This window comes from Streptococcus infantarius subsp. infantarius ATCC BAA-102 (assembly GCF_000154985.1).
In the GTDB taxonomy this organism is placed as follows: domain Bacteria; phylum Bacillota; class Bacilli; order Lactobacillales; family Streptococcaceae; genus Streptococcus; species Streptococcus infantarius.
The window spans coordinates 1-115,343 of the sequence record NZ_DS572694.1 but is presented as its reverse complement, the minus strand read 5'-3'; the positions used below and the strand labels follow the sequence as shown (position 1 = coordinate 115,343).

Sequence of the window (115,343 nt, the reverse complement as noted above, 5' to 3'; positions counted from 1 at the left end):
GTGGTATCAAAGAAGAAGCTGCTAACTCAATCCTTATCAAAGTTAACCAAATCGGTACTTTGACTGAAACATTCGAAGCTATCGAAATGGCTAAAGAAGCTGGTTACACTGCAGTTGTATCACACCGTTCAGGTGAAACTGAAGATTCAACAATCGCTGACATCGCAGTTGCAACTAACGCTGGTCAAATTAAAACTGGTTCACTTTCACGTACTGACCGTATCGCTAAATACAACCAATTGCTTCGTATCGAAGACCAACTTGGTGAAGTAGCTGAATACCGTGGATTGAAATCATTCTACAACCTTAAAAAATAATCTCTGATTATATTAAGGTAAAAACCTTAGCTTAGGCTAAGGTTTTTTTGTGTTTTTAAAAATTGTATTGACATATTGTCGATAAGATAGCTTGGTTAAGTGAACACAAAAGAGATTATAAAAATGCTTGAAGTAAATTTTCTTCAAGCATTTTTTGTAAAATCTTATTTTTCAAATTCAGCTTTGCTCTTAGTATCGGCATATTCTTCGGCAACTTCTTTTGAAAGAATGTCGTTATAACTTGGTAGTGCAATACTAGAACCATATTTATTTTTCAAGGCTGTGGTTACGAGGCGATAAGCCAGGTTAGCATTACGTGAAAGAATTGGTCCGTGGAAGTAGCTACCGTAGACGTTTTTGTAATGAACGCCTTCAGTACCGTCTTCTTTATTATTACCGTTTCCGTAAACACATGTTCCAAGTGGTTTTTCATCTTCTGAAAGGAAAGTACGTCCTTGGTGATTTTCAAAACCGTAATAAGTTTCGTTAAATTCATCATTGTGAATTTTGATATCACCAATAAAACGATTATTATTTTGACTAAGGGTATAGTGTCCCATAACCCCAAGACCATCGATTTTTTCACCGTTTGCTTGGACGTAGTATTGACCTAGAAGTTGGAAACCACCACAGATTGCAAGCATAACTTTGTCTTTGTTGATGAAATCAGCGATAGATTCTTTTTTGCCTGGTAGGTCTTTAGCAACGATTGATTGTTCGTAATCTTGTCCGCCACCAAAGAAAGCCATATCATAGTAATTGGCATCAAAGCTATCACCAAGTGACACAATATCAAAGGTCATTTTAGCACCTAGTTTTTCACCGACGTATTTCATCATGAGAATATTACCGTTGTCACCGTAGGTATTCATAAGATTTCCATAAAGGTGAGCAACGTTTAATTCGTATTGATATTCTTTATTTGCAGGAGATTGTAGTGAAGTATAAGTCATTTTAGTTCATCTCCTTTCCAACAGCGTGACGACTTGCTAAGATTTCGCGGAATTGAAGCATAGCTGTGTAAGTCGCTAAGATGTAAGCATGGTCAGTTGGTTGAGCTTCAATCAAAGCCATGATATCTTCTAAGCTTTCAGCTTCTGTAATTTTATCTTCATCATAACCTGTCACACGTAAGCGACGTGCAATTTCAGAGTGGCGCACGCCTCCAGCAAAGGCTTGTGGAATATCCATGTCTAAGATAGATTCAAAGTTAGCATCCCAAATCCAGCTAGTATCAATTCCGTCAGCGTAGTTGGCATTGAGTAGAACTGATAGTGTAAATGGATATGGAGCCAATTTAATCATATCAAGAGCTTGGCTAGCACCAACTGGGTTTTTGATAAGAACCAAAGTACAAGATTTATCACCGATTTTGAAGGTTTCTTGACGTCCAAAGACTGCACGGCTCTTGTCAAAACCAGCTTTGATTTTTTCAGGAGAAACTCCAAAGAACTCAGCTACAGATACGGCTGCAAGGGCGTTATAGATATTGTAAAGACCACCGACGTTAATCTTGTAATCTTGCCCATCAATGACAAATTCAGATGTAGTATTCGTGATTTTTGTCAAATCTGTCAAAGCATAATCAAGTTTTGGACGGTGGAAACCGCAATTTTCACAAACGTAATCACCAAGGTTAGCGTAAGTGTTAAGCTTGTATTTCAAGATGCTTTGGCATTGTGGGCACAAGATACCTTCAGTGTTGTAGTGAGCTAATTCTGGTGCATGCTTTTCAGTATCAAAACCATAGTATTTGACTGGATTGATGACGTTTGTTGAATTGAAGAGTGGGCTGTCTCCATTAGCTAGGATAGTTGCATTTGGGGCTTTTGCTGCACCATCCAAAATCATTTGATAAGTTGTATAGATTTCACCATAACGGTCCATTTGGTCACGAAAAATATTTGTGAAGACAAAAAGACTTGGAGTGATGTATTCTGTGATTTTTGGAAGGCTTGCTTCATCAATTTCTAGCACAGCGATTTTTTTTCCAGATTTAGCTCTTTTATCTGTCAAGAAAGTTGATGTGATTCCGGTAATCATGTTAGCTCCACTAGGGTTTGTCACGATTTCACCGAAAGCCTCACGCAAAATACCTACTGTTAAAGCAGTCGTGAGGGTTTTACCGTTTGTACCAGTGACAACAACAATCTCATAATCTTTGGCAATCGTATTTAAAATGTCTTTGTCGAATTTGAGGGCGATTTTTCCAGGTAAGGTTGAGCCACGTCCCATTTTTGAAAGAATGGCGTGAGCTGCTTTACCAGCCGTAATTCCCATTAATGTGTTTACTTTCATAGGAATATTGTACCACAAAAAGGAATATTCGAATAAAGAAAATCTTTTTTAAAAGTGGTATAATAGAAAGGTAGTTTTATTTAGTTATAGAAAAGAGATGTATGTATGAGTAATTTAGCGGCTATTGATGCTAAATTTTGGGCAACTTTAGTTGAAAATCCATGGACTATTGTTGTTCATTTACTAGATATTTTAATCGTAGCATATTTTATTTATCGTTTAATAAAAGCCTTAGCTGGCACGAAGATTATGTCCTTGATTCAAGGTGTTATCTTCTTTATCATTTTGAAATTTGTCGCTGAGTGGATTGGCTTTACGACCATCACTTATTTGATGAATCAAGTTATCACATACGGTGTTATCGCGTGTGTTGTTATCTTTGCTCCTGAGATTCGTTCTGGTCTTGAAAAATTTGGTCGTTCAACGCAAGTTTTTTCACAAACGCAACAAGTTAGTGACGAAGAAAAACTGGTTGAAGCCTTGGTAAAATCAGCTGCTTACATGAGTCCTCGTAAAATTGGTGCCTTGATTTGTATCGAGCGCACGCAAACATTGCAAGAGTATATTTCTACAGGGATTCCTTTGGATGCTGATATTTCAAGTCAGTTGTTGATTAATATCTTCATCCCGAACACACCTTTGCATGATGGTGCGGTAATCATTAGTGGTAATAAAATCGCGACAGCTTGTTCTTACCTTCCTTTGTCTGAGTCAATGGCCATTTCAAAAGAATTCGGAACACGTCACCGCGCAGCTATTGGACTTTCAGAAAACTCAGATGCTCTTACAATTGTTGTGTCAGAAGAGACTGGTGGTATTTCAATTACTTCAAAAGGTGAGTTTTTGCATGATTTGACCAAAGAGAATTTTGAAGCGATTCTTCGCACCCACTTAATTACAAAAGTTGAGGAAGAAGAGCATTGGTATCAAAAATTTTGGAGGAAGAAAAAATGAAAAAGTTTTTCAATAGTCAATTCTGGTTGGTTATTGTGTCAATTATCTTTTCTATTCTCCTATTTTTGACTGCCACAACAAGTAATTATACGCATGTTGGGTCACAGGTATCTGGAGCAACAGAGACTTTTACCCACACCCTAACAAATGTCCCCATCGATATCAAATACGATAGTGATAAGTATTTTATCAGTGGTTATTCGTATGAAACAGAAGTTTATTTAACATCAATCAACCGTGTTAAATTGGACTCTGAAATCAATAATGACACGAGAAGTTTCAAGGTTGTTGCTGACTTGTCAAATTTAGGTGAAGGGACTCAAACAGTGCCTCTTAAGGTGACTAATTTGCCATCAGGTGTTACAGCGACAGCTTCACCTAATAATATCTCAGTGACTATTGGCAAAAAGAAAACCAAAACATTTGATGTTCAAGGCGTCATTGATGATAATCAAATCGCCAAAGGCTATGAGCTGAAGAAAGTGTCAACAGACATATCTGAAGTTGAAGTCACAAGTGCAGAATCAATCATTGATCAAATCGATCATGTGGTTGCTAAGCTGCCTGAAAATGAAGTCTTAAATGGCAATTACAATGGACGAGTAGCCCTACAAGCTGTTGCCTCAGATGGCACAATTCTTGCTAGTGCGATTAACCCGTCAAAAGCTCGACTTGAAGCGACAGTTAAGAGATTGACCAAAACCGTTCCTGTGACTGTTAAGATGACTGGTAAAATGAATGATAAGCTATCAAATATCTCTTATAGTCTCAGTCAAGACCAAGTGACGATTGCTGGTAGCCAAGACGCCCTTAACGCTGTTAACGAGGTGGTTGCTAATGTCGATGTCTCAAATGTGACAAAAGATACTAATTTGAGTGTCAACTTAACAGTAGATAATGTGGCAGTAGAGCCTTCTGTAGTGACGGTACAGTTGACAGTGACAAAAAAATAGTTCATAATAGCTAGGACTATATATTAAAGAATACTGGGCAAGCAAATTTTTTGCCCTTAGGAAATGAATATTAGTAATGGAGGAAGCGAATTTTTCGCTAAAAAAATAATGGGAAAATATTTTGGAACAGATGGTGTTCGTGGAGAAGCAAATGTTGAATTGACCCCTGAGTTAGCTTTCAAATTAGGACGCTTTGGTGGCTATGTTCTTAGTCAGCATGAAACAGGACGTCCAAAAGTATTTGTAGCACGCGATACTCGAATTTCAGGTGAAATGCTTGAATCAGCTTTGGTAGCTGGACTTCTTTCAGTTGGTATTGAAGTTTACAAACTTGGTGTTTTAGCAACTCCAGGTGTTTCATATCTTGTTCGTACTGAAAAAGCTAGCGCTGGTGTTATGATTTCTGCTAGTCACAACCCTGCTAAAGATAATGGTATTAAATTCTTCGGTGGTGATGGATTCAAATTGGCTGATGATCAAGAATTGGAAATTGAAGCTCTTCTTGATGCACCAGAAGATACCCTTCCACGCCCTTCAGCAGACGGTTTGGGAACACTTGTTGATTATCCAGAAGGTCTTCGTAAATACGAAAAATTCCTTGTATCAACAGGTATTAGCTTAGAAGGAATGAAAGTTGCTCTTGATACAGCAAACGGTTCAGCATCTGTATCTGCACGTGATATTTTCCTAGATCTTGATGCTGATATTACAGTTATCGGTGAAAATCCAGATGGTCTTAACATCAATGATGGTGTAGGATCAACTCACCCAGAACAATTGCAAGAACTTGTTAAAGAATCAGGTGCTGCAGTTGGTCTTGCTTTTGATGGTGATAGCGACCGTTTGATTGCTGTTGATGAAAATGGTGAAATCGTTGATGGTGATAAAGTTATGTACATCATCGGTAAATACCTTTCTGAACGTGGACAATTGGCTCACAACACAATCGTAACAACTGTTATGTCAAACCTTGGTTTCCACAAAGCACTTGACCGTGAAGGTATTAACAAAGCTATCACAGCTGTTGGTGACCGTTACGTTGTTGAAGAAATGCGTAAATCAGGCTATAACCTTGGTGGTGAACAATCAGGTCACGTGATTATCATGGATTATAACACCACTGGTGATGGTCAATTGACTGGTATCCAATTGGTTAAAGTCATGAAAGAAACTGGTAAACCACTTTCTGAATTGGCTGCCGAAGTTACAATTTACCCACAAAAATTGGTTAACGTTCGTGTTGAAAACAGCATGAAGAGCAAAGCCATGGAAGTTCCAGCTATCGCAGAAATCATCAGCAAAATGGAAGAAGAAATGAATGGAAACGGTCGTATCTTGGTCCGCCCAAGTGGTACAGAACCACTTCTTCGTGTTATGGCAGAAGCTCCAACCGATGAAGAAGTAAGCTACTATGTCGATACTATCGCTGATGTCGTTCGTAAAGAAATTGGAATCGACTAATTAAAATAAATGAAAAAGGATTGAGCAGTGGTGCTCTCCTTTTTTGCTTGCTAAGATTTTATTGTATTTAATTCATTGGTTATCTCACTTAAAAATGTTATAATAGCGTCATGCTAACAAAACCAACATCAGCTTATGTACATATTCCTTTTTGTACGCAGATTTGTTATTATTGTGATTTCTCAAAGGTATTTATTAAGAACCAGCCTGTCGATGAGTATTTGCAGGCTCTTATTCGTGAGTTTGAGTCTTATGATATTAAGAAGTTGCGTACTTTATATATTGGTGGTGGAACACCAACCTCAATTACGGCAGAACAACTGGAGTACTTGTTGACGAATCTGACTAAGCACTTGGATTTGAGTGTTTTAGAAGAATTCACTATTGAAGCTAACCCAGGTGATTTAACAGAAGATAAGATTGAAGTGCTCAAGCACTCAGCCGTGAATCGTGTGTCACTTGGCGTTCAGACTTTCAATGACAAGCATTTGAAGCAAATTGGGCGTAGTCACAATGAAGCTCAGATTTATTCAACGATTTCAAATTTGAAAGAAGCTGGTTTTCATAATATTTCCATTGATTTGATTTATGCGCTTCCTGGTCAAACCATGGAAGATGTTAAGGAAAATGTGGCTAAGGCTATTGCACTTGATATTCCGCACTTAAGCCTTTATAGTTTGATTTTGGAACATCATACGGTTTTCATGAATAAGATGCGTCGCGGTAAATTACAATTACCTAAAGAAGATTTGGAAGCGGAGATGTTTGAATACATCATTTCTGAGTTAGAAGCTAATGGATTTGAGCACTATGAAATTTCAAACTTCACCAAACCAGGTTTTGAAAGCCGCCATAATTTGATGTACTGGGACAATGCAGAGTATTTTGGTGTGGGAGCAGGGGCTTCTGGTTATTTAAATGGTGTCCGCTATCGTAATCGTGGACCAATTCAGCATTATCTTAAAGCAGTTGCTCAAGGTAATGCCAGATTGTCAGAAGAAAAATTGACAAAAGATGAGATGATGGAAGAAGAATTGTTCTTAGGATTACGTAAAAAAACTGGTGTCTCAATCGCTAGATTTGAAGAAAAATTCGGCTTGTCTTTTGAAGAACGTTATGGTCAAATCGTGAGAGAACTTTGTCAGCAAGGCTTATTGGTTCCAGATGATAAGGTGGTACGCATGACCAAAAAAGGACTGTTTTTGGGAGACACAGTCGTAGAGAGATTTATATTGGAGTAAAAAAGATGGGATTAAGTTATCAAGAAAAATATCAAGTACCTTTTTATGAAAGTGATATTAATCAAAATATGAAATTATCACAACTCTTATCGCTTGTTTTGCAAGTTTCTGGCAAACAATCGTTAAGTCTTGGAATGAGTGACGAGTATGTTTTTCAAACTTATAATCTTGTCTGGATTATCACAGAATATGCTATTGAGATCGACCGCTTGCCTAAATATACCGAAAACATTGTAATCGAGACGGTGCCAACAGCTTACAACAAGCTCTTTTGTTACCGTGATTTCAATGTCTATGGCGAAGATGGTGAGAAGATTTTGACCATTCATTCAACCTTTGTTTTGATGGATTATGACACTCGAAAAGTACATCCTGTCGTTGATGATATTGTGGATGTTTACCAAGTAGAAAAAGTTAAAAAAATCTATCGTGGTCCTCGTTATGAAGGCTTGGAAAATCCAGAAGAAACCTTATATCATGTGCGTTTCTTTGATCTTGATTTAAATGGTCATGTTAATAATAGTAAATATCTTGAATGGATGTATGATGTTTTAGATGTCAATTTTTTGGAAAAATACATTCCTCACCAAATCAATTTGAAATATGTCAAAGAGGTTCAATATGGCCATGACATTAAGTCACGAGTTGAACGTGATGGATTGACAACCAAACATGAAATTGTCACTCAAGGTGTGGTACGAGCTCAAGCACGCATTGAATGGAAAGAAAAATAAGCGCTCTGCTATTTTTAAATAATTAAGGAAAGAAGTAAGACTTAATGACCTTTTAACTTACCTGAAAGGTCATTTACTATATATGGAGGAAAGAATGACATATAAAGGCTATTTGATTGATTTAGACGGAACAATTTATAAAGGAAAAGATCATATTCCAGCTGGGGAACGCTTTATCCAACGTCTACAAGAACGACAAATTCCTTATGTATTGGTAACGAACAACTCAACACGTACTCCTGAAAAAGTACAAGAAATGTTGGCAACACAATTCAACGTTCACACGCCCCTTAATACGATTTATACGGCAACAATGGCAACGATTGATTACATGAATGATTTAAATCGTGGCAAAACGGTTTACGTGATTGGTGAAACTGGTTTGAAAACAGCGATTACTGAAGCAGGTTATGTCGAAGATACTGAAAATCCGGCCTATGTCGTTGTTGGACTTGATACTGATTTGACTTATGAAAAATTGGCAGTAGCAACATTAGCTATCCAAAAAGGTGCTGTCTTTATCGGAACAAATCCAGACTTGAATATTCCAACAGAACGAGGTTTGATGCCAGGAGCTGGTGCCATTAACAATCTATTAGAAGTTGCAACACGTGTTAAACCAGTTTATATCGGAAAACCGAATGCCATTATCATGAACAAAGCTTTGGACGTCCTTGGGGTCAAACGTGAAGAAGCTATCATGGTTGGAGATAACTACCTAACAGATATCATGGCAGGAATTCAAAATGATATTGCTACTTTACTTGTGACAACAGGATTTACCAAACCTGAAGAAGTGCCAACACTTCCAGTAAAACCTGACCACGTACTAGCTAGCCTTGACGAATGGAATTTTGATGAAAAATAAACTTTGGACTTTTGGTACTTGGCTGTGGCTGCTATCTTTAGCAGTGCTAGTAGCTATTTACGGCGCGTGGTTAATCTATCCTTTAGAGGTGGATTGGCTCAAGCTTACCCTCCAAGTGACTATAACAAAAGCTGATCTCTTAAAAAACTTCAATGTCTTGATGACATATCTGACGAATCCATTATCGCACACTCTTGCTATGCCTGATTTTCCTTCATCAGCTAGTGGGCTTAAGCATTTTGGCGACGTGAAGCATCTATTTCATTTAGCACAAGCAGTATTCATCTTACTGGCTTATCCATCTTGGCATTTTTTGAAAAATAGCAGAGCTGAAAAGTCACTTTTTCTTCATCAGAGAGCTTTTACATTAGCTGCAATTTTACCGATTGTCATTGCAGTAGTAGGTCTTTTGATTGGTTTTGACCAATTTTTTACCCTTTTTCATGAAATGCTATTTCCAGGGGATTCTAGTTGGCTCTTTAACCCAGCAACAGATCCGATCATCTGGGTGCTACCAGAAGAATACTTCATGCACTGCTTTATCATCTTCTTTGTAACTTATGAAGCACTCATGCTAAGCTTACTTGTCATAGCAAGGAAACAATTAGCAGAGCGCCTAGTACATCATGGTAAAGAGAAAGGATAAGCAAAATGTCTCTTGAATGGTATTACTGGCTTTTATTTGCCGCATCGTGGATTTTTGCCATAACTTTTTGGGTAAAATCAGCTGATATTTCTCAAAAATGGCTACGCTTCACCTTCGTTATCGCAGGTATCATCGCCTTTCTCCTCCCCTTTTTCTGGGGCTGGCTGGTGAGTTAGGGAAAATCAGTTACTTAATTAAGGGTGTTTATGATGTTAAAAGCTTATCCTGCAATTTATCATGATATTGGGTTGAATTTCCGGAGTTTGCAGGAGGTACTCAAAATGGGAACTTTGAAGAAGCGATGATAAATGCTCAAGAGTTTTTACAAGCTATCTTGGAGACTCACCAAAAAGAGGGAATCACTTGGCCAAATCCAAGTGATATGGAGCAAACATCTTGTACAGATAGCTCTGCTAACCTAGTTAATGTTGAAGTTCATGAAAATCAACCAAAACTTTAGTGAAAATGTCTTTCAACGTTTTTCAAAAATTTACTTTTATGGTAAAATTGAAAGTGAATTTATTTAGATAGGTTGGATTGTTTACATGGAAAAAACTTTCTTTATGATTAAACCAGATGGTGTGAAACGCGGACTTGTTGGTGAAGTATTGCACCGTATCGAACGTCGTGGTTTCAAAATTGAAAAATTGGAAATGCGTATGGCAACTTCAGAATTGCTAGAAAAACACTACGAAGACTTAGTTGACCGTCCATTTTTCCCATTAATCGTAGACTTTATGACAAGTGGTCCAGTGATTGCTGGTGTTATGTCAGGTGAAGAAGTGATTTCTTCTTGGCGTACAATGATGGGAGCAACAAACCCTAAAGAAGCTCTTCCTGGAACAATCCGCGGTGACTATGCACAAGCACCCGCAGAAGGAGCAGCAACATTTAACATCGTTCACGGTTCAGATTCACCAGAATCAGTTGAACGTGAAATTGCCCTTTGGTTTGGGGAATAATTTGATAGTTTAGTAGCTGACAAGCGCTTAAAGGCGCTTGTTTTTTAGTTTTCAAAAGAGTAAAATGTAAGGGATTACTTAATATTAGAGAAGAAGGAAAAACTATGAGTAATGGAAAAATTTTAGGCTTGGATATTGGTGTAGCTTCCGTTGGTGTTGGTATTATTGATTCAAAAACAGGAAATGTAATACATGCCAATTCGCGTTTATTTTCTGCTGCAAATGCTGAAAATAATGCTGAAAGGAGAGGTTTTCGCGGTGCAAGACGTTTAACCCGTCGTAAAAAACATCGTGTAAAACGTGTTCGTGATTTATTTGAAAAATATGATATTTCAACTGATTTTAGAAATCTAAATTTAAATCCGTACGAACTTCGTGTTAAAGGGTTAACGGAACAATTAACAAATGAAGAATTGTTTGCTGCTTTGCGTACAATTGCAAAAAGACGCGGCATTTCATATCTTGATGATGCAGAAGATGATTCAACAGGTAGTTCAGATTATGCAAAATCTATTGATGAGAATCGTCGTTTGTTGAAAACTAAAACTCCAGGTCAAATTCAATTAGAACGATTGGAAAAATATGGTCAATTACGTGGAAACTTCACAGTGTATGATGAAAATGGTGAAGCTCATAGACTAATTAACGTTTTCTCTACTTCTGATTATAAGAATGAAGCACGTAAAATTTTAGAAACTCAATCAAACTATAATAAACAAATTACAGATGAGTTTATTGAAGACTATATTGAAATCCTAACTCAAAAAAGAAAATATTACCATGGGCCAGGTAACGAAAAATCTCGTACAGATTACGGACGTTTTCGTACAGATGGAACAACCTTGGAGAATATCTTTGGAATTTTGATTGGAAAATGTAGTTTTTATCCTGAAGAATACCGTGCTTCTAAAGCTTCATATACTGCGCAAGAGTTTAACTTTTTAAATGATTTAAATAATTTAAAAGTTCCTACTGAAACTGGTAAATTGTCTACTGAGCAGAAAGAGTATTTAGTAGATTTTGCTAAGAAATCAAAAGCACTCGGTGCTTCTAAATTATTAAAAGAAATTGCGAAGATAGTAGATTGTAGTGTAGATGATATTAAGGGCTATCGAGTAGATAATAAAGATAAGCCAGATTTGCATACTTTTGAGCCTTATCGTAAGTTAAAATTTAATTTAAGTTCAATTGATATTGATGAACTATCAAGAGAAACATTAGATAAACTGGCAGATATTTTAACGCTTAATACAGAACGTGAGGGTATTGAAGATGCTATCAAACGCAATCTTCCAAGTCAATTTACCGAAGAACAAATTTCTGAAATTGTCCAAATTAGGAAAAATCAAAGTTCAGCATTCAATAAAGGTTGGCATAGCTTTTCAGCTAAATTGATGAATGAATTAATCCCTGAACTGTATGTAACATCTGAAGAACAGATGACAATTTTGACAAGACTAGAAAAATTCAAGGTTAATAAAAAATCATCAAAAAATACAAAAACAATTGATGAAAAAGAAATAACAGATGAAATTTATAATCCTGTTGTAGCAAAATCAGTTCGACAAACAATTAAAATCATTAATGCGGCTGTTAAGAAATATGGCGATTTTGATAAGATTGTTATCGAGATGCCACGAGATAAGAATGCTGAAGATGAGAAGAAATTTATTGATAAAAAGCAAAAAGAAAATAAAAAAGAAAAAGATGATTCTTTAAAACGAGCAGCTTTTCTTTATAATGGTACTGATAACTTACCTGATGGCGTTTTTCATGGCAATAAAGAGTTAAAAACTAAAATTCGCCTTTGGTATCAACAAGGTGAGCGTTGTTTATATTCTGGTAAGCTAATTTCTATTCATGATTTAGTGCATAATTCAAATAAGTTTGAGATTGATCATATTTTGCCTCTATCACTTTCTTTTGATGATAGTTTAGCTAATAAGGTTTTAGTGTATGCTTGGACTAACCAAGAGAAGGGACAAAAAACTCCTTATCAAGTTATTGATTCTATGGATACGGCATGGTCATTTAGAGAAATGAAAGATTATGTCTTAAAACAAAAAGGGCTTGGTAAGAAAAAATGTGAATATCTTTTAACAACAGAAAATATCGATAAAATCGAAGTTAAAAAGAAATTTATCGAACGTAATCTTGTGGACACTCGTTATGCTTCACGAGTAGTGCTTAATAGTCTTCAAACAGCATTAAAAGAGTTGGGGAAAGATACTAAAGTTTCTGTTGTCAGAGGTCAGTTTACATCACAGCTCCGCCGAAAATGGAATATTGATAAATCGCGCGAAACATACCACCATCATGCTGTTGATGCTTTAATTATTGCTGCTTCAAGTCAATTGAAATTGTGGCAAAAACAAGAAAATCCGATGTTTGAGAGCTATGGTGAAAATCAAGTGGTGAATAAAGAGACTGGTGAAATTTTAAGTATCTCTGATGATAAATATAAAGAATTAGTTTTCCAACCACCTTATCAAGGATTTGTAAATACGATTTCAAGTAAAGGATTTGAGGATGAAATTTTATTCTCTTATCAAGTTGATTCAAAATTTAATCGTAAAGTCTCTGATGCTACTATTTACTCAACACGAAAAGCTAAACTTGGAAAAGATAAAAAAGATGAAACTTATGTTTTAGGGAAGATAAAAGATATCTACAGTCAAGATGGTTTTGATACTTTTATTAAAAGATATAAAAAAGATAAAACACAATTCTTGATGTATCAAAAAGATCCTCTAACTTGGGAAAATGTTATTGAAGTTATTCTCAGAGATTATCCAAGTGAAAAACTTTCCGAAGATGGTAAAAAAACTGTAAAATGCAATCCTTTCGAAGAGTATCGTAGAGAAAATGGCTTAATCTGTAAATACAGTAAAAAAGGAAATGGAACACCAATTAAGTCTCTTAAGTATTATGATAAAAAATTAGGAAATTGTATTGATATAACACCTGAAAAATCTAAAAATAGAGTTGTATTGAGACAAATTTCTCCATGGCGAGCTGATATTTACTTTAATCTAGAGACTTTAAAATATGAACTGATGGGATTGAAATATTCTGATTTAAGTTTTGAAAAAGGAACTGGTAAGTATCATATCTCACAAGAAAAGTATGATGCGATAAGGGAAAAAGAAGGTATCGGCAAAAAATCAGAATTTAAGTTTACTCTTTACCGAAATGATTTGATTTTAATCAAAGATACTCTAAATAATTGTGAAAGGATGTTAAGATTCGGCTCAAAAAATGATACATCTAAGCACTATGTGGAATTAAAACCATTAGAAAAAGGAACTTTTGATTCTGAGGAAGAAATTTTACCAGTTTTGGGAAAAGTTGCAAAAAGTGGACAGTTTATTAAAGGTTTAAATAAACCTAACATATCAATCTATAAAGTTCGAACAGATGTTCTTGGTAATAAATTCTTTATTAAAAAAGAAGGTGATAAACCTAAGTTAGATTTTAAAAATAATAACAAATAATTGAAATTTGGGGTTGCAATTTTTATGTAAACGCTATATAATAGTTTTTGCAAGGGACGTCTTGCACGGTTACTTAAATCTTGCAGAGCCTACAAAGATAAGGCTTCATGCCGAATTCAAGCACCCCATGTTTACATGGGGTGCTTTTCGTTGTGTAAAAAGGAGAGTATGATGACTTGGAGAGTTGTGCATGTCAATCAAAGTGAAAAAATGCATTTGAAATTGGATAATATTGTTATAAAAAAGCAAGGTGAAGAATATACGATACCGTTAAGTGATATTTCAATCATTGTCGCTGAAGGTGGAGATACAGTAGTAACTCTTCGTTTGCTTAGTGCTTTGAGCAAATTCAATATTGCTCTTATTGTTTGTGATAATGAACACTTACCGACAGGTATTTATCATGCACCGAATGGACATTCTAGGGCTTATAAGAGATTGCAAAAGCAGTTAGAGTGGAGTCAGGAGCAAAAAGATAAACTTTGGCAAATTGTAACCTATTTTAAAATTAATAACCAACAAGACGTATTATCTCTATTTGAAAGAGATATCGATGCAATCCAATTGTTAGCTGACTATAAAGATCACATTGAGCTAGGGGATAAGACTAATCGTGAAGGACATGCGGCTAAAGTTTATTTTAATGAGCTTTTTGGTAAAAAGTTTACGCGCGTGACACAGCAGGAAGCTGATGTGATTAATGCTGGACTAAATTATGGATATGCAATTTTAAGAGCACAGATGGCTAGGATTGTTGAGGGATACGGTCTAAATCCTTTAGTTGGTATCTTTCATAAAAATGAATATAATCAATTTAACTTAGTAGATGATTTAATGGAGCCATTTAGACAAATCGTTGATGTTTGGGTTTATCAAAATTTGCGAGATAAAGAATATTTAAAATATGAATATCGCTTGGCTTTAACAAATTTATTAAATGCTAAGATTAAGTATGGTAATGAGAATTGTACGGTGACTGGAGCTATGGATAAATATGTTCAAGGTTTTATAAAATGTATTGACAAGAAAGATACTAGTAAGTTTTTCTGTCCGGTGGTTTCTAGTCTAGAATTGGAGTCTTAAGATGAGGTATGCTGCAATGAGATTATTATGTTTTTTTGATTTACCGATGGAAACTGCACAAGAAAAAAGAACTTATCGAAATTTTAGAAAAGAGTTAATTGCTAATGGTTTTGAAATGTTGCAGTTTTCTGTTTATTATCGTACATGCCCAAATCGGAGTTTTGCTAATAAGTTTTATAAAAGATTGCAACAAAGTAATTTACCAGCAGGTAATGTGCGACTTTTGGCTGTAACTGAAAAACAGTTTTCAGAAATGACTTTGATTGTTGGAGGTAAAACGAAACAAGAAGAAGTTGTTAGTGATAATAAATTGGTGGTTATATGAGATTACATTTTACGCATCCTTTTAAAGATAATCTTGATATTCATTTTGGACAATTTACACAAATTATTGGTCAAAATCAGCAATTAAAATATTATATGTGGCAATTATTTATATGGTATTTTGACGGCAAAAAATATTCAGAAGAAGATTTATCGTTGTTTAACCAAGAAGAACCAGAAATCTTGTGTGAAGAAAAAAGTTTAAAAAGAAATGATTTTAGTATTATTTCAATTTCTGATATTAAAGATTTACTTGAACAGATGTCTTATAAAAAAGGTACAGTGGCCTTTGATTTTATGAAAATAAATCTAGATACAGTTGATGTTATGGAAGAAATCGATGAAATCAATGATAAATTAGAAAAAGTTTCTTTGACTGTTAATCAAGCTCTAGACTTATCGATTAAAGATGTAACTTATCATACAGAGAGTTGTATGGTTACGGCTGAACACTTATTGAGTAAGTATTTTCAACCATATTTTAAATATCAAGACAAAAATATTGCTTTTGAATTTGTTGATAACGAGATTAAGGTAATGTTTTTACTCAAAATGTTAAGTGAAAAATTATCCAATGATACTAGTAACATTCTTCTGATTTTTAAGAATATGGATGATTACCTTGATTATGCCTCATTTATAAGAATTTGTCAGGTTATCACAAGAATGACTGATGAGTTTCCAAATTTTTATTGTACGATTTTTCCGTCAAACGAAAGCTACTTGTATGTGACTAAAGAGACAATAGAAAATATTACCATTGTTTCAGATTATATTGAATCTTTGTTTGATCTTGATTTTATGTATGAAAGGTTTCTTGGAAGATATCCATCCAACAATGTACCAACAAAAAAAGAATTTTTAATTCTTTTACAGAAGAATGCAAGTTATTTATTTAGTGAGCAAATTTCATATGTGAGTTTAGGAATTTCGGATATGGTAGCTATCAAGATACTAAATAGTTTATATCACTATGATAAGTCAGTTAAATATCCAATTTCAGAGATAAATCAGCTTGAAATAAGCTTTCTTAAGGATAAAGATTGACTTTTAGGCTCAATGAAATTATAATTCTTGTAGAGTATAAAGACCCAAAATGACGATTTGAGGTTTTTGTACTCTCAAGATTTAAGTAACCGTAAAACATAATATCACAAAATTTTACGCATTCAACCGTTTTTGTACTCTCAAGATTTAAGTAACCGTAAAACCAATAGTACCGTCTGAAAAGTAGCATTTAAGTTTTTGTACTCTCAAGATTTAAGTAACCGTAAAACACAATACTGTTAAGACTCTTATCTAAAATAGTTTTTGTACTCTCAAGATTTAAGTAACCGTAAAACATAATATCACAAAATTTTACGCATTCAACCGTTTTTGTACTCTCAAGATTTAAGTAACCGTAAAACCAATAGTACCGTCTGAAAAGTAGCATTTAAGTTTTTGTACTCTCAAGATTTAAGTAACCGTAAAACACAATACTGTTAAGACTCTTATCTAAAATAGTTTTTGTACTCTCAAGATTTAAGTAACCGTAAAACCTCAGGATTAATGCTTATTATTGCTAACATGTTTTTGTACTCTCAAGATTTAAGTAACCGTAAAACTTAACTGACTTCAAACCTCTACACCAAACAGTTTTTGTACTCTCAAGATTTAAGTAACCGTAAAACTTCAATAATCATATTAATGATTTCAACGCTGTTTTTGTACTCTCAAGATTTAAGTAACCGTAAAACATCATACCATGGTTGCCATTGTCCTTCCAAGTTTTTGTACTCTCAAGATTTAAGTAACCGTAAAACTATTTCCATTTATAACACTTGTGCCAAACTGTTTTTGTACTCTCAAGATTTAAGTAACCGTAAAACTCATGTACTTTGAAACATGTATTATGACGGGTTTTTGTACTCTCAAGATTTAAGTAACCGTAAAACATTGTGTCGCCAACTTGCACTTGATAGTCCGTTTTTGTACTCTCAAGATTTAAGTAACCGTAAAACTGAGTCACTTGTGGACTCGTACCCATGTCAGTTTTTGTACTCTCAAGATTTAAGTAACCGTAAAACCCTCTAATGGTTTATCAATAACAGATACAGGTTTTTGTACTCTCAAGATTTAAGTAACCGTAAAACTATACAGGTGTTAGCGTGCCTAAATTCGTAGTTTTTGTACTCTCAAGATTTAAGTAACCGTAAAACCAGGGGTCGATAACAACATCACCCTCATCCGTTTTTGTACTCTCAAGATTTAAGTAACCGTAAAACTTGGATTAAACAGATATGACTTTGTGACGTGTTTTTGTACTCTCAAGATTTAAGTAACCGTAAAACCGAAAATTAAACGTTTAGGTTCAAACACATGTTTTTGTACTCTCAAGATTTAAGTAACCGTAAAACCCAGTGTATAATATTAAAAAAATCCCGATTGTTTTTGTACTCTCAAGATTTAAGTAACCGTAAAACGAAAGTGCTGTTAGCTGAGAAAGCTGAATAGTTTTTGTACTCTCAAGATTTAAGTAACCGTAAAACTAGATTGTTATTTTGAGAATGACGGAAGTTGTTTTTGTACTCTCAAGATTTAAGTAACCGTAAAACAATGTAAAGATAACAAAGGGCTAAGCTGGGTTTTTGTACTCTCAAGATTTAAGTAACCGTAAAACCAAAAATGAACGAACTGGGAACAGAAGTACGTTTTTGTACTCTCAAGATTTAAGTAACCGTAAAACCCAAACCAGCAACAATGTCTGCAGCAACTTGTTTTTGTACTCTCAAGATTTAAGTAACCGTAAAACTTTGTAACCCCAGTCAATGTTTTTTGAACTGTTTTTGTACTCTCAAGATTTAAGTAACCGTAAAACCTGTTTCTAATTCTTTCATTTTTACCTCTTGTTTTTGTACTCTCAAGATTTAAGTAACCGTAAAACCAATTGATCCTTTAGGCGTTTTAACTTGTGGTTTTTGTACTCTCAAGATTTAAGTAACCGTAAAACTGTTGACTATGTTTCCTCACCTCTTTCTATGTTTTTGTACTCTCAAGATTTAAGTAACCGTAAAACGCTGATTAATGCATTCAACAAGGCGTTGTCGTTTTTGTACTCTCAAGATTAAAAACCACTAAAACACCAAAACCACCTAGAAATTTCCAGGTGGTTTTTCCTATATGGGTCATAGGTTTGCTAGGTTAGATTGGCCTAGTCGTTCAAGTGGTCTATGGCATACTGAGCTTCTTCGGTGGTGAATTTTGCGCGGTGTTCAGAAGTGAGTTGTTCGTAGATTTCATCTGATGACAAGTCTAGTGTTTTCTTATAACTTTTTGCTTTTTCCAAGACAGCTTTTTTATAGTCTAATTTGGCATGGTCGATAGCGTACTGAGCCTGCTCAGCAGTGAATTTATCGGCATTTTCGTTAGACAATTGGTCGTAGATACCTTGTTTTGACATGTGCATAACCTTATAATAGCTCTTTGCTCTCTTAAGCGCAGCCTTTTTGTAATTAGCTTTCAAATGGTCAACGGCATATTGAGCATCTTCGGCAGAATATTTTTCAACATCTGATGTCAATTGGGCGTAAATGCCTAATTTTGACATGTTCATGAGCTTGTAGTACTTTTCAGCCTTGCTTAGAGCTTTTTTCTGGCTACTAGTCGCTGCAGCATAGATGATATGAGAGTGCGAGACAAGCGGTGGAATTGTTATGAAAAAACTAGACAATCTTAATAGTGCCAAAGCACAGGCAATAATCATTGTTCTCTTTTTCATGATGTTCTCCTTATCAACGGTTAAGTGTGTGAGATAGGATAATACAGTTTAAAATGAAGTGTGGAAGTAAGTTATTGTCTAATTTTCACTTAAATGATAGCGCTTTATTTATAAAATGTAAAGAAATCTGAGGCTCTTTTTAATAAGTGATTTTCCTTGCTTTTATCGCTTGTTACTAAACTTTTTATAGCACCCAAGGTGTTTATTTGTTATAATAGAAATAGTGATTAATTGTATAGGATTATAGGATAGATGGATATTCAAGAATTAAAAAAACGACAAGAAAAGATTCGCAATTTCTCAATTATTGCGCATATTGACCACGGAAAGTCAACTTTGGCTGACCGTATTTTGGAAAAGACTGAGACTGTTTCTAGTCGTGAAATGCAAGCTCAACTCTTGGATAGCATGGATTTGGAGCGTGAACGTGGTATCACAATCAAGCTAAATGCTATCGAGTTGAATTACACAGCTAAAGACGGTGAAACTTACATTTTCCACTTGATTGACACACCGGGGCACGTTGACTTTTCATACGAAGTGTCACGTTCTCTAGCGGCATGTGAAGGGGCTATTTTGGTTGTCGATGCGGCACAAGGTATCGAAGCTCAAACCCTTGCCAATGTTTACCTAGCCCTTGATAATGATTTGGAAATTCTACCAGTTATCAATAAAATTGATTTGCCAGCAGCAGATCCAGAGCGTGTGCGTCAAGAAATCGAAGATGTGATTGGTCTTGATGCGTCAGAAGCAGTACTTGCCTCAGCAAAAGCTGGTATCGGGATTGAAGAAATCCTTGAACAAATCGTTGAGTACGTGCCAGCGCCAGTAGGAGATGTTGAAGCACCACTTCAAGCCCTTATCTTTGACTCAGTTTACGATGCTTATCGTGGAGTTATTTTGCAAGTGCGTATTGTCAATGGTATGGTGAAACCTGGTGATACCATTCAATTGATGTCAAATGGTAAGACATTTGATGTTACTGAAGTTGGTATCTTCACACCAAAAGCAGTTGGACGTGATTTCTTAGCAACTGGTGATGTTGGTTATATCGCGGCGTCAATCAAGACAGTTGCTGATACACGTGTAGGTGATACTGTAACGCTTGCTAACAACCCAGCAGCAGAACCGCTTCACGGTTATAAACAAATGAACCCAATGGTGTTTGCTGGTCTTTACCCAATCGAATCAAATAAATACAATGACCTTCGTGAAGCACTTGAAAAACTTCAATTGAACGATGCTAGTCTTCAATTCGAGCCAGAAACATCACAAGCTCTTGGATTTGGTTTCCGCTGTGGTTTCTTGGGACTTCTTCACATGGACGTTATCCAAGAACGTTTGGAACGTGAGTTTAACATTGACTTGATCATGACAGCGCCATCTGTTGTTTACCATGTCAATACGACTGACGGCGAAATGCTAGAAGTGTCAAACCCTTCTGAATTCCCAGACCCAACTAAGGTTGCAAGTATCGAAGAACCATATGTCAAAGCACAAATCATGGTTCCGCAAGAATTTGTTGGAGCGGTTATGGAACTTGCGCAACGCAAACGTGGTGATTTTGTGACAATGGATTACATCGATGAAAATCGTGTTAATGTCATTTACCAAATCCCACTTGCTGAAATTGTCTTTGATTTCTTTGATAAATTGAAATCATCAACCCGTGGTTATGCTAGTTTTGATTACGAAATTTCAGAATACCGCAAATCCAAATTGGTTAAAATGGATATTCTGCTTAACGGAGATAAGGTCGATGCCCTTAGCTTCATCGTTCACAATGAATTTGCCTATGAACGTGGTAAATTAATCGTTGAAAAATTGAAGAAAATCATTCCTCGTCAACAATTCGAAGTGCCAATTCAAGCGGCTATCGGTCAAAAAATTGTTGCTCGATCTGACATCAAAGCCCTTCGTAAAAACGTTTTGGCAAAATGTTATGGTGGTGACGTTTCTCGTAAACGTAAATTGCTTGAAAAACAAAAAGCAGGTAAAAAACGTATGAAAGCTATCGGTTCAGTTGAAGTGCCACAAGAAGCCTTCTTGTCAGTTCTTTCAATGGATGACGAAAGCAGCAAAAAATAAAACATAAACAGCTGAAAGAATTTCTTTCAGTTGTTTTTCTTGTAAATTTTGTACATAAAACATCATAAAAAGAGAATTGTTAGAGAGTTGTGCAAATTTTCAGTATTTTTATGGTACAATAGAATTAAAACTAAACCATGGGAGAGTTGTATGAAATTATTGACAAATGTGTCAAAATTACAAGGAACGTTACGTATTCCTGGAGATAAATCAATCAGTCACCGTTCTATCATGTTCGGAAGTCTTGCTAAGGGGAAAACGACTGTTCGCGATATTTTACGTGGCGAAGATGTTTTGTCAACCATGCAAGTTTTTCGTGATTTAGGGGTTGATATTCAAGATGATGGAGACCTTGTAACCATTACAGGTGTTGGTTTTGATGGTCTCAAAGCACCTCAAAATAAACTTGATATGGGAAATTCAGGGACATCAATTCGTTTGATTTCTGGTGTTTTGGCTGGACAAGATTTTACGGTTGAGATGTTTGGAGATGACAGTTTGTCAAAACGTCCAATGGATCGCGTGACAATTCCACTTCGTCAAATGGGTGTAGAAGTTTCTGGTCAGACAGAGCGTGATTTGCCACCACTTACCATGCATGGAAGTAAAAATCTAAAACCTATTCATTACCAACTTCCTGTGGCATCAGCTCAAGTGAAATCTGCTTTGATTTTTGCTGCTTTGCAAGCTGACGGTGAATCAGTCATTATCGAAAAAGAAAAGACACGTAATCACACCGAAGACATGATTGTCCAATTTGGCGGAAAAATTGATGTCAATGGTAAAGAAATTCGCATCAAAGGTGGTCAAGAATTTACTGGTCAAGATGTGGTCGTTCCAGGTGATATTTCATCAGCAGCCTTTTGGTTAGTTGCAGGGCTTATTGTTCCAAATGCTAAAGTAACACTTGAAAACGTTGGTATCAATGAAACTCGTACAGGTATTCTTGATGTCATTTTAGCAATGGGTGGTAAAATGACAATTTCAGATGTTGATGAAGTTGCCAAATCAGCAACGATTACCGTTGAAACTTCAGAGCTTTCTGGCACTGAAATCGGTGGTGAAGTCATTCCACGTTTGATTGATGAATTACCAATTATTGCTCTTCTTGTTACACAAGCTAATGGCACAACAGTCATTCGTGATGCAGAAGAATTGAAAGTTAAAGAAACAGACCGTATCCAAGTTGTAGCCGATGCTTTGAATGCAATGGGTGCTGATATTACACCGACTGATGATGGCATGATTATCAAAGGAAAAACACCACTTCATGGTGCTAAAATCAATACTTTTGGTGACCACCGTATCGGTATGATGGCGGCAATTGCTGCGCTTTTGGTGTCAGAGGGTGATGTTGAGTTAGAGCGCGCAGAAGCAATCAACACAAGCTACCCAAGCTTCTTTAGTGATTTGGAGGTCTTGTCACATGGCTAGAATTATTATTGGATTTATGGGGTCTGGAAAATCAACCATTTCCTCACTTTTAGATAAAGATTATATCGACATGGATGCTTTGATTACAGAGCGTATCGGCATGTCTATTTCAGATTTCTTTGCGAAAGAAGGCGAGGCCAAATTCCGTGAGATTGAATCACAGGTCTTAGCCGAATTGGCAAATTCTGACCATGTTATCTCAACTGGTGGTGGTGTGGTTATCAACCCAATTAACCGAGAAATTTTGGCAAAAAATCCTGAAACGATTTACTTGAAAGCTGATTTTGACACGCTTTACGACCGCATTAAAAATGATAGCCAAAATGTACGTCCGCTCTTTGTCAATAATAGCAAAGAAGATTTCAAAGCTATCTTTGATGGGCGTCAAGAGATGTATGAGGCTGCAGCCAATCGTATTATCGAAGTTGCTGGCAAAACACCAGAAGAAATTGTTGAGGAAATTGGATGAAAGTTGGCTATTTAGGACCGAATGGTTCTTTTACGCACAATGTTGCTGTTAAGTCATTCCCAGGAGCTGATCGAGTGCCTTTTGGCAACATCACAGAAGTGATTAAGTCTTACGAAGAAGGTCTAGTGGATTACGCCATTATTCCTGTTGAAAATTCTATTGAAGGGTCAGTTCACGAAACTCTGGACTACCTTTTTCATCAAGCTAAAATTGAAGCGGTTGCGGAAATGATTCAACCTATTAAGCAACAACTTTTAGCGACTTCAAAAGATAAGAAAATCGAAAAGATTTTCTCACATCCGCAGGCTATTGCTCAAGGGAAAAAATACATCAAAGCGCATTATCCGAATGCACAAATCGAGATGACAGCAAGCACGGCTTATGCAGCACGTTTTATTGCTGAAAATCCTGATGCGCCATTTGCAGCGATTGCTCCAGTTGCTGCCGCAAAAGAATATGGCTTAGAGATTATTGCCAAAGACATCCAAGAAATGGATGAAAACTACACGCGCTTTTGGGTGCTTGGTCGAAAGAAATATGCTTTTGAATTGTTTAAGTGTCAACAAAAAGTGTCTCTTGCTTTGACTCTGCCAGATAATCTTCCAGGGGCACTTTATAAGGCTTTGTCTGTGTTTGCATGGCGCGGAATTAACTTGACTAAAATCGAAAGTCGTCCTTTGAAGACAGCGCTTGGAGAGTACTTTTTCATCGTTGATATTGATAATACCAATGAAGCTCTGGTCTCTTTTGCGCTGGAAGAATTGCGACTGTTAGGCATTGATTATAAAATGCTCGGAAATTACGACGTTTACAAGTTATGATTTCGTTCTAATGTCATTTTTTAGTATAATAATAATATAGTCGTTTCGTTAAACTTGTACTGACTTTAGTATAGCTAGATTGAAAGAGTGGTATGAGATATGGCACAAGATAAATTAAGTCGACACGAAGAATTAAGATATGAGTACCTTTTGGGGAATTTAGAATATCTAAATCCACAACAAAAGGAAGAATTTGGTTATCTCTATCATAAAAAGCAGATGAGTATGCAAGGGATGTCATCTGGATATCCTTCATCTGCCAATAAAGAGCCAAATTATGAGCGTTATGACGATTATGGCGACTATTATGATTACTACGATGACGACTATGACGATGATTATGATACCTATGTGACTTACGATGAATACGACGATTATGATGATTATGATAATCAAGTGACCTCACAAGGTTTGCCAAAATATCCGCAGGCAAAAAAGTCACGGACTTCAAAGCGAAAGAAAAAAGCAAAAAAGCAAACTTCTTATTTAGATTATTACGAAGGAATCGCTCACGAAGAACCTAAGGTGAGCAAAGCAAAGAAGCCCAAAAAGAAGAACCATAAAAAACGTTTCAAGCATTTTTTGCAATTTTGTGGTTTCTTAGTTATTATCGTTATGATTGGCATGGTTTACATGTTTTATCATGGGGTTCACGAAGTTTCTAGTGGCGAGACGAAATATTCTGCTGCAGTAGTAGAACCTTTTAACGGTCAAGATAGTCATGACGGGACTAATATTCTGATTCTTGGTAGTGATAAGCGGATTTCGCAAGGCTCATCTGATGCTAGAACAGATACCATCATGGTGATGAATATTGGTAACAAAGAAGGTAAAGTTAAACTAGTTAGCTTTATGCGTGATACTTTGGTGAATATCAATGGTGTCAGCTATAATGACTATGCTAATGACCAAAAGCTAAATGTGGCCTTTAACATTGGCGAACAAGATGATCGTCAAGGTGCTGAGTTCATGCGTAAAACTTTGAAGGATAACTTTGATATTAACGTTAAGTATTATGTCATGGTTGATTTTGAAACATTCGCAGAAGCTATCAATACTCTCTTTCCAAAGGGCGTTGAGATAGATGCCAAGTTTGGTACGGTTGATGGTCAAGAAGTGTCATCGGTTGAAGTGCCTGATGACCTTAACATGCAAGCAGATGGTAGCGTCCCTAATCAGACCATTGAAGTTGGTCAACAACGTATGGATGGACGGACTTTGCTAAATTATGCGCGTTTTCGTAAGGATGATGACGGCGATTATGGTCGTACACAACGTCAACAACAAGTCATCTCAGCGATTGTCAATCAAATCAAAGACCCTTCAAAACTCTTTACAGGCTCAGCAGCAATCGGCAAAATCTATGCCCTTACCTCAACCAACATCTCTTATCCATTTCTTGTTAAAGAAGGCTTGGGAGTGGTGACAAGTGGTCAAAAGGGAATTGAGCAAAAGACAGTTCCTGCAGAAGGCGACTGGACAGATGATTATGATATGTATGGCGGTCTAGGAATTGCCATTGATTTCAATAAATACCAAAAAGAGTTGAAGGACCTTGGGCTACGTTAATAATATGATATAATAGAGAGGCAGTTAAGCTTCTCTATTTTTTATAGGGAAGAAACCGAGAATAAGATATTACTGATGGCTTATATAAGTCAGGCATGAAAGGAAAATATGTTAGAAAAAAATAGCATTGTAGAGGTTGAAATCACAGATTTATCACACGAAGGAGCAGGGGTTGCCAAAGTTGATGGCTTCGTCTTTTTTGTTGAAAATGCTCTTCCAGGTGAAAAAATCAAGATGCGCGTCTTGAAAGTGAAGAAAAATATTGGTTTTGGTAAGGTTGAAGAATACCTCACCATTTCTGAACACCGTAACCAAGATTTGAATGTGGATTACTTGCGTACAGGAATTGCGGATTTTGGACATTTGGCTTACGCTGAACAATTGAAATTTAAACGCAAACAAGTTGCTGATAATTTGTATAAAACAGCTGGCATTTCAGATGTTGAAGTGTTAGAAACACTTGGTATGGAGCATCCTTACGCTTACCGTAACAAAGCGCAAGTGCCAGTTCGCCGTGTTAATGGACAACTGGAAACTGGTTTCTTCCGCAAACATTCACATGACTTGATGCCAATTTCTGATTTTTATATTCAAAATAAAGAGATTGACCGCTTGATTAATTTCACACGTGATTTGCTTCGTCGTTTTGACCTTAAACCATACGATGAAAAAGAACAAACTGGTTTAATTCGTAACTTGGTGGTTCGTCGTGGACATTATTCTGGTGAAATGATGCTTGTTTTTGTGACAACACGTCCGAAAATTTTCCGTATCGAGCAAATCATCGAAAAAATTGTTGCAGAATTTCCAGTGGTGAAATCAGTTGTTCAAAACATTAACGATAAAAATACCAATGCTATTTTTGGTAATGACTTTAGAACACTTTATGGAAAAGATACGATTGTTGACAGCATGCTTGGCAATCAATATGAAATTTCAGCGCGTTCATTCTACCAAGTGAACACTGAAATGGCTGAAAAACTTTACCAAACTGCTATTGATTTCTCAGATTTGACGGCTGATGACACCGTGATTGATGCCTATTCTGGAATTGGAACAATTGGACTTTCATTTGCCAAAAATGTTAAAGCCGTTTACGGCGTCGAAGTAATTGAAGAAGCTGTGAAAGATGCCAAAAGAAATGCTGCGCTAAACGGTATTACCAATGCGCATTATGTCGCCGATTCGGCAGAACATGCTATGGCAACTTGGAGCAAAGACGGTATCAAACCAAGTGTGATCTTGGTGGACCCACCACGTAAAGGCTTGACAGAAAACTTTATCAAAGCAAGCGTAGCCATGCAACCAGAAAAAGTTACTTACATCTCATGTAACCCAGCAACTATGGCGCGTGACATCAAACTTTATCAAGAACTTGGCTACAAACTCCAAAAAGTACAACCAGTAGATTTGTTCCCGAATACGCACCATGTTGAGACAGTAGTATTGATGTCAAGAGGTGTATTAAGATAAGTAAATAAAGGCTTTCCGTGGTTTGCAGTCTGGTTCTAGGCCGGAAGCATAATCACGGATTTTTGTTTTGAGGGAAGTTATCCAAGATTAGTGAATTTAAAAAGCCATCAGGAAGTACTGCTGATGGCTAGGTGAGTTGATAAGATTGCTGGTAAAAATGTGCTGAGTTGACAAGATGGCTTTTGGCTTGAATGGACAAACAAGGAAGATCATCCAAAATGTTACTGTCTAGGGTGGCCACTTTGTAATATACTTGAAATCAGGCATTGAAATTAAAGTATGAAAAACTGAAGTAATTTTTACAAAGAAAAGCACATCGAGATTAAATGACCGATGTGCTTTTCTTTAGTTTACTCAACATCAATAGTAACGCTAATGACCGATGTGCTTTTCTTTAGTTTACTCAACATCAATAGTAATGCTAATGACCAATGTGCTTTTTCTTTAGTTTACTCAACCTCAATTGTAATGCTATTGTTTGGTTTTTCTTCTTTCGGAACAATAATTTTTAGTACTCCATTTTCAAGTTTTGCTTTAATAGCATCAGGTTTGGAATCTTCTAAATAAATTGAACGGCTCATAGAATTATAACGTCTCTCTTTGTGAATATAATTCTTTTCCTGTATTTCATTGGTTTCGTCTCTAGTGATAGAAATTGTTAATTTTCCATCATTAAGTTGAAGATTGATGTCTTTTTTATCAACACCAGGCATTTCAGCTTCAATTAGGTATTCCTTGCCATTATCTTCGACATCCACTTTAAAAGTGTCGTAAGAGAGTGTTCGTCTGAATGGCCAATCATTTGAAAAAAAGTCATCAAGTAAGTTGTAGAAGTCACCACTACCAGTGTTTGTAGATAGTTCTTTGTTTTTTCTGTTAAAAGGTACTAATCCAGCCATAATAATCAACTCCTTTTTATAACATCTTATTAGCAGTCTATTGTGTTAAGTTCTAATTATTATATATCATAAAAAAACAATTGTGTCAATATATTGTTTATTTTTTTTAATATTTTTTTCGTAATGTAATTTAAGATATATAATTTAATATTTAAAAAGTTTGAAACTTATTATTCTAAATAGATTAAAATTAAAGAATGAAAAAATTGATACTGATAGTAAATGAATATAGAGCAGAGTTATTGGGTTTGTTTTGGCTTTACAACCATGATAATATTGCTGAATCTATTGCATTTATCAACCAAATGGGTTTATAATATTATTATCGTAAACTTGGAGATGCTGTATGACTACGGCAGAAATTATTAAAGAACTGTGTGAGCAAATGAATATAAGTGTTTCCGAACTTGCTAGACGTATTGGTCAGACACCACAAAATTTCAATAAGAAATTTACAACGAGAAACTGTAACCTTGGATGAGTTGAAAGCCATCGCTGATGTGCTAGGTATCAAGTTTGAGCAGGCATTTATTTTACCAGGTGGGAATGAGATAAATATATCTAATGAATAAAGGAGGCAATCAATTTATGGATTAATAAAAGGAACTGGAAGCACGAGTATAATAAAATTGTCTAAATATAAAACAATATAGATAAAAGGAATTAATAGTTATTTTCAGTTTATCAAAAAAACATATATGAATAGGAGTATAAAAATGAAAGAAAGAAAAAAAGCAATTATAAATATATTACTATTATTTTTAACACTTGTAATAAATGCCCTCGGAGCCCTCGGCCTAATCAATGGCTATTCACAAAAAGAGGTATCTGACAGATATTTGACCCTGATAACTCCAAGCCCAACCACATTCAGTATTTGGAGCATAATTTATATTCTTTTAATTTTATCATGTATTATAATGGTAATTAGAAGTGATAATGATTACTATAAAAACGTTATAAATAGAATTACTTCGCTCTTCCGCTTTTCCAGTTTATTCAACATACTATGGATTATATCATTTTCTTATCTACAATTAGAATTGTCAGTTATTTTTATTGTTGCCTTCTTATTTTCGCTATCATTAATATTAGAAAAATTATTATCAATAAAATCTAAAGGGCATTTTATAATACCTTTATCATTTGGACTGTATGCCGGTTGGCTTTTTATAGCAACAGTTGTAAACATATCTGCAACTTTGGTTAAACTCAACTGGAATGGATTTGGAATATCTGACACTTTGTGGGCTTTTACAATCTTAATAGTAGCTGTAGTGATTGTATTTCTAGTCAACGTAAAAAATAAAAACGCTGTATTCCCTTTACCGATAGCCTGGGCTTATTTTGGAATCAATAATTTTCTTAAATCAAGCCAAGGCTTTTCGGGGGCGTATCCTATATTAGAAAAAGCATCTATAGTAGGGATGTTTTTACTTATAATGATATCAATTTTTAGATTTTATAAAAACAATTACAAAATTATTCCTACCACTTAAACTTAGTTTTTCTATTAACATATTTAATAAGATAATAAAATACAAGCCTAAACGAATAGGCATAGGAGGGCAACGTGGGAAATTCTGTTTTATGGATAAGAAATGATTTTAGATTTCATGATAATACCGCGCTTATTAATGCTATCAATGACATAAAAGATAATGAAAATCTTATATTTATATATCATTTAGATCCTGAGATAATAAAGATTGAAACGACAAGTTATGCTTATTTCTTTTCTTCGTTGAATAGCTATTATGAAAGTTGTTTAAAAAAAGGTCTGGATATTTATTTTTTATATGGAGAAATTTTAACTTGTTTTGATACACTTCTCAATGAATTTAGTAACATAGACAAAATTTATTATAATACTATTGAATGCGGATATGGGAAATCTCAAGAACAAAAGTTGAATAGATTCCTAAAAAGAAAAAACGTTGAAGTTTTCTCATTTTATGACCATCATTTACACTCAGCAAACAAAGTATTGAAAGAGGACAATTCTCATTATAAAGTTTTTACACATTATTATAATAAATGGATGAGTAGCAAAAAACCTGAAGAACAGAATATTGATTATGCTAAACTTTCTGAGATTATATTAAGCGATTTCAGTAAAAAAGATCCTATTGGTAAAGAAAAGTTTATTGAATTAAGAAATCTTTTGAATAATGACTTTTCTATGTTTACAGGAGAAGAGAAGGCTAGAGAATGCCTTGCTGATTTTATGAACGCTAAACTTTGTAGTTACAACGAAAATAGAGAATATCCGTTTCTTGATGGAACAAGTCATTTATCGCATTATTTAACAACAGGTCAGTTGTCTGTCAGAGAAGTATTCAATGCTGCAACAATGATGCCTTTTTCTCTGGGACAAGAAATATTTATTAAAGAGCTAGCCTGGAGAGATTTCTATAATATGATATACTATTTTCATCCAAATCAACACAATGAAGAGATAATTGAAAAATATAGATATATTAATTGGGAATATGATGAGGAAAATTTTATAAAATGGAAATCTGGACTAACTGGATTCCCTATAATAGACGCAGCAATGCGCCAACTTAGAGAAGAGGGTTGGATGCACAATCGTCTTAGAATGATTACCGCTTCTTTTTTAATTAAAGACTTACTGATTGACTGGAGGCTAGGCGAAAAATATTTTTCTGAAATGCTCATAGACTATGATACTGCCTCTAACATTGGCGGGTGGCAATGGGCTGCATCTGTAGGAACTGATGCAGTCCCTTACTTTAGGATTTTTAACCCAATCACTCAAAGTAAGAAGTACGATCCTGAAGGTAAGTTTATAAAAAGGTATGTAAAGGAATTGGAAGATATTCCAACACAATATATACATGAACCATTTAAATTTAAGAAACAACTAGAAGAAAACTACGGCATTGATATAAAAAAATTGTATGTAAGCCCTATCGTAGATCATAAAACGCAAAGACAAAAAGCGTTAGAAATGTTTAATATATAAATATTTGGAGGAAATGAAGTGAAACCAAAAATCTTAATAAGTAAGTGTTTAGGTTTTGATAATTGCAGATATGATGGTTCTATTGTACAATTCGATTTATTAGATAAGATGAAAGATCAAATTGAATTTATTCCACTGTGCCCCGAGATAGAAATTGGTTTAGGATTACCAAGAGAAAGTCTGCGTTTAATTAAAGTGCAAGACGGTATAGAATTAGTTCAACCTAAATCTAAAAAATATTTAACTTATGATATGAAGAAATATTCCCAAGAGATTCTTAAAAATATTTCCGATATAGATGGAATTATATTAAAAGGACGATCACCATCTTGTGGGATAAAAGATGTTAAAGTATACTCGGGCATGGAAAAATCTCCTGTAATCGGAAAAAGTATGGGTTTATTTGCGGCTGAAATGGAAAAGCATTTCCCTTATTTGCCAATTGAAGAAGAAGGGAGATTAACAAACCTGATAATAAGAGAGCATTTTTTTACAAAACTATATGCGATTTTTAATTTTAAAAAAATGGCACAAAATAAATCTATAAAAAAATTAGCGGATTATCATGCAAAAAATAAATATTTATATTTTGCTTATAATCAAACATTAAAAAACAAATTAGGGTCAATTGTTGCAAATCATGAAAAATTAGAAACAAATATAGTGTTAGATAATTACTTTAATGAAATGGTAAAATTATTTTCGAACCTACCTTCTAAAAAGAATTACATTAATGCTTATCAACATATATTTGGGTATTTTTCAAAATTCGTGAGCAAAGAAGAAAAAGTGTTTATCTTACAATTAATGGAAAAATACAGAGATGGAAAGATCGACAAATCTGCCATAGCGAGTATTTTAAAAGTTTACTCTATAAAATATAATATTGAATACTTGTTAGGACAAACTATATTCGAGCCGTTTCCAGAAGAATTACTTTCACTAAATGATAGTGGTAAGCTTTAAGATGTCTCGGGTTAGAAATACAAAATTTATACAGAAAAATAAATGAAATCAGTTCAGAATGCCATTGTTAATATCTCTTTATACTTTTGACTCAAGGATGTTTTATCTACGCAACACCCTGTGATGAGATATAGTACAGATGTCTCTTAACCATAGGAGGTAACCCTCAGTTGGTAGAGCAGATTCTCCTGTTAATCCAATAGCTGATGAAATATCTCCTGATGAGAGTTTTAACAGATTCAACTTTCATTTTAGTGGTATCATAGCGATTATAGAGAAGTTTCTCTTTCAGCCTTGCCCACATGCTTTCGCATTGTGCATTATAATGGCATCTGCCACCTACACTATTCATACTTTGGAGAATGCCATATTTACTTATTGCTTTTCGGTAGAGCTCACTAGTGGAGTGCTAACATTAAAGTAGAGTCATGAAACTCACCAAATATATGTTATTATCAAAGCACATAGAAAGGTGAGAACAACATGCAATATGAAAAACCATTTAAAGAACAGGCCGTTAAACTTTTTGATAAAATCGGCGTAAAAGCAGTTGCAAATCAACTGGAATTCCTTACTATACTATTCCACTTGGAGAAATCAGCGAAAAAAATATGGAGCAGATACTTATGTTGGCAGTGGCCATAAAAGAATATCTGCGGATAACAAAGAGCAGCGTATTTTGGTGCTGGAAAAAGAAAATGAGTAACTCAAACATTCCAATGAGATCCTACAGGAGGCACTCGGTTTTTTCGCCGTGCGCCGAAAGAAGAAAGAGCTCATCAGCGCTACCTTTTCATCTATGCTAGACTGTAGATACTCTGAGTCTAATGATTAAGCATAGCAGATGAGATTGATGAGCTGAGAGACAAGCGACAGATCCTCTTAGTAGAAGATGCCTCCCTCAGTAGCGAGAACGAGCGAATCAATGAGCTGATTGAATTTATCCGCAAGAATAAATTTCGTACCTTAGAGTACGATGATAAGCTTGTAAGGAAGATGATCGAGAGTGTTACAGTCTATGAAGGCCACTTCGTCATAGCCTTCAAATCTGGTATTGAAATTGAAATATGAAAACCAGAAGTAAATAGCCCATGACTCTACAGTAGAGTTGTGGGTTTTCTTTGCTTGTTGACAATAATAATATTTTAATAACTATTATGCTTATCAACCAAATGGGTTTATGATATTTTTATCGTAAACTTGGAGGTGCTGTATGACTACGGCAGAAATGATTAAAGAACTGTGTGAGCAAATGAATATAAGCGTTTCTGAACTTGCTAGACGTATTGGCCAGACTCCACAGAATTTCAATAAGAAATTACAACGAGAAACTGTAACCTTGGATGAGTTGAAAGCCATCGCTGATGTGCTAGGTGTCAAGTTTGAGCAGGCTTTTATATTGCCTGAAGGCAATGAAATAAAAATATCTAACGAATAGAGGAGGCGGTCTAATATGATGATTAGTCCGGAAAGTTACTATGAAGAGTATCTCAAAGGATAAACAAAAGAAGAAATAATGACCGCCATCCGAGGCATTAAGCAGGAAATAGGTCACCTCAAAAATTCAATGGAAAACCCACATGGTGACATAAAAACTGTTATGCATCCAAGTGAAGATACTCGCCTTCATTGGGCCCGTGAATATTTAGATAAAGCCAAACAAACCTATGTTGAAGCTGGTGGAACTTATACTCTATCAAAATCTGAACAAAAGACAGCCGATTTTGATACGAACATAAATGCAATATGCAAGATCACCTTTAACATTGGTGGTTACTTTGGCAGTTATAGCACCTATATTGTAGAGCTATCCTAAGAATTTAAAGCCTATACAAAGTTATGGGAAAATGTAGAACCACTTGTATTGTTGGATGATAATAAAGAGCCCTTTATAAAGGATACTTTCATTGGGGCACTTAAGGAACTTCATATCGGTGAGTGGCGAAGACATTATACAACTAAACGCTTCGGATACATGGTACTTGATGGAACACAGTGGGAGTTGGAATTTGAATATAGTAATGGCCATAAGCCAGTAAGATTTGATGGCGATAACTCTTACCCTTATAACTTTGATAAGTTCCAGAGACTATTTGGCATTGATGTTACTGAGGAGGATTAGGATGAGTAAATTCGATATTTTGACAAAATGCATACCTATAATCCAGGCGGATAGCATTGGTGAATGGGTGATTGATAATGAAAACGATGGAACACTGGAACGTCTGATACAGATATTGAGGTTGGAGCAAGTGAAGTTGCGGGTCTACCAGATTATGATTGTATGAAATGGCACAGACAGATGTGCAAAAATGGAAATTTATATTTACTTATGAAGGATGAAGCCATTGTTGGTGGGGCTATTATGTTTGAGGATGAGAAAGATGCGGATATTGTGTATGTAGGACGGATTTTTGTTGATGCTTTACAATATCGCAAAGGATATGGGAAAGAAATCATGCAGCAAATTGAAAAAGTAGATGTCGAAAACCATATCCTTCGATTGGAAACTTTGGTCTCGAACCAAAGGACGAATTCTTTTTATCCGAAGTGTGGATATGAGGAAATGTATCGGGATGAGGAATCCGTATATTATCAGAAAGTGCTGGGATAGGACATGAATAAGGAATGGTCGGAATTAAATAAGCGTATGCAGGAGCAGCTGCGAAAGGAACAGACATTTCCGAGTGGGATTGAGACGCTGATTGATCTTCGTGGAAAGATGATGGACGAGATACTTCGTATGAAACGGGAGCTTTCTATAGAAGATTTTAGCAGGATGCCTTTTCCAAAAGCAAATGGGTATCATAGCAAAACTATTGCATATTCTCTGTGGCATATTTTTCGAATAGAGGATATTGTGGCTCATTCTCTGATTCAAAGTGATGAGGAGATTTTCTTTCTTTACGATTACCGGGAACATACGAAATCACCAATTATTACAACAGGGAATGAACTACAGGGGCAGCAGCTCGTGGATTTTTCTAAGAAGCTTGATTTAGATCAGCTATATCAATACATAGAGCAAGTTCATAAAAGTACAAATGATTTATTGAAGAATCTAACATTTCGCGATATGAAGCGGAAATTTGACGAGAAAGATAAGAACAGACTGCGCAATTTAGAAGTGGTAAACCCGGATGAACGGGCATACTGGCTGATTGATTACTGGTGTGAAAAAGATGTCAGAGGTCTGGTACAGATGCCTTTTTCCAGACATTTCTATCTTATGTCTTTAAAATAACTTTTTAAGTTTTGCATATTCAGTTTACTAATAAAAACATTACCCCCATCAAATAAAACCAAAGTATGGTAATATGATAACAGGTACTTGATTAGTTGTGCTGTCTTATTATTTTACCTAGGACTTTTGGTCTTTTTTGTTAGCATTTTGGGGAGGAGATTGTGATGAAAGTTGTTGAAGTTGGTCAAGAAAATCAAGACGTTATCGTGTTACTTCACGGTGGCGGTTTGTCCTGGTGGCAATATCAAGCTCAGATGGATTTGCTGTGTGAAAACTATCATGTGGTTTTGCCAATTCTTGATGGACATGCTGGAAGTGATGCTGATTTTACAAGCATTGAAGATAATGCTAAGCGACTTCTGGATTATATTGATAAAACCTACGGTGGTTCAGTTTTTCTGATTGCTGGTTTGTCACTTGGTGGTCAGATTCTTTTAGAAATGCTTGCTTTGCGAAAAAATATTTGTCAGTACGCTATTGTAGAAAGTGCTGCCATTATTCCAGATAAATTGACAGCAGGTTTGGTCGCTCCGCTATTTTCGATGATTTTTCCTCTGATTAAGAAGAAGCGGTTTGCAAAGATGCAGTTTTGCTACCTTGGCATTCGAGCTGATTTGTTTGAACATTATTATGGGGACACGGTGAAACTTTCTAAGCAAAATTTGATTGCTTTTACAAAAGCAAGTAGCTTGTATCAAGTAAAGAAAAATTTGAAGAATTCGTTAGCGCGTGTTCGCATTATTGTGGGAGAAAAAGAAACTAAAAAGATGCATGCTTCAGCAAGGTATTTACATGATCTTTTACCAGACAGTCGCTTGGAAATCAAAGCTGGTCTGGCTCACGGTCAATATGCGATTAACCAGCCAGATTTATATGTGAAAGAACTTTTTGAGAGTTTGTGATTAAGGAGTGAACGATATGGCATCAAGTAAAGAATACTTAGCTTTTATATTGGACCAACTTTCAGAAATTCCAGAGATTTCCTACCGTTCAATGATGGGAGAATACATCCTTTATTACCGTGGTAAGGTCATTGGTGGGATTTATGACAATCGTTTTTTGATTAAACTAACTAAGTCTGCTACAGCTTTATTACCAGAAGCAAGTCTTGAGATTCCCTACGAAGGGGCTAAAAAGATGCTTTTAGTCGATCAACTTGATGACAAAGCTTTACTCAGCCGCTTGCTGCAAGCCATGTACGAAGAATTACCTGCCCCTAAGAAAAAAAGAAACTAACCATTCAAAGGTTAGTTTTTCTTTTGTCATAATCATCTGATTTTGCTACAATGAAAGCAAAGAGTGATAACGCTTTCTTGGGTGATTAGGAGGTATTGATTATGGAATACATCCAAGTGACAAAAGATAATTTAGAAAACGAGCATATTTGCTGTGCTATTTTTAACAACAAAGATGCTCAAGTCTCGTCTAAAAAGACTTGGTTATCTGAGCGCTTTGATGATGGACTTGTTTTTCTAAAAAGTGTTGAACGTGGCAGGTGTTTTATCGAGTATATCCCTGCAGAAAAGGCTTGGAATCCCATTGAGGCAGAAGATTACATGTATATTGATTGTCTCTGGGTTTCGGGTTCTTTAAAAGGTCATGGTTAATCGACTGATTTGCTGGAGGCTTGTATCGCTGATAGCAAAGCAAAAGGGAAGAATGGCTTGTGTATCTTAGCAGCAGCTAAGAAGAAACCATTTCTTGCTGATCCAAAGTACCTAGCTTACAAAGGTTTTAAGGTGGCTGATGAAGCTGATAATGGCATTCAACTTTGGTATCTGCCGTTTTCCGATGATGCTAAAGTACCAAACTTTAAAGCTTGTGCCAAACACCCTCACATTGAAAAATCAGGTTATGTTTTGTATTACACCAGCCAATGTCCTTTCAATTCTAAGTATGTCCCAATCCTTGAAGAAACAGCTAAGCAAGAAGGGATTTCTTTTAAGGCTATTCAAATTACGGATAGGAAAACAGCGCAAGCTGCGCCGACACCCATAACGACCTACGCTTTTTTTACAACGGGGATTATGTCACAAATGAGCAGATGAATGCCAAAAAATTTTTAAAACTCGTCTCAAAAGTTGAAGGATAATAATTTTTCACTAAAAGAGGTAAGTATGATTGAGTTGAAACCACTTGTTTCAAGTGATCGTGAACAATTTATTAAAGATAACCAAGAAACTTTTAATTATGGAGCTTTAGAGGAATTTGGTCTTCGAGATGACCATTTTGAAGAAGATGGTTAAATCATCTCTCGAGAGACAATTGAAGAATCCATAGATAGTGGAGAAGCCTACCGTATCCTTGATGGTGGAAAGGTTGTCAGTGGTGTTGTAGTCCGTATCGAGGGAGATAGAGGAAATTTGGATTTGCTTTTTGTTTCTCCAAAATGCCACAGTAAGGGAGTTGGCTACGGCGCTTGGTGTCAAATTGAAAAGATGTTTCCTCAGGTGAAAATCTGGGAAACCGTGACGCCATATTTTGAAAAACGTAACATTCATTTTTATGTGAATCGCTGTGGGTTTAAGATTGTTGAATTCTTTAACAGCCATCACAAAGATCCAAATGATGATGAGGCTTCAGAAATGTTTCGATTTGAAAAGCACTTATAGTTTCAGATTTTAGGAGGGCAATATTATGACTAAAGGAAATGGTATCTTAATTGGTATGGGATTTGGAGTAGCTATTGGTGCAGGAATAGGTTTTCTAACACATAATATTGGACTTTGGATGTCACTTGGTATTGCCTTTGGGGTTATGGTTGGACTATTTATTGACAAAGATGACGATGATGAAGGCGAGTAATTTATCAGACGATTGAATCTATAAAGAATAAGATGTTAAACTGTAGCTTTTCTGGCTGCAGTTTTTGAATGTTTTAGAGGATGACGCGAGATAAAAGCTAAAAAACAGTTGTTCTTTGTAAGTGCTGTCTTTTTGTGCTACAATGCAAGTATCATAATATTCTGATAATTCAAAAGGAGGTTTCTGGATGAAAACAGTACTTGTAACGGGTGGCACAGTTTTTGTTAGTAAATATACAGCGGCTTATTTTGCTAAAAAAGGCTATGACGTCTATGTGCTCAATCGAAATACCAAGACACAAGTTGAAGGCGTGACTGTGCTTCAAGCTGATCGACATGATTTGGGTAATCGATTGAAGAGTCTCCATTTCGATATCGTTTTGGATGTGACAGCTTATAACGCTAATGACATTTCTTGTTTAGTAGAAGCAATAGGCTCATTTGAAACATATATCATGATTAGTTCAAGTTCTGTTTATCCAGATGACGGCGCACAACCATTTTTAGAAAACTCTCAACTTGGTGAAAATAAATTCTGGGGCCAGTATGGTCTAGATAAGATTGCAGCAGAAAAACGTTTGCTTGAGCTGGTTCCAAAACAAAAAAGGAGACATTATGGTAGACTTAAAGAAAATTAGTCAGGATATTGAAAAATACGTTGGAGGTAGGGAAATATTTCAGGTGTTGCTCACTGTGTGACTCGTTTGAGAATCGTTTTAAAAGATAACAGTTTAGCTGATCTTAAAAAACTTGAAAATGTCGACTTAGTTAAAGGAGCATTTGTCGCTGGAGATCAAATTCAGTTGATTTTTGGATCTGGATTAGTTAATGACGTGTATGAGGTTTTTTCAAAATATGTCGGTATAGCAGATATGACACTTAATGAGCTTAAACAAGAAAGTGCCAAAAAAGCAAATCCTATTCAAGCAGTTATTAAATCTCTATCTGATGTATTTGTTGCGATTATTCTAGCAATCCTTGCAGCAGCACTTTTGATGGGTATTACAGGTGTTCTTAGTAATTACCCCATTGTTAAGGAAAATGAAACTTTATACGCTATCAACAGACTAGCAAGTCTTGCATCTACAGGAATCTTTGCTATTTTACCAATGATAGTTTGTTATTCAGCAGTTAAACGCTACGGCGGTAACCCAGTTCTTGGTATGGTTGTTGGGGCTATCATGCTTGATTCTTCACTTGCAAATGCCTATTCAGCTGCATCTGGAACTGTTCATGTTGAAGTGATTCATTTATTTGGTTTACCAATTGAAATGGTCGGCTTCCAGGGCGGTATTTTAGTTGCTTTGATGATTGGTTTTGTTGTTGCAAAACTCGATATTTACTTCAATAAAGTAGTACCAAACTCTGTTAAGCTTTTGCTTGCGCCTTTGTTTACTGTATTTTTTTCAACTTTGCTTTTGTTTACAGTTGTAGGACCAGTAGGTCGTATTCTTTCACATGGTTTGACAAGTGGATTGGTTTGGTCTGCTGAAAATCTAGGATTTGTTGGTTATGCTTTATTTGCCGGTGTTCAACAATTATTGGTTATTACAGGGCTTCACCATATTATTGGTGCAGCAGAAGCACAATTGCTTGCTGATACAAAACATAACTTCATCAACCCATTGATGTCAGTTGCTTTGATTGGACAATCTGGTGCAGTTATTGGTTATTTGATTACTCACTGGAAAGATACTAAAGCTCGTGAACTTTGTTTGCCAAGTTTTGCTTCAACATTGTTTGGTATTAGTGAACCAGCTATTTTCGGTGTTAACCTTCGCTATCGTTACCTACTAGTTGCAGGATGTATTGGTGGTGCAGTTGCAGGTGCATATGTTTACTTTGCAAAATTAACCGCACTCGGTTTTGGTACAACAGTAGTACCAGGTATTGCTATTTGTGACCCTGCTCACAATGGTTATTTAAATTATATTATTGCCCAGTTAATTGGCTTTGGAGTTGGGCTAGCTGCTACAATTATCTTAAAACCATTCTTCAAAGAAGAAAAATAAAAAAATAAAATCAAAGCCTCCTTACATTGTTTAGGGAGGCTATATTATTGGAGGAAACATGTACACGAAAGAAGAATATGCCAAAGATTGTCAAATCCATAATGACATGCGGCGACTTGTTGATTCGGACGTTAATCGTTTAAACTATCATTTGATGGCACCGGCTGGATGGCTTAATGACCCAAATGGTCTAGTTGAAAAAAATGGCATTAACCATGTTTATTTTCAATATACTCCTTTTGATGCTGGTTGGGGAATAAAATCTTGGGGACATTATACCACAAAAGATTGGCTTACTTACAAAGAAGAAGAGCCTTTTGTTTTTGCGGATAATAGACTTGATCGCGACGGTGCTTACAGCGGTTCAGCGATTGTCAAAGATGGAATAATTCATTATTTTTACACTGGAAATGTCAAATTGTTAGATGGTGATTATGATTACATTTTGACTGGACGTGAGCAGAATACTATTCATTTGACGAGCAGTGACGGTTTTCATTTTTCTGGTAAAGAACTTGTGTTAGCAAATAGTGATTATCCAGATGACATGACAACACACGTCAGAGATCCTAAAATTTTAAAAGACGGTGAGAAATATATCATGGTTTTAGGGGCGAGAAGTATTGAAGATAAGGGCTGCGCTCTAGTTTATCATTCAACTGATTTATCGCACTGGCATTATGTGACACGCATACAGACAAGTGAAAAATTTGGCTTTATGTGGGAATGCCCAGATTTATTTAAACTAGGTAACCAACTCATTCTCTCAGTTTCACCTCAAGGACTTGAAAAAGAAGAAGCTAGGTACCAAAATGTTTTTCAGAGTGGCTATTTTTTGGTAGATGAGAATCACGGCGATTATACTGTAAGAAAATTTGAAGAGTTTGATTATGGCTTTGATTTTTATGCAGTGCAGACATTTGAAGATGAAAGTGGTCGACGAATTTTGATGGCTTGGATGGGCCTGCCAATGGAGTCAGAATACCAAGAAGATCCCACAGTAAAATATAACTGGCGACATGCTTTGACAATGCCAAGAGAACTAGTTTTTCAAAATGGTGCTGTTTATCAAAGACCTTTGAAGGAGTTTGAAAAGCTAAGAAAGAACGAGTTTCAAAGTCAAATATCTGAATTTACGCAGTGGCAAACAGAAAATTGCTGTTTTGAAATAAATGTCACATTTAGCAATCCAGCAGAAAGTTTTTCTCTTCGTTTAAGAGATGACGTTATTTTGACATTTGATGGTTCACTATTGTCGCTAAAAATGGGAGAATCAGGCTTTGGACGTACACAGCGAAATATTGCCTTAGATAAGGTTAGCCGATTGCAGTTTTTTTCTGATACGTCATCAATAGAAATTTTCATAAATGGTGGTCGTTATACAATGACATCTAGAGTATTTAGCGATACATTGAAACAAATAATTACGTTTGATTCAAAATCAGATGGTCAGTTGACTATTTATGATTTGAAAAAGTTTAATATCGAATAAAGAGAAGTCCAGCAGAATCTTCTGCTGGATTTTTTTTGTATTTTCTTGAAGAAAAAACAATTTTTGTTTAATTTTAAAATATTCTGTATTTTTAGAAAATAGTGTGTTAAAATACCAAACATATCGAAAGAAAGTTTATGGTAGGAGGAAACTTTTATGGACAATAAGTCTACTTTAAAACGTGTTGGACTTGGAGCGGTAAGCTTGGCTTTAGTTGCTTTATTGGCTGCGTGTGGGGGCGAAAATAAAACTGTAGCTAATAAAAACGAGATTAATTGGTACACACCGACTGAGATTTTGACACTGGATATCTCAAAAAATACTGACCAATATTCTGCGCTAGCAATTGGGAACTCATCAAGTAACCTACTTCGTGTAGATAAAAAAGGTGAACCAAAACCAGACTTGGCAAAAAGTGTCGAAGTTTCTGAGGATGGTTTGACATATACAGCGACTTTGCGTGATGGTTTGAAATGGTCTGACGGTAGTGATTTGACTGCGGATGATTTTGTCTACACATGGCAACGTATGCTTGATCCAAAGACAGCTTCAGAATACGCTTATTTAGCTGTTGAATCACATCTTGAAAATGCTGATAAGATTAATACTGGTGAAATCTCTGATTTGAGTCAACTTGGTGTTAAAGCTGATGGTAATAAAATTACCTTTAAGCTTACAAGTCCATGCCCACAATTTAAGTACTATCTAGCCTTTTCTAACTTTATGCCACAGAAAAAAGCATTTGTTGAAAAAGAAGGCGACAAATATGCTACAACTTCTAAAGACCAAATCTATTCTGGACCATATACTATCAAAGGCTGGAACGGAAGTGATGGCAGCTTTACTTTAGTTAAAAATAAATACTATTGGGATGCTAAGAACGTTAAGACTGAAAAAGTCAATCTTCAAGCAATCAAAAAAGCAGATACTGCCGTTCAAATGTACAAAAACGGTGAGCTTGATACCGCAAATATCTCAGCAACCTCATCAATCTATAAAGCAAACAAGAGCAACAAAGAAGCAGTTCCAGTTCCAGAAGCTCGAATGACTTACATCGTTTATAACGAAACGGGCTCAGTTGCCTCTCTTGCTAATGAAAAAATTCGTCAAGCACTTAACTTGGCAACAGACCGTCAAGGTGTCGTAGAAGCTGCTATTGATACTGGCTCAAAACCAGCGACAGCACTTGCAACACCAGGACTTGCTAAATTGACTGATGGTACTGACCTTTCTAAATACGTTGAACCAGGTTACAAGTACGACGAAAAAGCTGCCGCTAAATTATTTAAAGAAGGCTTAGCTGATCTTGGTACAAACTCAGTTAAATTGACAGTGACTGCTGATTCAGATGACGCCGTTACAAAAGCAGCTGTTGACTACATCAAACAAAGTTGGGAAGAAGCTCTTCCAGGCTTGAAGATTGAAGAAAAATTTGTTACCTTCAAACAACGTCTTGAAGATACTAAGAACCAAAACTTTGAAGTTGCCCTTGTATCATGGGGTGGAGATTATCCAGAAGGATCAACATTCTATGGTTTATTCTCATCAGCATCAGCTTACAACTATGGTAAAGTATCAAGCCCAGAATTTGACCAAGCTTATAACAAAGCTTTGACAACTGATGCTTTGGATACTGATGCAGCAGCAGCGGATTATAAAGCAGCTGAAAAAGTCCTTTACGAAGGTGCACACTACAATCCAATTTACTTCCGTAGTACTGAATGGCTTCAAAATCCAGATCTTAAAAACCTTGTTCGTAACTCAACAGGTCTAACAGTGGACTTTAGCCATGCTTATAAAAAGTAAGCATTAGAATTTAGTTTAACCAAATAAGCCCAACTGATGTTTGGGCTTTATTTTTTTGTGTGATATTTATACTTTTTGTGTAAAAATATGCAAAACGATGTCAGCTTTTATACGCTGACAAATACTTTGAAAAGTATGATTATTTGAGTGATTAAAGCTCTAATAATCGCTGAAAATGATAAAAGAAAACTGATTGTAAATCACCAAAACAAGTGAATTTTTATAAAATAACGAACAATTTCCATCTCTATCAGTCTAAATGTTTGCAAAATGAGTAAAAAATAGAGTGTAAGCACTCTTTTTGAAATTTTAATTAATTTTCAAATTTTCTGTATTTTTAGATAATATTGTGTTATAATACATAACATACCGAAAGAAAGTTATATGGTAGGAGGATCTATTATGGAGATCAAAACTTTAAAACGTGTCGGTCTTGGGGCTGTCACATTGTTGTCTGCTGCTACACTAGCAGCATGTGGTGGAAATAATTCATCATCAAAATCTGCTAGCAAAGATATCAATTGGTTTGTACCAACTGAAATCAGCACACTTGATATTTCAAAAGTAACTGATACTTACTCATCAATTGCTATTGGTAACTCAGGAAGTAACCTTCTTCGTGTTGATAAAGATGGAAAATTGCAACCAGATTTGGCTAAAAGTGTTGATGTTTCAGAAGATGGTTTGACATACACTGCGACATTGCGTGATGGTCTTAAATGGTCAGACGGTAGTGATTTGACTGCAGAAGATTTTGTTTACACATGGCAACGTATTGCAGATCCAAAAACTGCTTCTGAATACTCGTATCTTGTTTCAGATGCCCACGTTTTGAATGCTGAAGATGTCATTGCAGGTACTAAAGGTGTTGACCAACTTGGAGTTAAAGCCGACGGAAACAAAGTTATCTTTACTTTGTCTAACCCATCTCCACAGTTCATGAGCCTTCTATCATTTTCAAACTTCATGCCACAAAGCAAAGCATTTGTTGAAAAAGCAGGTGATGACTATGGTACAACATCAGAAAAAGCTTTGTACTCAGGTCCATACACTGTTACAAAATGGAACGGTACAAGCGGTAACTTCACACTTGTGAAAAACAAATACTACTGGGATGCTAAAGACGTTAAAACTAAGAAAGTAAACGTTCAAACAATTAAGAAACCAGATACAGCTGTTCAAATGTACAAAGATGGTGACCTTGATACAGCAAACATCTCAAACACAGAAGCTACATTCAAAGCTAACAAAAACCGTAAAGATGTTGTTCCAGTTCCAGAAGCAACAACTTCTTACATGGTTTACAACCAAACAGGTACAGTTACTGCTTTGAATAACCTTAAAGTTCGTCAAGCACTTAACCTTGCAACTGACCGTGCAGGTATCGTTAAAGCTGCCATCGATACTGGTTCAAAAGCTGCAACTGCTCTTGTACCAACAGGTCTTGAAAAACTCCCTGATGGAACAGACTTGGCTAAATACGTATCACCTGGTTACAGCTATGATAAGAAAGAAGCTACAAAACTCTTCAAAGAAGGTCTTGCAGAACTTGGTACAGACTCAGTTAAATTGACTATCACAGCTGACTCAGATGCACCGGTTGCAAAAGCTTCAGTTGACTACATCAAACAAACTTGGGAAGAAGCTCTTCCAGGATTGAAAGTTGAAGAAAAATTTGTTTCTTTCAAACAACGTCTTGAAGATACTAAGAACCAAAACTTTGATGTTGCCCTTGTTCTTTGGGGTGGTGACTATCCAGAAGGTTCAACATTCTACGGACTCTTCACAACTGGTTCCTCATATAACTATGGTAAATTCTCAAATGCAGATTACGATGCTGCCTACCAAAAAGCTATTACTACAGATGCTCTAGATCCTAAAGCTGCTGCTGATGATTATAAAGCTGCTGAAAAAGCACTTTATGACAACGCACTTTACAACCCAATCTACTTCCGTAGTACAAAATCACTTCAAAATCCAGACCTTAAAGGTCTCGTCCGTAACTCAACAGGTTTGTCTGTAGACTTCACACACGCATACAAAAAATAAATCTTGAAGTGATGATTAAACAAGGTTCGAGCTTGCTCGGCCTTGTTTTTTTATGCCCTGAAAAATGGTACAATGAATGTATCATATCAGATAAAGGAATATTATGCGTTTAGATAAATTTTTAGTAGGGGCTGGAATCGGTTCACGCAATGATGTCAAACAATTGCTTAAGAAAAAACAAGTAACTGTTAATGGTGAAATTGAAACCTCTCCAAAGACTCAAATTGATGAGAAAATAGACAAAATTGTCTGTCAAGGTGAAAATCTTTCCTATGAAAAATATGTCTATTACATGTTAAATAAACCCAAAGGTGTGATTTCAGCAACAGAAGATAATCACCACAAAACGGTTTTAGATTTGTTGGATAAAACAGCTTGGGATAAAGAAGTCTTTCCTGTTGGGCGATTAGATATTGATACTCACGGGCTTTTGTTTTTGACAAATAATGGGAAATTGGCGCATGCCATGCTTTCGCCTAAAAAGCATGTTGATAAGCTTTATCGCGCTAAAGTAGCTGGGATTATGACAGCTGAAGATGTCGAGCATTTTGCTAAAGGCATCGAGTTGAAAGATTTCACGTGTCAACCAGCGCAGCTAGAGATTTTAGAAATTGATGAAGCTGCAAAGACAAGCTTAGTTGCTATCACAATCAAAGAAGGAAAATTTCACCAAGTCAAACGCATGGTTTTAGCTTGTGGCAAGGAAGTCACAGACTTAGAACGTTTGAGTATGGGACCATTACAATTGGATGAAAACTTATCACTCGGTGAGTGGCGTCGATTGACAGCAGAAGAGCTAGCGAAACTAGAAGTATTTGACGTTGAGCTGTAAATTTCTTACAGTACTTATTTGATTATTTAGCCTAATCATGTTAAGATAATAGTAATAAAATCAATTGAGCGAGGTGTATTAAGGTGGCATTTGGTGAAAACGGACCACGTAAAAAAACAGCGTTTGAAAAAATGACTTTAGTAGTTGTTATCTTAATGGTTCTAGTAACTGTAGGTGGTCTTATTGCGACTGCTATTGGTTCAATTATTTAAAGAACGCTGAAGAGGCGTTTTTTTATGCTTTTGCACATCCAATTTTAGTGCAACAGTTATTACAATGAAAGAATAGGAATTAATAATGAGTATGTTTTTAGATACTGCCAAAATCAGCGTTAAAGCTGGTCGTGGTGGTGATGGCATGGTTGCCTTCCGTCGTGAAAAATACGTCCCTAATGGCGGTCCTTGGGGAGGTGACGGTGGTAAAGGTGGCTCAGTCATCTTTAAAGTTGACGAAGGACTTCGTACATTGATGGACTTCCGTTACAACCGTATTTTTAAAGCTAAATCTGGTGAAAAAGGGATGACAAAAGGAATGCACGGACGTGGTGCAGAAGACCTTATTGTTCGTGTCCCACAAGGAACAACTGTTCGTGATGCTGAGACAAATAAAGTTATCACTGACCTTGTTGAAAATGGTCAAGAATTTGTTGTGGCTCATGGTGGACGCGGTGGACGTGGTAACATCCGCTTTGCGACACCACGTAACCCTGCACCAGAAATTGCCGAAAATGGTGAACCAGGTGAAGAACGTGAACTTCAACTTGAATTGAAAATCTTGGCCGATGTTGGTTTGGTTGGGTTTCCATCAGTTGGTAAATCTACATTACTAAGTGTTGTTACAGCTGCTAAGCCCAAAATCGGTGCTTATCACTTTACAACAATCGTGCCTAACCTTGGTATGGTTCGCACAAAATCAGGTGACAGCTTTGCCATGGCTGACCTTCCAGGATTGATTGAAGGAGCTTCACAAGGTGTAGGTCTTGGAACACAATTCCTTCGTCACATCGAGCGTACACGTGTTATCTTGCACGTTATCGACATGTCAGCAAGTGAAGGTCGTGACCCTTACGAAGATTATGTTTCAATCAATAACGAACTTGAAACTTACAACCTTCGTTTGATGGAACGTCCACAAATCATCGTTGCTAACAAAATGGACATGCCAGAAGCAGAAGAAAACTTGAAAGTCTTCAAAGAAAAATTGGCAGCAAATTACGATGATTTCGATGAAATGCCAATGATTTTCCCAATTTCAAGCTTAGCTCACCAAGGCTTGGAAAATCTGATGGAAGCAACAGCAGAGTTGCTTGGCAAGACTGATGAATTCTTGCTTTACACTGAAGATGACATGATTGACGAAGAAGTTTACTACGGATTTGATCCAGACGAACGTCCGTTTGAAATTTCACGTGATGACGATGCTGCTTGGGTATTGTCAGGTGAAAAACTTGAAAAACTCTTTGTCATGACAAATATGGAACGTGACGAATCAGTTATGAAATTTGCCCGTCAATTGCGTGGTATGGGTGTCGATGAAGCCCTTCGTGAACGCGGTGCTAAAGACGGAGATATTGTTCGTATTGGTAACTTCGAATTCGAATTCGTGGATTAATATAAGATACAAAGTCCGTTAAGCGAGCAAAGCAAAAATAGAAATTTTAACGAAGAGCAATGAGCTCTAGGAAAAATTATCTTTTTTGCCAAGTTCGTAGGACGTGTTTGATTGTTATGTTAGCTATTACTAATTGGTATATTAATTAACAGTTGTGGCAAGCTCTATAGAGCGTTGCCTAGGCATCTTACTAGTTTGAAAATGGTTTAATGTCGAACCCATTTTCTCATGTCGTAGCAGGTGTTTATCAACAATAATAAGTTTTATAGATATTTTTAACGGGAGGTTCTTATGGGTGAAAAACCGATATCTTTTAGAGATAAAGATGGTAATTTTGTATCAGCAGCCGATGTTTGGAATGCTGAAAAGCTAGAAGAACTTTTCAATACCCTTAATCCAAATCGATGTTTTCGCTTAGAACGTGAAAAATTAGCAAAAGAAAAAGCAGGAGAAGCAGAAGACCAAGAGTCTTAACCTGCACTCCTACTTGAGCTCAGCTTTTTGGCTGGGCTTTTTTAGTTGCTATCTAAGGAATTTTCAGTTAAACGGTAGTGCTTTCTTGCAACGGTTTGAATAAAATGTTGGTCGTGAGAAACACTGATTATGCATCCTGGATAATTAAGGAAGAGTTCGCGGATAAGCGGTTGGCTTGTTGGTGAAAGATGTCGTGTTGGTTCATCAAGAATAATCACTTGATTTTTAGAAAGGACCGTGTGGGCTAAGAAAAGTTTAGCTTTTTGCCCCCCAGATAGGTTAAGAGCAGAGTGCTCCATTTCTTTTCGTGTAAATTGAAGGCAAGCTAGGATGGTTCTTGCGGTATTCTCATTTGCTACATCGTCTAAAAATTCGAGAGTTGAAATCTCTTTTGAAAAGAAACTGTCGTAATCTTGTGGCATGTAACCGATAGAAAGTTGCTGATTTTGGTTTAGGTCGTGATAAATCTGTTTGATTAATCTTGTTTTTCCAATGCCGTTTTTACCTGTTATCACTAATTTATCTTGTCCGAAAATATCTAAATTAATTTTCTGACCAGTTGGTAACTGGTGCTTTTTCCAAGAAAGAATTCTCTTGTTTTTATCAAGTGTTGAAATATCATTAAAAAAGAGCGCGATGTTATCCATGTTTTCTGGAAAGTCGACACGATTGCTATCTTCTTTTTGATACCTTTTTTCAAGTGAAAGAACAGTTTTCATCTTTTTAGCCGCCAGTCTTCCAAGAGTGCTGTCATGAGTGTGTCTAACATTATATTGGGCAGCTTGGTGGATGCGATGGTATTTTTGCATCTTCGTTTTTTCTTTAAGCGATAGTCGTTTTTGGCTTCTTGTAATTGCTTAGTATAAGTGCTTTGGCGTTGTTTAAGGTAATCTAGGTACTTTCCTTGGAAATAGCTGGCGCGAGGAAGTTGACGATGCTTAAGAAGTTCAAGATGTAAGATGGCAGTAGCAGTATCTTCAAATATAGCTTCATCGTGAGAGATAAAAATAATGGTCTTATTAGATTCTTGAATGAATTTTTTTAAGACTACTTGACTGTCAATATCAAGATCGCTGCTTGGCTCATCTAATAAGAGTAAATCAGCTTCTTGTCCAGTTAATTTAGACAGTTGGAGTTTAAGTTTCTCACCGCCTGATAAGCTAGATAAAAGTTTATTTTTTTCTTCTAATGTAGCAAGATTCAAACCTAGTTGCGCAGCCATTTGATAAAAAGCTGTATAATTGAAAAGATAATCCATATTCTTATAAAGAAAATCAGAGATGGTCTGGTCATTTTTAGACAGGAATTGTGGAAGGTATCCGTTTTTTTTTAAAACTGATTACGAATTTGTCCAGTATAGTCAGCATAGCTTGCAATTAATTTTGGGGATACGATAGTTTTTAGTAGGCTTGATTTTCCTGTTCCTTCCTCTCCAATAATGGCTAATTTCTCACCAGGATTTACAATGAGATGCAAGTCCGTAATGATTGGCTTAGAATCCTTGAAATGGTGAATGGATAACTGATTAATTTCTAGCATAAGATCCTCGCTTTCAAAAAAACACACTCTACCATAGCAGGTAGAGTGTGAATCTCATTATGGTCAACGCTAAAAATACCCAACACGTCTGAAGGATAAGCAAGAGAATAGAGAACTGCACTAAAAACAAAACCTGATATGGTATACCAAAACGTTTTGTTCTTAGTTGTTCATTGCTTAAATTCCTCCTACTTGATTTGCTTTCATTTTAGCAAAAGAGTGCTATTTTTGTCAAAGAATATGCGAAAATCCCCAGTCAAAAGGCTGAGGATTTTTGAAATTAATAATTTTCAGCTCGGACTTCGAAGTAAGATTGAGCGTGAGCGCAGACTTGGCAAACTTTTGGTGCTCTTGTACCAACAATAATGTGACCACAGTTGCGACATTCCCAAATCTTAACTTCGCTCTTTTCAAAGAGTTTAGCAGTTTCGACATTTTTGAGAAGAGTACGATAGCGTTCTTCGTGGTGCTTTTCGATTTCAGCGACCATGAGGAATTTTTTAGCAAGTTGAGGGAATCCTTATTTTTCGGCGGTTTTGGCGAATTCAACATACATATCTGTCCATTCGTAGTTTTTACCATCTGCAGCAGTTTCCAAGTTTTCGGCAGTATCACCAATGCCAAAGAGTTCTTTATACCACATTTTGGCGTGTTCTTTTTCGTTGTCAGCAGTCTTCAAGAAAAGTTCTGCGATTTGTTCAAAGCCATCTTTTTTGGCTCTTGATGCAAAGAAAGTGTACTTGTTGCGTGCTTGAGATTCACCAGCAAATGCAGCTTGTAAATTTTTTTCGGTTTGAGTACCAGCATACTTAGACATATCAAAGTCCTCCTTATATTAAACAGTAGATACCTACTGATTTTACACAGAAAAAAGTTATGGATTTGCTACCTTAGCGCTCTTATCTCGCCTAAAAAGGAGTTTTTCTGTCAATATAAGTGAGGTAATTCCCAAAGCTATTAGGGTGAGTTTAATTATGTAGCTTGTCTTGATAACTTACCTTCAGTCTACCAAAAGCAAAAATGGAAGTCAAAGTTTTAATAGAGATTGTTAAAAGAAAATATTGTTATTTGGTCAATATGAAGGCATCGAAAAACTAGGTCTTAAAACCTAGTTTTTTGATTTATTAGACGTTCAATACTTTATTCAAGAAGTCTTTTAGACGTGGGTGTTGAGGGTTATCGAAGATTTGTTCTGGTGTTCCATCTTCAATAAATTGTCCACCGTCTGTAAAGATGACACGGTTGGCAACTTTACGAGCAAATCCCATTTCGTGGGTAACGATTAACATGGTCATGCCTTGTTCTGCCAAGTCTTTCATAACACCAAGAACGTCACCAACCATTTCTGGGTCAAGTGCAGAAGTTGGTTCGTCAAAGAGCATGATATCAGGATTCATTGCCAAGCTACGTGCGATAGCGACACGTTGTTTTTGACCACCAGATAGGCTATCTGGTTTGGCATCGCGTTTATCAGCAAGCCCAACTTTTGCAAGAAGTTCCATAGCGTGTTTTTCAGCATTTTCTTTACTTTCCTTTCCTAATTCGATAGGAGCGAAAGTGATGTTTTCAAGAACAGTCATGTGTGGGAAAAGGTTGAAGTGTTGGAATACCATACCGATGTTTTCACGAACTTTATCGACGTCAGTATTTGGATCAGATAGTTCATAACCGTCGACAATGACTTTACCACTTGTGATTGTTTCAAGAAGGTTAAGCGTACGAAGGAAAGTTGATTTACCAGAACCAGAAGGTCCAATGATGCAGACAACATCACCTTCGTGGAATTGTGTTGTAATTCCTTTTAAGACTTCATTATCTCCATAAGATTTATGCAAATCTTGTACATCAATTTTTAATTCTGCCATTATTTAAGCCTCTTTTCTAGACGTTTTGCTAAACGAGTCAAAAGGGTGATTATTACAAGGTAGATGATTGCTAAGATAGCGTACATTCGGAATGATTGGTAGTTACGAGCGATAATGATTTTACCTGTTTGGAAGAGTTCAACAAGACCAATTGCTGATACGATAGTTGTATCTTTCAATGAAATAACGAATTGGTTGATGAAGTTTGGCAACATCACGCGAACGGCTTGTGGCAAGATAACTTTTTTCATTGTCTTACCGTATGAGATACCTAAGCTTCGACTTGCTTCCATTTGTCCTTTAGGAACTGCTTCGATACCACCACGAACAATTTCAGCGATATAAGCACCAGCGTTCAATGAAAGTGCGATTGTTGCAGCAAGGAAATCATTGATTGGGCTTTGGTGACCTGTCATTGATTCGATAAGGTTTGGAATTCCCCAGAAGATGAAAGCAGCGACGATCATCAATGGGATACCACGAACAACATCGACAAAGACTGCTGATATTGTACGAAGAACTTTATTTGGAGCAACGGCCATCATACCAAAGATGATACCAATAACCATAGCAATTGCAAATGAAATTAGTGTTAGACTAAGAGTTGTTCCAAGACCTGAAAGCAATTGTGAGTAGTTGTTTTTGATAAGTCCCCAAATAGTTGTTTCATCAACACTTGATGAAGTTGATTTCTTATCGTCTGATGAGCCAAGGTATTTGCTTACGATTTTATCGTATTCACCTGATTTGACAAGTGCTGCAAGACCATTGTTGAACATTTCAAGTAGTTCAGGGTTAGCACCTTTGTTAACAGCAAATCCGTATTCACCAGATTTTTCGCCATCAACTGGTGTTTCAAAGTTACGACCTTGTTTGATAGCGTAACGAAGTACGGCTTCATCATCCATAAGAGCGTTAATTGAACCTGAGTTCAAACTATCATACATAGTTGATGCTTCGTCGAAAGCACGAAGTGTGTAGCCGTATTGAGCAGCGTGTTCAGACAACCATGTGTATGATGATGTACCATTTTTAGCTCCAACAGTTTTGCCGTTTAAATCTTCATATGATTTAACAGAACTTCCTTTTTTAACAGCAAGCAAGATGTTTGAAGTGTAATATGGATCTGAGAAATTGAAGATTTCTTTACGAGCATCAGTGATTGACATACCTGCCATAACACCGTCAGCTTGACTAGCTTGAACAGCGTTAAGTGCAGCGTCAAAACCAGGATTTGAGATTTCGATATTGAAACCTTGTTGTTCTGCGATAGCTTTAATTAAGTCAACGTCGATTCCTTCGTATTTACCTGAGTCATTTTGGTATTCAAATGGGGCAAATGAAGAATCCATGACGATTTTGTAAGTTGATTTAACAGGTGTTGCTTTTGCAGAAGCGTCTCCAGTTAATTTTAGGCTGCTTGATGCAACAATACTTGATTTGTCATCAGATTTCTCAGAATCACCAAGCCATTTTGCCATGATAGCATCGTAAGTACCATCTTTTTTCATTTCGGCCAATGCGTGGTTAAATTCATCAATAAGGTATTCGTATTTGCTTCCTTTTTTAACAGCAAATGCGAAGCTTCCGACTTTTTCTCCATCGATATTGATAGCATAGTTTTTACCTTGACTGATTGCGTATTGGACAACAGGTTGGTCATCCATAGCAGCGTAAACTGAACCAGCATCTAGGCTATTGTTCATCAAGTCACTAGTATCAAATGTTTTGATTTTATAACCGTATTTCTTTTGGTTTTCTTTTAGGAATGCTTGAGCAGCAGTACCGTTTTTAACACCAACAGTTTTACCTGAAAGTTGTTTATAGTTAGACACTTTAGCATCGCTACGAGTGTAGACAACAACAGCGGTATCGTAATAAGTATCTGAGAATGTGAAGACTTTTTTACGAGCTTCTGTCACTGTTGTACCAGCCATAAGGGCATCGGCTTGACCAGCTTGAACAGCATTAACGGCAGCATCGAAACCAGGGAATGTCATATCGATATCCCAACCCTCTCGATTTGCGACTTCATTAATAATGTCAACGTCAATACCTTTATAAGTTTGATCTGAATCTTTAAATTCGAATGGTGCGTATGCTGTGTCAGATACGATACTAATTGTATCTGCTTTAGCGTCTACACCAAACACAAAGATTGCAGAAACCATTGCTAGCATAATAGCTTTCAATTTGTGCTTCATGTAAGTCTCCTTTTGAATAGATTGCATTAATTATATCAAAATTCAGACAGTTAGGCAACTTTAGATTTTAACCCATGTTAGAAAATCTAACATGAGAAGTCAGGATGAATTGTCTTCGATATCAAAAGGGAGTATTTTACCTTTATTTATGATAAAATGAAGGTAATAAAGACAGTTTGAGGAATATTATGATTGATAGAATAGAAAATAATCATTTTAAATTAGTCTCGAAATATGAGCCATCTGGTGACCAACCACAGGCAATCGAGACTTTAGTTAATAATATTGAAGGGGGAGAAAAAGCTCAGATTCTTCTCGGAGCAACAGGTACTGGTAAAACTTATACGATGAGTCAAGTCATTGCTAAAGTTAATAAACCGACCCTTGTTATTGCACATAATAAGACCCTGGCTGGTCAGCTTTATGGGGAATTCAAGGAATTCTTCCCAGAAAATGCGGTTGAGTACTTTGTATCTTACTATGACTATTACCAACCCGAAGCTTATGTGCCATCAAGTGACACCTATATTGAAAAAGATAGCTCGGTCAATGATGAAATTGACAAGCTACGCCACTCAGCAACGTCATCACTTCTTGAACGAAATGATGTTATTGTCGTTGCATCTGTATCATGTATTTATGGTTTGGGGTCACCGAAAGAATATGCTGATAGTGTTGTAAGTCTTCGTCCAGGTCAGGAAATCTCACGTGACCAATTGTTAAATGACCTTGTTGACATTCAATTTGAACGAAATGACATTGATTTTCAACGTGGTCGCTTTCGTGTTCGCGGTGATGTGGTTGAAATTTTCCCAGCCAGCCGAGACGAACATGCCTTTCGTGTCGAATTCTTCGGTGATGAAATTGATCGCATTCGAGAAATCGAAAGTTTGACAGGCAAAGTTTTAGGCGATGTTGAGCATTTGGCGATTTTCCCAGCAACTCACTTCATGACCAATGAAGAACACATGGAAGAAGCTATTCAAAAAATCCTAGCAGAAATGGAAGATCAGGTTAAGCAGTTCGAAGCTGAAGGCAAACTCATCGAAGCACAGCGTATTCGTCAACGTACAGAATATGATGTCGAAATGCTTCGCGAGATGGGCTATACAAATGGTGTTGAAAACTATTCTTCTTATATGGATGGACGTTCAGAAGGTGAGCCGCCATTTACCCTTCTTGATTTCTTCCCAGAAGACTTTTTGATTATGGTTGATGAAAGTCATATGACCATGGGACAAATCAAGGGAATGTACAATGGTGACCGTTCACGTAAGGAAATGTTGGTTAACTATGGATTCCGCTTGCCAAGTGCACTTGATAATCGTCCGCTTCGTCGTGAAGAGTTTGAAAGTCATGTTCACCAAATTGTTTACGTCTCAGCGACACCTGGTGATTATGAACTAGAACAAACCGATACTGTCGTTGAACAAATTATTCGTCCGACAGGGCTACTTGATCCTGAGGTGGAAGTTCGTCCGACGATGGGGCAAATGGATGACCTTCTTGGTGAAATCAATGCTCGTGTTGAAAAAGGTGAGCGTACCTTTATCACGACATTAACCAAGAAAATGGCAGAAGATTTGACGGATTACCTCAAAGAAATGGGTGTCAAAGTAAAATACATGCACTCAGATATCAAGACTTTGGAACGTACCGAGATTATTCGCGATTTGCGTTTAGGTGTTTTTGATGTTTTGATTGGGATTAATTTGCTGCGTGAAGGGATTGACGTACCAGAAGTTAGCTTGGTTGCTATTCTTGATGCGGATAAAGAAGGATTTCTCCGTAATGAACGTGGTCTGATTCAAACCATTGGTCGTGCTGCGCGAAATAGTGAAGGTCATGTTATCATGTACGCAGATAAGATTACAGAATCAATGCAAAAAGCCATGGATGAAACAGCGCGCCGTCGTAAGATTCAAATGCGTTACAACGAAGAACATGGTATTGTACCGCAAACCATTAAGAAAGAAATTCGCGATTTGATTTCTATTTCTAAAGCGACAGATACTGAAGTGGCTGAGGATACGCCAGATTACTCAAGTATGAACAAGGCAGAGCGCAAAGATGCTATTAAGAAATTGCAAAAACAAATGCATGAAGCTGCTGAAATGCTTGATTTCGAGCTCGCTGCTCAATTGCGTGATATGGTGTTGGAATTGAAAGCAATGGATTAGAAGGGAAAATGTAAGAAAATGTCTCGTGCACAACATGTGATTTTAACTAATATGTGCTTAATTGAAGATGGCAAAGGCAATGTCGTCATGCAGGTTCGTGACCCAAAACGTTATTCTTGGTCAGGCTATGCTCTTCCTGGAGGACATATTGAAGCTCATGAAGGATTGGTAGAATCAGTTATCCGTGAGGTCAAAGAAGAAACAGGACTTACCATTAAAAATCCTCAGTTAGTTGGGATGAAACATTGGTACACCAAAGAAGATAAACGTTATCTCGTTTTCTTGTACCGAACTTCTGATTTTGAAGGGAATGTTCATTCGACCGATGAGGGAAAAATTAAATGGGTAGCTAGAAAAGACTTACCTAACCTTGACTTAGCATATGATATGTTAAATTTGCTACGTGTTTTTGAAGAAGATGACCTTAATGAACTCTTTTATCGTGAACGCTTAAAAGACGATTTCTTACGTGAATTTTGGTAAGAGTAATAAGTTGTCTTCCTATTTGAATAGCCAGATTTTAAACAATCAAAAAGCTTGGAACAATTGTTCCAAGCTTTTTTTGATAATTAATAATAGAAGGGGAGAAGTGATTGAACTTCTTCTTATTTAACTGAACCACCAGTAATGCCTTCAACGTAGTATTTTTGCATAAACATGAAGAGAAATGTGATTGGGACAGCGATAAGAACTGAACCAGCAGTGAATGACATGAACCAGTCATTAATGGTATCTTGTTGCAACATTGAGAATAGACCGATGGCAACAGTGTATTTACTTATTGCATCACCTAGGATAACCTTAGCGAAGATGAAATCAATCCAAGGACCAATGAAAGCCATAAGCGCTGTGTAGACAATGATTGGTTTTGAAAGTGGGAGAGTGATTTTAAAGAAAATGTCAGCGCGAGTAGCTCCATCAATCATAGCAGATTCATCAAGTGAGTAAGGAATTGTATCAAAGAATCCTTTAGCAATGTAGAATCCAAGCGCTGCACCAGCAGAGTAAACTAGAATAAGTGCAAGCAATGTTTGGTCAAGGTTGAATGCTTTTAAGATGTAGTAAACAGCAATCATACTCATGAAACCAGGGAACATATTAAGTACAAGTGCTAACTTCAAGAAACCATTGCGGTGTTTGAATTTGATACGACTAAGTGAGTATGCCATAGCAACGTTGATGAATGTTGAAATTACACAAGTGGCAGAAGCGACGAATAATGTATTCAAGAACCATTGCCCAAATGGAAAGGCATCAGAAGTAAATAGTTTAATGTAATTATCTAGCGTCCAAGTTTTTGGAATGAAGTAGTTAACGTATGCTGTTCCTTCGCCACGGAAGCTAGTAAGAACAACCCAAACGATTGGAAAGAGCCAGATGATTGATAAAACAATCAATAAAATATAGACAAAAGTCAGTGTTAATCTTTTTTTGTTTTTCATTATTTAGCAACCCCTTCCTTGTAAGAACTTGTTCTTGTGTAAGCCAAGAGACTAAATACAGCAGAAAGAACAAAGATAAAAATACCGATAACAGAAGCAAGGTTGTAGTCAGCTGCAGTAACTGTTAAGTTGTAGAGCCAAGTAACAAGCAAGTCTGTGCTACCAGCTTGGTAGAAGTTAGAGTTAGTAGGACCACCACCAGTAAGAAGGTAAATAACGTTGAAGTTGTTAATGTTACCGATAAATTGTTGAATCAAGTTTGGCATCATCACAAGTAAGATTTGAGGGAATGTGATTGATTTAAAGATTTGGAATTTATTGGCACCATCGATTTCAGCGGCTTCTATTTGTTCTTGTGGAAGGTTCATGATAATACCTGAAGCGACAAGCATTGTGACAGGAATACCTACCCACATGTTAACGATGATGATTGAGAATTTAGCCCAAAGTGGGTCTGACAAGAATGGCAGTGGGTTTGCAGCAGAGATAAGTCCGATTTTTTCAAGGAATGCATTGACTGGACCTGCATCACTGAGCAAGTTTCTCATGATAAGAAGTGAAATGAATTGTGGCACAGCAATTGTGATAACGAAGATAGTACGCCACATTTTTTTCAATTTCAATCCTTTAGTATTAATGATTAATGCAAGAACAATACCAAAGAAGAAGTTAGTAACAGTAGCAAAGACTGCCCAAATTAATGTCCAAGACAAGACTGGGAAGAATGTTCCTGCCATACGACCATTAAAGATGTTACCGAAGTTAGCAAAACCAACCCAGTCAAACAAACTTTTCGGTGGTAAATGATTATGATCATAATTTGTGAAAGCCAAACAAATCATATAAATTAATGGCAAGATAGTGAAGAGAAGAACCCCAATCATTGGGACTGCCATCAAAGTCATGTGGAAACGACCGTTTGCCAATGTTTCAAAGTCTTCTTTAAAGGTAGGAACTTTCAAACCTTCTTTATCGATGACATAAAGATTTCTAGCGCTCTTAAGATTACACCAATAAATATAAGCAAAAACAAGGCAGAAGATAAGAGAAGCAAGACCGAAGATAAGCATTAACATTGAGTTATCGCCATCAACAGCAACTTTCATCTTAATCCCGTTGACGGTTTGTTCAACAAGACCTTGTTGGTGTGTTCCCAGAGTGATTAATCCTTGCAAGTTTGGAATAATCTGAGAGAAGAAAGTGATTAAAAAAAGAATCTCTGATAGTAAAAACAAACAACCTTTAATGATCTGTTTATGGTAAAAATTTGAGAATCCCATAATCAGAAATGACAGTTTGGTATCAAATTTTCCTTTTTTAAAAGCCTCAGTAACTGATACACTGTCAAAATAGTGTGAATTAGTCATACAAAACTCCTTTTATTAATCTTGTTGGAAGTCACTGCTAAAAATTTAATCTTAAAGTTCTTAGTAATAACTCCGACAAGAGTTTCCCTAAAAATAAAGTGGGGATGTAACTCCCCACTTTAGAACATCTTACTTAGCGTTAGCTAAATCTTTGTCAAATTGTTGCAATTTAGCGAGGTAGTCACCACTTTGAATTTTACCATTGTAGACATCGCTGAGAAGTGCAGCGCTTTCAGTCCAGAATGTAGTCATTTGACTAAGTTTAGGTGTTACAACTGTGTAGTCTGATGATGAAGCCATCTTGATAACTGCTTGAGCCAATTCATCTGATTGAACTTTATCTGATGATTGAACTTCTTTGTTAGCAGGAATAATGTTACGACCTTTGTAAGTGAATTGGTTTTCTTGGCTTTCTGCGCTAGTAAGCATAGAAGCAAGTTTGTAAGAAGCAGCGATACGTTTTGTATCTGAACCTGCAGGAGCTTGGTTAACAGCAAAGAGTTTCACACCAAGGAAAGCTTTTTGTTGTACTTCGTTACCGCCGATTGAGATTTTTGGATAAACAGCGATACCAAGATTATCTTTACCAACAGCGTCTTGTGCAGCTTTAAGATCCCAAGGGCCTGATTCAAGTGAAGCAACGCTTCCGTCACCGAATTTAGACATTGCATTTTCAGCAGTCAAGTTAACGAAACCTTTGTTTGATTTTTGATCAGCAATCCATTGAAGAACAGATACACCAGCTTCGTTACCCCAGTTTGTGCCATCAACTGTTTCACCGTCTTCTCCGAATAATGTGCAACCAACTGACATGAAAAGTGGGGCAGTAGCGTAAGCATTCATCGATTTGAAAGTAGCACCAAATGTAGCTTTGCTTGTAATTGTTTCATAGTTAGTAACATCTTCTTCAGAAAGTTTAGACTTATTATAGAAGAGAACTTGTGATTCAATACCGAATGGGAAGGCGTATGTTTTACCTTTGTATTTTGCACCAGCTATTGCTTGATCAGTATCGTTAGTAGCAATTTCGTTGGCATATTCTTCTGGAACTTCTTGGATAACACCAGATTCAACTAGTTGACCAAGTTGATCGTGTGGAAGTGAAAAGACATCAGCAGCTTTTTGTGGGTCTTTCTTAACGTTTTCTTGTGCTTTTGAATCGTTTGATTCAACAACTTTTACAGTGTAGCCAGATTCTTTTTCGAAATCTTTAACAATAGCAGTGTAAGATTTTTTAGCACCAGTTGGTACCCAAAGTTTGATTGTCTTGCTGTCAGAGGCAGAAGATGATTTAGTTGATGAGTTATTTGAACAAGCAACTAAAACGCTTCCAGCAAGTGTTAAACCTGCACCAGCAAGGACCATTTTTTTCCATGTGTTCTTCTTCATGAGTTTCCCCTCCTAGAGAAAGATTAGTAATATTATTTACACCTATATTATGCAACCGTTTGCAGTTAATGTCAAGCGTTTTTTGTAAAAAAGTTTAAAAAACTTAAAAGGTCAAACAAAGAAAGTGATAATAAGTGCGTTAATCTGATATATATTGGTCAGTTTTTACTATAAAATAGCTTGAAAAAACAATATTTTTCTAAAAAATATCACAAAATAGGGCAAACAATTGCAGAAATATCTTATTTATGTATAATAGGGGATAAAAATAAGAGTTTTTACCTCTAAAACCTTGTCAGTACAGTAAATCTTTTATAAAATGTAAGATGCAAAGGAGACTTAGATGGTTACAATTAAAGATGTAGCGGCTAAAGCTGGCGTCAATCCTTCGACGGTTAGCCGTGTTTTGAAGGATAATAAATCCATTTCTCAGAAAACAAAAGACAAAGTTCGGAAAGCGATGGCAGAGTTAGGTTATGTTCCTAATGTGGCTGCCCAAATGTTAGCCAGTGGGCTAACGTATAATGTTGGTTTGATCTTTCCACCGTTAATCACACCAGATCGTTTAAACGAACCATTCTTTATGCAAATTCTTTCTACTATAACTAGCGAAGCGAAATTAAATGATTTTACAATTTCTATTGCAACCGGTATGACAGTTGATGAATTAGAAGAACAAGTAAAATTAATGTATCGCCAAAAACGTGTAGATGGATTTATTATCTTATACTCTGATCCAGAAGATCCAGTTCGTAAGTATTTAATGGATAATAATGTACCTTTTGTGATTGTCGGTGCTCCCGAAGGTTTCGAAAATGATATTATTCATATAGATAATGATAACCAATTGATGGGTAAAAAAGCAGTTGAATATCTTTATCAAAAAGGACATCGTGAGATTCTATTTGTTACGGATGATTTAAAATCTGAAGTGTCATCAGAACGTTATTTTGGTTACCTTCGAGGCATGGAAAAATTTGGTCTGACAAGCGATAAAGCAGTTTTGTTCGATCGTAGAGATCCAATGATTCTGGAAGCATTAATTGAAAAAATTGAATCAAGTAAAGCAACGGCTCTGATTGTGATTGCTGATACAATTTCAGTTCGATTAGCACAGTTCTTGTCTTATTATCAATTGAAGGTTCCTGATGATATTTCAATTATCACTTTCAATAACTCAGCCTATTCCACTTTGATTCACCCTTATATGACAACATTTGATATTAATGTTGCTAATTTAGGTCGAACTAGTTTCAGACGATTGGTCGAATTGATTAAATCTCCTGAAACGGCGATTACCGAAAAAATCATTGTTCCTTTTACCTTGAGAGAGCGTGAAAGTGTCCGTCAATTGCATGTTGAAGACAAATAAATTCCCTTTCTAGCGGTTTTTATGAATGAAAATAAACGCCTTAATTGCTATTAGTTTTAGCAGTTGAGGTGTTTTTTTATTTTTTTTGCAAAAAATGATTGACTTACGCAAACGCTTGCGTTATAATTTGCAGTGTAAAGATCGTTGATAAAGGAGAAAACATATGGAAAAACGTGCAAGTGGTGTACTGATGCATATCACATCATTACCCGGCAAACAAGGGGTGGGAACATTTGGTCAAGAAGCTTATAACTTTGTTGATTTCTTGGTTGAAACTGACCAAACATATTGGCAAATCCTACCATTAACAACGACAAGTTATGGTGATTCCCCTTATCAATCATTCTCAGCAACAGCTGGGAACACACATTTAATTGACTTAGAATTGCTTTGTAAACAAGGTTACTTGGCAAAAGAAGATTTTGAAACAGTTAACTTCGGAGATGATTTAGAAAACGTAGATTATGCTCGTATCTTCGAAGCACGACGTCCAATTTTGGAGAAAGCAGTTGCAGAATTTATGCAAAATTCTGATAACCAAAAAGCTTTAGCTGAGTTTGAAAAAGAAGCAAGTTGGGTAAAAGATTACGCAGAATTCATGGCAATCAAAGAGTTCTTTGGAAATAAAGCTTTGCAAGAATGGGATGATAAAGCAGTTGTTCGCCGTGAAGAGGCAGCTCTTGATGCTTATCGCGAAAAACTAAAAGATGCGATTACTTATCATAAAGTCACTCAATATTTCTTCTACCAACAATGGGCTGATTTAAAAGCTTATGCTAATGAAAAAGGCATTAAGATTATTGGTGATATGCCAATCTACATTTCTGCTGATAGTGTAGAGGTTTGGACAATGCCTGAACTTTTCAAAGTTGATGCTGAAAAGAACCCACTTTGTATTGCTGGTGTTCCTGCGGATTCATTTAGTGATGATGGTCAACTTTGGGGAAATCCAATTTATGATTGGGAAAACCACAAGAAAACAAATTATGCTTGGTGGGTTTACCGTATTAAAGAGGGGATTAAGCTCTACGACCTTCTTCGTATTGACCACTTTAAAGGTTTCTCAGATTATTGGGAAATTCGTGGCGATTACGAAACTGCAAATGATGGTAGCTGGCAACCTGGTCCAGGACGCGCTTTGTTTGATGTCGTACGTGACGAGCTTGGCGAACTTCCTATTATTGCAGAAAACCTCGGTTATATTGATGCCAAAGCTGAGCAATTGTTAACTGACACTGCTTTTCCAGGTATGAAGATTCTTGAATTTGGTTTCTATGATACCGAAGGTAAGAGTATCGATGCTCCACATAACTGCAATAAAAATAGCGTTGCTTATAATGGCACACATGATAATGAAGTGGTTAATGGTTGGTATGACAACTTGACTGATGAACAAAAAGCATTTGTTGATGCTTATACACATCGTCATGAAGGCGAACCAATCACACAAACAATGCTTCGTACCTTGTTTGCAACGGTTAGTGATATTGCAATTGCAACTATGCAAGACATCCTAGACAAACCAGCTGAGTCTCGCATGAACATTCCAAATACTGTTGGTGGCAACTGGAAATGGCGTATGTTAAAAGAGGATTTGACAGATGAACGCAAAGCATTCTTGAAAGACATTACAGCACTATATTGCCGCAAAAATACATTTAAATAAAAAGAAAAAGGGATATTATAATGACAACTAAATTTAAAGATTACGTAACTTCAAAAGGCCAAAAACTTGCTGAATTGAGCAATGAAGATATCTATGTAGCGCTTTTGCACTACGTTAAAGAATTAGCTGCCGAAAAACCAAAAAATACAGCTAAACGCAAAGTTTACTACATTTCTGCTGAATTTCTTATCGGTAAACTTTTGTCAAATAACTTGATTAACCTTGGTATCTATAAAGATGTTAAAGCTGAACTAGCTGCAGCAGGTAAATCAATCGCAGAAGTAGAAGATGTCGAACTTGAACCATCACTTGGTAATGGTGGTCTTGGTCGTTTGGCATCATGTTTCATCGATTCAATGTCAACTCTTGGTATCAATGGTGAAGGTGTTGGACTTAACTACCACTGTGGTCTATTCAAACAAGTCTTCGTTGATAACCAACAAGAAGCAGAAGCTAACTACTGGATTGAAAAAGAATTCATGGCTTGTACCAACTGACATCAGCTACGATGTTCCATTTAAAGATTTTACACTTAAATCTCGTCTTGACCGTATTGATGTTCTTGGTTACAAACGTGATACTAAAAACTACTTGAACTTATTTGATATTGACGGGCTTGACTACGGTTTGATTCACGATGGTATTTCATTTGATAAGACTGAAATCAAGAAGAACTTGACACTCTTCCTTTACCCAGATGATTCAGACCGTAATGGTGAATTGCTTCGTATCTATCAACAATACTTCATGGTATCAAATGCTGCACAATTATTGATTGATGAAGCTCTTGAACGTGGTTCAAACTTGCATGACTTAGCTGACTATGCTTATGTTCAAATCAATGATACTCACCCATCAATGGTTATTCCTGAATTGATTCGTCTCTTGACTGAAAAACACGGTATCGATTTTGATGAAGCTGTATCAATCGTGAAAAGTATGGTTGGTTATACTAACCACACAATCTTGGCAGAAGCACTTGAAAAATGGCCTCTTGATTACCTCAATGAAGTTGTCCCTCACTTGGTAACAATCATTGAAAAACTAAACAAACTTGTTGCTAGCCAATATTCAGATCCAGCTGTTCAAATCATTGATGATTCAGGTCGTGTTCACATGGCTCACATGGATATTCACTTCTCAACTTCTGTAAACGGGGTAGCTGCACTTCACACTGAAATCCTTAAAAACAGTGAATTGAAACCATTCTATGACATTTACCCTGAAAAATTCAACAACAAAACAAACGGTATCACATTCCGTCGTTGGCTTGAATTTGCTAACCAAAATTTAGCGGATTACCTTAAAGAGCTTATCGGTGATGAATATCTTACTGATGCTACTAAGCTTGAAAAATTACTTGCTTATGCTGACGATGAAGCTGTTCATGCAAAACTTGCTGAAATCAAACACAATAACAAATTGGCGCTTAAACGTTACCTTAAAGATAATAAAGGTATTGACCTTGATGAAAACTCAATTATTGATACACAAATCAAGCGCTTCCATGAGTACAAACGTCAACAAATGAATGCTCTTTATGTTATTCATAAATACCTTGAAATCAAACGTGGTAACCTACCAGAACGTAAAATTACTGTTATCTTTGGTGGTAAAGCAGCACCAGCATACATCATTGCACAAGATGTTATTCACTTGATTCTTTGCTTGTCTGAATTGATTAACAACGACCCAGAAGTAAACAAATACCTAAATGTTCACTTAGTTGAAAACTACAATGTTACGGTAGCTGAACACTTGATTCCTGCGACAGATATTTCAGAACAAATCTCTCTTGCTTCTAAAGAAGCTTCAGGTACTGGTAACATGAAATTCATGTTGAATGGTGCATTGACACTTGGTACCATGGACGGTGCAAACGTTGAAATCGCAGAACTTGTAGGTAGTGAAAATATTTACATATTTGGTAAAGATTCAGATACAATCATTGATCTTTATGCAACTCAAGGTTACGTAGCAACTGATTACTATGAAAATGATCCTGTCATCAAAGAAGCAGTAGACTTTATTGTTAGTGATGAATTGGTTAAACATGGTAATGCTGAACGTCTTGAACGTCTCTATAATGAATTGATTAACAAAGATTGGTTCATGACTTTGATTGACCTTAAAGAATACATTGCTGTTAAAGAACAAATGCTTGCTGATTACGAAGATCAAAAATCTTGGATGACTAAAGTTATCAAAAATATTGCTAAGGCTGGTTTCTTCTCATCAGACCGTACAATCGAACAATACAACGATGAAATCTGGCACAGCAAATAAGATTAAATAGAGTATAAACAAGAACGCGAGGTTGATAAAAAGACCTCGCGTTTTATGTATATACAAAAAAATACAAAAATAATGAATTTTTATAAAAAAAGGGTTAGACAAATGTATAAATATTAAATAAAATGTATACATATACAAAAAAGAAAAGAGAAAATGACTATGAAAGTAAGTAAAATGTTTGGTGGGTTAGCTCTTGTTGCTTCAGCTTTTCTATTGACAGCTTGTGGCTCAGGAAATCAAAAAGATACATCAGTTTCAGATATTAAAGATAAAGGAACTCTTGTCGTTGCTATGAATCCAGAATTCGCTCCTTTTGAATTTAAAACTTTAGTTGATGGCAAAGATACTATTGTTGGTGCGGATGTAGAGATTGCAAAAGCTATCGGTGAAGAGCTTGGTGTTAAAGTGAAATTCTCTTCAATGTCATTTAACAATGTTTTGGCAAGTCTTCAATCAGGTAAAGCTGATGTGGCTATCTCAGGTATTTCAGCAACGCCTGAACGTAAAAAAGCTTATAATTTCTCAGAAGCTTATTACGAATCAGAAAATGTTGTATTGATTAAGAAAACAGACGTTGATAAATATACAAAAACAAGTTCATTAGCTGGTTTGTCTGTCGGAACTCAAAAAGGATCTATCCAAGAAAATGTGGCTTCTGAACAATTGAAAGGTTCAAAAGTTGTTGCTTTGACACAAAATGGCGAAATGATTAATGAATTGAAAAATGGTCAAATCCAAGCAGTTGTCCTTGAAAAACCAATTGCAGAAGGCTACGCTGCTAATAACGATGATTTGACAATTGCTAATATCAAGTTGAAAAATGATGACGCCGACGCTTATGCTGTAGCCCTTCCTAAAGGTGACGACAAATTGACTAAAGAGGTCAATAAAGTTATCAAAGACTTGAAAGATTCAGGAAAAATTGATCAATTTGTTCAAGAAGCTTATGCTTTGTCAACTAATGAATCAAGTAACTAAGGAGAAAATGATATGAAGAAGTTTTTAGGAGGTTTGTTTCTACTTTTAGCATTAGGAACGATGACAGCTTGTTCAACGTCAGGAACAAGTCAAAAAAGTATTCAAAATAAAGGTAAAATCGTCATCGCGACGGAATCAGAATTTGCACCTTTTGAATTTAAAACTTTAATTGATGGAAAAGATACCTTGGTTGGTGCAGATATTGAACTAGCTAAGGCAATTGCTAAAGAATTGGATGTTAAAGCTGATTTTTCAGTGATGTCCTTCAATAACGTTCTCGCTTCTGTGACTTCTGGTAAAGCTGATATCGCTATTGCGGGAATTTCAGTGACAGATGAACGTAAAAAAGCTTACGAGTTCTCAGATGCTTATTATGAAGCAGAAAATGTCGTGATTCTTAAAAAAGCTGATTTAGCGACTTATACAAGTCTTGAAAGCTTGGCAGGAAAATCTGTTGGTGCACAAAAAGGGTCAATTCAAGAGAACATTGCCAAAGACCAATTACCAAGTTCAAGTCTAGTTTCACTAACTTCAAACGGTGAAATGATTAATGAATTGAAAAATAATCAACTTCAGGCAGTTGTGCTAGAAAAAGCGATTGCTGAGGGCTATATTTCTCAAACTCCTGATTTAGCCATCGCAGATATGCCATTGAAATCAACTGATACAGATGCTTATGCTGTAGCCTTTGCTAAAGGAACTGATAAAAAGTTAATTGCTTCTGTGAATAAAGTTATCAAGAAAGCTAAGAAATCAGGGGAGTTTGATGCATGGATTGAAAAAGCTTCGACTTACACGCAAAGTAGTTCTGAGTCAGAATAATGAAGTGAAAGGAAACCGAGGGTTATTGCTCTCAGTTTTTCCTTATGAATGGTAAAATAATCTTAGAAAGTCAAAAGAGGTAAGCGATGAAATTACCACGATTTGGAGTTGAAGAATGGCTCAATAGCCACGAAAGAGAAGCAGTGTATGACATTGCAGGTGTGTCAATAGAAGCTCTAACATTGCAAGAGTTATTTGAATTGACAAGGGAATCTGAAACATCTTTTTATCAGGAATTACTTACTAAAAAATTAAATTATGGCTGGATTGAAGGCTCGCCAGAATTTAAAAAGGCGGTCAGTCAATTATATGAATCTGTGACTGAAAATCAAATTCTCCAAACTAACGGTGCTACGGGTGCCAATATGTTGGTCTTGTACGGTTTGATTGAACCTGGGGATCATGTGATTTCTTTGTATCCAACTTACCAACAACTTTATGATATTCCAAAATCTTTGGGAGCAGATGTTGATTTATGGCAGGTCCGTGAAGAAAATAAGTGGTTACCAGATTTAGCAGAACTTCGTCAATTGATTCGTTCAAATACCAAAATGATTTGCATTAATAACGCCAATAACCCGACGGGTGCTGTTATGGATGATGACTATCTGCGTGAGTTGATCGCTATTGCTAGGTCTTGCGGAGCTTATATTTTGGCTGATGAGGTTTATCGTCCTTTTACGGACACAAAAGTTTCGTCGATTATTGATTTGTATGAAAAGGGAATTTCGGTAAATAGTCTTTCTAAGACCTTTTCACTGCCAGGAATTCGTGTCGGCTGGGTGGCCGCTTGTGATGAAGTGACTGATATTTTGCGTGATTATCGCGACTATACCATGATTTGTGCGGGTGTGTTTGACGATATGGTTGCTAGATTAGCTTTGAAACATAAGGACGTAATTCTAGAGCGTAATCGCAAAATCATCAGACAGAACCTTGAAATTCTTGACAAATGGATAAAAAAAGAGAAAAAAGCTTCCTATATAAGACCAGCAGAAGTGCCGACTTCATTTGTCAAATTGGAGGTTGATTGTCCAATTGAAGAATTTTGCCTGACTTTGCTCAAAAATTACGGTGTCTTATTGGTTCCTGGAAACCGTTTTGAGCGAGAAGGATATGTTAGATTAGGATATTCATGTAAAAAAGAGACTTTAGAAAAGGGACTAGAGTTACTATCTTTATGTTTAAATGAATGAATTTTTATTCAAAAATCATTGACTAATCGTTCGAAAATGGATAAAATAGAGATAATATTAAGATAAGAGAGAATAAATATGAAAATTAAAAAGCTTGTTCTAGGGGCACTTACGTTTGTCTCTGTTTTTGCCTTGGCAGCTTGTGGATCTTCATCAAATGAAAATTTGCAAGAAAAAGTGGTTAAAAAAGGTAAATTAGTTGTTGCAATCAGTCCAGACTATGCACCATTTGAGTTTAAAACTTTGGTTAATGGCAAAGATACTATTGTTGGTGCTGATGTTGAGTTGGCGAAAGCCATTGCTGACGAACTTGGCGTTAAACTTGAATTGTCTTCAATGAGTTTTGATAACGTCCTTTCAAGTCTTCAAACTGGTAAAGCTGATATTGCGATTTCTGGTTTGTCAGCAACTAAAGAACGTAAAAACGCTTATGATTTTTCAGACCCGTACTACGAAACTGAAAATGCCATTCTTGTCAAAACAAGCAACCTTGATAAATTCACTTCAATTAGTAGCTTGTCAGGTCAAAAAGTAGCAGTTCAAAAAGGAACTATCGAAGAAGGTTTGGCTAAAGACCAATTGAAAGATTCAAAAATCGTTTCTCTAACAGCAATGGGTGAAGCCATTAATGAATTGAAATCTGGCCAAGTTCAAGCGGTTGACCTTGAAAAACCAGTTGCTGAAGGTTACTTGTCACAAAACTCAGATATTGCTCTTGCAGGTTTTGCTCTAAAAACCAGTGATGGAGATGCCAAAGCAGTAGCGATGCCAAAAGGTAGTGGCGAAATGGTTAAAACAGTTAACAAAGTTATTAAAAAACTGGCTAAAGACGATAAATACAAAAAATACATTTCTGATGCTGCACAATTGACAGCAAATGAAATCGAAGACTAATAAAAGAGAGCTGATTTACGGCTCTTTTTTCTATTTTAAAATATTATTTTAGTGGACTAGAAGAAATTGCAAAAGTTTTCATTTAATGCGGTTTTTAGATTGACTTTTTGATATAATTCATGTATCATGGTAAGGAACGTGTAAATGTTACAATGTCTTGAGGAGGTGAAACATATGTCAAAAACAGTAGTACGTAAAAACGAATCACTTGACGATGCACTTCGTCGTTTCAAACGTTCTGTGACTAAAGCTGGGACTCTTCAAGAATCACGTAAACGTGAATTCTACGAAAAACCTTCTGTAAAACGTAAACGCAAATCAGAAGCAGCTCGCAAACGTAAAAAATTCTAATTAAACATTAGATACAAAGAAAAGAGGCGCTAAGCTAGGCGTCTCTTTTTATGCTTTAACGATTGATAAAGATTATTTTTCTTTCAACAAATCGCGAATTTCTGTAAGAAGTTCTTCTTGAGTTGGAGTGGCATCTTCGTTTGCTTTTTCAGTTTCTTCTTTCTTAGTAAGAGCAGCAGCGGTGTTAGCAGCTTTGACGATGAAGAATAGTGTTGTACCAACAATAAGGAAGTTGATAACAGCACTTAGAAAGCTACCATAAGCGACACCATTCCAAGAAAGGTCAGCTATTTTGGCAACACCAGCAGCTTTTAGAGCTGGGTTTAAGAAAAGTGGCGTAATGATATCATTAACAAGTGATGTTACGATAGCGTTGAAAGCAGCCCCCATAACAACAGCGACAGCGAGATTAAGAACGTTTGCTTTGAACAAAAATTCTTTGAGTTCTTTAATCATACGAAAAACCTCCTGTATGTTTTATTAGTATTATTATACCAAAATTATGTGCTAAAGTCTGGTTTTTGAGAATTTACAAATCTGAATCAAAATGGTATAATGAAATACAAAACTAAAATGGGAATAGTGCGTGGAGGTGATCTTTTGGCAATTGACAAAGAGTTAATTACCGAGATAAAAAATAGCGTTAATATTGTTGATGTTATTGGCGAAGTGGTCAATCTTACACGTGCAGGACGCAACTATATAGGATTATGTCCATTTCATAAGGAAAAAACGCCATCTTTTAATATTATTGAAGACAAGCAGTTTTTTCATTGTTTTGGTTGCGGAAAATCTGGGGATGTTTACAAGTTTTTAGAGGAATATCATCAGATTAGTTTTTTAGAGAGTGTTCATCGTGTCGCTGAACGTGCTGGAATTCCTTTGCAGGTTGAAACACAGCAAGCACAAGCAAAACCGCAAAATCCTAACCAAGTTCTTATTGATATTCATAAGGATGCGGCTAAGTTTTACAATGCTGTTTTAAAAACAACTAAAGAAGGTCAAGAAGCGAAAGCTTATCTAGCGCAGCGTGGTTTGACGGATGAATTGATTGATTATTTCAATATTGGATTGTCGCCAAATGAGCCTGATTTTCTTTATCAATCTCTTGCAAAACGTTATGAAGAGAATGCTTTGATGGCTTCAGGTCTTTTTAATTTGTCTGAACGTACCAATCGAGTTTATGATGCGTTTCAAAATCGTATCATGTTTCCTTTGACGGATGATAATGGTCAGGTGGTTGCTTTTTCTGGGCGTATTTGGACGAAAGAGGATTTAGATAGTCAGCAAGCTAAGTATAAGAACACAAGGTCGACAGCTTTATTTAATAAGTCTTATGAATTGTATCATCTTGATAAAGCTCGTCCGGTTATGTCTAAAAAACATGAAGTTTACTTGATGGAAGGTTTTATGGACGTTATTGCGGCTTATCGCGCTGGTATTGAAAATGCTGTTGCCTCTATGGGTACGGCATTAACACCTGAGCACGTCAGACATTTAAAACGATATGCTAAAAAAGTTATTTTAACATATGATGGTGATAATGCTGGGCAGAATGCGATTGCTAAGTCTTTAGAGCTTTTAAAAGATTTTAGTGTTGAAATTGTGCGAGTCCCTGAACAGATGGACCCAGATGAGTTCATTCAAAAGAATTCACCTCAAGCCCTGGCTAACTTGCTTGAAAATAGTCGCATTAGCAGTACTGAATTCTTTATTCATTACTTAAAACCGGAAAATACTGATAATCTCCAGGCTGAGATTGCTTATGTGGAAAAAATTTCTAGGATTATTGCACAATCGCCGTCAATTACAGCACAAAATTCGTATATTAATATGGTGGCTGATTTATTGCCTGACTTTGATTATTATCAAGTTGAACAGTCGGTAAACAGCGAGCGACTTCAAAATCGTTCAGCTCTTCAGTCGGAAGCTGCTAAGCAAAGAGTGACGGTCGTTGAATTGCCAATATCAAAGAATGTCTCTGCGATTATGAAAGCAGAGAGTCAGTTGATGCAGCGGTTGCTGACGCATGATTATCTTCTTAATGAATTTAGAAATCAAGAAGAATTTACCTTTGATACCCAAGAATTGCAGACACTTTATGATTTGTTGATGCAACAAGGTGAGGTGACTTCCTATGATTTAGCGCAGCTAGATGACCGAACGCGGCAGATGTATTATCAAGTGTTAGAAGAAAATCTACCAGAAGATGTTGCCCCTAATGAAATTGAGGAAATTATTCAAAAGCGCAATCGACTACTTCAAGAAAGAGATTTGCAAAAGCAAAGTAAATTAATTCGTGAATCTAGCAATCTCGGGGATGTTGATGCAGCACTTGAGGCTTTGGAAAATCTCATTGCTCAAAAAAGAAAAATGGAATAGAGGAAAATATGGCAAAAGAAAAAGAAATTACTACTTTTAATGTTCAAGTTGCAGAATTTATTCGTAATCATAAAAAGAACGGAACAGCTGTCGATGACGAAGTGACAGAAAAATTGGTTATTCCATTTTCACTCGATGCTGATCAAATTGATGATCTTTTGGAACGTTTGACAGACGGTGGTATTTCAATTACTGATAAAGAAGGTAACCCATCAACAAAATATGTGGTTGAAGAACCAAAACCTGAAGAACTAACTGACGAAGAATTGCTTGGTAACAACTCTGCTAAAGTTAATGACCCAGTTCGTATGTACCTTAAAGAAATTGGGGTTGTGCCTTTGTTGTCAAGCGAAGAAGAAAAAGAATTGGCAGTTGCAGTCGCAGCAGGCGATCTTCAAGCAAAACAACGTTTGGCAGAAGCTAACTTGCGTTTGGTTGTTTCTATTGCTAAACGTTATGTTGGACGTGGTATGCAATTCCTTGACCTTATCCAAGAAGGTAACATGGGATTGATGAAAGCTGTTGATAAATTTGATTACTCTAAAGGTTTCAAATTCTCAACTTATGCAACATGGTGGATTCGTCAGGCTATTACACGTGCGATTGCTGACCAAGCTCGTACAATCCGTATCCCTGTTCACATGGTTGAAACAATCAACAAACTTGTTCGTGAACAACGTAACCTTCTTCAAGAACTTGGACAAGATCCAACGCCAGAACAAATTGCTGAACGTATGGATATGACGCCTGATAAAGTTCGTGAAATCTTGAAAATCGCTCAAGAACCTGTTTCTCTTGAAACACCTATCGGTGAAGAAGATGACAGCCATCTTGGGGATTTCATTGAAGATGAAGTTATTGAAAATCCAGTAGACTATACAACTCGTGTTGTTCTTCGTGAACAACTTGATGAAGTCTTAGACACATTGACTGACCGTGAAGAGAACGTCTTGCGCTTGCGTTTTGGTCTCGATGATGGTAAAATGCGTACACTGGAAGATGTTGGTAAAGTCTTCAACGTGACGCGTGAACGTATTCGTCAGATTGAAGCTAAAGCACTTCGCAAACTTCGCCATCCGAGCCGTAGCAAACAGCTCCGTGATTTTATCGAAGATTAAAAAATAGTCAAGAGGTTCGCTTATGTCTGAACAAAAATATACAGAAGAAGATGTCGCAAAGATTAAAGATCGTATCCTTGAAGCTTTGGAAACAGTTATTGACCCTGAATTAGGAATTGATATTGTTAATCTAGGGCTTGTCTATGAGATTCGATTCGAGCAAAATGGACACACTGAAATTGATATGACCTTAACAACAATGGGGTGCCCACTAGCGGATCTTCTTACCGATCAAATTCACGATGCAATGCGTGAGATTCCTGAGGTAACTAATACTGAAGTCAAATTGGTATGGTACCCAGCTTGGTCAGTTGATAAAATGAGTCGTTATGCCCGCATTTCTTTGGGAATTAGATAAAAGATGACACCAGTAGAAATGCTGGTGTTTTTTTGTGTGAAATTTCCACCAGATTCCCTATATTCTCAAGGGGCTTTCGTTTTTCCATCGCCAGCTTATTTAAAATATGGTATAATATCCTTGATTGTATTTTAGAATGGAGAAGTGTGCCATGCAACATGTATTCATCATCGGAAGTCGAGGCTTGCCTGCGAAATATGGTGGCTTTGAGACTTTTGTTGAGGAGTTGGTAAAAAATAAGCAGAGCTCAGATATTGTTTATCACGTCGCTTGTTTGAGTGACGATAAACATCATACGCATTTTAAATATGAGGGCGCAGATTGTTTTACCATCAAGGCACCTAAAATTGGTCCAGCTCGAGTGATTGCCTATGATATGATGGCAATTACTTATGGACTTCAAATGGTAAAAAGATCTGGTATTGAACACCCTATTTTTTATATTTTGGGTAACACAATTGGGGCATTTATTGCACCTTTTGCTTGGAGAATTCACGCTCTTGGCGGAAAAGTTTATGTCAATCCAGATGGTCTTGAGTGGAAACGCTCAAAATGGTCAAAACCAGTTCAAGCTTATTTAAAATATGCTGAAAAATCAATGGCTAAAACAGTTGATTTGGTTATTTCAGATAATATCGGTATTGAAAATTATATTAAAGAATCTTATCCAGATGCTAAGACACGTTTTATTGCTTATGGAACGGATTTGAAAAAATCAACCCTAACTGCTGATGATTATAAGGTTAGAAAATGTTTTGATAATTGGAAAACTAAGGAAAATGGCTATTATCTGATTGTTGGTCGATTTGTGCCAGAAAACAATTATGAAACAGCAATTCGTGAATTTATGAAATCAAATACAAGACGTGATTTGATTATTATTTCTAACCACAAAAATAGTGCTTATTTTGACAAGTTAAAACATTTGACAAACTTTGAACGTGATCACAGGGTTAAGTTTGTTGGTACGGTGTATGATCGTGATTTGCTGAACTACATTCGTGAGAACGCTTTTGCTTATATCCACGGTCATGAAGTTGGTGGAACAAATCCTGGTTTGTTAGAAGCTCTAGGACATACCAAGTTAAATCTTGTGCTTGATGTGCCTTTCAATAAGTCAGTTGCAGGAGCAAGTGCTTTTTATTGGAATAAAACATCAGGTAATCTCTCATGTTTAATTAATGACGCCGATGGTTATTATGATTTTACGGAATATGGCAATCGTGCGCGTGCCATTGTTAAACAAAATTACACATGGGAAAAAATCGTTGGAGAGTACGAGGGACTATTTTTAAATGAAAATTAATATTCTCATGTCTACCTACAATGGTGAACAATTTTTTGCTGAACAGATTGAAAGCATTCAGAAACAAACAGTCAAAGATTGGACTTTGTATATTCGTGATGATGGCTCTAGTGATACGACACCCGAAATTATTAAGCACTATGCGCAGCTTGACTCACGTATTGTTTTTATTAATGCTGACAATCGTGAAAATTTTGGCGTTATTAAAAACTTTTATACCCTTTTAAAACATAGCAAAGCTGATTACTATTTCTTTTCTGATCAAGATGATATTTGGTTAGAAGATAAATTGGCCGTTACTTTAGCAGAAGCAGAAAAGTATGATAGTCAGAAACCTTTATTGGTTTATACAGATTTGAAAATTGTTGACCGAGATTTAAATGTTTTACATGAAAGTATGATTAAAACACAGTCTGATCATGCCAATACTGAGTTGGTTCAAGAATTGACTGAAAACACAGTAACTGGCGGTACAGCAATGATAAATCATACATTGGCTGAATTGTGGACATCAACAGATGATTTGTTGATGCACGATTGGTATCTTGCTTTACTTGCTAGCGCTTTAGGTAATCTTGCTTATGTTGATTACCCAACTGAATTGTATCGTCAACATGATGCTAATGTGTTGGGAGCGCGTACATGGACTAAACGCATGAAAAATTGGATTAAGCCTCATAAATTAGTCGAAAAATATTGGTGGTTGATTAATGCTAGTCAAACTCAAGCACGTTTTTTATTAGATTTAGCATTGACCCCTGAAAAAAGAGACTTGGTTGAAAATTTCACAACGATTATGGACAAGCCACTGATTCAGCGAATAAAAACATTGAATCAGTATGGCTTACGCAAAAATCGTACCTTCCATACGCTTGTGTTTAGAACATTAATTATTACCAAATTTGGTTATAGGAGAAATAAATGAAGTTCTTTAGTAAAGAAAATAAAATCTTATTAAAAGAAATGGTAAAAACGGACTTTAAGCTTCGTTACCAAGGAAGTTTAATTGGGCATTTGTGGTCAATTTTAAAACCATTAATGCTTTTCACAATTATGTATTTGGTGTTTATCCGTTTTTTGAGATTAGATGACGGAACACCTCATTATGCAATTGGTGTGCTTTTAGGTATGGTAACATGGTCATTTTTCCAAGAAGCTACCAGTATGGGGATGGTTTCAATTGTAACTCGTGGTGACTTATTACGTAAATTGAATTTCTCTAAGGAAATCATTGTTATCTCTTCAGTAGTTGGTGCAGCTATTAACTATGGTATTAACCTTTTAGTTGTATTTGTTTTTGCACTAGTTAATGGTGTTCACTTAAGTTGGAACTTTTTCGTCATTATTCCATTGTTTATTGAATTAGCCATGATATCAGCGGGAGTTGCTTTTATTCTTGCAGCTTTATTTGTCAAATATCGTGACTTGGGACCGATTTGGGAAGTTGTAATGCAAGCTGGAATGTATGCTACACCTGTTATTTATTCATTGACTTTTATTATTCAAAAAAATCAGTTTACTGTAGCAAAATTAATGATGCTAAACCCACTTGCACAAATCATTCAAGATATGCGTCATTACATTGTTTATTCAGGTAGCATGCGTGGTTGGGAGTTATATAACAATCATATTTGGGGAGTTATTCCTTACATCCTTCCAGTTTTAATTCTTATTGTTGGATATTCAATTTTCCATAAACATGCTAAGAAATTTGCGGAGATTTTATAATGTCAGATAAAGAAATTGCAGTAAAAGTTGATCATGTTAGTAAATATTTTAAATTACCAACTGAAGCAACTCATAGTTTACGTACAGCTCTGGTTAATCGTTTTAAAGGAGTCAAAGGTTATCGTGAGCAACATGTCCTAAAAGACATTTCATTTGATGTTTATAAAGGTGACTTTTTCGGGATTGTTGGACGTAATGGGTCAGGTAAATCAACACTTTTAAAAATCATTTCACAAATTTATGTCCCCGAAAAGGGTTCAGTTACAGTAAATGGTAAAATGGTTTCATTTATCGAACTTGGTGTTGGATTTAATCCAGAATTGACTGGACGTGAAAATGTCTATATGAACGGTGCCATGCTTGGCTTTACAACCGAAGAAATCGATGCCATGTACGATGACATCGTTGAATTTGCAGAACTTGAAGATTTCATGAACCAAAAATTAAAAAACTACTCAAGTGGTATGCAAGTTCGTTTAGCCTTTTCAGTAGCCATTAAAGCACAAGGAGATGTTCTTATTCTTGATGAGGTTCTAGCCGTAGGTGATGAAGCTTTCCAACGTAAATGCAATGATTACTTCCTAGAACGTAAAGAAAGTGGTAAGACGACAATTCTTGTGACCCATGATATGGGAGCAGTTAAGAAATATTGTAACCGCGCTGTTCTTATTGAAAACGGTTTGGTTAAAGCATATGGTAATCCAGAGGATGTTGCCAATCAATACAGTTTTGATAATGCCGTTTCATCTGCTCCTCAAGATGTGCAAAATGATGAAGAAGCTGAAAGCAAAAACGAAGCTGAAATTTTTGTTGACAACTTAAAAGTAGAACTGTTGTCTCCAAATAAAATTACGCCTAAAGAAAAAATTGAATTTAAAATTTCTTATGATGTTCTAAAAGATGTCGAAACTCATATTGTATTTTCATTAACCGATATTGATAGAAAAATCTGGATGTACAATGATAATGCAACTGATATTCCAACGACAGGCACAGGTCATAAATCATACTCTTATTCATGTTCATTGGATCAGGTTAATGATATGAAATTGAAATTAGAAGTTACTATTCTTGGAAAATCAAAAGAAATGTATGCATTTGCTAGCTCTGATAACTCACCTATTATTGTTATTAACCGAGATGATATAGCTTTGGATGACTTATCTGCGCTAGACTCTGCTTCTGGTATCATTCAAAGAAATGGTAGTTGGAAAATTTTATCGGAATAATAGTTAGAAAGGATAAGAAGTAGTAGATGTCTGAAGCTAATACTCCGACTGTTTCTGTTATTTGTACGGTCTATAATAAGGAGAAGTGGCTTAATAAAGCAATTGAAAGCTTTTTGAGCCAAAAAAATGTTGATTTGGAAATCATTCTTATTGATGATGCTTCAACAGATAATTCAAAATTAATTATTCAAGAATTTGCTCAACAATATCCAGAAACAATTATTGCAATATATAATGATAAAAATTTAGGAATTACTAAGACGTGGGGAAAAGCTTGTTTAGCTGCCAGTGGAGATTATATTGCTCGATGTGATGGAGATGACTATTGGGTTGATGATAGTAAGTTAGAAAAGCAATTAAATCTTTTGAAAAATCATCCAGAGTCAGACTGGTGTGGAACTGATGTTGATTTTGTTGATGAAGATGGTGTGATTATTGAAACAAATGTCTTTACTCGTAAAATTATTGCAATTTCAGATACTTATGAGAAGGTGATGGCAACACGTGGTTTTACAGCACCATCAACTTGGTTAGTTAAACGTGATTTAATGCTACTCGTAAATAGTATGTTAAATGATGATATCAACACTGCTGATGATACATTTAATTTGCAGCTTGATTTGTTTAATCATACTCAATTTGTTTTTTTGCCAGAAGCGACAGTAGCTTATCGTGTTAACCAAGGTTCAGATTCTCGCCCTAAGAGTAAAGAAGCACTTGATAAACGTTTTGATAAACTTTTAGAAACTCAGTTGGCATATCTTGATAAGTATCCTAATGCTAATTATAAAGAGATACTTCGTATATTGTTAGAACGCCATAATGAGTTCGAAAAAGAATTGTCTCAGCATGATTATTTCCATTCACGAGTAAGTTCTCAAAAAGTAACAATTTATTATGCAACACCAGAAGAAGGATTTTCTCAAGAAAAAGCACTGGAATTTCAACTACAATACAAAGACAATGTCTTTTTTAGTGTTCCAGAAGAAGCTACTAGTTTACGAATTGATTTGTCTGAATTACCAAGCTTTTATAAGAGAGTTGCTCTAGTTAATAATGAATCTAACACCGAAATTTTACCAAGTTATACTAATGGTGACATCATTGGTAATTACGTAATGTTTAAAGATAACGATCCTCAACTAGTATATGATATTTCAATATTACGCTCAAAATCATTTACATTGGACTATGAGATGTTTAATGTTGATGATATCAATCAAGATGATTATATTGCAAAAATTCTTTCGAGAGATTTGTTGCATCTTGATAGTCGCGTGAAAGAATTAGAGTCATGCAGAATTAAATATAAACAAGTCGATGATGAAAGACAGTATTATAAACAAGAGCTAGAGAGAATGGTTGTTGCTTATAATTCGGTTACTCATTCACGACGTTGGACAATTCCAACAGCTATTATCAACTTTTTTAGGAGAAAAAAATGAAACGTTTATTATTGTACGTCCATTTTAATAAGTACAATCGCATTAGTTCGCACGTTTATTATCAGCTAACAAAAATGCGTCAGATTTTTTCTAATGTAGTATTTATTTCAAATAGCTCAGTTAGTGATAAAGATTATCAAAAATTGGTTGACCTTCATTTAGTGGATAATTTTATTCAAAGAGAAAATATTGGTTTTGATTTTGCTGCTTGGCGTGATGGTATGACTGCAGTTGGATTTGAAGAGCTGGCTACTTATGATTCTGTCACAATTATGAATGATACGTGTTTCGGTCCGTTGTGGGATATTAAAGATTACTATCTTGAGTATGAGAGTGATGATAGTGTTGATTTCTGGGGGCTAACAAATAACCGTGCTACTCCTAAATCTCGCTATACTCAAGGTTTTCGCGAACATATTCAAAGTTATTTTATTACATTTAAAAAATCTGTTATTGTTTCTCCAGAGTTTAAAAATTTTTGGGAAAATGTGAAAAACTATACCAATGTTCAAGATGTTATTGATAACTATGAAACACAAGTAACGACAAAATTCTTGGATGCAGGATTTAATTATAAAGTCATTTTTAATACTGTAAATGAAGATGCAAGTCACATGTTACACGCTGATTTTTCCTTTTATCATCCAACAGCAATTTTAAGTCATAGAGTGCCGTTTATTAAAGTTAAGGCAATTGATAATAATCAGCATATTACTCCGTATCTTTTAGATGAGATTGCTAAACAATCAGACTATCCAGTAGATTTGATTATTTCACATATGTCTGAAATTAATTTCCCTGACTTTAAGTATTTGTTAGCTCGAAAATACGTTAAAGAAGTCCCTGCGGTTTCTTTAGCAGATAAAAAAATTGCAGTACATCTTCATGTTTTCTATGTTGACTTATTAGAAGATTTTTTGGATGCTTTTGAAAACTTCCATTTTGTTTATGATTTGTTTATCACAACAGATAATGCTACTAAAAAACAAGAGATAGAATCTATTTTACGTAGTAATGGCAAAGATGCTCAAATTTTTGTAACTGGAAATGTCGGTCGTGATGTCCTTCCAATGTTAAAATTAAAAGACTATTTGTCAGATTATGATTATATTGGACATTTCCATACTAAAAAGTCTAAGGAAGCAGATTTTTGGGCAGGTGAGTCTTGGCGTAACGAACTGATAGATATGCTTATCAAACCTGCTGACAATATTTTGGCTAACTTTGATAATGATAAATTGGGTATTGTTATTGCAGATATTCCAACTTTCTTTAGATTTAACAAGATTGTTGATGCATGGAATGAACATTTAATTGCTCCTGCAATGAATGATTTGTGGCAACAAATGGGGATGACTAAAGCGATTGATTTTAATAATTTCCATAATTTTGTCATGAGTTACGGTACATACGTTTGGTTTAAGTATGATGCATTAAAACCATTATTTGATTTAGGATTAACTGATGAAGATGTTCCTGCTGAACCACTACCTCAAAATTCTATTTTACATGCTATTGAACGCCTTCTTATCTACATTGCGTGGAATGAACATTATGATTTTAGAATTTCTAAGAATCCAATTGATATGACGCCGTTTGTAGATAACAAATTATATAATGAACGTGGTGATAGTGCTCCTCACACTTATGTTAATTTTACATATATGGGTGGGATAAAAGGTGCTTTTAAATATATTTTTATTGGCCCAGCTAGAGCCGTTAAGTATATTATTAGAAGGAGTTTGGAGAAAATGACTCATGATAGAAAAGGTTAAAGCCGTTTTTGAGGAAATTAATTGGACAAAGATCCTACATTATCTACTTTTGTTTACGTTATTCTTTTATCTTAACTTTTCTCTTCTTAACTTTTATTTTTTGAAGGGACAAGGCGATAATTTATCAGATCAATTTCTTATTCTTAAGACTTTTTGCATTACTGCATATGTTTTATCTGTTTTAGGAATAGCTGTTTATTTATCAAGTTATTTTAAAAGAAAATTTTTTATTGAAATAGCAAGTGGTTATGTAATTTATCTTTTTATTTCTTATTTCTTAGTAGTCACTCGAAATTTAAATAATGGAGATTTTAAATGGTGGAATCTAATAAAAAATGACTTTTTACAGTTTTCTTTTTTGCCGACTATTATTTTTATTCTTTTGTTATCGGCTACCATTTTTTATTTATCTTCTAAATTTCAAGTTAGAGAACTTTTAGATAGTTTTTTAGATGAATTTGATTCATACCGATTGGTTACTATTGGTTTAATTGCTTCCTTGGCGCTTAATGGCAGCCTTTTTACTGATATGATGGTGGAAAAGGTAACAAAATATATTGATAAAGGGAATTATAGTGGATACCTCTCAAGTGTAACTTGGAGTGTGATGATAACTTTAGTTTTAATTAGCTTATTAATTTATTTTGTTTTAAATTCCTTCAGTGCTATAAAAGAAAATGTTCCAAGTTATTCACTTGTTGTTGTATTGAGTTTTCTTTTAGCGATAGTATTTAACTATTTGTTTCAATATGGAATCAAGAGTGAGGGAGAAATATTAGATCGTTTTATTTTCCCATCAGCGACCTTATTTCAAATAGTTGTTATTGCTTTATTTAATTTGTTACTTTACATGATTGTCAATCGAATTTTACGTACGACGACATTCATTGTAATTTTAGGAATCATAATAACAGTTGCTAATAGCATAAAATTTAGTATGCGTAATGAACCTCTGTTATTTAGTGATTTGAGTTGGGTAAAAGAAATTAGACTTGTAATATCTTATATTGATATTACATTGGTTCTTTATTCGTTAGTAGCTTTATCTGTAACAGTTATCTTTTTCTATTTATTTAGAAATCAATTATTAAGAGGAAAAATTACAAAAAACTGGAAGGCACGTTTAGCTACAGGAGTTGCGATTATTTCTATTTTTAGTTATATATTTGTTGTATTTTTACAGCAAGAAAATGGTGATATCGCTGAAAATATACCTGTTTTATCTAGATTAAATAATTTTGAAAACATTGAGTGGATGGGACAGGGAATAGTTGCTCGCGAGCGTTCTTTGACATTTGTTTGGTTAAAACAAATGACTTCGAAAAAAATGGAGAAACCTGAGGAGTATAGTAAAGAAAAGATTGAAAAAATTGTAAAAAAATATACTCATAAAGCTCAAGATATCAATGCTTCTCGAAAAAATAATATTTCAGATCAAACGGTTATTTATGTTTTAAGTGAAAGTTTTTCTGATCCTAATCGCATTTCAAATGTGAACTTAACAACTGATCCAATTCCTGTAATTCATTCAATCAAAGAGTCAACAACTAGTGGTTTAATGAAATCAGATGGATATGGTGGTGGAACGGCTAATATGGAATTTGAAACATTAACAGGTTTACCAATGTATAATCTTTCAAGTTCAGTTTCTACATTGTATACAGATGTTGTACCACAGATGACCTATTTTCCATCAATTAGCGATTCGTACTCTTCAAAAGATAAATATGCTATTCATTTAGGAGATGCCGCAACTTATTCACGAAAAGAAGTGTACCGTAAACTTGGTTTTGATACATTTATTGCTGAGAGTAATGGAACTGAAAGGGCAAAACATTTGGAACATTATGGTGTGTATCCGAGTGATGCTTCAACTTATCAAACTGTCCTAGATAATATTGATGAGAGCAAGAATCAATTCTTTTCAGTGATAACATACCAAAACCATACACCATGGAATCTAGATGAGGATTCTGAAGTTGGTGGGTCAGGTGAAGGTTTTTCGCCTGGTGAAAACTATTATATGAATAATTACGCTAAGTTACTTTATCAGACAGATCAAGCAACCCAGGAATGGTTACAAAAATTAAGTCAGATTAATCAAAAAATAACGGTTGTTTTTTATGGAGACCACTTACCTGGATTCTATCCACAAGAATCATTTATCGATAATCCTGCTGGACAATATCAAACAGATTATTTTATTTGGAGTAATTATTCAACGGATATATTATCATATCCTCTGGTTAATTCAAGTGATTTTCCGGCTGAATTATTAGCTGTAACAAATTCAAAAGTTTCTCCATATTATGCTTTGTTAACTGAAGTTCTTGAGAATGCTAGTGTTGATAAAGAAAAATTAACTACTGAACAAGAAAAAATAGCAAATGATTTAAAACTTGTTGAGTATGATATGGTTTCAGGCAAAGGATACTTGAAGTCATATAAATCTTTTTTTAAGGTGACTAATTAATTATGAAAATGAAAAAAAATATTTTACCACTCTACTATGCTTTTATAAGCTTCTTATTCACGTTAGAGTCTATTATTTATATTAATGATGCCGGAGATCAGACTAGCTTTGCTCATATGGCTCAAAAATATGGCTTTTTTGAATTTGCTATTTATCGCTATAAAACATGGTCAAGTAGATTGTTAATTGAATCAGTTACAATGTTTATGTCAAATCATTATTTACTATTTGATGTAACAGTGCTTATTTCTGTAGCAATTTTTTTCTATTGTTTTAATGGAATTTTTCTAAGAGAAGAGAAGTACAGAAAATTACAATTTGTATCGCCTGTTATTTTTCTACTTTCTTTTCCAAGTCTGTTTTTCACAAGTGCAGGCTTGATTGCAACAGTTACTAACTATCTTTTCCCAATGATTTCCTTTGTTATTGCGTGGTATTGTATCATTCAGGAGAAACATTGGTATACAATATTATCTTTGCCGTTTCTTGTATTTGCTTGTATGCAAGAACAATTTACGGTTTATGCATTCATTCTATTTGTTTTTGCTCTTATTAGTTCATATTTAGAATGCAAAAGAATAAATAAAAATTATTTTATTGCAACTTGTGTATCGCTATTGGGGCTAGTTTCTGGTTTGCTTTGTCCAGGATCTGCAAATAGATTAACTACTGAAACCAAGATTTGGTATCCTGGTTTTGAAACCATTTCTTTCCCAGTTAAAATTATTAAAGGGTATTTAGAAACAAATCGTGTGTTATTTGTAACATCTGAATTGAATATTGTTTATTTATTGTTAGTTTTAATTATTGTTGTATCAATTATGAAAAAACAATATTTTGCAACTTTTGTTTCAGGAACAGTAATATACACTGTCATTACGCAAAGATTGGGAATGAATAGTTTACTAACTGCAGTTCAAAGAACAATTGATAATCAAAATAAAAGTGAAATTCCAAACTATTTTAGTCTAAAAGAAAATCTCTACCCAATAGTTTTGTATACTTTAATTTTATGTATTGTTGCTGTAGTAGTATTCATGATTTTTAAAGAGTGGAAAGGTGGCTTAACTGCTTTAGTTGTTTTAGCGGCAGGGTATGCTTCACGAATGACTGTTTCGTTGTCTCCAACAATCTATGCTTCAGGTCTTAGAACATATACACCACTCATTTTTTCATTTGTAATTGTGATTTTGTTATTATCGAAAGAAATCTCTGGTATTGTTATAGAAAAAGATTTGGATAGCGATAATATCAAAAATAGCATGTCAATTTGAGGTGCTTTACCCTTTTGTTAAGGAGAAATTTGTTGAAATTTTTAGCATTTTTAGGACAAAAAGCTATTCTTATTTGGGGATTATTGTTGTTTACCCTTTTAGGCGTATCAAGTATATTGGTGAGAACTAATATGCCAATGGATGGGTCAGAGCTATCAAATATACACTTAAATGGTTGGGCTTTTTTTGCTAGTTTAGTTATTTTTGTATGCTTGATATTTTTGTTATTACGTTTGTTGAAGTATATTAATGAAACAACATTATTCATTTTTGGTTCGCTATTTTATATTCTTGTTGGAGTTTATCTAATTTTTCATCAAAATGATGTAATTCGTCATGATGCTTTAGCTGTTTTAGAAGCAGCAAAAGCACTAAATAATGGAGATATTCAATCTTTAACGGATATATCAGGGTACCTTCACAAATATCCTCATCAACTAGGTTTAGTTAGTTTTGAACGATTGATTTTGACTGTTTTTGGTGAAAGTAATATTAAGGTATTCTTTATTATAAACTTGATACTTTCTATTATTGATAATTTCTTTCTCTGGAGAATAACAAAACGAGTATTCAAAAAGGAAAGTATTTCAAAATTTGTAATAATCCTCTCGTTTGCTTTCTTATCACATCTTTTTAATATTTTATTTGTTTATGGTTTGACCTTTGGTTTATTTTTTGCAATTGTAGGACTTTTCTTTTTGCAAATCTATTTTGAAAAAAAATCCTGGTCAATGATGGTGTTGAGTATAATCTTTTTAACGTTATCAGACTTTATCAGAAACAATTATATTATTTTAATAGTAACTATTTTTATAGTCTTAGTACTTGACTTATTACAACATAAATCATGGAAAAATTTGGCTTTTATAGCTTTACTTGCTTTGTCGATTTATGGAAGTAATAATTTAGTATCTTACCACTATAAAAGTTTAGCCAACAAAACAAATTTAGATGGAGAACCTAAAATAGCTTGGGTGGCAATGGGCTTGAATGATACACCACTATATAATCGTGTTGCTGGATGGTATGATGCATATGTTGAAAATGTGTATAACGAATATAGTGGTAATTTAGAAAAGATTGAAGAGGCTAGTAAGAAACAAATCACAACTCGAATAGAATACATGACTGAGCATCCTCAATATACTTTTAATTTCTTTAAAAATAAATTTTTATCAACATGGACAGATAGTTTATTTGAATCTATCTGGTCAGGTCCTGTTATAAAAATGCCAGTTGAGGGACAGAAGATTAGAGGTCGATTAATGTCGAGCATTTATGAAGGCAAGACTCTATATAAAGTTGTATATTATTTTTCTGCTTTATTACTTGCTGTCATATATGTTGCTGTTCTTATTGCTACTCTTGTTCAATTATTTGATAAGCAAGAAGATAGCCTATTTAGTTTGATACCAATAATATATCTTTCTGGTGGTTTCATATTCCACTTAGTTTGGGAAACTAAGAGTCAGTATGTTTATCCATATGTCTATCTCATTATCCCCCTGGCAGCTGTTGGAATCAGCTATGTCGCGGAACGCTTGAAAATTATCAATTAAGTGTTTTAAAATGGTGAATTTACTCATTCACCATTTTTTTTATAAGTAGTTTGTGGTATACTAAAGTGAACACTAGCTTTTGAAAGGCTTATTATCTAATGAAAAAACTATCTATTGTTGTTCCTTGTTATAATGAACAAGAAACAATCTATCCATTTTTAGAAGAAACTCAAAAAATTGAAACAAAAATGAAGGACCAATTGATTTTTGATTATATCTTTGTCAATGATGGTTCAAAAGACGAAACCTTAAAGGTTCTTCGAGATGTTGCTAGCCGTTTTGAAAATGTTCATTATTTGTCATTTTCACGTAATTTTGGTAAAGAGGCTGGTTTGTTAGCTGGACTTGAGGCTGCAGATGGTGATTTTATCACTGTTATGGATGCTGACTTACAAGATCCACCTGAGTTGTTGATTGAGATGTATCAAAAAATCAACGAAGGTTACGATGTTGTGGGAACTCGTCGTGCTGATCGAAAGGGAGAACCAGTTATCCGTTCTTTCTTTTCAAAGATGTTTTACAAAATTATCAATGCTGTTTCTGATACAGAGATGGTTGATGGTGCGCGTGATTTCCGTTTGATGACTCGCCAAGTTGTAGACAGTATTTTAGAACTTGGTGAAGTTAATCGTTTCTCAAAAGGAATTTTCTCTTGGGTTGGATTTAATGTAACTTATATCGCTTATGAAAATCGCGAGCGCGTGGCTGGTGAAACATCATGGAGTTTTTGGAGTTTGTTAAAATACTCTATGGAAGGGTTTATTAATTTTTCTGAAGCGCCATTGAATCTTTCACTGTGGGCTGGATCAGTTTCATTTTTGGCTTCTATTCTTGGAATTCTATTTATCATTATTCGTAAACTTACAGTTGGTGGTAGTGTTTCAGGTTGGGCAAGTTTAGTTTGTATCAATTTGTTTATTGGTGGTATTCAGTTGCTTGCTTTAGGGATTATCGGAAAATACATTTCTAAGATATTCCTTGAAACTAAAAAACGACCAGTTTATATCGTCAAAGAAAAAGGATAAAAATTAATATTTTATAAAGTTTTTTAGCTGTTTTTCCGAATTAATATAGTGTACAACATTATATTATAAAGGAGAACAGCTTTTTGAATAAAATCAAATTAGCTTTATTGTCAACAGCTGTGCTCAGCATGGCATTTCTTACTAACTCTGCTATGGCGGATCAACAATCTGATGCCTTAGTGACTAAAACACCATTTGATGAGGTTAGCAAATCTTTTGAAGTTGTGTCACAGAAGACTAAAGATTGTAAGGATATTACTCGAATTGATGTTGCTGTCTGGTCAGAGGAAGATGGTCAAGATGATCTTAAATGGTACAATACAACTGATGTTATTAATGGTCAAGCAAAAGTTAAGGTAAATCTAGCAGATTATGGAAATAGGGCCGGCTCTTATATTACTCATGTTTACACAACTTATTCTGATGGCCGAGTATCGGGTGCTGCCTTAGAAAGCCTTAAGATTAGTCCTAAAGCACCTCAAGTAAGTGTTAAAAATGGTGCGCTTCAGCTTTCAACAGACATTAATGCACCATCTAATGGGACAATTAAATATGCCGTCTGGTCAGAAGAAAATGACCAAGATGATTTAAGATGGTATGATGATTCTGGGAAAGGAATAACAAGAGTCGATTTAAATAATCATAAAGGTTATGGAAGATATTTTGTTCATACCTATTTAGCACAAGATGGAAAAATGACTGCGATTAATGGTCAGGATATTATTATTAACAAACAAGAGATATCGTATCAAATTGTTCAAACTTCAGATAAAACCTATGATGTTTTGATTAATGATGTTCCGGAATATATTACTTCAATTACAGTTCCAGTTTGGTCAACGGTGAATAATCAAGATGATTTAAAATGGTATAAGGCAACCAAAGTTGGTGATAACTCATATAAGGCAACAATTCAGTTGACTAACCATGGATTTGACACAGGAACATACGGTGTGCATATCTATGGCGACAACTCTATTACTAATAATTTTGAAGCACTAAGTGGAACACCAGGATTTCACGTAGATCAAATTAGTGGTTTAGAAAATCCAGATGTTAGCATTAGTAATGTAAATACAGCAAATGGTTCATTTAAAGTAAATGTTACGGAAAAAGCTATGTCTAAAAGGGTTTCGAAACTTAAGGTTCAAGTTACCTCTAAATCGAACCCTCAAAAAACAAAAATGTATGAAGCAGGTACAAGTAGTTATGGAAAAATTAGTCAAACTATTGACTTGAAATCGATTAATAATCAAGCAGATACTTTTTCTGTAGTTGCGACTATTATTTATTCAGATAATTCAACAGCAACATTTAATCTTTCTGATCAAAACTATAAACCAAGCGCTACACCATCTCCTCGTATCACAACATATATCAACGAAACAAATACCTATCCAGTTGGGCAATGTACATGGGCGGTCAAGTCTTTGGCGCCATGGATTCCAAACTGGCTTGGAAATGCTGGAGGCTGGGCAGTTAATGCGCGTGCTAAAGGTTTCAGAGTTGGTACAACACCAAGAGTTGGTTCAATCGTTGTTTGGCCACATGATGGTAATGGCTACGGACACGTTGCTTATGTAACAGATGTGTCAAGCAACACGTGTATCCAAGTTAAAGAATCAAACTATGCTGGTAAACAATACATTGCTAATTTCCGTGGTTGGTTTAACCCGCTCGATTCATTCTGGGGTGGTGATGTTTCTTACATTTATCCGGATTAATTTTTTAGGCAGTGATTTTGGAATCGCTGCCTTCTTTTGTTTAGCGAAAGCATATGTGCTTGAGGGGCTTACAAAATCATGATAAAATGGATACGAGTAAAGAATAGAAAGAAAGGGATTGATTTGAAAAAGAATATCCTTCGAAGCTGCTTAGTATCTCCGATTATTATAGGAGCTTTTTTAAGTTCGGGGCAAGTTTTCGCTGACGAAAACACAACCACTCAATCAACGACAGTAACCGAGAATGTTCAATCATCGGTAGAGCAATCTAGTTCACTTCAATTAAATAGTGATAGTGTTATCTCTGATGATAATGAAACAAACAACTCATTATCATCATCTGAAGTTCAAAATGAATCACAAAATTTAACCGATGCTGATAAGCAAGATTCAGCAATTGCTGATGGTCAAGAAGCTGAAAAAAATGCCGATGACCAAACCAGTCTGATTAATCCTTCAATTTCTGAAGATAATAAGGAATCAGCAGGCAATTCTGAAGGGAATAACGTTGATAATTCAGCGGTACAAGAGTCACAATCATCTGATGATACAACAGATCATGTTTCTAGTAAGACTTCGTTGTCAAACCTTGCTGAGTCAAAGGTCTCAACATCAGCTGTTCAAGCTGCTAGTCAAAAGGTAATTAATCAATTAGCCGCTTCTAAAGCTGTTGTAAAAGAAGTAACCAGTGCGACCTTAACGAATAAAGGTTTTGATATTCAGTATAATCAAGCTATTCCAGCAGGTGCTAAAATTATGTTTGCCGTTTGGTCTGAGGTCAATGGTCAAGACGATCTTATTTGGTACACGGCTGATAGTAATGGACATGTCGTAGCCAAATACACTGGGTCTTATGGAAGATACTATATTCACACTTACCAAAATCTTAATGGTCAAATGACTGGCTTAAACGGTCGTTCTATTGATGTTCCAAAGCCAAGTGCAAAAGTGAGGATTACTAAGGTTGATGGAACAACTTATAAATTGACTGTAAGTGATGTTCCAGCTTACATCACAAGTATTCAACTACCAATATGGACAGAAAAAGGTGGTCAGGATGATATTCAGTGGTATGCTACTACTCAAAATGCTGACGGCACTTTTACAAGAACCTTTAGTATCGCTGAGCATAACATGGAAAGCGGACAATACAATGTCCACGTTTATGGAACAAGTGCGGTAACTAATTCCCTAACAGGTTTAACAGGGACAAGCTTCCAAGGTGATTATCATTTTGGAGATGTCAAAGTTCAACCAACTTTAACCGCTAATGGTATTCAAATTAGCATGCCAAGTGATGTTAGCTTAGATATGACCGTTTACCATGCTGTTTGGTCAGCCAAAAATGACCAAGATGACTTGATTTGGTACAAAGTTCCAGCTAATGGTCAATTGACAGCTAAGTATACTGGTGACTATGGCACATACCTTATCCATACTTACGCTGTGATTAAAGGTCAAATGACATGTATCAGCGCGACAAGTATTGACGTGCCAAGACCAAGTGCTAAAGCTAAAATTATTAAAGAAAGTCCAACAACTTATAAAGTCACAATTACGGACGTTCCGGTTTACATTGATAGTATTCAAGTACCAACATGGACTGAAAAGAACGGTCAAGATGATATTCAATGGTATAAGGCTACTAAAACTGCCGATGGCTCATATTATGTGATTTTTAGTGAAGCAACACATAACTTAGAAGCTGGCACTTACAATGTTCACGTCTATGGAAATAGCCGTGTCACAAATAGTCAAACAGCTTTGCTTGAAACACGCTTTGAATCTGATTACCAATTTGGTGATGTTAAGGTTCAAGCAAGTGTAGGTCAGAATGGTATTAACATCAGCATGCCAAGTGATGTCAGTTCTAATTTAAAAGTTATGCATGCGGTATGGTCAGCTAAGAATGATCAAGATGATCTTATCTGGTATCAAGTTCCAGCAGATGGTCAACTAACAGCAAAATATACTGGCGATTATGGAACATATCTTATCCATACCTACGCTGTTATCAATAGTCAAATGACATGTATCAGTGCAACAAGCATTAATGTGCCGAAACCAGAGATTAAAGCGACAGTTACAAAAGAAAGCGACGTTAAAGTTAAGGTGACTGTTTCAAATGTTCCAGTGTATGTAACTGGTATTACAATTCCAGTTTGGACAAGTTTGAACGGTCAAGATGATATTAAATGGTATCAGGCTATTAAACAATCTGATGGGACTTATATCTTAACCTTTTCGCCTAAAGAACATAACTTTGAATCTGGGCATTACAATATTCACATCTATGGTCAAAGCCAAGTTAGTCATTCATTAGAAGCTTTATCATCAACAAGTGGTGTTGATTTATCAACAGATAAGTATGTTGTTTCCCCATCTGTAACGGTTCAAAATCATGATGCAAATGGTGGTACTTTAAAAGTTCGTGTAGCTGAGTCTGAAAATAACTAAAAAAATCAAATCCGTTACTGTTGCAGCATGGTCAGAAAGTAATCAATCTAACCTTCATTGGTACACAACTTCTGATGTGTATGATGGTGTAGTGACTGTCATGGTTAATGAGAAAAATCATGGCTACATCAAAGGTAACTATACTGTTCATGTTTATGTTGATTTCACAGACAATACAACCTCAGGATTTAACTTAGGGCAATATGCTTTGAATGCTGATGAGCCTGCACAACACGCGCCGTCTTATTTCATTGATATTAGTAGCCATAATGGTGTCATTTCTGTTAGTGACTATCAACGTTTGAAGAGTCAAGGAATTACGGGTGTTGTTGTTAAGTTAACAGAAGGAACTTCTTACACAAATCCTTATGCTAGAGCGCAAATCGCTAATGCGCAAGCAGCTGGTTTGAGAGTATCAGCTTATCATTATTCTCATTATGAAACAGCAGCTGAAGCAAGAGCAGAAGCACAATATTTTGTTCGTGTAGCGCAATCGATGGGACTTTCAGGCTCAACGACAATGGTCAATGACATGGAAGAACGTAGCATGCTAAATAGTGACCTTAATGCTAATACCCAAGCGTGGAAAGATGAAATAACTCGTCTTGGTTACAGTAACAATGTTTACTACACAATGGCAAGTTGGTTGGACACTAAAGGTGGAAAATTAAATACAGCTAAATTTGGTTTATCAAATCTATGGGTAGCGCATTACTTGTATGCATATACTTACTTAGATCAAGAATCAGCTAAATCTTTGTCATATTATTCAAATACAGCCGCTTGGCAGTATACGAGTGTTTCACCAAAACTCTCACATGCACTTGATGAAAGTATTGATTACACAGGACGATTTACTTGGTAAAAGGAGGAATAGCGATGAAAAAGAGTTTAAAACTTGTTCTGGCTTTAGTCTTGTCACTTTGCATGGTGACAGCTTGTACAAGTCATACCAATAATCATAGCAAACAATCTTCAACAGCAACGAAAACAAGTACTAAAGTAACATCTTCAAGTTCAAGTAAAAGTAGTACTTCGTCATCATCAGTTTCTTTAGAAAGTCAGCCTTCATCGACTGAAGCTTAATCAACACAAGTTGAAAAAGAGATTGCTCCCATTTATACAGGTGCTATTTTAAAAGCAGACTATGCTACGATGGCAGGAAATTGGCAAAATGCATCTGGAAATGTTTTAACCTTTAATAACACTGGATTAGCTACCGAAGGAATGACCCCTAATATTTTAGATATCGATCAAAATGGTATTCTACTACTAGATGTTCAGACTGGTGTAAGATCAGATGTTACCTTGTATATTGTCCCAGCTAATACGGCTTTTTCATCAGATTATTTGAATGGTCAATCTGATCCAACAGATGTTTTAAAGGATCGTGTGATTTCGTCAGCTGATATAAATTCAGGCGATTTAGCTAACAAGGCATACTACCACGTTTCGCAATAAATCTGTTAATTTTTGAGTGAAGCTAACCTAAAAAACAACCCTTGGGGTTGTTTTTTTTAACCGATTATGTGATATAATAGTTAACGAGAAAAATAGAGGTGAAAGATGTCTTACGAAAACTTATTAAATCGTTTTTTGACCTACGTTAAGATTAATACACGTAGTAATCCAGATAGTACAACAACGCCATCGACTCAAACTCAAGTCGATTTTGCTTTGAATGTTTTGAAACCTGAGATGGAGTCTGTTGGTTTGCAAGACGTGCATTATCTAACAAATGGTTACCTTGTTGGTACGTTACCAGCTAACGATTCAACTAAAACACGTAAAATCGGTTTTATTGCTCACATGGATACAGCTGATTTTAATTCAGAAGGAATCAGCCCACAAATTATCGAAAATTATGCTGGCGGTTCTATTGAACTTGGTCAATCTGGCTATGCACTTTCACCAGAAGAGTTTCCAAATTTGAACAATTACCTTGGACAAACTTTGGTAACAACTGATGGTACAACTCTTCTTGGTTCAGATGATAAATCTGGAATTGCTGAAATCATGACAGCGATTGAATACTTGGTTACTCATCCTGAAATTAAACACGGTGAAATTCGTGTCGGCTTTGGACCAGATGAGGAAATTGGTGTTGGAGCTAATAAATTTGACGTTGATGATTTCAATGTTGATTTTGCTTACACTGTTGATGGTGGTCCACTTGGCGAACTTCAATACGAAACATTTAGCGCTGCAAGTTTAGAGATTGATTTCATGGGACGTAATGTTCACCCTGGTACTGCTAAAAATCAAATGATTAATGCTTTGCAATTAGCTATTGATTTCCACAATCAATTACCAGAAGCTGATCGCCCAGAAAAAACAGAAGGCTATGAAGGATTCTTCCATTTACATGGTATGGAAGGCACTGTTGAAAAAGCACATAGTTCATATATTATCCGTGATTTTGAAGACGAATCATTTGAAAATCGTAAAAAATTAGTTCAAGAAATCGCTGATAAGATGAACGCTGAACTTGGTAAAGACTGTGTTCTTATCACAGTGAACGACCAATATTACAACATGAAGAAAGTCATTGAAAAAGATATGACTCCAGTTGAATTAGCCAAAGAAGTCATGGAAGATTTAGACATTAAACCGGTTATTGAACCAATTCGCGGTGGAACAGATGGTTCTAAGATTTCATTTATGGGTATTCCGACACCAAACTTATTTGCTGGTGGAGAAAATATGCATGGACGCTTTGAGTTTGTCAGCCTTCAAACGATGGAAAAAGCAGTGGATGTCATTATTGGAATCGTTCAAAAATAATTAAGCTTTATCTAAGCCTTATTTGTTAGAATTAGCTAAATGGAGGACCGCAATGATTAAAATCTTTGGAAAGATTCGATACCATTGGCAACCAGAATTATCTTGGTCAATTATTTATTGGTCAATTGCAATGGTTCCAATGTTTATCGGTTTGTCATTATTATTCGAGCGGACAAAAATACCGAGTCAATTCTTTGTTTTATTTTCTGCCTTTATTGTTTTGGTAGGGTTAGGGTTCCATCGTTATTTCGTTATTGAAGAAGATGGTAAACTGCGTATTGTATCACTTAATCCATTTAAAAAATCAAGGGTTGCGATTGCACAGATTGAAAAAATTGAAGTCAATAGATCTGGTTTAGTTTTAAAAATTAAAAATCAAACAGATAGGATTTTTTACATGCGCAAATGGCCTAAGAAGTATTTCTTAGATGCTCTAGCTGTTCATCCTGATTTTCGAGGTACAGTTGAATTGACGGATAATTTTATCAAACTTGATTATTTTGAAGCTTATAAGTCTAACAAAAAAGCTCCTACTAAATTGTAAGAGCTTTGGTTGGACAAGATTTGACAGCAAGAAGGGTGTCTTTGTCTGAGTCTGGAACTGTTTGTTCTAATAAATCAGAATCAGCAAATTTTACAATGCCATCGTCATGGTAATCGAATCGATTAGAGTATGTTTGGCAGAGGCCACAGGCAATACATTTTTCCGGAATAATTGATACTTTCATATTATTATTGTAATATGAATTGATATATTTAACAAGGGGACATTATGGCAAAACAACCATGGGAAGAAAAAGTAGTCGATGACAACGAAATCAGAATTAGCCGTAAAACAAAAGGTTCGGTTATCAGCACACCTTTGTTGACAGCTTTATTGAGTGTTTTCTTTGTTATTGTTGTTGCGATTTTGTTTGTTGTTTTTTACACTTCAAATCGTGGTGGTGATAAAGCGTCAGAAACATCTAATTTTTATGGCGCTTCATCTAGTGTTGTCTCTTCATCTGAAGCGACAAGTTCAGAAAGCTCACAAGAATCAACGGAAGCTTCGTCTACAGATGCTAGTTCAAGTGACACAACTGAATCATCAAGTGAAGGTAATGGGGATACCATTACAGTTATGTCTGGTGAAGGTGCGGCATCAATTGCTGCACGTGCAGGAATTTCAGTTGACAAACTCTATGAACTTAATCCTGACCACATGACTTCAGGATACTGGTATGCAAATCCTGGAGATGAAGTACACATTAATTAGGAAGAAAAGGAATCATGAAATCAATTAGAATTGCGATTGATGGTCCTGCTTCAAGTGGTAAGAGTACAGTAGCCAAGATTATTGCTAAAAATCTTGGCTATACTTATCTTGATACTGGAGCAATGTACCGTTCAGCAACTTATTTAGCGTTACAAAATAATTTAACAGAAGATAATGTAGAAGAAATTTTAAAAGCATTGGCCAATAACCCAGTGTCATTTGGTCGAGCAGAAGATGGCAGTCAGACTGTTTTTGTTGGGGATAAAGATGTTACCCTTGCTATTCGTCAAAACGATGTGACAAATAATGTGTCATGGGTAGCCGCTATTCCAGAAGTTCGCGAAGAACTTGTTGAACAACAACGTCGTATTGCTAAAAATGGTGCCATCATTATGGATGGTCGTGATATTGGTACAGTTGTTTTACCCGACGCTGAACTTAAAATCTTTTTGATTGCTTCTGTTGAAGAACGTGCAGAACGTCGATTCAAAGAAAACCAAGAAAAAGGAATCAAAACTGATTTTGAAACACTTAAACGTGAAATCGCAGAACGTGATTATAAAGATAGTCACCGTAAGGTTTCACCATTAAAAGCAGCAGAAGATGCCATCACATTTGATACAACTGGTGTTGATATTGATGGTGTTGTGAAATTTATTCAAGAAAAAGCGGAAAAAATCATTGACATGGACTAGTCTCTATGATAGAATATAATCAATGAGAAAAGCAGAAGTGAGAGCTTCTCGCCTTGCGACTACGGTTGTCTGGCCCAACATGTCAAAGATTCCGAATGGAATATTACGTGTGTGCGGGCTTGATTTATCAAGTCCGTTTCGTTTTTCTCTAAAAAAATAAAGAGGTGAAGATCATAGCTAAGAAAGATCTATTCATTAACGATGAAATCCGCGTTCGCGAAGTTCGTCTCGTTGGTCTTGATGGTGAACAACTAGGAATTAGACCATTGTCAGAAGCACAAGCTATTGCTGATGATGCTAATGTTGACTTGGTTCTAATTCAGCCACAAGCTACGCCACCTGTTGCTAAAATTATGGACTACGGAAAGTTCAAATTTGAGTATCAAAAGAAACGTAAGGAACAACGTAAAAAACAAAGCGTTGTGACTGTTAAAGAAGTTCGTCTTAGCCCAGTTATCGATAAAGGTGACTTCGAGACTAAACTTCGTAACGGCCGTAAATTCCTTGAAAAAGGAAACAAAGTGAAAGTCTCAATTCGCTTTAGAGGTCGTATGATTACTCACAAAGAAATTGGAGCAAAGGTATTGGCGGAATTTGCAGAAAAAACGCAAGATATTGCTATTATTGAGCAAAGAGCTAAGATGGATGGACGTCAAATGTTCATGCAACTTGCTCCAATTCCAGACAAAAAATAATTGTCAATTTTAAACTATTTTAAGAGGAGAATTCTAAAATGCCAAAACAAAAAACTCACCGCGCATCAGCTAAACGTTTCAAACGTACAGGTTCTGGTGGATTGAAACGCTTCCGCGCATTTACTTCACACCGTTTCCACGGTAAAACTAAAAAACAACGTCGTCATCTTCGTAAAGCAGCTATGGTGCACTCAGGAGATTTCAAACGTATTAAAGCAATGCTTTCAGGTCTTAAATAAGACTAAAGCAATTACTCGATATTATTAAGAATTATTTGGAGGAGAATATAAATGGCTCGTGTTAAAAGTGGCGTTGTATCACGCAAACGTCGTAAACGTGTATTGAAACTTGCTAAAGGTTACTATGGTGCAAAACATATCTTGTTCCGTACTGCAAAAGAACAAGTAATGAACTCTTACTACTATGCATACCGTGACCGTCGTCAGAAAAAACGTGATTTCCGTAAACTTTGGATCACTCGTATCAATGCGGCAGCTCGTATGAACGGTTTGTCATACTCACAATTGATGCACGGTTTGAAATTGGCTGAAATCGAAGTTAACCGTAAAATGCTTGCTGATTTAGCAGTTAACGATGCAGCAGCTTTCACAGCTCTTGCAGATGCAGCTAAAGCTAAACTTGGTAAATAAGAATTAATAAAGGCTAGCCTTTGGTTAGTCTTTTTTTGTCTTTATGGTTCTATATCAATAATTTATAGATTTAGTATAAAATTTGATTAGTGCTGAAATTAGAGCGATAGGAGAAGCAAAATGGCTACCCTAAGAGTTAGTTGTACAATGAAAGTATTGTTCTTTATTCACCGTACTTTCGATGAATATTTACCAAACTTAGAAATGAAGGTATCAAAAAAAGTCTTGCTAAACCTAGCAAGACTTTTTAATTATGAGTACTTATTCAGAGCTTGAGCTATTTGAACTTTCGTGAAGTTGCATGTAGCTTGGTGCTTTGAAGAGATCGACTGTTGATTCGTCGCCATTTTCGCTATATAGACTAGTTGACTCGTCACCGCGTTTTTTCTCGATTGATTTAAGTGTTTTAAGAGAATGTGTATAAGAAATTGAAGAACTATCGACTTCTTTTAAACCATTCTTATCAAATCGAAGTAGGTCACCAGTTTGAACTTCGTCGCTGACAGAAAGTTGTTTAGCAACAGCATCGCGAATAGCTTTAGTTGCTGCTTGAGTGTTTTCGTCAGGGTTTGTAATTTCTTGACCAGAGTCAGTGTAGTAGAGGTGACCGCTATAACTTGTATAAGTTGGTGTCACATAATCGCCTGATGTTCTAAAGGCTACGATTTGTTTATTATCGCTAGAAAGCAAGTCTTGTCCGAGTTGAACGTAGTTGCTTGTATCGATACCTAGCAAGTGTAGAAGCGTTGGTAAGTTGTCAACTTCACCACCAAAGGTGTTGCTGATGTGTCCTTCAGTAAATCCTGGAATATGAATCATGTAAGGAACACGTTGTAACATGGCGTTATCATAACCAGTCCATGTTTCAGAATCTTTTCCAAGAAGTGGCGCCAAATCAGTGTTTCTTGAGTTTGAGATACCGTAGTGGTCACCGTAGAGGACGATAATCGAATTATCATATAAACCAGATTCTTTCAAATAATCAAAGAAAGCTTTGACGGCAGAATCTAAGTAGTTAGCAGTTGCGAAGTAACCGTTGATTGTTTCATCATTGGTTTTAGCTAATGGGAAACCTTCTTCATCAGAATTACCAGCTAAACTTGTGTATGGGTAGTGGTTACTTACAGTAATAAACTTAGTATAGAAAGGTTGTTGCATGTGCTCAAGGTATTTAATTGAGTCAGCAAACATGTATTTATCATTCAATCCATATTGGAATGAGTTTTCACTGTTTTGTTTTGTGAAATATGATGAATCAAAGAAGTAGTTGTAACCCCATTGTTTATAGGCATTATTACGGTTCCAGAAGGTACCAACGTTACCGTGGAAAACAGCACTTGTGTAATCATCAGTTTGTCCAAGGATTGATGGGGCAGCGTAAGCAGTATTTGTTCCACCGTAGTTAACAAGGTATGAACCACTGCTGAGACCGAATAATGACGTTTCCATCAAGGTTTCAGCATCAGATGTTTTACCGGCTTTAACTTGGTTGAAGAAGTTTGAAAAAGCTAGAGTTGAATTTGAGTGATATAGCGAGTTCAAGAACGGAGTGACTTCATATGATTTTCCGTCAACTTGCAAATGGTAATCAATCAAAAATTGTTGGAAACTTTCTAAGTGGATAACAATGACGTTTCGTCCTTTAGCAATACCAAAATATTTTGAATTTGGTGCTGCATAATGCTCTGAAACATATTTTTTAGCTTCTTTTAGGTCAGAAGCGGTGGCTTCGCTACGAACTTTTTCTGTTTGATAGGTTTGATTAGCACTATAGGCTGTAAATGACGGCAAGCCAAGCGCTCTAACCACATAAACATTTGAAAAACCACGAGTTAACAATTCAGGTCGATCAATTTCGGCCATGAAAAGGTTAATTGAAAATAATAGAGTTGATAAGGCCGTAATAGCAAAGCTTGCGCGTTTGTTAAATGGACGATTATCAACTTTTATTTTCTTAGTAGCAAATAGTGCAAGTAGAATGATATAATCAATAATGTAAATAATATCCCAAACACGCAGTAAGTTAAGGGCTGAGTCACCAAGACCAGCAGAAACTTTACTACTTGCTAGCATAGCACTTACAGTAATGAAATCCGAAAATTCACGGAAATAAATCGCGTTAGAAATAAGTAGAAGATTTAATATTGTGTAGATAATCCAACTAACGATATAAAAAACACGCGTTCTCTTAATATAAAGGCTTAACCCGAGCAGAAGCAATCCTAGCGGAATAGGATTGATAATTGATAATAAAAGTTGATACGGATTCTCTAGTCCGAGACTAAAGTCAACGTGATAAGCCCACATAGTTTTTAGCCAATACAAGACTAAAAGTGTCAAAATAAATCCCAAACGTGTATTAACCACGTGAGAGATAATTTGTTTCATTTTTTTCACTGTAGGAACTTCCTTTATTCTTTTTTTCCTAAAGATAAAATCTCAGTCCCCATTATATCATAAAGAAGAAATTTTTAGTACAAAGAACCGTAGTGCATATTGAAGGTGTTTTAAAGGAAGTAAAAGAAGTTTGTGGTGATAAAAAAGTCAGCATTTGAAGACAACATTTCAGATAGTGACTATTATTTTTAGTGTATTAGATGCAAAAATAACTCTGTTATCTAGTTTACTTCTCTAATCTTTAATAGAATCCCCTTGTTTAGGCGTAAAAAGTTGGTTCTTATGCCTGTGAAATATAAAATTTAGTGGGAAAAATTCTGAATTTTTGATATAATAGGCTTCATGAACAAACTATACGTGGATTCTTTTGTTGAAAAGAAAATTAAGCGTGGTATTCAACTTTTGGATGGAAAAGATTTTCATCAACTTGATTTAGATAATCAGTTAGTTGCTCTTTACAATCACTCACGTCAGTTTTTAGGAACAGCTTACCTATCTCGTCAAAATAAAGGGATTGGTTGGTTCTTAGGAAATGGCAAGGTTGATTTGATAGAATCTTATTTTGAAAGCTTGTTTAGTAAGGCTAAGCAGAAGCGTCAACACTTTGAAAACTCTGATTTAACAACAGCTTATCGATTATTTAATCAAGATGGCGATAATTTCGGTGGTGTGACGATAGATCGTTATGCTGATTTTGTTGTATTTTCTTGGTACAACACTTTTGTTTATCAGTATCGTGATATCATTGTTAAAGCCTTTCAAAAAGTTTATCCTGCGGTTAAAGGCGGATATGAAAAAATTCGCTTTAAAGGACTTGATTATGAGTCAGCTCACATTTATGGTCAAGAAGCACCTGAAACCTTTACCATTTTGGAAAATGGTGTCAAATACAGTGTTTTTATGAATGATGGCCTGATGACAGGTATCTTTTTAGATCAACATGAAGTCCGTGATGCTTTAATTAATGAACTAGGTCTTGGAAAACGTGTTCTAAATATGTTTTCTTATACAGCAGCTTTCTCAGTTGCAGCAGCTATGGGTGGTGCGATTGAAACAACTTCTGTAGACTTAGCTAAACGTTCTCGTGAACTGTCTCAAGCGCATTTTGAAGCCAATGGCCTTGATGTGACAAATCATCATTTTGTGGTCATGGATGTTTTTGAATATTTCAAATACGCTAAACGTAAAAACTTGACTTTTGATTTAATTGTTATCGATCCACCAAGTTTTGCTCGTAATAAAAAACAAACATTTTCAGTTGCTAAAGACTATCACTGTCTCATTAGTCAAGCACTAGAAGTTTTATCAGATGATGGCACAATCATTGCCTCTACAAATGCAGCTAATTTGACTGTGGCACAGTTTAAGAAACAATTGGAAAAAGGATTTGCTTCTGTTAAGCATGAGTATATTCGCTTGCAACAATTGCCAAGTGATTTCACTGTTAACAAGGCAGATATGAGCAGTAATTATTTGAAAGTATTTACAATAAAGGTTGAGAAATGAAAATAGTAGTACCTATTATGCCGAAAGATTTAGAAGAGGCGCAGTCGATTGATATTTCGAGATTTGAAGATGTGGATATCATTGAATGGCGAGCTGATTACTTAGCCAAAGAAGATATCATGACTGTTGCGCCAGCTATCTTTGAAAAATTTTCTGGCAGAGAAATTATTTTTACCATTCGCACAGATAAAGAAGGTGGTAATCTTAACTTATCTGATGACGAATACGTTGAGCTTTTGAAAAATATTAATGCTATTTACCACCCAGATTATATCGATTTTGAATATTTTTCACATAAAGAAGCCTTTCAACAAATGTTAGAGTTTCCAAATCTAGTTTTATCTTATCATAATTTTGAAGAGACTCCTGAAAACTTGATGGAATCATTTTCTGAATTAACAGCCCTAGCTCCTCGTGTAGTTAAGGTTGCTGTTATGCCCCAAAGTGAACAAGATGTTATTGACTTGATGAACTACACTCGTGGATTTAAAACACTAAATCCTGAACAAGAGTATGCGACTATGTCAATGGGCAAACTTGGACGTGTTTCACGTTTTGCTGTTGATGTATTCGGCTCATCATGGTCATTTGCAAGCCTAGACCAAGCAAGTGCACCTGGACAGGTTGCTCTTGCCGATATGAAACGTATTAGGGAGGTACTTGATGCAGATTGATGGATACACTCGCTTAGCCGCTGTCGTGGCAACACCGATTAAACACTCTATTTCACCATTTATTCACAATTACGCTTTTGATAAAACAGGTGTAAATGGTGTTTATGTTGCCTGGGATATTCCTGAGGAAGACCTAGCGGTTACTTTGGAAAATGTTAAACGTTATGACATGTTTGGTGTGAATATTTCAATGCCATACAAACAAAAAGTTATGCCTTATATGGATGAGTTGACAGACTCAGCTGCATTGATTGGCGCGGTTAATACCGTTATTAATCGTGACGGCAAGTTGGTTGGCCACAATACTGATGGTATTGGTTTCTTTAGAAGCCTTGCAACTTTTGCTGATTTTGATGTTAAAGGCAAGACAATGACTATTCTTGGTGGTGGTGGAGCTGCGATAGCTCTTATTGCCCAAGCTGCTCTTAATGGAGCAGGTCATATTAACATTTTCAATCAGACACAGTTCTTGGATGCGACACGTCAAAAAGCACAGGAACTTTCTGATAAAACTGGTGTATCTATTACTGTTTATCCAGTCGAAGATTTGAAGACAATTCAAGAAAAAGTGTTAGAATCACAACTTTTTGTCAATGCGACAAGTGTTGGAATGGATGGTAAATCAATGATTATCACAGAAGACTTTGAGTTTCCTGAAGGTCTTTTGGTGGCTGATACAATTTATCAACCATTTGAAACACCATTCTTGAAATTAGCTCGAAGCAAAGGTCTGAAAGCGCTTAATGGCTTGGGTATGTTGTTATTCCAAGCAGCAGAAGCTTTTGAAATCTGGACTGGTGAGACTATGCCAACGGCTGAGATTTGGTCAGCTTTGGAAGAAAAGTACAATACAAAATAGGATAAAAAAACAGGTGACGCTAATGAAATTGAATGTTAATCTCCCACAAACACCTTATGATATTGTGATTGAAAAAGGTATCTTAGCTAAAGCCGGTGATTGGGTAAAATCACTTTGGCAACCTCAAAAAATCGCCCTTATTACAGATAACCATGTTGGAAGTTTGTATGCTGAAAAAGTTAAGCTTAGCATTGAGAACGCTGGCTTTGAAGTGATTGTTTTTGATTTTCTAGAAGGTGAAGCATCAAAAAATCTTCAAACAGTCAATAAAGCATATGAATTTTTGGTTAAAAATGGTATGACACGTAGCGATGGAATCGTTGCGCTTGGCGGAGGTGTCGTTGGAGATTTAGCTGGTTTCGTAGCGTCTACTTATATGCGCGGAATTCATTTCTTGCAAATTCCGACGAGTCTAACGGCTCAAGTGGATTCATCAATTGGTGGTAAAACAGGTGTTAATACACCATTTGCTAAAAATATGGTTGGAACATTTACGCAACCAGATGGTGTTTTAATCGATCCTGAAACCCTTCAAACTCTTGGGAAACGAGAACTCATTGAAGGTATGGGGGAAGTTATCAAGTATGGTTTGATTGAAGACGTTGAACTTTGGGACGAACTTTCTGCTATGGATGGTTCGCCTGAAAGCATTTTAAAACATGCAGAAAGCATTATCTATCGCTCATGTAATGTAAAACGTAAAGTTGTTGTAGAAGATGAACTTGATAATGGTGTTCGTCTTTATCTTAACTTTGGTCACACCATAGGTCATGCCGTTGAAGCAACTGCAGGCTATGGTAAAGTGATGCATGGTGAAGCTGTTGCCATTGGTATGGTACAAATTTCTCGTGTTGCCGAAGCAAAAGGTTTAATGCCTAAAGGTATCACTAAAGAGATTTTTGAAATGTGCCAAAAATTTGGTTTGCCAACAGACTACCAACCATGGGATGTTGAGGTGCTTTACGGAGCTTTAGTACATGACAAAAAAGCTCGTGGCAAAATGATTAAGACTGTCATTGTACCAGAGCTTGGTAGCGCAGCGATCAATCAGATCCCCCTTGAAGAGATGAAAGAGTATTTGGAGAAATAATATGAGATATTTGACAGCTGGTGAATCTCACGGACCGCGTTTAACGGCTATTATTGAAGGAGTTCCTGCGGGACTTCCTTTAACTGCCGAAGATATTAATGTTGATTTGAAACGTCGCCAAGGCGGTTACGGTCGTGGCGGACGTATGAAAATTGAGTCGGATAAGGTTGAAATCACATCTGGCGTACGTCATGGAAAAACAACAGGAGCTCCAATTACCCTTAACGTTATTAATAAAGACCACGAAAAATGGTTAGATATTATGGCTGTTGAAGATATTGATGATGCTCTTAAAACAAAACGTAAAATTACTCATCCACGTCCTGGTCATGCTGACCTTGTAGGTGGAATGAAATATCGCTTTGAAGATTTGCGTAATTCTCTAGAACGTTCTTCTGCGCGTGAAACAACAATGCGTGTGGCAGTTGGTGCTGTGGCAAAACGTATTTTGGCTGAGTTGGACATTGAAATTGCTAACCACGTTGTGGTCTTTGGCGGTAAAGAAGTTGATGTTCCAGAAGGACTCACTGTTTCACAAATTAAAGAATTAGCTAGCCAATCAGAAGTGTCAATTGTTAACCAAGAACGTGAACAAGAAATCAAAGATTATATTGACCAAATCAAAAAGGACGGAGATACCATTGGTGGTGTTGTCGAAACAGTTGTTGGTGGTGTTCCTGTTGGACTTGGTTCTTATGTGCAATGGGATAAGAAACTTGATGCTAAGATTGCTAGTGCCGTTGTTTCAATTAATGCCTTCAAAGGTGTTGAGTTTGGACTTGGTTTCAAAGATGGTTACCTTAAAGGTAGCCAAGTAATGGATGAAATCCTCTGGAACGAAGAAGAAGGATACACACGCCGTACTAATAATCTTGGTGGTTTTGAAGGAGGTATGACAAACGGACAACCAATTGTTGTGCGTGGTGTCATGAAACCTATCCCAACGCTTTATAAACCTTTGATGTCAGTTGATATTGAAACTCACGAGCCTTATAAAGCAACTGTCGAACGTTCAGATCCAACGGCTCTTCCAGCAGCAGGTGTTGTTATGGAAGCAGTTGTGGCAACGGTTGTGGCTGATGAGATTCTTGAAAAATTTTCTTCTGACAATCTCGAAGAACTAAAAGAAGCTGTCGCTCGTCATCGTGATTATGTCAAACATTTTTAATGCATAAACAGTTGACAGAAGCTGAGACAAAAGTCCTCAGCTTCTTTCTATAAAGCATTGTTATCCGGAAATGGAGAAACTATGGAAAATAAAGTGATTTACGTTGCAGGTTTAGGTTTGATTGGGGGCTCTCTTGCCTTAGGTATTAAGCGTGACCACCCAGATTACAAAATTTTAGGATACAATCGTTCTGACAAATCACGAAATGTTGCTCTTGAGCGTGGGATTGTTGATGAAGCTACAGCAGATTTTAAAGAATTTGCACCTCTAGCAGATGTGATTATTTTGGCAGTTCCGATTAAACAGACCATTGAGTTTATTAAGACGCTTTCTGAAATGAACTTGAAAGAGAATGTGATTATTACGGATGCCGGTTCAACGAAACGTGATATTGTTGAGGCGGGAGAAAAATACTTGGCTGGTAAAGGTGTTCGCTTTATCGGCTCACATCCAATGGCAGGTTCTCACAAGTCAGGAGCAATTGCCGCCGATGTGAATTTATTTGAAAATGCGTATTACATTTTTACTCCATCTTCTTTAACGGTTGATGGAACAATTGCTGAGCTTAAGGAGATTTTATCTGGTTTACATGCGCGCTACGTCGAAATTGATGCAGCAGAGCATGACTGCGTAACGAGTCAAATTTCACATTTCCCACATGTCCTTGCAGCAAGTTTGATGGAGCAGGCTGGTGATTATGCAGCAGAGCATGAAATGGCTAATCATTTTGCGGCGGGTGCTTTTCGTGATATGACACGTATTGCTGAAAGTGAGCCAGGCATGTGGACCAGCATTCTCTTGACTAATAAAGAAGCTGTTGCTAATCGCATCGATGATTTCAAGGATAGACTCGATGAGGTTAAGAAACTCGTTTTACAAGGTGATGGGGATGCGATTTGGAATTATTTTAACCACGCCAAAGAAACGCGTAAGGAAATGCAAATTCATAAACGTGGTGGCGTGGAAAGTGCCTTCGATCTTTTTATCGATGTTCCCGATGAAGAAGATGTTATCTTAAAAATCTTGGAATTGCTTCGCGGAACATCTTTGGTTAATATTCATGTCAATGAAGAAAACCGTGAAGATATTAATGGGATTTTACAAATTTCATTTAAGAATGCTAAAGATTTGGAACATGCTAAAACAGTCATCAGTGAAAACACTGACTATAACATTCATATTAATTAAGGAGAAATATCATGGCAAACATTTATGATTTGGCAAATGAACTAGAACGCGAAATCCGTGTTCTTCCTGAATACAAAAAAGCACAAGAATGCCGTGCTGCGATTGATGCTGACGAAGAAGCAAAAGCTTTATTTAAAGAATTCACTGAATTCCAACAAGGTCTTTATGCTAAATTGCAATCAGGTCAAATGCCGACTGGTGATGAACAAACTAAAATGCAAGAATTAGGTGCTAAAATCGAAGCAAATCCTGTTCTTAAAGCTTATCTTGGTGCTCAACAATCATTGTCAGTTTATATAACAGACCTTGAAAAAATTATTTTTGGTCCTTTGCAAGATCTTTTGAAATAGTAACTGTAACCTAACATTTCTTGTTAGGTTTTTTCGTATTTTTAGAGATAAAGGTCTATAATGATTGATAACTTTATAAGGAGGTTATTTTATGTCACGTAAGGTTGGAATTATTGGAATGGGTCATGTTGGCTCAACTGTTGCTCACGGACTGATTGCTCAAGGGGCTTTTGATGATTATGTCTTAATTGATACCAATGAGAAAAAAGTCACCGCAGATGCGGTTGATTTCCGTGATGCTGCAGCGAATCTAAATCAACATGCCAATATTGTGATTAATGATTATGAAGCTTTAGCAGATGCCGATGTGGTTATCTCAGCTCTAGGAAATATCAAACTTCAAGATAATCCAAATGCAGACCGTTTTGCGGAGTTACCTTTTACAGCGAAAGAAGTGCCTTTGGTTGCTAAAAAGCTAAAAGAGGTTGGATTTAAAGGGATTATTGTAGCTATTTCAAATCCAGTTGATGTTATTACTAGTCTCTATCAACACTACTCAGGTCTTCCAAAGGAACGTGTTATTGGTACAGGTACTTTGCTAGATACTGCTCGTATGAAACGTGCCGTTGCAGAACGTTTTGGTGTTGATGCGCGTAGCGTTTACGGTTATAACCTTGGCGAACATGGAAATTCACAATTTACGGCTTGGAGTCAAGTTCGTGTCAAAGGACAACCAATTTCTAACTTTACAGACCAAGCGACGCTTGAGGAAATTGCACATGAAGCCATGATTGGTGGACATACGGTCTTTTATGGAAAAAAATACACAAGCTATGGGATTGCAAGTGCAGCTATTCGTTTGGCGATTGCAGTTGTTTCAGATAGCCATGAAGAATTACCGGTTTCTAATTACTATGAACCGCTAGATACTTACCTTAGCTATCCAGCTATTGTTGGACGAGAAGGTATTATCGAGCAAGTAAAATTAACTTTGCCAGCTGACGAAGAAGCTAAACTTGAAAATTCAGCCAACTTTATCAAACGTAAATTTGCTGAAAGTCTAAACTAATCAAAAAGAAATCCCATCTGAAAATTAGGTGGGATTATTGATTGAGTAAAAAGTTGCGAACTTCTGAGATGAAATAAAGTGAACCGGTGACAACAAAGAAATCTTCAGGATTATTTTCGTCGTCAGCAAGCCAGTCTTTGTAATCAGCAACTTTTTTATATTTTTCAGGATAATCTGACAAAGCTTGTGCTTGATAGAAATCAAAACTAGTCACCGCTAAGTCAAATGCGGATAGTTCTTCGAGCATTTGTGTCAAAGGCTTACGCCCTAAGCCTGCAAAGAGGATGTGAATGTTGCGATTTGAAAAGTCTTTTTTTAGCACGTCGACTAATTTTGCAATCGAATCTTCGTTATGTGCACCATCTAACATGAGGTTTGGTCGCATCAACTCACAACGCCCAGCCCAAACCGTGTTTTCTAAGCCATTTTTGATAGTTGTTTTAGTAATATTTTTGAAATACGATTTAAGGATGATAGCAGCCATAGCAGCTAACGAGGCATTAGTTCGTTGATGATGACCAAGCATTGATAAAGTGATGTTTGCAATGCTTATATCTTTATAATAAAAATCAAAGATTTCACCATTTTCTCTGATTGAGAACTCTTTATCCAGTTCATATGTCGGACAATCGAGCTCCTTAGTTTTTTGATGAAATACTTTTTGGACCTCTGGTGTCATTTGACCAAGAATAAAAGGAACGTGAGGATTTAAAACACCAGCTTTATGACCAGCAATTTCAGTAAGAGTTTGCCCCAGTGTTTCTTGGTGGTCGATACTGATTGATGGGCAGATAACTGCTCTCGCTGTAAAGACATTAGTTGAGTCAAAAGTACCACCAATACCAGCTTCAATAACGGCGACGTCGACAGGATTGATAGTTGCAAAGTAATAGAACATAAGAGCTGTGACAAGTTCAAATTCTGTTACCTTACCAACTTTTTCTTGAAAGTCATTGCTATCTACGATAGGTTTAATTGCCTGTGCTGTTTTAACCAGATCGCTATCAGAAATTTCTTTGCTATCGATAGCGATACGTTCATTAAAGCGCGTTATAAAAGGAGATGTGAAGGTACCTGTTTTATAACCTGATGCTGTTAAGATATGTTGGAGAAAACTAGTTGTAGAGCCTTTGCCGTTAGTTCCCACAACGTGAACAGCTGGAAATTTATTTTGCGGGTTATCAAGTAAGTTAAGGAGATGGCACATGCGTTCTAAACTTGGTCGGCGACCATTAGCTTTGTGAGAGTGAATCCAATTTAGTGTGTCAATATAAGTCATGAGTTTATTTTACCTAGTAAAAAAGAGGTGGGATGATAAGGAATTTTATCGTCCCATTCCTCTTGATTTTATTGATTTGTTTCAGTAACACTTTCTGCAGTAGTATCAGATGTCGCTTGAGAACTTGTTTGAGTGTTGTCTTGTGTTGTATCAGTACTTGAACTGTAAGTTGTAGAATCTGAGCTAGAGTCATAAGTTGCATTGTTGCTATTAGTGTCACTATTGTAAACACTGTTGTTAGCAGCAGAACTTGAATATGTTGTTGACGCAGAAGTATCAGTTTTACTGTTATTGCTTTTGTTACCTTCTTTAATCACAACAGTTGTCGTTGATTTATCAGTTGGCTTTTGACTTGATGAGCCTTTTAAGGCGTTTGTGATAGTGATACTTGCTACGATAATACTAAGGATAGACCCGATAAGAGCAATTGTTTTTTGTAAAGGCTGAGAAACCTTTTTTAATGTGCTTTGATGGGGCTTGTTCCTTATCTTTTTTTGATGATTTTTGACTTCTAGAATAATGTTGAGACATTTTTAACTCCTTTTTCGCGTATGATTCTATTATAGTTTTTTCATTTTAAATGTCCAGTAAGAGATAGGACTCTTTTAAGAAATATTTTAGGTCATTTTCTTAAAAATAGGCTTAAAAAACTTAAGATTAAAGCTTTCACACTTATGAGAGACTGTGTTATAATGGTAGTATTGTATTTTTTTGTGAAGGAAGAAAAAATGATTTACTTTGATAACTCTGCCACTACCATTCCCTATCCTGAAGTTTTGCGCACTTATCAGGAAGTGGCAAGTAAAATTTATGGAAATCCATCAAGTTTGCACAATCTAGGAACAAAAGCTAGTCGTATTCTAGAGGCAAGCCGTAAGCAAATCGCTGGCTTGCTTGGCGTTAAAAGTGATGAAATTATTTTCACTTCTGGTGGTACTGAAGGAGACAACTGGGTTCTTAAAGGTGTCGCATTTGAAAAAGAACGCTACGGAAAACACATCATCGTATCAGATATCGAACACCCAGCTGTCAAAGAATCTGCAAAATGGCTTGGCGAACACGGTTTTGAAGTGTCTTACGCGCCAGTTGATGAAAAAGGTTTTGTTGATGTTGATAAATTAGCAGAACTTTTGCGCCCAGATACAACTTTGGTCTCAATCATGGCAGTTAATAATGAAATTGGTTCTATCCAACCAATTAAAGCCATCTCAGAATTACTATCTGATAAACCAGGAATTTCATTCCACGTGGATGCTGTTCAAGCTATCGGTAAAATTCCAGCAGCTGATTATTTGACAGACCGTGTTGACTTTGCAAGTTTTTCTGGTCACAAATTCCACAGTGTGCGTGGTGTCGGTTTTATCTATAAAAAAGAAGGTAAAAAATTAAATCCATTACTAGCCGGTGGTGGACAAGAAGGTGACCTTCGCTCAACTACTGAAAATGTTGCAGGGATTGCTGCGACAGCGAAAGCTCTTCGTTTGGTTACTGACAAAGAAGCTTACGCCCTTCCAAAAATCGCCAAAATGAAAGAAATCATTTATGACGAATTAGCTAAGCACAAAGATATCGTTATTTTCTCTGGTAAAGATGATACTTTTGCCCCAAACATCTTAACGTTTGGTATCAAAGGTGTACGTGGAGAAGTAGTAGTTCATGCCTTTGAAGAACATGAAATCTATATTTCAACAACATCAGCTTGTTCATCAAAAGCAGGAAAACCTGCAGGAACATTGATTGCCATGGGAGTCCCTACAAAACTAGCGCAGTCAGCTGTTCGCATTAGTCTCGATGATGACAATGATATGGGACAAGTTGAACAATTCCTAACAATTTTCAAACAAGTCTACGAAAAAACACAAAAAGTAAGATAATTAATAAGAAAGGATAAAGAGATTTTCTCTTTAGAAAACTATGCAATACTCAGAAATTATGGTTCGCTACGGCGAATTATCAACTAAAGGAAAGAACCGCATGCGTTTCATCAATAAATTGAAACGTAACATGAAACACGTTCTTTCAATTTATCCAGATGTCCGTGTTGTGGCTGACCGCGACCGCGCTCACATTTTCTTAAATGGTACTGACTATGTTCCCGTTGCGGAATCATTAAAACAAATTTTCGGGATTCAAGCATTTTCACCATCATACAAGGTTGAAAAAAATCTAGAAACGATTAAAAAAGCTGTTCAAGATGTGATGACTGACGTTTATCATAAAGGTTTGACATTTAAAATCACAAGTAAACGTAGCGACCACAACTTTGAGATGGATAGCCGTGAATTGAATCAGTACCTTGGTTCAGCTGTCTTTGAAGTTTTGCCTAACATTCAAGCGCAAATGAAAGGGCCGGATGTCAATCTTAAAGTTGAAATTCGTGAAGAAGCCGCCTACCTTTCATATGAAAATATCAAAGGTGCTGGAGGACTTCCTGTTGGAACAGCTGGACGCGGAATGTTGATGTTATCAGGTGGTATTGATTCACCTGTCGCAGGTTACCTTGCTCTTAAACGTGGGGTTGATATTGAAGCTGTCCACTTTGCTAGTCCACCATACACAAGTCCAGGTGCTCTTAAGAAAGCTCAAGATTTGACACGTAAATTGACAAAATTCGGTGGTAACATTGATTTCATCGAAGTACCATTTACGGAAATCCAAGAAGAAATCAAAGAAAAAGCGCCAGAAGCTTACTTGATGACTTTGACACGTCGTTTCATGATGCGTATTACAGATCGCATTCGTGAAGAACGTAATGGCTTGGTTATCATCAATGGTGAAAGTCTTGGACAAGTGGCTAGTCAAACGCTTGAAAGTATGCGTGCCATTAATGCCGTAACTGCAACGCCAATTATTCGTCCAGTTGTCACAATGGATAAATTGGAAATCATTGATATTGCACAAAAAATCGATACTTTTGATATTTCAATTCAACCATTTGAAGATTGCTGTACTATCTTTGCGCCAGATCGTCCAAAAACAAATCCAAAAATCAAAAATGTTGAACAATACGAAAAACGTATGGACGTTGAAGGACTTGTTGAACGTGCTGTTGCAGGAATTAAAGTGACAACAATCACACCACAAGCAGAACATGATGAAGTCGATGACTTAATCGATGACTTACTATAATAGATAGAAACTGCCTTTAGGGCAGTTTTTTTCTTACCAGTTAAATCCTGAAAGCCTAATCATAAAATGATATAATAGACGCATGGAGGTGTGATTAAGGATGTTAGATAGGATAATTTATAAAAAGACAACGTTGGCTTGCTTGGCATTCATATTGCTAAGCTTATTAGGTGCAGCATTTTATGGCTTACTATTTGAGAAGGCTAGTTCAAGTGGTAAGACTCAGCAATCAAAAACTCAGTCAAGTAAAGTGAAAACAGCGCGTGTCATGGCAAATGGAGATATTCTTATCCATAATGGTCTTTATGGCAGTGCTGAGCAGGCTGATGGGACTTATGATTTTAAACCTTTCTTTGAGTATGCCAAAGACTGGATTTCAAGTGCAGATTTGGCAATTGGTGACTATGAAGGAACGATTAGTCCAGATTATCCTTTAGCTGGCTATCCTTTATTCAATGCACCGAGTGAAATTGCTGATGCTATGAAAGACACAGGTTATGATGTTGTCGATTTAGCTCACAACCATATCCTTGATTCTGGTCTTTCAGGTGCACTTAACACCGTTAAAACCTTTGATAAATTAGGAATGCCTAGCATTGGCGTTTACAAAAAGGATCGAGACAAAGAAGATATTTTAATTAAAAATGTTAATGGTATTAAAATTGCTATTTTAGGTTATTCTTATGCTTACAATGGATTAGAAGCTAATTTGTCAGCTGAGGATTATGAGAAGCACATGTCTGATTTAAATGAAGACAAGATGAAAGCTGAAATTCAGGAAGCTGAAAAGAAAGCTGATGTAACAATTGTCATGCCACAAATGGGAGTGGAATACCGACGCGAACCAACTCAAGAGCAAGTAACCCTTTATCACAAGATGATTGATTGGGGTGCAGATGTTATCTTTGGTGGACACCCTCACGTTGTGGAACCATCAGAAACTGTCGAAAAAGACGGCGAAAAGAAATTTATTATCTATTCAATGGGAAATTTTATTTCTAATCAACGTTTAGAAACGGTTGATGACATTTGGACAGAACGTGGTCTTTTGATGGATGTGACATTTGAAAAGAAAAATCATAAAACGAAAATTAAAACTGTCGCAGCTCACCCAACAATGGTTTGGGTATGGAGCAAGGGCGTGACAGGGTCAGAAGGCTTTGTTCTTTCAGATTATCGTACGCTTATTTTAGAAGACTTTATAAAAGGTGGTAAATACCGCGAAAAACTTGATGCCAGTATGCAAGAGAAAGTCGATACCGCCTATCAAGAAATGAATGAATTGATGAATTTACAATGGAATTAAAACGTCAAGAGGTGAAACTTTTTTCAAAAAGTTCCCGTGATGTCAAAAAATTATACTTATCAGCTTTTCCAGCTGTTGAACGTGCACCGTATTTGCCGTTGTTGCTGACGGCTTATCGTGACTTAGCAGATTTTTATGCTTATTATGATGGCGATGATTTTGTCGGTTTAGCTTACATTTTACAAAATGAAGCTGTGGTTTATTTATTTTTCTTAGCTGTTAACCCTAACATTCGTTCTCGTGGTTATGGCTCAGCTATTTTGCAAGATGTTAAAGATTTAGCTGGGAATCGTCCAGTCGTTTTGGCAATTGAGCCTATGGACGAAAAAGCTGATAATTTTGATCAACGTTTGAAGCGCGTGCGTTTTTATGAGAAAAATGGTTTTCACATCACAGCCTATTATTACCACGAAGGTAGTGAGACCTATCAAATGATGGCAAATACTAAGCAGATTGATATTGATGCTATCGAAAAATTGACTAAAAAAGCTGTTTTGGGATTAGTGAAAATATCCTTTGACAAAAAATAAAAAATGAAAACATACTATCATTAAAAAAAACTAGCATATTCCTTGCTTTAATTAGCCTAACATGATAAAATATGAACGTTGACTAAATGCACATCCTGTGCAACCGCACGAAAATCGTTTGTAAGCAACTCTCGAGGTTCACGATTTAGGCGAGTCTTCACAAGCGGAAAAATCCGCAACAAAATTTTATAGGAGGTGCACGATGAGCACATATGCAATCATCAAAACTGGTGGAAAACAAGTTAAAGTTGAAGTAGGTCAAGCTATCTATGTTGAAAAACTTGATGTTGAAGCTGGTTCAGAAGTAACATTTAACGAAGTTGTTCTTGTTGGTGGTGAAAAAACTGTTGTTGGTACACCAGTTGTTGAAGGAGCTTCTGTTGTTGGTACTGTTGAAAAACAAGGAAAACAAAAGAAAGTTATTACTTTCAAATACAAACCTAAAAAAGGTTCACACCGTAAACAAGGTCACCGTCAACCTTACACTAAAGTTGTTATCAACGCTATCAACGCTTAATTTAGCATTCTCATGATTCAAGCAACTTTTATTCGCCGCAAAGGTCACTTAGAAAGTGTTGAACTGACTGGTCACGCTGGTAGTGGTGAATATGGCTTTGATATCGTATGTGCAGCTGTTTCAACTTTATCGATTAACTTTGTTAATTCGTTAGAAGTTTTGGCAGAATGCAATGCTGATTTTGCTGTCAATGAGATTGATGGTGGTTATATGAAGATTGATATCTCTCATATGACTAAAAAGACAGATGAGAAAGTTCAACTTTTATTTGAAAGCTTTCTTTTAGGAATGACAAATTTGGCTGAGAATTCGAAAGAATTTGTGTCAGTTAAGGTCATTGCAAACTAATTTGAAAAGAGGACACTACATATGTTAAAAATGAATCTTGCTAACTTGCAACTTTTCGCCCACAAAAAAGGTGGAGGTTCTACATCAAATGGTCGTGATTCTGAAGCAAAACGTCTTGGTGCTAAAGCAGCTGACGGTCAAACTGTTTCAGGTGGATCAATCCTTTACCGTCAACGCGGTACTCACATCTACCCAGGTGTGAACGTAGGTCGCGGTGGTGACGATACACTTTTCGCTAAAGTTGAAGGTGTTGTTCGTTTCGAACGTAAAGGTCGCGATAAACGTCAAGTATCAGTTTATCCAATTGCAAAATAATTTAACAGAAAAGTCTGCTTCGTGCAGGCTTTTTTGTTCCTTTTTGAAATACAAAATGG

At 36.0% G+C, this 115,343-nt stretch carries 111 protein-coding genes, 4 pseudogenes, 1 CRISPR repeat array and 2 other annotated features (1 of these 118 running past the window's edge); of the genes and pseudogenes, 98 read left to right on the top strand and 17 right to left on the bottom strand.

Annotated elements, in window-relative coordinates; genetic code table 11:
* On the top strand, window positions 1–317 hold the 3' end of the coding sequence (gene eno, locus STRINF_RS08175) for a surface-displayed alpha-enolase (protein ID WP_006532639.1). The gene continues 982 nt to the left of window position 1, outside the view; the window shows 317 of its 1,299 coding nt (coding positions 983–1,299); its start codon lies beyond the left edge, outside the window; it ends in the stop codon at window positions 315–317.
* A gap of 164 nt (window positions 318–481) precedes the next feature.
* On the opposite strand, the gene gatD is transcribed toward eno, so the two are convergent.
* Entirely contained in the window at window positions 482–1,270 is a 789-nt protein-coding gene (gatD, locus tag STRINF_RS08170; RefSeq protein WP_006532638.1) for a lipid II isoglutaminyl synthase subunit GatD, read from the bottom strand.
* Between the two features lies 1 nt (window position 1,271).
* The gene (gene murT, locus STRINF_RS08165) at window positions 1,272–2,615 is read right to left on the bottom strand and encodes a lipid II isoglutaminyl synthase subunit MurT (RefSeq protein ID WP_006532637.1); all 1,344 of its coding nucleotides are present in this window, start codon (window positions 2,613–2,615) and stop codon (window positions 1,272–1,274) included.
* Between the two features lie 105 nt (window positions 2,616–2,720).
* Here murT and cdaA point away from each other — a divergent pair, with 105 nt between their 5' ends.
* From cdaA to csn2-St, 14 genes are all read left to right on the top strand, one after another.
* Complete coding sequence (gene cdaA / locus STRINF_RS08160) at window positions 2,721–3,569, top strand: diadenylate cyclase CdaA (RefSeq protein ID WP_006532636.1); 849 nt, start codon at window positions 2,721–2,723, stop codon at window positions 3,567–3,569.
* Window positions 3,566–4,522, top strand: coding sequence for a CdaR family protein (locus STRINF_RS08155; RefSeq protein WP_006532635.1), 957 nt, complete (start codon window positions 3,566–3,568; stop codon window positions 4,520–4,522). Before cdaA ends, STRINF_RS08155 begins: the two co-directional genes overlap by 4 nt.
* Before the next feature lie 108 nt (window positions 4,523–4,630).
* A complete protein-coding gene (gene glmM / locus STRINF_RS08150; protein ID WP_014334987.1) occupies window positions 4,631–5,983 on the top strand; it encodes a phosphoglucosamine mutase in 1,353 nt (450 codons plus the stop codon).
* Between the two features lie 110 nt (window positions 5,984–6,093).
* Window positions 6,094–7,224 (top strand): radical SAM family heme chaperone HemW, encoded by a 1,131-nt coding sequence (gene hemW / locus STRINF_RS08145; protein ID WP_006532633.1) that lies wholly within the window; start codon window positions 6,094–6,096, stop codon window positions 7,222–7,224.
* 5 nt (window positions 7,225–7,229) lie between these two features.
* On the top strand, window positions 7,230–7,958 hold the full coding sequence (locus STRINF_RS08140; protein WP_006532632.1) for an acyl-ACP thioesterase domain-containing protein: 729 nt from the start codon (window positions 7,230–7,232) through the stop codon (window positions 7,956–7,958).
* A gap of 94 nt (window positions 7,959–8,052) precedes the next feature.
* Window positions 8,053–8,826: a TIGR01457 family HAD-type hydrolase gene (locus STRINF_RS08135; RefSeq protein WP_014334985.1), complete on the top strand. Its 774-nt coding sequence runs from the start codon at window positions 8,053–8,055 to the stop codon at window positions 8,824–8,826.
* Window positions 8,816–9,472: a TIGR01906 family membrane protein gene (locus tag STRINF_RS08130; protein WP_006532630.1), complete on the top strand. Its 657-nt coding sequence runs from the start codon at window positions 8,816–8,818 to the stop codon at window positions 9,470–9,472. Before STRINF_RS08135 ends, STRINF_RS08130 begins: the two co-directional genes overlap by 11 nt.
* A gap of 5 nt (window positions 9,473–9,477) precedes the next feature.
* Complete coding sequence (locus STRINF_RS08125) at window positions 9,478–9,648, top strand: hypothetical protein (protein ID WP_006532629.1); 171 nt, start codon at window positions 9,478–9,480, stop codon at window positions 9,646–9,648.
* Between the two features lie 125 nt (window positions 9,649–9,773).
* Complete coding sequence (locus STRINF_RS10260) at window positions 9,774–9,932, top strand: hypothetical protein (protein WP_006532628.1); 159 nt, start codon at window positions 9,774–9,776, stop codon at window positions 9,930–9,932.
* Window positions 9,933–10,017: 85 nt separating this feature from the next.
* Window positions 10,018–10,434, top strand: coding sequence for a nucleoside-diphosphate kinase (gene ndk, locus STRINF_RS08120; protein WP_006532627.1), 417 nt, complete (start codon window positions 10,018–10,020; stop codon window positions 10,432–10,434).
* Between the two features lie 104 nt (window positions 10,435–10,538).
* Window positions 10,539–13,928, top strand: a complete 3,390-nt coding sequence (gene cas9 / locus STRINF_RS08115; protein WP_006532626.1) for a type II CRISPR RNA-guided endonuclease Cas9 — start codon at window positions 10,539–10,541, stop codon at window positions 13,926–13,928.
* Window positions 13,929–14,099: 171 nt separating this feature from the next.
* Complete coding sequence (gene cas1, locus STRINF_RS08110; protein ID WP_043878432.1) at window positions 14,100–15,011, top strand: type II CRISPR-associated endonuclease Cas1; 912 nt, start codon at window positions 14,100–14,102, stop codon at window positions 15,009–15,011.
* Window position 15,012: 1 nt separating this feature from the next.
* Window positions 15,013–15,336, top strand: coding sequence for a CRISPR-associated endonuclease Cas2 (cas2, locus tag STRINF_RS08105; RefSeq protein ID WP_006532624.1), 324 nt, complete (start codon window positions 15,013–15,015; stop codon window positions 15,334–15,336).
* Window positions 15,333–16,382: a CRISPR-associated protein Csn2-St gene (gene csn2-St / locus STRINF_RS08100; RefSeq protein WP_006532623.1), complete on the top strand. Its 1,050-nt coding sequence runs from the start codon at window positions 15,333–15,335 to the stop codon at window positions 16,380–16,382. Before cas2 ends, csn2-St begins: the two co-directional genes overlap by 4 nt.
* 62 nt (window positions 16,383–16,444) lie before the next feature.
* A CRISPR array of direct repeats spans window positions 16,445–18,393; the repeat unit is 36 nt; unit sequence GTTTTTGTACTCTCAAGATTTAAGTAACCGTAAAAC.
* A gap of 135 nt (window positions 18,394–18,528) precedes the next feature.
* On the opposite strand, the gene STRINF_RS08095 is transcribed toward csn2-St, so the two are convergent.
* Complete coding sequence (locus STRINF_RS08095; protein ID WP_006532617.1) at window positions 18,529–19,095, bottom strand: Ltp family lipoprotein; 567 nt, start codon at window positions 19,093–19,095, stop codon at window positions 18,529–18,531.
* Between the two features lie 252 nt (window positions 19,096–19,347).
* On the opposite strand from STRINF_RS08095, the gene lepA reads away from it, so the two are divergent.
* The 6 genes from lepA to rlmD all read left to right on the top strand — a co-directional run bounded on the left by lepA (window position 19,348) and on the right by rlmD (window position 26,949).
* The gene (gene lepA / locus STRINF_RS08090) at window positions 19,348–21,183 is read left to right on the top strand and encodes a translation elongation factor 4 (RefSeq protein ID WP_006532616.1); all 1,836 of its coding nucleotides are present in this window, start codon (window positions 19,348–19,350) and stop codon (window positions 21,181–21,183) included.
* A gap of 150 nt (window positions 21,184–21,333) precedes the next feature.
* Window positions 21,334–22,617, top strand: coding sequence for a 3-phosphoshikimate 1-carboxyvinyltransferase (aroA, locus tag STRINF_RS08085; protein ID WP_006532615.1), 1,284 nt, complete (start codon window positions 21,334–21,336; stop codon window positions 22,615–22,617).
* Complete coding sequence (locus tag STRINF_RS08080) at window positions 22,610–23,086, top strand: shikimate kinase (protein WP_006532614.1); 477 nt, start codon at window positions 22,610–22,612, stop codon at window positions 23,084–23,086. Before aroA ends, STRINF_RS08080 begins: the two co-directional genes overlap by 8 nt.
* Entirely contained in the window at window positions 23,083–23,907 is an 825-nt protein-coding gene (gene pheA / locus STRINF_RS08075; protein ID WP_006532613.1) for a prephenate dehydratase, read from the top strand. The genes STRINF_RS08080 and pheA overlap by 4 nt, the downstream gene beginning before the upstream one ends.
* Before the next feature lie 99 nt (window positions 23,908–24,006).
* Window positions 24,007–25,476 (top strand): LCP family protein, encoded by a 1,470-nt coding sequence (locus STRINF_RS08070; RefSeq protein ID WP_006532612.1) that lies wholly within the window; start codon window positions 24,007–24,009, stop codon window positions 25,474–25,476.
* 108 nt (window positions 25,477–25,584) lie between these two features.
* Entirely contained in the window at window positions 25,585–26,949 is a 1,365-nt protein-coding gene (gene rlmD / locus STRINF_RS08065) for a 23S rRNA (uracil(1939)-C(5))-methyltransferase RlmD (protein WP_006532611.1), read from the top strand.
* 449 nt (window positions 26,950–27,398) lie between these two features.
* Here the strand turns inward: rlmD and STRINF_RS08060 are convergent, their stop codons facing one another.
* Window positions 27,399–27,848, bottom strand: coding sequence for an Hsp20/alpha crystallin family protein (locus STRINF_RS08060; protein ID WP_006532610.1), 450 nt, complete (start codon window positions 27,846–27,848; stop codon window positions 27,399–27,401).
* A 346-nt stretch (window positions 27,849–28,194) separates the two neighbouring features.
* On the opposite strand from STRINF_RS08060, the pseudogene STRINF_RS08055 reads away from it, so the two are divergent.
* From STRINF_RS08055 to STRINF_RS07955, 27 genes and pseudogenes are all read left to right on the top strand, one after another.
* Window positions 28,195–28,420, top strand: a pseudogene (locus STRINF_RS08055) (helix-turn-helix domain-containing protein).
* A 144-nt stretch (window positions 28,421–28,564) separates the two neighbouring features.
* Window positions 28,565–29,347: a tryptophan-rich sensory protein gene (locus STRINF_RS08050; protein WP_043878431.1), complete on the top strand. Its 783-nt coding sequence runs from the start codon at window positions 28,565–28,567 to the stop codon at window positions 29,345–29,347.
* Window positions 29,348–29,421: 74 nt separating this feature from the next.
* Window positions 29,422–30,837 (top strand): cryptochrome/photolyase family protein, encoded by a 1,416-nt coding sequence (locus STRINF_RS08045; RefSeq protein WP_006532606.1) that lies wholly within the window; start codon window positions 29,422–29,424, stop codon window positions 30,835–30,837.
* Window positions 30,838–30,855: 18 nt separating this feature from the next.
* Window positions 30,856–31,803 (top strand): YbgA family protein, encoded by a 948-nt coding sequence (locus tag STRINF_RS08040; RefSeq protein ID WP_006532605.1) that lies wholly within the window; start codon window positions 30,856–30,858, stop codon window positions 31,801–31,803.
* A 483-nt stretch (window positions 31,804–32,286) separates the two neighbouring features.
* Window positions 32,287–32,448 carry a hypothetical protein gene (locus STRINF_RS10255; protein WP_006532603.1) on the top strand — a complete coding sequence of 54 codons (162 nt, stop codon included), beginning with the start codon at window positions 32,287–32,289 and terminating at the stop codon, window positions 32,446–32,448.
* A gap of 568 nt (window positions 32,449–33,016) precedes the next feature.
* Window positions 33,017–33,241, top strand: coding sequence for a helix-turn-helix domain-containing protein (locus STRINF_RS08035; RefSeq protein WP_006532602.1), 225 nt, complete (start codon window positions 33,017–33,019; stop codon window positions 33,239–33,241).
* 78 nt (window positions 33,242–33,319) lie between these two features.
* Complete coding sequence (locus STRINF_RS10380; protein ID WP_006532601.1) at window positions 33,320–33,619, top strand: hypothetical protein; 300 nt, start codon at window positions 33,320–33,322, stop codon at window positions 33,617–33,619.
* Window positions 33,620–33,670: 51 nt separating this feature from the next.
* On the top strand, window positions 33,671–33,925 hold the full coding sequence (locus STRINF_RS10375) for a hypothetical protein (RefSeq protein ID WP_006532600.1): 255 nt from the start codon (window positions 33,671–33,673) through the stop codon (window positions 33,923–33,925).
* Between the two features lies 1 nt (window position 33,926).
* Complete coding sequence (locus STRINF_RS10250; RefSeq protein WP_006532599.1) at window positions 33,927–34,091, top strand: hypothetical protein; 165 nt, start codon at window positions 33,927–33,929, stop codon at window positions 34,089–34,091.
* On the top strand, window positions 34,088–34,417 hold the full coding sequence (locus tag STRINF_RS10370; protein WP_006532598.1) for a GNAT family N-acetyltransferase: 330 nt from the start codon (window positions 34,088–34,090) through the stop codon (window positions 34,415–34,417). The genes STRINF_RS10250 and STRINF_RS10370 overlap by 4 nt, the downstream gene beginning before the upstream one ends.
* A 3-nt stretch (window positions 34,418–34,420) precedes the next feature.
* Entirely contained in the window at window positions 34,421–35,047 is a 627-nt protein-coding gene (locus tag STRINF_RS08015; RefSeq protein WP_006532597.1) for a hypothetical protein, read from the top strand.
* A gap of 164 nt (window positions 35,048–35,211) precedes the next feature.
* Window positions 35,212–35,949: an alpha/beta fold hydrolase gene (locus tag STRINF_RS08010; protein ID WP_006532596.1), complete on the top strand. Its 738-nt coding sequence runs from the start codon at window positions 35,212–35,214 to the stop codon at window positions 35,947–35,949.
* A gap of 16 nt (window positions 35,950–35,965) precedes the next feature.
* The gene (locus STRINF_RS08005) at window positions 35,966–36,283 is read left to right on the top strand and encodes a TfoX/Sxy family protein (protein ID WP_006532595.1); all 318 of its coding nucleotides are present in this window, start codon (window positions 35,966–35,968) and stop codon (window positions 36,281–36,283) included.
* A 101-nt stretch (window positions 36,284–36,384) separates the two neighbouring features.
* Entirely contained in the window at window positions 36,385–36,654 is a 270-nt protein-coding gene (locus STRINF_RS10665) for a hypothetical protein (RefSeq protein WP_006532594.1), read from the top strand.
* Window positions 36,655–36,663: 9 nt separating this feature from the next.
* Window positions 36,664–37,095 carry a YoaP domain-containing protein gene (locus STRINF_RS10660; protein ID WP_006532593.1) on the top strand — a complete coding sequence of 144 codons (432 nt, stop codon included), beginning with the start codon at window positions 36,664–36,666 and terminating at the stop codon, window positions 37,093–37,095.
* Window positions 37,096–37,164: 69 nt separating this feature from the next.
* The gene (locus STRINF_RS10785; RefSeq protein WP_006532592.1) at window positions 37,165–37,293 is read left to right on the top strand and encodes a hypothetical protein; all 129 of its coding nucleotides are present in this window, start codon (window positions 37,165–37,167) and stop codon (window positions 37,291–37,293) included.
* The gene (locus STRINF_RS10650; RefSeq protein WP_331270710.1) at window positions 37,294–37,659 is read left to right on the top strand and encodes a GNAT family N-acetyltransferase; all 366 of its coding nucleotides are present in this window, start codon (window positions 37,294–37,296) and stop codon (window positions 37,657–37,659) included.
* 25 nt (window positions 37,660–37,684) lie between these two features.
* Window positions 37,685–37,852 (top strand): hypothetical protein, encoded by a 168-nt coding sequence (locus STRINF_RS10365; RefSeq protein WP_006532590.1) that lies wholly within the window; start codon window positions 37,685–37,687, stop codon window positions 37,850–37,852.
* Between the two features lie 187 nt (window positions 37,853–38,039).
* The gene (locus STRINF_RS07990; protein ID WP_006532589.1) at window positions 38,040–38,489 is read left to right on the top strand and encodes an NAD-dependent epimerase/dehydratase family protein; all 450 of its coding nucleotides are present in this window, start codon (window positions 38,040–38,042) and stop codon (window positions 38,487–38,489) included.
* Window positions 38,490–38,546: 57 nt separating this feature from the next.
* A complete protein-coding gene (locus tag STRINF_RS07985; RefSeq protein WP_006532588.1) occupies window positions 38,547–39,863 on the top strand; it encodes a PTS transporter subunit EIIC in 1,317 nt (438 codons plus the stop codon).
* Between the two features lie 58 nt (window positions 39,864–39,921).
* A complete protein-coding gene (locus STRINF_RS07980; protein ID WP_006532587.1) occupies window positions 39,922–41,355 on the top strand; it encodes a glycoside hydrolase family 32 protein in 1,434 nt (477 codons plus the stop codon).
* 156 nt (window positions 41,356–41,511) lie between these two features.
* Window positions 41,512–43,161 (top strand): peptide ABC transporter substrate-binding protein, encoded by a 1,650-nt coding sequence (locus tag STRINF_RS07975; RefSeq protein WP_006532586.1) that lies wholly within the window; start codon window positions 41,512–41,514, stop codon window positions 43,159–43,161.
* A 402-nt stretch (window positions 43,162–43,563) separates the two neighbouring features.
* Entirely contained in the window at window positions 43,564–45,210 is a 1,647-nt protein-coding gene (locus STRINF_RS07970) for a peptide ABC transporter substrate-binding protein (protein WP_115283758.1), read from the top strand.
* A 103-nt stretch (window positions 45,211–45,313) separates the two neighbouring features.
* Window positions 45,314–46,042, top strand: a complete 729-nt coding sequence (locus STRINF_RS07965; RefSeq protein ID WP_006532584.1) for a pseudouridine synthase — start codon at window positions 45,314–45,316, stop codon at window positions 46,040–46,042.
* Window positions 46,043–46,125: 83 nt separating this feature from the next.
* The gene (locus tag STRINF_RS10025) at window positions 46,126–46,254 is read left to right on the top strand and encodes a DUF4044 domain-containing protein (protein WP_006532583.1); all 129 of its coding nucleotides are present in this window, start codon (window positions 46,126–46,128) and stop codon (window positions 46,252–46,254) included.
* Between the two features lie 85 nt (window positions 46,255–46,339).
* Entirely contained in the window at window positions 46,340–47,653 is a 1,314-nt protein-coding gene (gene obgE, locus STRINF_RS07960) for a GTPase ObgE (protein ID WP_006532582.1), read from the top strand.
* Window positions 47,654–47,944: 291 nt separating this feature from the next.
* Window positions 47,945–48,127, top strand: a complete 183-nt coding sequence (locus STRINF_RS07955) for a hypothetical protein (protein ID WP_006532581.1) — start codon at window positions 47,945–47,947, stop codon at window positions 48,125–48,127.
* 41 nt (window positions 48,128–48,168) lie between these two features.
* On the opposite strand, the pseudogene STRINF_RS07950 reads toward STRINF_RS07955, so the two are convergent.
* The 5 genes and pseudogenes from STRINF_RS07950 to STRINF_RS07935 all read right to left on the bottom strand — a co-directional run bounded on the left by STRINF_RS07950 (window position 48,169) and on the right by STRINF_RS07935 (window position 53,735).
* Window positions 48,169–49,666: pseudogene (locus tag STRINF_RS07950) on the bottom strand (ATP-binding cassette domain-containing protein).
* Between the two features lie 280 nt (window positions 49,667–49,946).
* On the bottom strand, window positions 49,947–50,156 hold the full coding sequence (locus tag STRINF_RS10780; RefSeq protein WP_006532577.1) for a rubredoxin-like domain-containing protein: 210 nt from the start codon (window positions 50,154–50,156) through the stop codon (window positions 49,947–49,949).
* 30 nt (window positions 50,157–50,186) lie between these two features.
* Complete coding sequence (locus STRINF_RS10775) at window positions 50,187–50,483, bottom strand: rubrerythrin family protein (protein ID WP_006532576.1); 297 nt, start codon at window positions 50,481–50,483, stop codon at window positions 50,187–50,189.
* Window positions 50,484–50,790: 307 nt separating this feature from the next.
* Entirely contained in the window at window positions 50,791–51,531 is a 741-nt protein-coding gene (locus STRINF_RS07940; protein WP_006532575.1) for an amino acid ABC transporter ATP-binding protein, read from the bottom strand.
* Entirely contained in the window at window positions 51,531–53,735 is a 2,205-nt protein-coding gene (locus tag STRINF_RS07935) for an ABC transporter substrate-binding protein/permease (protein ID WP_043878429.1), read from the bottom strand. Before STRINF_RS07935 ends, STRINF_RS07940 begins: the two co-directional genes overlap by 1 nt.
* Window positions 53,736–53,923: 188 nt before the next feature.
* On the opposite strand from STRINF_RS07935, the gene uvrB reads away from it, so the two are divergent.
* On the top strand, window positions 53,924–55,915 hold the full coding sequence (gene uvrB / locus STRINF_RS07930) for an excinuclease ABC subunit UvrB (RefSeq protein ID WP_006532573.1): 1,992 nt from the start codon (window positions 53,924–53,926) through the stop codon (window positions 55,913–55,915).
* An 18-nt stretch (window positions 55,916–55,933) separates the two neighbouring features.
* Window positions 55,934–56,398 (top strand): 8-oxo-dGTP diphosphatase, encoded by a 465-nt coding sequence (locus STRINF_RS07925; RefSeq protein WP_006532572.1) that lies wholly within the window; start codon window positions 55,934–55,936, stop codon window positions 56,396–56,398.
* Between the two features lie 122 nt (window positions 56,399–56,520).
* Here STRINF_RS07925 and STRINF_RS07920 read toward each other — a convergent pair whose 3' ends face one another.
* The 3 genes from STRINF_RS07920 to STRINF_RS07910 form a co-directional block, all read right to left on the bottom strand.
* Complete coding sequence (locus STRINF_RS07920; RefSeq protein WP_006532570.1) at window positions 56,521–57,357, bottom strand: sugar ABC transporter permease; 837 nt, start codon at window positions 57,355–57,357, stop codon at window positions 56,521–56,523.
* A complete protein-coding gene (locus tag STRINF_RS07915; protein ID WP_006532569.1) occupies window positions 57,357–58,724 on the bottom strand; it encodes a carbohydrate ABC transporter permease in 1,368 nt (455 codons plus the stop codon). Before STRINF_RS07915 ends, STRINF_RS07920 begins: the two co-directional genes overlap by 1 nt.
* Before the next feature lie 129 nt (window positions 58,725–58,853).
* The gene (locus tag STRINF_RS07910) at window positions 58,854–60,113 is read right to left on the bottom strand and encodes an extracellular solute-binding protein (protein WP_006532568.1); all 1,260 of its coding nucleotides are present in this window, start codon (window positions 60,111–60,113) and stop codon (window positions 58,854–58,856) included.
* Window positions 60,114–60,456: 343 nt separating this feature from the next.
* On the opposite strand from STRINF_RS07910, the gene STRINF_RS07905 reads away from it, so the two are divergent.
* The 8 genes and pseudogenes from STRINF_RS07905 (at window position 60,457) to rpsU (ending at window position 69,687) form a co-directional block, all read left to right on the top strand.
* On the top strand, window positions 60,457–61,485 hold the full coding sequence (locus STRINF_RS07905; RefSeq protein WP_006532567.1) for a LacI family DNA-binding transcriptional regulator: 1,029 nt from the start codon (window positions 60,457–60,459) through the stop codon (window positions 61,483–61,485).
* 163 nt (window positions 61,486–61,648) lie between these two features.
* The gene (gene malQ / locus STRINF_RS07900; protein WP_006532566.1) at window positions 61,649–63,151 is read left to right on the top strand and encodes a 4-alpha-glucanotransferase; all 1,503 of its coding nucleotides are present in this window, start codon (window positions 61,649–61,651) and stop codon (window positions 63,149–63,151) included.
* A 20-nt stretch (window positions 63,152–63,171) separates the two neighbouring features.
* A pseudogene (gene glgP / locus STRINF_RS07895) lies at window positions 63,172–65,437 on the top strand (glycogen/starch/alpha-glucan family phosphorylase).
* Between the two features lie 168 nt (window positions 65,438–65,605).
* Window positions 65,606–66,424 (top strand): ABC transporter substrate-binding protein, encoded by an 819-nt coding sequence (locus STRINF_RS07890; RefSeq protein ID WP_115283754.1) that lies wholly within the window; start codon window positions 65,606–65,608, stop codon window positions 66,422–66,424.
* A gap of 12 nt (window positions 66,425–66,436) precedes the next feature.
* Window positions 66,437–67,246 carry a transporter substrate-binding domain-containing protein gene (locus STRINF_RS07885; protein WP_006532562.1) on the top strand — a complete coding sequence of 270 codons (810 nt, stop codon included), beginning with the start codon at window positions 66,437–66,439 and terminating at the stop codon, window positions 67,244–67,246.
* 86 nt (window positions 67,247–67,332) lie between these two features.
* Complete coding sequence (locus STRINF_RS07880) at window positions 67,333–68,442, top strand: aminotransferase (RefSeq protein ID WP_006532561.1); 1,110 nt, start codon at window positions 67,333–67,335, stop codon at window positions 68,440–68,442.
* Between the two features lie 78 nt (window positions 68,443–68,520).
* Window positions 68,521–69,336, top strand: a complete 816-nt coding sequence (locus STRINF_RS07875; protein WP_006532560.1) for a transporter substrate-binding domain-containing protein — start codon at window positions 68,521–68,523, stop codon at window positions 69,334–69,336.
* 174 nt (window positions 69,337–69,510) lie between these two features.
* Window positions 69,511–69,687, top strand: coding sequence for a 30S ribosomal protein S21 (gene rpsU / locus STRINF_RS07870; protein ID WP_000048058.1), 177 nt, complete (start codon window positions 69,511–69,513; stop codon window positions 69,685–69,687).
* Between the two features lie 72 nt (window positions 69,688–69,759).
* Here rpsU and mscL read toward each other — a convergent pair whose 3' ends face one another.
* Window positions 69,760–70,143, bottom strand: coding sequence for a large conductance mechanosensitive channel protein MscL (gene mscL / locus STRINF_RS07865; protein WP_006532559.1), 384 nt, complete (start codon window positions 70,141–70,143; stop codon window positions 69,760–69,762).
* Between the two features lie 117 nt (window positions 70,144–70,260).
* On the opposite strand from mscL, the gene dnaG reads away from it, so the two are divergent.
* The 20 genes from dnaG to STRINF_RS07765 all read left to right on the top strand — a co-directional run bounded on the left by dnaG (window position 70,261) and on the right by STRINF_RS07765 (window position 94,868).
* Window positions 70,261–72,069 (top strand): DNA primase, encoded by a 1,809-nt coding sequence (gene dnaG, locus STRINF_RS07860; protein ID WP_043878464.1) that lies wholly within the window; start codon window positions 70,261–70,263, stop codon window positions 72,067–72,069.
* Between the two features lie 8 nt (window positions 72,070–72,077).
* Window positions 72,078–73,187 (top strand): RNA polymerase sigma factor RpoD, encoded by a 1,110-nt coding sequence (gene rpoD, locus STRINF_RS07855; RefSeq protein ID WP_006532557.1) that lies wholly within the window; start codon window positions 72,078–72,080, stop codon window positions 73,185–73,187.
* A 22-nt stretch (window positions 73,188–73,209) separates the two neighbouring features.
* Window positions 73,210–73,545 (top strand): metal-sulfur cluster assembly factor, encoded by a 336-nt coding sequence (locus STRINF_RS07850; RefSeq protein ID WP_006532556.1) that lies wholly within the window; start codon window positions 73,210–73,212, stop codon window positions 73,543–73,545.
* 151 nt (window positions 73,546–73,696) lie between these two features.
* Window positions 73,697–74,851, top strand: coding sequence for a beta 1-4 rhamnosyltransferase Cps2T (cps2T, locus tag STRINF_RS07845; RefSeq protein WP_006532554.1), 1,155 nt, complete (start codon window positions 73,697–73,699; stop codon window positions 74,849–74,851).
* The gene (locus STRINF_RS07840) at window positions 74,841–75,776 is read left to right on the top strand and encodes a glycosyltransferase family 2 protein (RefSeq protein WP_006532553.1); all 936 of its coding nucleotides are present in this window, start codon (window positions 74,841–74,843) and stop codon (window positions 75,774–75,776) included. The genes cps2T and STRINF_RS07840 overlap by 11 nt, the downstream gene beginning before the upstream one ends.
* Window positions 75,773–76,579, top strand: coding sequence for an ABC transporter permease (locus STRINF_RS07835; protein WP_006532552.1), 807 nt, complete (start codon window positions 75,773–75,775; stop codon window positions 76,577–76,579). The genes STRINF_RS07840 and STRINF_RS07835 overlap by 4 nt, the downstream gene beginning before the upstream one ends.
* Window positions 76,579–77,808, top strand: a complete 1,230-nt coding sequence (locus STRINF_RS07830) for an ABC transporter ATP-binding protein (RefSeq protein WP_006532551.1) — start codon at window positions 76,579–76,581, stop codon at window positions 77,806–77,808. Before STRINF_RS07835 ends, STRINF_RS07830 begins: the two co-directional genes overlap by 1 nt.
* A 26-nt stretch (window positions 77,809–77,834) precedes the next feature.
* A complete protein-coding gene (locus STRINF_RS07825; protein ID WP_006532550.1) occupies window positions 77,835–79,253 on the top strand; it encodes a glycosyltransferase family 2 protein in 1,419 nt (472 codons plus the stop codon).
* Window positions 79,250–81,028: a rhamnan synthesis F family protein gene (locus STRINF_RS07820; protein WP_006532549.1), complete on the top strand. Its 1,779-nt coding sequence runs from the start codon at window positions 79,250–79,252 to the stop codon at window positions 81,026–81,028. The genes STRINF_RS07825 and STRINF_RS07820 overlap by 4 nt, the downstream gene beginning before the upstream one ends.
* Window positions 81,012–83,501 carry an LTA synthase family protein gene (locus STRINF_RS07815; RefSeq protein ID WP_006532548.1) on the top strand — a complete coding sequence of 830 codons (2,490 nt, stop codon included), beginning with the start codon at window positions 81,012–81,014 and terminating at the stop codon, window positions 83,499–83,501. Before STRINF_RS07820 ends, STRINF_RS07815 begins: the two co-directional genes overlap by 17 nt.
* 8 nt (window positions 83,502–83,509) lie before the next feature.
* Window positions 83,510–84,775, top strand: a complete 1,266-nt coding sequence (locus STRINF_RS07810) for a hypothetical protein (RefSeq protein ID WP_043878463.1) — start codon at window positions 83,510–83,512, stop codon at window positions 84,773–84,775.
* A 32-nt stretch (window positions 84,776–84,807) separates the two neighbouring features.
* Window positions 84,808–86,334, top strand: coding sequence for a hypothetical protein (locus tag STRINF_RS07805; RefSeq protein WP_006532546.1), 1,527 nt, complete (start codon window positions 84,808–84,810; stop codon window positions 86,332–86,334).
* A 98-nt stretch (window positions 86,335–86,432) separates the two neighbouring features.
* On the top strand, window positions 86,433–87,359 hold the full coding sequence (locus STRINF_RS07800) for a glycosyltransferase family 2 protein (protein WP_006532545.1): 927 nt from the start codon (window positions 86,433–86,435) through the stop codon (window positions 87,357–87,359).
* Window positions 87,360–87,442: 83 nt separating this feature from the next.
* Window positions 87,443–89,083 carry a GBS Bsp-like repeat-containing protein gene (locus STRINF_RS07795; protein WP_043878428.1) on the top strand — a complete coding sequence of 547 codons (1,641 nt, stop codon included), beginning with the start codon at window positions 87,443–87,445 and terminating at the stop codon, window positions 89,081–89,083.
* 78 nt (window positions 89,084–89,161) lie between these two features.
* The gene (locus tag STRINF_RS07790; protein ID WP_006532543.1) at window positions 89,162–91,540 is read left to right on the top strand and encodes a GBS Bsp-like repeat-containing protein; all 2,379 of its coding nucleotides are present in this window, start codon (window positions 89,162–89,164) and stop codon (window positions 91,538–91,540) included.
* The gene (locus STRINF_RS10905) at window positions 91,521–92,405 is read left to right on the top strand and encodes a GH25 family lysozyme (RefSeq protein WP_414503136.1); all 885 of its coding nucleotides are present in this window, start codon (window positions 91,521–91,523) and stop codon (window positions 92,403–92,405) included. The genes STRINF_RS07790 and STRINF_RS10905 overlap by 20 nt, the downstream gene beginning before the upstream one ends.
* A 14-nt stretch (window positions 92,406–92,419) precedes the next feature.
* The gene (locus STRINF_RS07780) at window positions 92,420–92,626 is read left to right on the top strand and encodes a hypothetical protein (protein WP_006532541.1); all 207 of its coding nucleotides are present in this window, start codon (window positions 92,420–92,422) and stop codon (window positions 92,624–92,626) included.
* A gap of 21 nt (window positions 92,627–92,647) precedes the next feature.
* Window positions 92,648–93,001 carry a DUF6287 domain-containing protein gene (locus STRINF_RS07775; RefSeq protein WP_317978270.1) on the top strand — a complete coding sequence of 118 codons (354 nt, stop codon included), beginning with the start codon at window positions 92,648–92,650 and terminating at the stop codon, window positions 92,999–93,001.
* A gap of 105 nt (window positions 93,002–93,106) precedes the next feature.
* Complete coding sequence (gene pepT, locus STRINF_RS07770; RefSeq protein ID WP_006532539.1) at window positions 93,107–94,324, top strand: peptidase T; 1,218 nt, start codon at window positions 93,107–93,109, stop codon at window positions 94,322–94,324.
* Between the two features lie 52 nt (window positions 94,325–94,376).
* Window positions 94,377–94,868 (top strand): EbsA family protein, encoded by a 492-nt coding sequence (locus STRINF_RS07765; protein ID WP_006532538.1) that lies wholly within the window; start codon window positions 94,377–94,379, stop codon window positions 94,866–94,868.
* Here STRINF_RS07765 and STRINF_RS07760 read toward each other — a convergent pair.
* The gene (locus STRINF_RS07760) at window positions 94,858–95,052 is read right to left on the bottom strand and encodes a ferredoxin (protein WP_006532537.1); all 195 of its coding nucleotides are present in this window, start codon (window positions 95,050–95,052) and stop codon (window positions 94,858–94,860) included. The genes STRINF_RS07765 and STRINF_RS07760 overlap by 11 nt on opposite strands.
* Window positions 95,053–95,096: 44 nt before the next feature.
* On the opposite strand from STRINF_RS07760, the gene STRINF_RS07755 reads away from it, so the two are divergent.
* The 5 genes from STRINF_RS07755 to rplT all read left to right on the top strand — a co-directional run bounded on the left by STRINF_RS07755 (window position 95,097) and on the right by rplT (window position 97,619).
* Complete coding sequence (locus STRINF_RS07755; RefSeq protein ID WP_006532536.1) at window positions 95,097–95,579, top strand: SAG1386/EF1546 family surface-associated protein; 483 nt, start codon at window positions 95,097–95,099, stop codon at window positions 95,577–95,579.
* A gap of 14 nt (window positions 95,580–95,593) precedes the next feature.
* On the top strand, window positions 95,594–96,274 hold the full coding sequence (cmk, locus tag STRINF_RS07750) for a (d)CMP kinase (RefSeq protein WP_006532535.1): 681 nt from the start codon (window positions 95,594–95,596) through the stop codon (window positions 96,272–96,274).
* 23 nt (window positions 96,275–96,297) lie between these two features.
* Window positions 96,298–96,425 (top strand) — a sequence feature (ribosomal protein L20 leader region).
* Between the two features lie 13 nt (window positions 96,426–96,438).
* On the top strand, window positions 96,439–96,969 hold the full coding sequence (gene infC, locus STRINF_RS07745) for a translation initiation factor IF-3 (protein ID WP_006532534.1): 531 nt from the start codon (window positions 96,439–96,441) through the stop codon (window positions 96,967–96,969).
* A gap of 38 nt (window positions 96,970–97,007) precedes the next feature.
* Window positions 97,008–97,208, top strand: coding sequence for a 50S ribosomal protein L35 (rpmI, locus tag STRINF_RS07740; protein ID WP_003065422.1), 201 nt, complete (start codon window positions 97,008–97,010; stop codon window positions 97,206–97,208).
* Between the two features lie 51 nt (window positions 97,209–97,259).
* Window positions 97,260–97,619 (top strand): 50S ribosomal protein L20, encoded by a 360-nt coding sequence (gene rplT / locus STRINF_RS07735; RefSeq protein WP_006532533.1) that lies wholly within the window; start codon window positions 97,260–97,262, stop codon window positions 97,617–97,619.
* A gap of 261 nt (window positions 97,620–97,880) precedes the next feature.
* Here the strand turns inward: rplT and STRINF_RS07730 are convergent, their stop codons facing one another.
* Window positions 97,881–100,007: an LTA synthase family protein gene (locus tag STRINF_RS07730; protein ID WP_006532531.1), complete on the bottom strand. Its 2,127-nt coding sequence runs from the start codon at window positions 100,005–100,007 to the stop codon at window positions 97,881–97,883.
* 351 nt (window positions 100,008–100,358) lie between these two features.
* Here STRINF_RS07730 and STRINF_RS07725 point away from each other — a divergent pair, with 351 nt between their 5' ends.
* From STRINF_RS07725 to STRINF_RS07690, 8 genes are all read left to right on the top strand, one after another.
* Window positions 100,359–101,522 carry a class I SAM-dependent rRNA methyltransferase gene (locus STRINF_RS07725; RefSeq protein ID WP_006532530.1) on the top strand — a complete coding sequence of 388 codons (1,164 nt, stop codon included), beginning with the start codon at window positions 100,359–100,361 and terminating at the stop codon, window positions 101,520–101,522.
* Window positions 101,519–102,196 (top strand): type I 3-dehydroquinate dehydratase, encoded by a 678-nt coding sequence (aroD, locus tag STRINF_RS07720; protein WP_006532529.1) that lies wholly within the window; start codon window positions 101,519–101,521, stop codon window positions 102,194–102,196. Before STRINF_RS07725 ends, aroD begins: the two co-directional genes overlap by 4 nt.
* Entirely contained in the window at window positions 102,186–103,055 is an 870-nt protein-coding gene (locus tag STRINF_RS07715) for a shikimate dehydrogenase (protein WP_006532528.1), read from the top strand. The genes aroD and STRINF_RS07715 overlap by 11 nt, the downstream gene beginning before the upstream one ends.
* A gap of 22 nt (window positions 103,056–103,077) precedes the next feature.
* Window positions 103,078–104,145, top strand: coding sequence for a 3-dehydroquinate synthase (gene aroB / locus STRINF_RS07710; protein WP_006532527.1), 1,068 nt, complete (start codon window positions 103,078–103,080; stop codon window positions 104,143–104,145).
* Window position 104,146: 1 nt separating this feature from the next.
* On the top strand, window positions 104,147–105,313 hold the full coding sequence (gene aroC / locus STRINF_RS07705) for a chorismate synthase (RefSeq protein ID WP_006532526.1): 1,167 nt from the start codon (window positions 104,147–104,149) through the stop codon (window positions 105,311–105,313).
* An 81-nt stretch (window positions 105,314–105,394) separates the two neighbouring features.
* Window positions 105,395–106,501, top strand: a complete 1,107-nt coding sequence (locus tag STRINF_RS07700) for a prephenate dehydrogenase (protein ID WP_006532525.1) — start codon at window positions 105,395–105,397, stop codon at window positions 106,499–106,501.
* 11 nt (window positions 106,502–106,512) lie between these two features.
* Window positions 106,513–106,851, top strand: coding sequence for a YlbF/YmcA family competence regulator (locus tag STRINF_RS07695; RefSeq protein ID WP_006532524.1), 339 nt, complete (start codon window positions 106,513–106,515; stop codon window positions 106,849–106,851).
* A 91-nt stretch (window positions 106,852–106,942) separates the two neighbouring features.
* Entirely contained in the window at window positions 106,943–107,860 is a 918-nt protein-coding gene (locus STRINF_RS07690) for an L-lactate dehydrogenase (RefSeq protein ID WP_006532523.1), read from the top strand.
* Window positions 107,861–107,894: 34 nt separating this feature from the next.
* Here STRINF_RS07690 and STRINF_RS07685 read toward each other — a convergent pair whose 3' ends face one another.
* Both STRINF_RS07685 and STRINF_RS07680 read right to left on the bottom strand, forming a co-directional pair.
* A complete protein-coding gene (locus tag STRINF_RS07685; protein WP_006532522.1) occupies window positions 107,895–109,139 on the bottom strand; it encodes a bifunctional folylpolyglutamate synthase/dihydrofolate synthase in 1,245 nt (414 codons plus the stop codon).
* 68 nt (window positions 109,140–109,207) lie between these two features.
* Window positions 109,208–109,670 (bottom strand): annotated as a pseudogene (locus STRINF_RS07680) (DUF6556 family protein).
* 197 nt (window positions 109,671–109,867) lie between these two features.
* Here STRINF_RS07680 and STRINF_RS07675 point away from each other — a divergent pair.
* The 7 genes from STRINF_RS07675 (at window position 109,868) to rpmA (ending at window position 115,284) form a co-directional block, all read left to right on the top strand.
* Window positions 109,868–111,013 (top strand): cysteine desulfurase family protein, encoded by a 1,146-nt coding sequence (locus tag STRINF_RS07675; RefSeq protein ID WP_043878425.1) that lies wholly within the window; start codon window positions 109,868–109,870, stop codon window positions 111,011–111,013.
* A gap of 40 nt (window positions 111,014–111,053) precedes the next feature.
* Window positions 111,054–112,268, top strand: a complete 1,215-nt coding sequence (thiI, locus tag STRINF_RS07670) for a tRNA uracil 4-sulfurtransferase ThiI (protein ID WP_006532518.1) — start codon at window positions 111,054–111,056, stop codon at window positions 112,266–112,268.
* 100 nt (window positions 112,269–112,368) lie between these two features.
* Entirely contained in the window at window positions 112,369–113,574 is a 1,206-nt protein-coding gene (locus STRINF_RS07665; RefSeq protein WP_006532517.1) for a CapA family protein, read from the top strand.
* Complete coding sequence (locus STRINF_RS07660) at window positions 113,565–114,104, top strand: GNAT family N-acetyltransferase (RefSeq protein WP_006532516.1); 540 nt, start codon at window positions 113,565–113,567, stop codon at window positions 114,102–114,104. The genes STRINF_RS07665 and STRINF_RS07660 overlap by 10 nt, the downstream gene beginning before the upstream one ends.
* Window positions 114,105–114,195: 91 nt before the next feature.
* Window positions 114,196–114,271 (top strand) — a sequence feature (ribosomal protein L21 leader region).
* A gap of 35 nt (window positions 114,272–114,306) precedes the next feature.
* On the top strand, window positions 114,307–114,621 hold the full coding sequence (gene rplU / locus STRINF_RS07655; protein WP_006532515.1) for a 50S ribosomal protein L21: 315 nt from the start codon (window positions 114,307–114,309) through the stop codon (window positions 114,619–114,621).
* 12 nt (window positions 114,622–114,633) lie between these two features.
* A complete protein-coding gene (locus STRINF_RS07650; RefSeq protein ID WP_006532514.1) occupies window positions 114,634–114,969 on the top strand; it encodes a ribosomal-processing cysteine protease Prp in 336 nt (111 codons plus the stop codon).
* A 21-nt stretch (window positions 114,970–114,990) separates the two neighbouring features.
* A complete protein-coding gene (gene rpmA / locus STRINF_RS07645; RefSeq protein WP_004232221.1) occupies window positions 114,991–115,284 on the top strand; it encodes a 50S ribosomal protein L27 in 294 nt (97 codons plus the stop codon).
* Window positions 115,285–115,343 lie beyond the last annotated feature (59 nt).

Coding starts and splice junctions, on each gene's coding strand:
- STRINF_RS10785 (WP_006532592.1), top strand. CDS start 37,165: ATGATTGAGTTGAAACCACTTGTTTCAAGTGATCGTGAACAATTTATT.
- hemW (WP_006532633.1), top strand. CDS start 6,094: ATGCTAACAAAACCAACATCAGCTTATGTACATATTCCTTTTTGTACG.
- STRINF_RS07935 (WP_043878429.1), bottom strand. CDS start 53,735: ATGAAGCACAAATTGAAAGCTATTATGCTAGCAATGGTTTCTGCAATC.
- rplU (WP_006532515.1), top strand. CDS start 114,307: ATGAGCACATATGCAATCATCAAAACTGGTGGAAAACAAGTTAAAGTT.
- rpmA (WP_004232221.1), top strand. CDS start 114,991: ATGTTAAAAATGAATCTTGCTAACTTGCAACTTTTCGCCCACAAAAAA.
- thiI (WP_006532518.1), top strand. CDS start 111,054: ATGCAATACTCAGAAATTATGGTTCGCTACGGCGAATTATCAACTAAA.
- STRINF_RS08070 (WP_006532612.1), top strand. CDS start 24,007: ATGGCACAAGATAAATTAAGTCGACACGAAGAATTAAGATATGAGTAC.
- rpmI (WP_003065422.1), top strand. CDS start 97,008: ATGCCAAAACAAAAAACTCACCGCGCATCAGCTAAACGTTTCAAACGT.
- pepT (WP_006532539.1), top strand. CDS start 93,107: ATGTCTTACGAAAACTTATTAAATCGTTTTTTGACCTACGTTAAGATT.
- STRINF_RS08095 (WP_006532617.1), bottom strand. CDS start 19,095: ATGAAAAAGAGAACAATGATTATTGCCTGTGCTTTGGCACTATTAAGA.
- STRINF_RS08130 (WP_006532630.1), top strand. CDS start 8,816: ATGAAAAATAAACTTTGGACTTTTGGTACTTGGCTGTGGCTGCTATCT.
- csn2-St (WP_006532623.1), top strand. CDS start 15,333: ATGAGATTACATTTTACGCATCCTTTTAAAGATAATCTTGATATTCAT.
- STRINF_RS07800 (WP_006532545.1), top strand. CDS start 86,433: ATGAAAAAACTATCTATTGTTGTTCCTTGTTATAATGAACAAGAAACA.
- uvrB (WP_006532573.1), top strand. CDS start 53,924: ATGATTGATAGAATAGAAAATAATCATTTTAAATTAGTCTCGAAATAT.
- STRINF_RS07890 (WP_115283754.1), top strand. CDS start 65,606: ATGAAAGTAAGTAAAATGTTTGGTGGGTTAGCTCTTGTTGCTTCAGCT.
- STRINF_RS07975 (WP_006532586.1), top strand. CDS start 41,512: ATGGACAATAAGTCTACTTTAAAACGTGTTGGACTTGGAGCGGTAAGC.
- STRINF_RS07730 (WP_006532531.1), bottom strand. CDS start 100,007: ATGAAACAAATTATCTCTCACGTGGTTAATACACGTTTGGGATTTATT.
- STRINF_RS08035 (WP_006532602.1), top strand. CDS start 33,017: ATGACTACGGCAGAAATGATTAAAGAACTGTGTGAGCAAATGAATATA.
- STRINF_RS07700 (WP_006532525.1), top strand. CDS start 105,395: ATGGAAAATAAAGTGATTTACGTTGCAGGTTTAGGTTTGATTGGGGGC.
- STRINF_RS07765 (WP_006532538.1), top strand. CDS start 94,377: ATGATTAAAATCTTTGGAAAGATTCGATACCATTGGCAACCAGAATTA.
- STRINF_RS07885 (WP_006532562.1), top strand. CDS start 66,437: ATGAAGAAGTTTTTAGGAGGTTTGTTTCTACTTTTAGCATTAGGAACG.
- STRINF_RS07910 (WP_006532568.1), bottom strand. CDS start 60,113: ATGAAGAAGAACACATGGAAAAAAATGGTCCTTGCTGGTGCAGGTTTA.
- obgE (WP_006532582.1), top strand. CDS start 46,340: ATGAGTATGTTTTTAGATACTGCCAAAATCAGCGTTAAAGCTGGTCGT.
- STRINF_RS08080 (WP_006532614.1), top strand. CDS start 22,610: ATGGCTAGAATTATTATTGGATTTATGGGGTCTGGAAAATCAACCATT.
- STRINF_RS08140 (WP_006532632.1), top strand. CDS start 7,230: ATGGGATTAAGTTATCAAGAAAAATATCAAGTACCTTTTTATGAAAGT.
- STRINF_RS07915 (WP_006532569.1), bottom strand. CDS start 58,724: ATGACTAATTCACACTATTTTGACAGTGTATCAGTTACTGAGGCTTTT.
- malQ (WP_006532566.1), top strand. CDS start 61,649: ATGGAAAAACGTGCAAGTGGTGTACTGATGCATATCACATCATTACCC.
- STRINF_RS07715 (WP_006532528.1), top strand. CDS start 102,186: ATGCAGATTGATGGATACACTCGCTTAGCCGCTGTCGTGGCAACACCG.
- STRINF_RS10365 (WP_006532590.1), top strand. CDS start 37,685: ATGACTAAAGGAAATGGTATCTTAATTGGTATGGGATTTGGAGTAGCT.
- STRINF_RS08005 (WP_006532595.1), top strand. CDS start 35,966: ATGGCATCAAGTAAAGAATACTTAGCTTTTATATTGGACCAACTTTCA.
- STRINF_RS07835 (WP_006532552.1), top strand. CDS start 75,773: ATGAAGTTCTTTAGTAAAGAAAATAAAATCTTATTAAAAGAAATGGTA.
- STRINF_RS07690 (WP_006532523.1), top strand. CDS start 106,943: ATGTCACGTAAGGTTGGAATTATTGGAATGGGTCATGTTGGCTCAACT.
- STRINF_RS07980 (WP_006532587.1), top strand. CDS start 39,922: ATGTACACGAAAGAAGAATATGCCAAAGATTGTCAAATCCATAATGAC.
- STRINF_RS07685 (WP_006532522.1), bottom strand. CDS start 109,139: ATGACTTATATTGACACACTAAATTGGATTCACTCTCACAAAGCTAAT.
- STRINF_RS07830 (WP_006532551.1), top strand. CDS start 76,579: ATGTCAGATAAAGAAATTGCAGTAAAAGTTGATCATGTTAGTAAATAT.
- STRINF_RS07780 (WP_006532541.1), top strand. CDS start 92,420: ATGAAAAAGAGTTTAAAACTTGTTCTGGCTTTAGTCTTGTCACTTTGC.
- STRINF_RS10370 (WP_006532598.1), top strand. CDS start 34,088: ATGAAATGGCACAGACAGATGTGCAAAAATGGAAATTTATATTTACTT.
- STRINF_RS07825 (WP_006532550.1), top strand. CDS start 77,835: ATGTCTGAAGCTAATACTCCGACTGTTTCTGTTATTTGTACGGTCTAT.
- STRINF_RS08015 (WP_006532597.1), top strand. CDS start 34,421: ATGAATAAGGAATGGTCGGAATTAAATAAGCGTATGCAGGAGCAGCTG.
- STRINF_RS07840 (WP_006532553.1), top strand. CDS start 74,841: ATGAAAATTAATATTCTCATGTCTACCTACAATGGTGAACAATTTTTT.
- STRINF_RS10775 (WP_006532576.1), bottom strand. CDS start 50,483: ATGTCTAAGTATGCTGGTACTCAAACCGAAAAAAATTTACAAGCTGCA.
- STRINF_RS10780 (WP_006532577.1), bottom strand. CDS start 50,156: ATGGTCGCTGAAATCGAAAAGCACCACGAAGAACGCTATCGTACTCTT.
- STRINF_RS07955 (WP_006532581.1), top strand. CDS start 47,945: ATGGGTGAAAAACCGATATCTTTTAGAGATAAAGATGGTAATTTTGTA.
- gatD (WP_006532638.1), bottom strand. CDS start 1,270: ATGACTTATACTTCACTACAATCTCCTGCAAATAAAGAATATCAATAC.
- STRINF_RS07965 (WP_006532584.1), top strand. CDS start 45,314: ATGCGTTTAGATAAATTTTTAGTAGGGGCTGGAATCGGTTCACGCAAT.
- STRINF_RS07810 (WP_043878463.1), top strand. CDS start 83,510: ATGAAAAAAAATATTTTACCACTCTACTATGCTTTTATAAGCTTCTTA.
- rlmD (WP_006532611.1), top strand. CDS start 25,585: ATGTTAGAAAAAAATAGCATTGTAGAGGTTGAAATCACAGATTTATCA.
- cas2 (WP_006532624.1), top strand. CDS start 15,013: ATGAGGTATGCTGCAATGAGATTATTATGTTTTTTTGATTTACCGATG.
- cas9 (WP_006532626.1), top strand. CDS start 10,539: ATGAGTAATGGAAAAATTTTAGGCTTGGATATTGGTGTAGCTTCCGTT.
- STRINF_RS08135 (WP_014334985.1), top strand. CDS start 8,053: ATGACATATAAAGGCTATTTGATTGATTTAGACGGAACAATTTATAAA.
- STRINF_RS07815 (WP_006532548.1), top strand. CDS start 81,012: ATGATAGAAAAGGTTAAAGCCGTTTTTGAGGAAATTAATTGGACAAAG.
- STRINF_RS07820 (WP_006532549.1), top strand. CDS start 79,250: ATGAAACGTTTATTATTGTACGTCCATTTTAATAAGTACAATCGCATT.
- STRINF_RS07675 (WP_043878425.1), top strand. CDS start 109,868: ATGATTTACTTTGATAACTCTGCCACTACCATTCCCTATCCTGAAGTT.
- STRINF_RS07725 (WP_006532530.1), top strand. CDS start 100,359: ATGAACAAACTATACGTGGATTCTTTTGTTGAAAAGAAAATTAAGCGT.
- STRINF_RS07990 (WP_006532589.1), top strand. CDS start 38,040: ATGAAAACAGTACTTGTAACGGGTGGCACAGTTTTTGTTAGTAAATAT.
- mscL (WP_006532559.1), bottom strand. CDS start 70,143: ATGATTAAAGAACTCAAAGAATTTTTGTTCAAAGCAAACGTTCTTAAT.
- glmM (WP_014334987.1), top strand. CDS start 4,631: ATGGGAAAATATTTTGGAACAGATGGTGTTCGTGGAGAAGCAAATGTT.
- STRINF_RS07660 (WP_006532516.1), top strand. CDS start 113,565: ATGGAATTAAAACGTCAAGAGGTGAAACTTTTTTCAAAAAGTTCCCGT.
- STRINF_RS07925 (WP_006532572.1), top strand. CDS start 55,934: ATGTCTCGTGCACAACATGTGATTTTAACTAATATGTGCTTAATTGAA.
- STRINF_RS08155 (WP_006532635.1), top strand. CDS start 3,566: ATGAAAAAGTTTTTCAATAGTCAATTCTGGTTGGTTATTGTGTCAATT.
- STRINF_RS10665 (WP_006532594.1), top strand. CDS start 36,385: ATGGAATACATCCAAGTGACAAAAGATAATTTAGAAAACGAGCATATT.
- lepA (WP_006532616.1), top strand. CDS start 19,348: ATGGATATTCAAGAATTAAAAAAACGACAAGAAAAGATTCGCAATTTC.
- STRINF_RS07650 (WP_006532514.1), top strand. CDS start 114,634: ATGATTCAAGCAACTTTTATTCGCCGCAAAGGTCACTTAGAAAGTGTT.
- STRINF_RS07940 (WP_006532575.1), bottom strand. CDS start 51,531: ATGGCAGAATTAAAAATTGATGTACAAGATTTGCATAAATCTTATGGA.
- rpoD (WP_006532557.1), top strand. CDS start 72,078: ATGGCAAAAGAAAAAGAAATTACTACTTTTAATGTTCAAGTTGCAGAA.
- STRINF_RS10255 (WP_006532603.1), top strand. CDS start 32,287: ATGCAATATGAAAAACCATTTAAAGAACAGGCCGTTAAACTTTTTGAT.
- STRINF_RS07665 (WP_006532517.1), top strand. CDS start 112,369: ATGTTAGATAGGATAATTTATAAAAAGACAACGTTGGCTTGCTTGGCA.
- STRINF_RS07920 (WP_006532570.1), bottom strand. CDS start 57,357: ATGAAAAACAAAAAAAGATTAACACTGACTTTTGTCTATATTTTATTG.
- aroC (WP_006532526.1), top strand. CDS start 104,147: ATGAGATATTTGACAGCTGGTGAATCTCACGGACCGCGTTTAACGGCT.
- STRINF_RS07760 (WP_006532537.1), bottom strand. CDS start 95,052: ATGAAAGTATCAATTATTCCGGAAAAATGTATTGCCTGTGGCCTCTGC.
- STRINF_RS07875 (WP_006532560.1), top strand. CDS start 68,521: ATGAAAATTAAAAAGCTTGTTCTAGGGGCACTTACGTTTGTCTCTGTT.
- STRINF_RS07970 (WP_115283758.1), top strand. CDS start 43,564: ATGGAGATCAAAACTTTAAAACGTGTCGGTCTTGGGGCTGTCACATTG.
- STRINF_RS07755 (WP_006532536.1), top strand. CDS start 95,097: ATGGCAAAACAACCATGGGAAGAAAAAGTAGTCGATGACAACGAAATC.
- STRINF_RS07790 (WP_006532543.1), top strand. CDS start 89,162: ATGATAAAATGGATACGAGTAAAGAATAGAAAGAAAGGGATTGATTTG.
- murT (WP_006532637.1), bottom strand. CDS start 2,615: ATGAAAGTAAACACATTAATGGGAATTACGGCTGGTAAAGCAGCTCAC.
- STRINF_RS08060 (WP_006532610.1), bottom strand. CDS start 27,848: ATGGCTGGATTAGTACCTTTTAACAGAAAAAACAAAGAACTATCTACA.
- aroD (WP_006532529.1), top strand. CDS start 101,519: ATGAAAATAGTAGTACCTATTATGCCGAAAGATTTAGAAGAGGCGCAG.
- STRINF_RS07905 (WP_006532567.1), top strand. CDS start 60,457: ATGGTTACAATTAAAGATGTAGCGGCTAAAGCTGGCGTCAATCCTTCG.
- aroB (WP_006532527.1), top strand. CDS start 103,078: ATGAAATTGAATGTTAATCTCCCACAAACACCTTATGATATTGTGATT.
- cas1 (WP_043878432.1), top strand. CDS start 14,100: ATGACTTGGAGAGTTGTGCATGTCAATCAAAGTGAAAAAATGCATTTG.
- ndk (WP_006532627.1), top strand. CDS start 10,018: ATGGAAAAAACTTTCTTTATGATTAAACCAGATGGTGTGAAACGCGGA.
- STRINF_RS07880 (WP_006532561.1), top strand. CDS start 67,333: ATGAAATTACCACGATTTGGAGTTGAAGAATGGCTCAATAGCCACGAA.
- STRINF_RS07695 (WP_006532524.1), top strand. CDS start 106,513: ATGGCAAACATTTATGATTTGGCAAATGAACTAGAACGCGAAATCCGT.
- STRINF_RS08125 (WP_006532629.1), top strand. CDS start 9,478: ATGTCTCTTGAATGGTATTACTGGCTTTTATTTGCCGCATCGTGGATT.
- aroA (WP_006532615.1), top strand. CDS start 21,334: ATGAAATTATTGACAAATGTGTCAAAATTACAAGGAACGTTACGTATT.
- STRINF_RS10380 (WP_006532601.1), top strand. CDS start 33,320: ATGACCGCCATCCGAGGCATTAAGCAGGAAATAGGTCACCTCAAAAAT.
- STRINF_RS08010 (WP_006532596.1), top strand. CDS start 35,212: ATGAAAGTTGTTGAAGTTGGTCAAGAAAATCAAGACGTTATCGTGTTA.
- cdaA (WP_006532636.1), top strand. CDS start 2,721: ATGAGTAATTTAGCGGCTATTGATGCTAAATTTTGGGCAACTTTAGTT.
- dnaG (WP_043878464.1), top strand. CDS start 70,261: ATGGGAATAGTGCGTGGAGGTGATCTTTTGGCAATTGACAAAGAGTTA.
- STRINF_RS08050 (WP_043878431.1), top strand. CDS start 28,565: ATGAAAGAAAGAAAAAAAGCAATTATAAATATATTACTATTATTTTTA.
- rplT (WP_006532533.1), top strand. CDS start 97,260: ATGGCTCGTGTTAAAAGTGGCGTTGTATCACGCAAACGTCGTAAACGT.
- rpsU (WP_000048058.1), top strand. CDS start 69,511: ATGTCAAAAACAGTAGTACGTAAAAACGAATCACTTGACGATGCACTT.
- STRINF_RS10250 (WP_006532599.1), top strand. CDS start 33,927: ATGAGTAAATTCGATATTTTGACAAAATGCATACCTATAATCCAGGCG.
- cmk (WP_006532535.1), top strand. CDS start 95,594: ATGAAATCAATTAGAATTGCGATTGATGGTCCTGCTTCAAGTGGTAAG.
- cps2T (WP_006532554.1), top strand. CDS start 73,697: ATGCAACATGTATTCATCATCGGAAGTCGAGGCTTGCCTGCGAAATAT.
- STRINF_RS07850 (WP_006532556.1), top strand. CDS start 73,210: ATGTCTGAACAAAAATATACAGAAGAAGATGTCGCAAAGATTAAAGAT.
- pheA (WP_006532613.1), top strand. CDS start 23,083: ATGAAAGTTGGCTATTTAGGACCGAATGGTTCTTTTACGCACAATGTT.
- STRINF_RS10260 (WP_006532628.1), top strand. CDS start 9,774: ATGATAAATGCTCAAGAGTTTTTACAAGCTATCTTGGAGACTCACCAA.